General features: G+C 68.6%; 95 protein-coding genes, 2 tRNA genes and 3 pseudogenes (1 of these 100 cut by a window edge). 45 read left to right on the forward strand and 55 right to left on the reverse strand.

Annotation, left to right across the window (positions count from 1 at the left end; genetic code table 11):
• On the forward strand, positions 1-1666 hold a 1666-nt coding region (locus ACJQWM_RS08450), incomplete at its 5' end, for a tetratricopeptide repeat protein (RefSeq protein WP_332707186.1).
• A 57-nt stretch (positions 1667-1723) separates the two neighbouring features.
• Positions 1724-2179, forward strand: coding sequence for a hypothetical protein (locus ACJQWM_RS08455; RefSeq protein WP_332707189.1), 456 nt, complete (start codon positions 1724-1726; stop codon positions 2177-2179).
• Between the two features lie 200 nt (positions 2180-2379).
• On the opposite strand, the pseudogene rnhB reads toward ACJQWM_RS08455, so the two are convergent.
• The 12 genes and pseudogenes from rnhB to pyrH all read right to left on the reverse strand — a co-directional run bounded on the left by rnhB (position 2380) and on the right by pyrH (position 15236).
• Positions 2380-3058 (reverse strand): annotated as a pseudogene (rnhB, locus tag ACJQWM_RS08460) (ribonuclease HII).
• 66 nt (positions 3059-3124) lie between these two features.
• Positions 3125-4405, reverse strand: coding sequence for a lipid-A-disaccharide synthase (gene lpxB, locus ACJQWM_RS08465; protein ID WP_411306762.1), 1281 nt, complete (start codon positions 4403-4405; stop codon positions 3125-3127).
• Positions 4406-4461: 56 nt separating this feature from the next.
• Positions 4462-5244 carry an acyl-ACP--UDP-N-acetylglucosamine O-acyltransferase gene (gene lpxA / locus ACJQWM_RS08470; RefSeq protein WP_332707195.1) on the reverse strand — a complete coding sequence of 261 codons (783 nt, stop codon included), beginning with the start codon at positions 5242-5244 and terminating at the stop codon, positions 4462-4464.
• A gap of 2 nt (positions 5245-5246) precedes the next feature.
• Entirely contained in the window at positions 5247-5723 is a 477-nt protein-coding gene (fabZ, locus tag ACJQWM_RS08475) for a 3-hydroxyacyl-ACP dehydratase FabZ (protein WP_332707198.1), read from the reverse strand.
• A gap of 67 nt (positions 5724-5790) precedes the next feature.
• Positions 5791-6831 carry a UDP-3-O-(3-hydroxymyristoyl)glucosamine N-acyltransferase gene (gene lpxD, locus ACJQWM_RS08480; RefSeq protein WP_332707201.1) on the reverse strand — a complete coding sequence of 347 codons (1041 nt, stop codon included), beginning with the start codon at positions 6829-6831 and terminating at the stop codon, positions 5791-5793.
• Between the two features lie 18 nt (positions 6832-6849).
• Entirely contained in the window at positions 6850-9372 is a 2523-nt protein-coding gene (gene bamA, locus ACJQWM_RS08485) for an outer membrane protein assembly factor BamA (RefSeq protein ID WP_332707204.1), read from the reverse strand.
• Positions 9373-9434: 62 nt separating this feature from the next.
• Complete coding sequence (gene rseP, locus ACJQWM_RS08490; RefSeq protein ID WP_332707207.1) at positions 9435-10796, reverse strand: RIP metalloprotease RseP; 1362 nt, start codon at positions 10794-10796, stop codon at positions 9435-9437.
• 60 nt (positions 10797-10856) lie between these two features.
• Positions 10857-12104 (reverse strand): 1-deoxy-D-xylulose-5-phosphate reductoisomerase, encoded by a 1248-nt coding sequence (locus ACJQWM_RS08495; RefSeq protein WP_332707210.1) that lies wholly within the window; start codon positions 12102-12104, stop codon positions 10857-10859.
• Positions 12105-12106: 2 nt separating this feature from the next.
• Positions 12107-12958, reverse strand: a complete 852-nt coding sequence (locus ACJQWM_RS08500; RefSeq protein WP_332707213.1) for a phosphatidate cytidylyltransferase — start codon at positions 12956-12958, stop codon at positions 12107-12109.
• 83 nt (positions 12959-13041) lie between these two features.
• Positions 13042-13752, reverse strand: a pseudogene (gene uppS / locus ACJQWM_RS08505) (polyprenyl diphosphate synthase); the annotation flags it as partial.
• A gap of 154 nt (positions 13753-13906) precedes the next feature.
• The gene (frr, locus tag ACJQWM_RS08510) at positions 13907-14464 is read right to left on the reverse strand and encodes a ribosome recycling factor (RefSeq protein WP_332707216.1); all 558 of its coding nucleotides are present in this window, start codon (positions 14462-14464) and stop codon (positions 13907-13909) included.
• A gap of 49 nt (positions 14465-14513) precedes the next feature.
• Positions 14514-15236, reverse strand: a complete 723-nt coding sequence (gene pyrH / locus ACJQWM_RS08515) for a UMP kinase (protein WP_332707219.1) — start codon at positions 15234-15236, stop codon at positions 14514-14516.
• Positions 15237-15635: 399 nt separating this feature from the next.
• On the opposite strand from pyrH, the gene ACJQWM_RS08520 reads away from it, so the two are divergent.
• The 3 genes from ACJQWM_RS08520 to ACJQWM_RS08530 all read left to right on the forward strand — a co-directional run bounded on the left by ACJQWM_RS08520 (position 15636) and on the right by ACJQWM_RS08530 (position 20294).
• Complete coding sequence (locus ACJQWM_RS08520; RefSeq protein WP_332707222.1) at positions 15636-16172, forward strand: RNA polymerase sigma factor; 537 nt, start codon at positions 15636-15638, stop codon at positions 16170-16172.
• Positions 16169-17188, forward strand: coding sequence for a FecR family protein (locus ACJQWM_RS08525; protein ID WP_411306763.1), 1020 nt, complete (start codon positions 16169-16171; stop codon positions 17186-17188). Before ACJQWM_RS08520 ends, ACJQWM_RS08525 begins: the two co-directional genes overlap by 4 nt.
• A 253-nt stretch (positions 17189-17441) precedes the next feature.
• Entirely contained in the window at positions 17442-20294 is a 2853-nt protein-coding gene (locus tag ACJQWM_RS08530; protein ID WP_332705696.1) for a TonB-dependent receptor domain-containing protein, read from the forward strand.
• 424 nt (positions 20295-20718) lie between these two features.
• On the opposite strand, the gene tsf is transcribed toward ACJQWM_RS08530, so the two are convergent.
• Both tsf and rpsB read right to left on the reverse strand, forming a co-directional pair.
• Positions 20719-21588: a translation elongation factor Ts gene (tsf, locus tag ACJQWM_RS08535; protein ID WP_332705698.1), complete on the reverse strand. Its 870-nt coding sequence runs from the start codon at positions 21586-21588 to the stop codon at positions 20719-20721.
• 151 nt (positions 21589-21739) lie between these two features.
• A complete protein-coding gene (rpsB, locus tag ACJQWM_RS08540) occupies positions 21740-22675 on the reverse strand; it encodes a 30S ribosomal protein S2 (protein WP_332705765.1) in 936 nt (311 codons plus the stop codon).
• 521 nt (positions 22676-23196) lie between these two features.
• Here rpsB and map point away from each other — a divergent pair.
• From map to dapE, 5 genes are all read left to right on the forward strand, one after another.
• Entirely contained in the window at positions 23197-23973 is a 777-nt protein-coding gene (gene map, locus ACJQWM_RS08545; protein ID WP_332705701.1) for a type I methionyl aminopeptidase, read from the forward strand.
• 53 nt (positions 23974-24026) lie between these two features.
• Positions 24027-26693 (forward strand): [protein-PII] uridylyltransferase, encoded by a 2667-nt coding sequence (gene glnD / locus ACJQWM_RS08550; RefSeq protein WP_332705768.1) that lies wholly within the window; start codon positions 24027-24029, stop codon positions 26691-26693.
• Positions 26690-27745, forward strand: coding sequence for a 2,3,4,5-tetrahydropyridine-2,6-dicarboxylate N-succinyltransferase (gene dapD / locus ACJQWM_RS08555; protein WP_332705704.1), 1056 nt, complete (start codon positions 26690-26692; stop codon positions 27743-27745). Before glnD ends, dapD begins: the two co-directional genes overlap by 4 nt.
• A 187-nt stretch (positions 27746-27932) precedes the next feature.
• On the forward strand, positions 27933-28292 hold the full coding sequence (locus tag ACJQWM_RS08560) for a Spx/MgsR family RNA polymerase-binding regulatory protein (protein WP_332705771.1): 360 nt from the start codon (positions 27933-27935) through the stop codon (positions 28290-28292).
• Positions 28289-29449, forward strand: a complete 1161-nt coding sequence (gene dapE / locus ACJQWM_RS08565; RefSeq protein ID WP_332705706.1) for a succinyl-diaminopimelate desuccinylase — start codon at positions 28289-28291, stop codon at positions 29447-29449. The genes ACJQWM_RS08560 and dapE overlap by 4 nt, the downstream gene beginning before the upstream one ends.
• 90 nt (positions 29450-29539) lie before the next feature.
• Here the strand turns inward: dapE and ACJQWM_RS08570 are convergent, their stop codons facing one another.
• From ACJQWM_RS08570 to parC, 5 genes are all read right to left on the reverse strand, one after another.
• The gene (locus tag ACJQWM_RS08570) at positions 29540-31972 is read right to left on the reverse strand and encodes a penicillin acylase family protein (RefSeq protein WP_411306764.1); all 2433 of its coding nucleotides are present in this window, start codon (positions 31970-31972) and stop codon (positions 29540-29542) included.
• 374 nt (positions 31973-32346) lie between these two features.
• The gene (locus tag ACJQWM_RS08575) at positions 32347-33210 is read right to left on the reverse strand and encodes a tetratricopeptide repeat protein (protein ID WP_332705709.1); all 864 of its coding nucleotides are present in this window, start codon (positions 33208-33210) and stop codon (positions 32347-32349) included.
• Positions 33211-33457: 247 nt separating this feature from the next.
• Positions 33458-33886 (reverse strand): type II toxin-antitoxin system death-on-curing family toxin, encoded by a 429-nt coding sequence (locus tag ACJQWM_RS08580; protein WP_332705712.1) that lies wholly within the window; start codon positions 33884-33886, stop codon positions 33458-33460.
• Positions 33887-33897: 11 nt separating this feature from the next.
• Positions 33898-34119 (reverse strand): AbrB/MazE/SpoVT family DNA-binding domain-containing protein, encoded by a 222-nt coding sequence (locus ACJQWM_RS08585; RefSeq protein WP_332705714.1) that lies wholly within the window; start codon positions 34117-34119, stop codon positions 33898-33900.
• A gap of 236 nt (positions 34120-34355) precedes the next feature.
• Complete coding sequence (parC, locus tag ACJQWM_RS08590) at positions 34356-36599, reverse strand: DNA topoisomerase IV subunit A (protein ID WP_332705717.1); 2244 nt, start codon at positions 36597-36599, stop codon at positions 34356-34358.
• Between the two features lie 415 nt (positions 36600-37014).
• Here parC and ACJQWM_RS08595 point away from each other — a divergent pair, with 415 nt between their 5' ends.
• From ACJQWM_RS08595 to ACJQWM_RS08605, 3 genes are read left to right on the forward strand one after another with little or no spacing between them, the layout of a single operon-like run.
• A complete protein-coding gene (locus ACJQWM_RS08595) occupies positions 37015-37593 on the forward strand; it encodes a sigma-70 family RNA polymerase sigma factor (protein WP_332705720.1) in 579 nt (192 codons plus the stop codon).
• Positions 37594-37606: 13 nt separating this feature from the next.
• Entirely contained in the window at positions 37607-38392 is a 786-nt protein-coding gene (locus tag ACJQWM_RS08600; RefSeq protein ID WP_332705723.1) for an anti-sigma factor, read from the forward strand.
• Positions 38389-38556, forward strand: coding sequence for a hypothetical protein (locus tag ACJQWM_RS08605; protein WP_411306765.1), 168 nt, complete (start codon positions 38389-38391; stop codon positions 38554-38556). The genes ACJQWM_RS08600 and ACJQWM_RS08605 overlap by 4 nt, the downstream gene beginning before the upstream one ends.
• Positions 38557-38607: 51 nt before the next feature.
• Here ACJQWM_RS08605 and ACJQWM_RS08610 read toward each other — a convergent pair whose 3' ends face one another.
• Positions 38608-39420: a DUF4198 domain-containing protein gene (locus ACJQWM_RS08610; RefSeq protein ID WP_411306766.1), complete on the reverse strand. Its 813-nt coding sequence runs from the start codon at positions 39418-39420 to the stop codon at positions 38608-38610.
• Positions 39421-39677: 257 nt separating this feature from the next.
• Here ACJQWM_RS08610 and ACJQWM_RS08615 point away from each other — a divergent pair.
• The 4 genes from ACJQWM_RS08615 to sugE all read left to right on the forward strand — a co-directional run bounded on the left by ACJQWM_RS08615 (position 39678) and on the right by sugE (position 43916).
• Positions 39678-39764: transfer RNA gene (locus ACJQWM_RS08615), tRNA-Leu, on the forward strand.
• A gap of 292 nt (positions 39765-40056) precedes the next feature.
• Positions 40057-42477 (forward strand): ribonuclease R, encoded by a 2421-nt coding sequence (rnr, locus tag ACJQWM_RS08620; protein WP_332705729.1) that lies wholly within the window; start codon positions 40057-40059, stop codon positions 42475-42477.
• Positions 42478-42692: 215 nt separating this feature from the next.
• The gene (gene rlmB, locus ACJQWM_RS08625; protein ID WP_332705732.1) at positions 42693-43445 is read left to right on the forward strand and encodes a 23S rRNA (guanosine(2251)-2'-O)-methyltransferase RlmB; all 753 of its coding nucleotides are present in this window, start codon (positions 42693-42695) and stop codon (positions 43443-43445) included.
• 153 nt (positions 43446-43598) lie between these two features.
• The gene (gene sugE, locus ACJQWM_RS08630; RefSeq protein WP_332705735.1) at positions 43599-43916 is read left to right on the forward strand and encodes a quaternary ammonium compound efflux SMR transporter SugE; all 318 of its coding nucleotides are present in this window, start codon (positions 43599-43601) and stop codon (positions 43914-43916) included.
• Positions 43917-44037: 121 nt separating this feature from the next.
• Here sugE and rnt read toward each other — a convergent pair whose 3' ends face one another.
• From rnt to pstS (ACJQWM_RS08680), 10 genes are all read right to left on the reverse strand, one after another.
• A complete protein-coding gene (gene rnt / locus ACJQWM_RS08635) occupies positions 44038-44688 on the reverse strand; it encodes a ribonuclease T (protein WP_332705738.1) in 651 nt (216 codons plus the stop codon).
• A gap of 137 nt (positions 44689-44825) precedes the next feature.
• Complete coding sequence (locus ACJQWM_RS08640; protein ID WP_332705741.1) at positions 44826-45596, reverse strand: HvfC family RiPP maturation protein; 771 nt, start codon at positions 45594-45596, stop codon at positions 44826-44828.
• Positions 45583-46458, reverse strand: a complete 876-nt coding sequence (locus ACJQWM_RS08645; RefSeq protein ID WP_332705744.1) for an HvfB family MNIO-type RiPP peptide maturase — start codon at positions 46456-46458, stop codon at positions 45583-45585. Before ACJQWM_RS08645 ends, ACJQWM_RS08640 begins: the two co-directional genes overlap by 14 nt.
• Positions 46459-46509: 51 nt before the next feature.
• A complete protein-coding gene (locus ACJQWM_RS08650) occupies positions 46510-46959 on the reverse strand; it encodes an HvfA family oxazolone/thioamide-modified RiPP metallophore (protein ID WP_332705747.1) in 450 nt (149 codons plus the stop codon).
• Between the two features lie 265 nt (positions 46960-47224).
• Complete coding sequence (phoU, locus tag ACJQWM_RS08655) at positions 47225-47920, reverse strand: phosphate signaling complex protein PhoU (protein WP_332705750.1); 696 nt, start codon at positions 47918-47920, stop codon at positions 47225-47227.
• A 76-nt stretch (positions 47921-47996) separates the two neighbouring features.
• Entirely contained in the window at positions 47997-48818 is an 822-nt protein-coding gene (gene pstB / locus ACJQWM_RS08660; RefSeq protein WP_411306777.1) for a phosphate ABC transporter ATP-binding protein PstB, read from the reverse strand.
• 34 nt (positions 48819-48852) lie between these two features.
• Complete coding sequence (gene pstA, locus ACJQWM_RS08665; RefSeq protein WP_332705780.1) at positions 48853-49713, reverse strand: phosphate ABC transporter permease PstA; 861 nt, start codon at positions 49711-49713, stop codon at positions 48853-48855.
• Positions 49714-49733: 20 nt separating this feature from the next.
• On the reverse strand, positions 49734-50705 hold the full coding sequence (pstC, locus tag ACJQWM_RS08670) for a phosphate ABC transporter permease subunit PstC (protein ID WP_332705753.1): 972 nt from the start codon (positions 50703-50705) through the stop codon (positions 49734-49736).
• A 262-nt stretch (positions 50706-50967) separates the two neighbouring features.
• A complete protein-coding gene (gene pstS, locus ACJQWM_RS08675; RefSeq protein ID WP_332705756.1) occupies positions 50968-52059 on the reverse strand; it encodes a phosphate ABC transporter substrate-binding protein PstS in 1092 nt (363 codons plus the stop codon).
• A 272-nt stretch (positions 52060-52331) separates the two neighbouring features.
• Entirely contained in the window at positions 52332-53351 is a 1020-nt protein-coding gene (pstS, locus tag ACJQWM_RS08680; RefSeq protein WP_332705759.1) for a phosphate ABC transporter substrate-binding protein PstS, read from the reverse strand.
• Positions 53352-53862: 511 nt separating this feature from the next.
• Here pstS (ACJQWM_RS08680) and ACJQWM_RS08685 point away from each other — a divergent pair.
• On the forward strand, positions 53863-55158 hold the full coding sequence (locus ACJQWM_RS08685) for a porin (RefSeq protein ID WP_332705762.1): 1296 nt from the start codon (positions 53863-53865) through the stop codon (positions 55156-55158).
• Between the two features lie 188 nt (positions 55159-55346).
• Here ACJQWM_RS08685 and nth read toward each other — a convergent pair whose 3' ends face one another.
• The 3 genes from nth to ACJQWM_RS08700 form a co-directional block, all read right to left on the reverse strand.
• A complete protein-coding gene (gene nth, locus ACJQWM_RS08690) occupies positions 55347-56060 on the reverse strand; it encodes an endonuclease III (protein WP_332705784.1) in 714 nt (237 codons plus the stop codon).
• Complete coding sequence (locus tag ACJQWM_RS08695; RefSeq protein WP_411306767.1) at positions 56057-56446, reverse strand: hypothetical protein; 390 nt, start codon at positions 56444-56446, stop codon at positions 56057-56059. Before ACJQWM_RS08695 ends, nth begins: the two co-directional genes overlap by 4 nt.
• Before the next feature lie 103 nt (positions 56447-56549).
• Positions 56550-57347: an enoyl-CoA hydratase/isomerase family protein gene (locus ACJQWM_RS08700; protein ID WP_411306768.1), complete on the reverse strand. Its 798-nt coding sequence runs from the start codon at positions 57345-57347 to the stop codon at positions 56550-56552.
• A 271-nt stretch (positions 57348-57618) separates the two neighbouring features.
• Here ACJQWM_RS08700 and ACJQWM_RS08705 point away from each other — a divergent pair, with 271 nt between their 5' ends.
• From ACJQWM_RS08705 to ACJQWM_RS08715, 3 genes and pseudogenes are all read left to right on the forward strand, one after another.
• Positions 57619-58302, forward strand: a complete 684-nt coding sequence (locus ACJQWM_RS08705) for an FKBP-type peptidyl-prolyl cis-trans isomerase (RefSeq protein ID WP_332705854.1) — start codon at positions 57619-57621, stop codon at positions 58300-58302.
• 264 nt (positions 58303-58566) lie between these two features.
• Positions 58567-59431: pseudogene (locus ACJQWM_RS08710) on the forward strand (NUDIX hydrolase).
• Positions 59428-60315, forward strand: coding sequence for a sulfurtransferase (locus tag ACJQWM_RS08715; protein WP_332705851.1), 888 nt, complete (start codon positions 59428-59430; stop codon positions 60313-60315). Before ACJQWM_RS08710 ends, ACJQWM_RS08715 begins: the two are co-directional and overlap by 4 nt.
• Before the next feature lie 287 nt (positions 60316-60602).
• On the opposite strand, the gene ACJQWM_RS08720 is transcribed toward ACJQWM_RS08715, so the two are convergent.
• Both ACJQWM_RS08720 and ACJQWM_RS08725 read right to left on the reverse strand, forming a co-directional pair.
• A complete protein-coding gene (locus tag ACJQWM_RS08720; protein ID WP_332705848.1) occupies positions 60603-61379 on the reverse strand; it encodes an enoyl-CoA hydratase/isomerase family protein in 777 nt (258 codons plus the stop codon).
• Positions 61376-62857 (reverse strand): DUF4139 domain-containing protein, encoded by a 1482-nt coding sequence (locus ACJQWM_RS08725; protein ID WP_332705845.1) that lies wholly within the window; start codon positions 62855-62857, stop codon positions 61376-61378. Before ACJQWM_RS08725 ends, ACJQWM_RS08720 begins: the two co-directional genes overlap by 4 nt.
• A gap of 122 nt (positions 62858-62979) precedes the next feature.
• Between ACJQWM_RS08725 and ACJQWM_RS08730 the strand changes: the two genes are divergently transcribed.
• Complete coding sequence (locus tag ACJQWM_RS08730) at positions 62980-63429, forward strand: copper chaperone PCu(A)C (protein WP_332705842.1); 450 nt, start codon at positions 62980-62982, stop codon at positions 63427-63429.
• Positions 63430-63850: 421 nt separating this feature from the next.
• Here the strand turns inward: ACJQWM_RS08730 and ACJQWM_RS08735 are convergent, their stop codons facing one another.
• Complete coding sequence (locus ACJQWM_RS08735) at positions 63851-64246, reverse strand: acyl-CoA thioesterase (RefSeq protein ID WP_332705866.1); 396 nt, start codon at positions 64244-64246, stop codon at positions 63851-63853.
• Between the two features lie 254 nt (positions 64247-64500).
• Positions 64501-67491 (reverse strand): excinuclease ABC subunit UvrA, encoded by a 2991-nt coding sequence (uvrA, locus tag ACJQWM_RS08740; RefSeq protein WP_332705840.1) that lies wholly within the window; start codon positions 67489-67491, stop codon positions 64501-64503.
• Positions 67492-67816: 325 nt separating this feature from the next.
• Between uvrA and rplU the strand changes: the two genes are divergently transcribed.
• From rplU to obgE, 3 genes are all read left to right on the forward strand, one after another.
• Positions 67817-68137 (forward strand): 50S ribosomal protein L21, encoded by a 321-nt coding sequence (gene rplU, locus ACJQWM_RS08745; RefSeq protein WP_332705837.1) that lies wholly within the window; start codon positions 67817-67819, stop codon positions 68135-68137.
• A 12-nt stretch (positions 68138-68149) separates the two neighbouring features.
• Entirely contained in the window at positions 68150-68410 is a 261-nt protein-coding gene (rpmA, locus tag ACJQWM_RS08750) for a 50S ribosomal protein L27 (protein WP_332705833.1), read from the forward strand.
• A 248-nt stretch (positions 68411-68658) separates the two neighbouring features.
• Positions 68659-69732 carry a GTPase ObgE gene (obgE, locus tag ACJQWM_RS08755; RefSeq protein ID WP_332705830.1) on the forward strand — a complete coding sequence of 358 codons (1074 nt, stop codon included), beginning with the start codon at positions 68659-68661 and terminating at the stop codon, positions 69730-69732.
• 280 nt (positions 69733-70012) lie between these two features.
• On the opposite strand, the gene rpsT is transcribed toward obgE, so the two are convergent.
• Positions 70013-70282, reverse strand: a complete 270-nt coding sequence (gene rpsT, locus ACJQWM_RS08760; RefSeq protein ID WP_332705828.1) for a 30S ribosomal protein S20 — start codon at positions 70280-70282, stop codon at positions 70013-70015.
• Positions 70283-70419: 137 nt separating this feature from the next.
• Between rpsT and murJ the strand changes: the two genes are divergently transcribed.
• From murJ to ACJQWM_RS08795, 7 genes are all read left to right on the forward strand, one after another.
• On the forward strand, positions 70420-72036 hold the full coding sequence (gene murJ / locus ACJQWM_RS08765; protein ID WP_332705824.1) for a murein biosynthesis integral membrane protein MurJ: 1617 nt from the start codon (positions 70420-70422) through the stop codon (positions 72034-72036).
• A 291-nt stretch (positions 72037-72327) separates the two neighbouring features.
• A complete protein-coding gene (locus ACJQWM_RS08770) occupies positions 72328-73296 on the forward strand; it encodes a bifunctional riboflavin kinase/FAD synthetase (RefSeq protein WP_332705821.1) in 969 nt (322 codons plus the stop codon).
• Between the two features lie 62 nt (positions 73297-73358).
• Entirely contained in the window at positions 73359-76202 is a 2844-nt protein-coding gene (gene ileS, locus ACJQWM_RS08775; protein ID WP_332705863.1) for an isoleucine--tRNA ligase, read from the forward strand.
• A 259-nt stretch (positions 76203-76461) separates the two neighbouring features.
• On the forward strand, positions 76462-76968 hold the full coding sequence (gene lspA / locus ACJQWM_RS08780) for a signal peptidase II (RefSeq protein ID WP_332705818.1): 507 nt from the start codon (positions 76462-76464) through the stop codon (positions 76966-76968).
• Between the two features lie 10 nt (positions 76969-76978).
• A complete protein-coding gene (gene ispH, locus ACJQWM_RS08785; RefSeq protein ID WP_332705815.1) occupies positions 76979-77929 on the forward strand; it encodes a 4-hydroxy-3-methylbut-2-enyl diphosphate reductase in 951 nt (316 codons plus the stop codon).
• 502 nt (positions 77930-78431) lie between these two features.
• Positions 78432-79856 carry a DUF4331 domain-containing protein gene (locus ACJQWM_RS08790; protein WP_332705812.1) on the forward strand — a complete coding sequence of 475 codons (1425 nt, stop codon included), beginning with the start codon at positions 78432-78434 and terminating at the stop codon, positions 79854-79856.
• Between the two features lie 169 nt (positions 79857-80025).
• Positions 80026-80101 (forward strand) — tRNA-Thr (locus ACJQWM_RS08795).
• A gap of 89 nt (positions 80102-80190) precedes the next feature.
• Here the strand turns inward: ACJQWM_RS08795 and ACJQWM_RS08800 are convergent.
• Positions 80191-80502, reverse strand: coding sequence for an HPF/RaiA family ribosome-associated protein (locus ACJQWM_RS08800; protein ID WP_332705809.1), 312 nt, complete (start codon positions 80500-80502; stop codon positions 80191-80193).
• Between the two features lie 303 nt (positions 80503-80805).
• On the opposite strand from ACJQWM_RS08800, the gene ACJQWM_RS08805 reads away from it, so the two are divergent.
• The gene (locus tag ACJQWM_RS08805) at positions 80806-82353 is read left to right on the forward strand and encodes a leucyl aminopeptidase (protein ID WP_332705806.1); all 1548 of its coding nucleotides are present in this window, start codon (positions 80806-80808) and stop codon (positions 82351-82353) included.
• Between the two features lie 181 nt (positions 82354-82534).
• Positions 82535-83353, forward strand: a complete 819-nt coding sequence (locus ACJQWM_RS08810; RefSeq protein WP_332705860.1) for an alpha/beta fold hydrolase — start codon at positions 82535-82537, stop codon at positions 83351-83353.
• A gap of 147 nt (positions 83354-83500) precedes the next feature.
• Here the strand turns inward: ACJQWM_RS08810 and ACJQWM_RS08815 are convergent, their stop codons facing one another.
• From ACJQWM_RS08815 to ACJQWM_RS08825, 3 genes are all read right to left on the reverse strand, one after another.
• A complete protein-coding gene (locus tag ACJQWM_RS08815) occupies positions 83501-84316 on the reverse strand; it encodes an SDR family oxidoreductase (RefSeq protein ID WP_332705803.1) in 816 nt (271 codons plus the stop codon).
• A gap of 78 nt (positions 84317-84394) precedes the next feature.
• Positions 84395-84577 (reverse strand): hypothetical protein, encoded by a 183-nt coding sequence (locus ACJQWM_RS08820; protein ID WP_411306769.1) that lies wholly within the window; start codon positions 84575-84577, stop codon positions 84395-84397.
• A gap of 90 nt (positions 84578-84667) precedes the next feature.
• Positions 84668-85954, reverse strand: a complete 1287-nt coding sequence (locus ACJQWM_RS08825; RefSeq protein WP_332705800.1) for a TIGR03862 family flavoprotein — start codon at positions 85952-85954, stop codon at positions 84668-84670.
• Positions 85955-86269: 315 nt separating this feature from the next.
• Between ACJQWM_RS08825 and ACJQWM_RS08830 the strand changes: the two genes are divergently transcribed.
• The 3 genes from ACJQWM_RS08830 (at position 86270) to ACJQWM_RS08840 (ending at position 90626) form a co-directional block, all read left to right on the forward strand.
• The gene (locus tag ACJQWM_RS08830; RefSeq protein ID WP_332705797.1) at positions 86270-87346 is read left to right on the forward strand and encodes a GGDEF domain-containing protein; all 1077 of its coding nucleotides are present in this window, start codon (positions 86270-86272) and stop codon (positions 87344-87346) included.
• Positions 87347-87604: 258 nt separating this feature from the next.
• On the forward strand, positions 87605-89236 hold the full coding sequence (locus tag ACJQWM_RS08835; protein WP_332705794.1) for a serine hydrolase: 1632 nt from the start codon (positions 87605-87607) through the stop codon (positions 89234-89236).
• Positions 89237-89375: 139 nt separating this feature from the next.
• The gene (locus tag ACJQWM_RS08840; RefSeq protein ID WP_332705791.1) at positions 89376-90626 is read left to right on the forward strand and encodes a threonine synthase; all 1251 of its coding nucleotides are present in this window, start codon (positions 89376-89378) and stop codon (positions 90624-90626) included.
• Positions 90627-90645: 19 nt separating this feature from the next.
• On the opposite strand, the gene ACJQWM_RS08845 is transcribed toward ACJQWM_RS08840, so the two are convergent.
• From ACJQWM_RS08845 to ACJQWM_RS08865, 5 genes are all read right to left on the reverse strand, one after another.
• Positions 90646-93675, reverse strand: a complete 3030-nt coding sequence (locus ACJQWM_RS08845) for a diguanylate cyclase domain-containing protein (RefSeq protein WP_411306770.1) — start codon at positions 93673-93675, stop codon at positions 90646-90648.
• A gap of 164 nt (positions 93676-93839) precedes the next feature.
• Positions 93840-94907 carry an ABC transporter ATP-binding protein gene (locus ACJQWM_RS08850; protein WP_332704004.1) on the reverse strand — a complete coding sequence of 356 codons (1068 nt, stop codon included), beginning with the start codon at positions 94905-94907 and terminating at the stop codon, positions 93840-93842.
• On the reverse strand, positions 94897-96552 hold the full coding sequence (locus ACJQWM_RS08855; RefSeq protein ID WP_411306771.1) for an ABC transporter permease: 1656 nt from the start codon (positions 96550-96552) through the stop codon (positions 94897-94899). The genes ACJQWM_RS08850 and ACJQWM_RS08855 overlap by 11 nt, the downstream gene beginning before the upstream one ends.
• Positions 96536-97600, reverse strand: a complete 1065-nt coding sequence (locus ACJQWM_RS08860) for an extracellular solute-binding protein (protein ID WP_332704000.1) — start codon at positions 97598-97600, stop codon at positions 96536-96538. The genes ACJQWM_RS08855 and ACJQWM_RS08860 overlap by 17 nt, the downstream gene beginning before the upstream one ends.
• 159 nt (positions 97601-97759) lie before the next feature.
• On the reverse strand, positions 97760-98200 hold the full coding sequence (locus ACJQWM_RS08865; RefSeq protein WP_332703998.1) for an FKBP-type peptidyl-prolyl cis-trans isomerase: 441 nt from the start codon (positions 98198-98200) through the stop codon (positions 97760-97762).
• Between the two features lie 162 nt (positions 98201-98362).
• Here ACJQWM_RS08865 and ACJQWM_RS08870 point away from each other — a divergent pair, with 162 nt between their 5' ends.
• Together ACJQWM_RS08870 and ACJQWM_RS08875 are read left to right on the forward strand one after the other, a co-directional pair.
• On the forward strand, positions 98363-98515 hold the full coding sequence (locus tag ACJQWM_RS08870; protein WP_332703996.1) for a hypothetical protein: 153 nt from the start codon (positions 98363-98365) through the stop codon (positions 98513-98515).
• Between the two features lie 131 nt (positions 98516-98646).
• The gene (locus ACJQWM_RS08875; protein ID WP_332703994.1) at positions 98647-99144 is read left to right on the forward strand and encodes a pyridoxamine 5'-phosphate oxidase family protein; all 498 of its coding nucleotides are present in this window, start codon (positions 98647-98649) and stop codon (positions 99142-99144) included.
• A gap of 107 nt (positions 99145-99251) precedes the next feature.
• Here ACJQWM_RS08875 and ACJQWM_RS08880 read toward each other — a convergent pair whose 3' ends face one another.
• Together ACJQWM_RS08880 and ACJQWM_RS08885 are read right to left on the reverse strand one after the other, a co-directional pair.
• Entirely contained in the window at positions 99252-100451 is a 1200-nt protein-coding gene (locus tag ACJQWM_RS08880) for a BaiN/RdsA family NAD(P)/FAD-dependent oxidoreductase (protein ID WP_332704012.1), read from the reverse strand.
• Between the two features lie 46 nt (positions 100452-100497).
• The gene (locus tag ACJQWM_RS08885; protein WP_332703992.1) at positions 100498-101049 is read right to left on the reverse strand and encodes a YaeQ family protein; all 552 of its coding nucleotides are present in this window, start codon (positions 101047-101049) and stop codon (positions 100498-100500) included.
• A gap of 285 nt (positions 101050-101334) precedes the next feature.
• Here ACJQWM_RS08885 and ACJQWM_RS08890 point away from each other — a divergent pair, with 285 nt between their 5' ends.
• The gene (locus tag ACJQWM_RS08890; protein ID WP_332703991.1) at positions 101335-101778 is read left to right on the forward strand and encodes a hypothetical protein; all 444 of its coding nucleotides are present in this window, start codon (positions 101335-101337) and stop codon (positions 101776-101778) included.
• 59 nt (positions 101779-101837) lie between these two features.
• On the opposite strand, the gene ACJQWM_RS08895 is transcribed toward ACJQWM_RS08890, so the two are convergent.
• Positions 101838-102509 carry a response regulator transcription factor gene (locus ACJQWM_RS08895; protein WP_332703989.1) on the reverse strand — a complete coding sequence of 224 codons (672 nt, stop codon included), beginning with the start codon at positions 102507-102509 and terminating at the stop codon, positions 101838-101840.
• Positions 102510-102927: 418 nt separating this feature from the next.
• On the opposite strand from ACJQWM_RS08895, the gene ACJQWM_RS08900 reads away from it, so the two are divergent.
• Positions 102928-103812, forward strand: coding sequence for a pseudouridine synthase (locus ACJQWM_RS08900; protein ID WP_332703987.1), 885 nt, complete (start codon positions 102928-102930; stop codon positions 103810-103812).
• A gap of 142 nt (positions 103813-103954) precedes the next feature.
• Complete coding sequence (locus tag ACJQWM_RS08905) at positions 103955-104425, forward strand: DUF421 domain-containing protein (RefSeq protein ID WP_332703986.1); 471 nt, start codon at positions 103955-103957, stop codon at positions 104423-104425.
• Between the two features lie 19 nt (positions 104426-104444).
• Here ACJQWM_RS08905 and ACJQWM_RS08910 read toward each other — a convergent pair whose 3' ends face one another.
• The 3 genes from ACJQWM_RS08910 to ACJQWM_RS08920 form a co-directional block, all read right to left on the reverse strand.
• Positions 104445-104888 (reverse strand): MgtC/SapB family protein, encoded by a 444-nt coding sequence (locus ACJQWM_RS08910; RefSeq protein ID WP_332703984.1) that lies wholly within the window; start codon positions 104886-104888, stop codon positions 104445-104447.
• A gap of 21 nt (positions 104889-104909) precedes the next feature.
• Positions 104910-106883: a DEAD/DEAH box helicase gene (locus tag ACJQWM_RS08915; protein ID WP_332703982.1), complete on the reverse strand. Its 1974-nt coding sequence runs from the start codon at positions 106881-106883 to the stop codon at positions 104910-104912.
• Positions 106884-107120: 237 nt separating this feature from the next.
• Positions 107121-107279: a hypothetical protein gene (locus ACJQWM_RS08920; protein ID WP_332703979.1), complete on the reverse strand. Its 159-nt coding sequence runs from the start codon at positions 107277-107279 to the stop codon at positions 107121-107123.
• Positions 107280-107469: 190 nt separating this feature from the next.
• Between ACJQWM_RS08920 and ACJQWM_RS08925 the strand changes: the two genes are divergently transcribed.
• Positions 107470-109050: a protein adenylyltransferase SelO gene (locus ACJQWM_RS08925; RefSeq protein ID WP_332703977.1), complete on the forward strand. Its 1581-nt coding sequence runs from the start codon at positions 107470-107472 to the stop codon at positions 109048-109050.
• A gap of 232 nt (positions 109051-109282) precedes the next feature.
• A complete protein-coding gene (locus tag ACJQWM_RS08930) occupies positions 109283-110062 on the forward strand; it encodes a hypothetical protein (RefSeq protein WP_332703976.1) in 780 nt (259 codons plus the stop codon).
• Between the two features lie 241 nt (positions 110063-110303).
• Here ACJQWM_RS08930 and ACJQWM_RS08935 read toward each other — a convergent pair whose 3' ends face one another.
• Both ACJQWM_RS08935 and ACJQWM_RS08940 read right to left on the reverse strand, forming a co-directional pair.
• Positions 110304-110567 carry a hypothetical protein gene (locus tag ACJQWM_RS08935; protein ID WP_411306772.1) on the reverse strand — a complete coding sequence of 88 codons (264 nt, stop codon included), beginning with the start codon at positions 110565-110567 and terminating at the stop codon, positions 110304-110306.
• 15 nt (positions 110568-110582) lie between these two features.
• The gene (locus tag ACJQWM_RS08940) at positions 110583-112679 is read right to left on the reverse strand and encodes a S8 family serine peptidase (RefSeq protein ID WP_332703975.1); all 2097 of its coding nucleotides are present in this window, start codon (positions 112677-112679) and stop codon (positions 110583-110585) included.
• A 284-nt stretch (positions 112680-112963) separates the two neighbouring features.
• Between ACJQWM_RS08940 and ACJQWM_RS08945 the strand changes: the two genes are divergently transcribed.
• Positions 112964-113758, forward strand: the 5' portion of a protein-coding gene (locus ACJQWM_RS08945) for an ATP-binding cassette domain-containing protein (protein WP_332703973.1). The gene runs 1113 nt beyond the window's last position; the window shows 795 of its 1908 coding nt (coding positions 1-795); it begins with the start codon at positions 112964-112966; its stop codon lies off the right edge, out of view.

The raw sequence follows: 113758 nt of genomic DNA on the forward strand, positions 1-113758 counted from the left end.
GCGGTGGCGGCTAGCGGCGGCCGCCGGCCTGCTGGTGCTGATCGCCGTGGTGGGGCTCGCCTCGTGGCTGGCGCGCGGGCCGGCGCGTTCGCCGCCGGCGGAGGCCTCCATCGCGGTGCTGCCATTCACCAGCCTCAGCAGCGAGCGCGACGACCGCTACTTCGCCGAAGGCCTGGCGGTGGAGATGCACGATGCGTTGGCGGGTGTGCCCGGGCTGAAGGTGGCTGCGCGCACGGTCGGCGCCGCGCTCGAGGACGAGGCCGATGTCCGCGCGCTCGGGCGGCGGCTGGGCGTGGCGACGGTGCTCGACGCCAGCGTGCGGCGCGAGGGCCCGCGGGTCCGCATCAATGCACGCCTGTCCGACACCGCCTCCGGCTTCACCCTGTGGACCGACAGCTACGACCGCGAGGTCGCCGATGTGTTCGGCCTGCAGAGCGAGATCGCCAACGAGGTCGTGCACGCGTTGCTGGGCGTACTTCCCGACGCGCACCCCGGGCTCGCCCAACGGCTGAGCCCGACCAGCAACATCGCCGCCTACGATGTCTACCTCAAGGGGCTGCAGCAGTTGCAGGCGGCCGGCGACGATGAATTGGCCCAGGCCGTCGTCCTGTTCCGCGAGGCGCTGGCCGCCGATCCGGCGTTCGCGCGCGCCCAGGCCGGCATCTGCCGGGCCGAGATCCGCCGCTTCGAGACGGCCCGCGACGCCACCGTGTTCAATCGCGCGCAGGCGGCCTGCGGCCGGGCCGCGCAGATGGACCCGGGCCTGCGCGAGGTCAGCCTGGCGCTGGGCGAGATGCACCGCGTGCGCGGCGAGTTCGCCCAGGCCACGGAGCAGTACACGCGCGCGCTCGACGACTTGGCCCTGCGGCCGGCGGCGTATATCGGGCTGGCGCGCACACAGGGGGCGCAGGGGCGCGATGCGCTGGCGCTGGATTACTTCCGGCGTGCGATGGAGCAGCGGCCCGGCGACCCGACCGCGCATCGCGAGCTCGGCTACCACCACTACCTCAACGGCGACCTGCCGCGGGCGATTGCCGCCTTCCGCACCGCCACCACCCTGCAGCCCGACGATGAGCAGTTGTGGAACAGCCTGGGTGGATTGAGCCTCACCAGCGGGGATTCGGCGCGCGCGGCGGAGGCGTTCGAGCGTTCGCTTGCGATCCGGCCCAACTACGGTGCGCTCAGCAATTTCGGCACGCTGCGCTACCAGCAGGGCCGTTACGCCGAGGCCGGCGCGCTCTACCGGCATGCGGCCGAGCTCGATCCGGACGACTACCGCATCTGGGGCAATCTCGGCGACGCGCTGGTGGCCGACGCGGCCACCGCCGGGCAGGCGCGCGAGCCGTATAGCCGTGCGGCGCGGCTGGCACAGAACTATCTCCGCATCAGAAGCGACGATGCGCAGGCGGTGGCGCTGCTCGCCTGGTATCGGGCCAACCTCGGCCAACGCGATGCCGCCGTCGCGTTGGTCGCGCATGCCGAGGCGATCGGCACCGAGCCGGGCGAGGTGGCGCTGGCGAATGCACAGACGCTGGCGCTGCTGGGCGATGAGGCCGCCGCGCGCACGCGGGTGGCACGGGCGCTCGGCGCCGATATTCCGCTCAGCCGCATCCGCGCCTCGCCGCAACTACGACGCTGGGCCGCCCAGGGCGCCAAGTTGCGTTGACCACGAAAACACGGGGGTCACGCCGGCTGTCGCCGGACCAAGCTCAAGGAGAACACCATGCGCATGCCGACCATCGCGGTGACCGCCGCAATGCTGCTGGCCCTGACCGGTTGCCCCGGACCCGACACGCTCAGGCCCGACGTGGCCGAGGCGACCGAGCATCCCGACGACCCGGCCGACGGCGTCTGGTGCGGGCAGTCGGAGTCGAGCGAACGAGTCTACGTCGACATCGGCTACGCCAGCGACGGCATGCCATCGGCGCAGCCCGACCGGTGCACCGTGCGGCCCGAGACCCACATCACCTGGCGCGCGCCGGTCGGCGGGGGGCCGTTCGAGATCCGCTTCTCCGGCGAGACGCCCAGTGCCGATCTGCGCACCCGGAACCTGTCCTCGGCCCCCATCGACAGCCGCGAAAAGGCCGAGATGACAGCCAGCGAGCGCGCCGGCGAGTACAAATACCTGATCGAGGCCAATGGCAAGGTGCTCGATCCGGCGATCATCATCCGCAATTGAGACGCGCGCGGACTGGTAGAGCCGAGCTTGCTCGTCTGCTCCGTCTCCGCCCGCCGGCAACACCATAGGCTGGGCTGAAAAGCCCCGCACCCACCGCGGTGCAATCGAAATGCTGGCGAGGCGCTGGGCTTGGCAGCCCCGCCTATCGTTCAGCCGCGCCGGGCAGCGGAGCGAGCTCCGCTCTACACACGTGCCGGCATTCAGGCCGGGACAAGCGCCTGTTCCCGCGGCCCGCGGATGCAGGCCCGCACCGGCGCGAAGCTGCGCCGGTGCTGCGGGCATGGCCCATACTCGGCCAGCGCAGCCAGATGCGCCGGGGTCGAATAGCCCTTGTGCCCGGCGAACCCGTACTGCGGCCACAGCGCATGCAACGTATGCATGTGGCGGTCGCGGGCGACCTTGGCCAGGATCGAGGCGGCCATGATCGAGCGGCACCGGGCATCGCCACCGATCCAGGCCTCGGCCGGGCAGGGCAGCTCGCGCGGCAGGCAGTTGCCGTCGATGCGCGCGACGCAGGCGCTCGCGCCGCCGGTCGCCTGCAGCACGCCCTCGAGCGCACGCCGCATGCCCAGCAGCGTCGCCTGCAGGATGTTGATCCGGTCTATCTCGTCGGACTCGATGAACACGATGCGCCACGCCAGCGCGCGCTCAATGATGCGTTCGTACAACTGCTCGCGCCGCGCCGCGCACAGCTGCTTGGAATCGGCCAGCCCGTTGATGCGCGGGCGCTGCGGGTCGAACACCACCGCGGCCACTGCCACCGGGCCAGCAAGCGGGCCGCGTCCGGCTTCGTCGATGCCTGCGATGTAGCCGGGACTCGGGACTCGGGACTCGGGACTCGGGGTGGAGCGGGGCGGTGGCTGGAAGGTCACGAGCGATCCGGACAAGGCAATTGGAGGCGACTGGCTCGACACGATAGCCGAACCAACGCCCGGTTCGAACCGATCACTGCTTTTCCCGGGTCCCGGGTCCCGGGTCCCGAGTCCCGGCTTGCCCGAGTCCCGGGTCCCGAGTCCCGGCCTTCGCGCCGAGCAACTCAACCACCGCATCGGCCGCCTGCGCCGAAGCATCGCGCCGCAAATGCAGGTGCAGCTCCTCGAAGCGCGGCTGCAGCGCGGCCACCGTGGCCGGCTCGCGCAGCCACCTGAGCGTCGCGCCCGCCAGCGTCTCCGGGGTGCAGTCGTGCTGCATCAGTTCCGGCACCAGGCGCTCGCCGGCAAGCACGTTGGGCAAGGCGTAGCGGTCGACCTTGAGCATGCCCAGCCCCTTGACCAGCCGGTAGGTCAAGGCCGCGACCCTGTAGGCGACCACCATCGGGCGCTTGGCCAGCATCGCCTCCAGCGTGGCGGTACCGGAGGCCAGCAGGACCACGTCGCTGGCGACCATCGCGGTACGGGCGTTGCCGTCGATGAGCCGGCAACGGGGAATCGGGAACGGGCAATCGGACAGCAGGCGTTCCAGCGCGGCGCAGCAGGCGTGGTTTGCGGCGGGAATGACGACGTGCAGATCCGGCCAGGCCGCAGCAACGCGTGACGCCGCCTCCAGCAAAGTCGGGCCGAGGCGGTCGATCTCGCCCAGGCGCGAGCCCGGCAACAGCGCCAGTACCGTTACCTCGTGCGGCAGGTCGAGCGCCTCGCGGGCCGGGGCGCGATCGGGCTGCAACGGCATCTCGTCGGCCAGTGGATGGCCGACGAAACGCGCATCCACGCCATGGCGCGCGTAGATCGCCGGCTCCATCGGGAACAGGCACAGCACCCGGTCGGCGGATTGCCCGATCTTCGCCGCGCGCTGCTCGCGCCAGGCCCAGACCGACGGACTGACGTAGTGAACGGTGCGCACACCGCGCTGCTTGAGCGAGCGCTCCAGGCCCAGGTTGAAGTCCGGCGCGTCGATGCCGATGAACACGTCCGGGCGCCACTCGAGCAGGCGTCGACGCAGCGCGCGGCGCAGCCGCAACAGGCGCGGCAGATGCCGCAGCACTTCGGCCAGCCCCATCACCGCAAGCTCGGAGGCGTCGTGCCATGCATCGAAGCCGGCCGTGCGCATCCGATCGCCGCCGACGCCGGCGAACTCGGCGTCGGGATAACGCTTGCGCAGCTCCGCAATCAGACCGGCGCCGAGCAGGTCGCCGGAGGCCTCACCGGCGACCAGTGCGATGCGTGTGAAACCGGGACCGGGGACCGGGGACCCGGGACCCGGTCCCGCAGCCACAGGCGTCTGGGACACCACGCGCCGAGCGATGCTTTTCCGGGTCCCCGGTCCCCGGTCCCCGGTCCCCGTACTCACCGCAGCAACGGCCGCTCGCCGCTGTCGATGAACGCCAGCAGCGCACGCACGTCGTCGCTGTCGGTCGCCAGTGCCGCGAGCTTGCCGCGGGCTTCCTCCAGCGATGCGCCCGACACGTACAGCGCCCGATACGCGCGCTTGATCGCAGTGATGCGCGAAGCGTCGAAGCCGCGGCGTTTCAGCCCTTCGCTGTTGATGCCGCGCGGGCGGCCGTAGCCTTCCTGGGCGACCATCACGAATGGCGGCACGTCGCCGTTGACGAACGCGCCCATGCCGATGAACGCGTGCGCGCCGATCCGGCAGAACTGGTGGATGCCGACAAAGCCGCTGAGGATCACGTGGTCGCCGACGCTGACGTGCCCGGCCAGGGTCGCATTGTTGGAGAACACGCAGTGATCGCCGACGCTGCAGTCGTGCGCGACATGGGTGTAGGCCAGCAGCCAGTTGTCGTCGCCGATGCGGGTGATGCCACCGCCGCCGCCGGTGCCGCGGTTGATCGTGACGAACTCACGCACCGTGTTGCGGTCGCCGATGCTCAGCTCCACCCGCTCGCCGGCGTATTTCTTGTCCTGCGGTTCACCGCCGATCGCGCAGTGGCCGTGGAAATGGTTGTCGCGGCCGATACGGGCAGGACCCTGCACACTGCAATGCGGGCCGAACCGGGTGCCGTCGCCGACCACGACCTCCGCGCCGACATGGCAGAACGCGCCCACCTGCACGCCGGCACCGAGCGTGGCGCCGGGCTCGACCACCGCACTGGGATGGATCGCCGCGGCCATGCTCAGGCCTTGACCCCGGCGCAGACGATGTCGGCGCAGGCGGCCTGTTCGCCGTCGACTCGGGCGACGCCGCAGTACATCGCCATGTTGCGGATGGTGCGCTTGAGGGTGACCTCCAGTTCGAGCCGGTCGCCGGGGACGACCATCCGGGAGAATTTCGCGCCGTCGACCTTGACCAGGTAATACAGCATCCCGCTCGCCGATTCCCCGTCCTTCCCGCCGCCGAGGGCACCCGACAACTGGGTCAGCAGCCCGCCGGCCTGGGCCAGCGCCTCGATCACCAGCACGCCCGGCATCACCGGGTGGCCGGGGAAATGGCCGTTGAAGAACGGCTCGTTGCAGCTCACGTTCTTGTACGCGAGCACGCGCTTGTTCGGGTCGAGTTCGATGACGCGGTCGACCAGCAGGAACGGATAGCGGTGCGGCAGCAGCGTCTGTATGGCGGACACGTCAACCGGGAGTTGCAAGCTTTGGGTCATCGGTAAGTCTCTTGAGTGCGCATCCTGCGCAGAAAACCGCACATCCCTCTGCGGGTCGCTCGGTGCTCTATGCGTCTTTGCGGCCGACGCGTCGCGCCAGCGTATCGAGCTGCTTGAAGCGGGCGGCGTTCTTGCGCCAGCTGCGATTGTCCATCAATGGCGTGCCCGAGGAGTATTCGCCCGGCTCGCGGATCGAATGGGTCACCAGGCTCATGGCGGTGACCACCACCCGGTCGCAGATTTCCAGATGACCCAGCACTCCGGCGCCGCCGCCAACCAGGCAGTACCGCCCGATCCTGGCACTGCCGGCCACCGCCGAGCAGCCCGCCATCGCGGTGTGCGCGCCGATGTATGCGTTGTGGCCGATCTGGATCTGGTTGTCGAGGCGGACGTCCTCCTCCAGCACAGTGTCCTCGATCGCGCCGCGGTCGATCGTGGTGTTGGCGCCGATCTCGCAGTCATCGCCGATGACCACTCCGCCGAGCTGCGGCACCTTGAGCCAGCACTGATCGCCGCCGTCGGCCCGGTCCATCGCCAGGCCGAAGCCGTCGGCGCCGAGCACCGCGCCGGGATGGATGCGCACGCGCTGGCCCAGGCGCACGCGGGTGACCAGGGTGACGCGTGCGATCAACTCGCTGTCGGCACCGACCACGCAGTCCTCGCCGATCACGCAGCCCGGCCCGATGACCGCGCCGGCCTCGATGCGGCTGCGTGCGCCGACGCTGACGAATGCCCCGACGTGCGCCCCGCTGTCGACCCGAGCATCGGGATGAATGTCCGCGGAGGCATGCACGCCCGGCGCACGCTGCAGGTGGGGTTCGAACAACGCGGCGATCCGGGCGAAGGCGGCGTAGGGATCCGCCGCCACCAGGGCCGTGCCGGCGTACGCGGCGGCGGCGTCCTCGCGCATCACCACCACGCTGGCGCGCGTATCGGCGAGCTGGCCGCGATAGCGCGGATTGGCCAGGAAGGCGACCTGGCCCTGCTGCGCGGCGGCGAGGGTGCCGACGCCGTGCACCCTTGCGGCGGCGTCACCGCGCAGGCCGAGGCCGAAGCGCTCGGCCAGCTCGCCTGCCTGAAAGGAGCCCGCCTGTGAGGAAGCGTCCACGGGTGCGCCGGCTCGCGGTCAGAACGAGCCGCCGAAGGAGAACTGCAGGCGCTCGACCTCGTCCTCGTTGCCCTTGCGCAGTGGGTGCGCATAGCTGATCGTGATCGGGCCCATCGGCGAGCGCCACATCAGCGCGATGCCGGTGGAGGCGCGCAGTTCGCCGGCGTCGAAATTGTCGACCCCGTCGTACACGTTGCCGAAGTCCAAGAATGCCGACACGCGCGCAGCCGGCGTGTCGAGCAGGGTCGGGAAGATCATCTCGAACGAGCCGACCGTCTTGAGCGAACCGCCGACGGGCTGGCTGAAGGTGCTTTCGGCGAACGGCGCCTGGCGGGGACCCAGGGTGTTGTCCTGGAAGCCACGGACCGAGCGGGTGCCGCCGGCGTAGAAGTTCTCGAAGAACGGCAGGCCGTCCGCGGTGACGGTCTTGTTGTAGTCGGGCGAGTCGGGCAGGCACGGATCGGACGGCTCCGGTGACTGCGGGTTGGGATTGTCCTCGGTCCGCGGCGGTGGCGGGGTGTGGCAGATGTTGCGGGTGAATGTGTCGCCGTAGCTGTCGCCGTAGCCGAGCTCGGCGCGCGTATTGAGCACGAAGTGGCGCGACAGCGGCCAGAACTTGGAGAAGTTGTAGTTGAGCTTGAAGTACTCGACCGTAGAGCCCGGCAGGGTCGCTTCGAGCCAGATGCGCTGGAAGGTGCCGCGGGTCGGGGTCAGGGCATTGTTGAGGGTGTTGCGACCCCAGCCGATCTCGCCACGCCAGGCGTGGAAGGTGCGCTGCCCGACCGCATCAATGTAGTCGACGATCGGCTGCGGCGTCGCGCCCGGGAATGCAAAGATCTGGTTGCTGTCGATGCCGATCAGGCCCTGCACCGTGTCGGTCTCGGTGATCGGCACGCCAAACACCATCTGGCCTGCACCGCTGGTGCTGGAGTATTGGGCGGCATTGAAGTCGGAGTTGTCGAACTCGCGCCACCACAGGTTGTAGCCCAGCGACACGCCGCTGTCGGTGAAGTACGGGTTGACGTACGAGAAGTCGTAACGCTGCAGGAAGTCATTGCGCTGCGCCTGCACCGAGACGCGGTTGCCGCTGCCGAGGAAGTTGTCCTGCGACAGCTGGATCTGCGTGCTCAGGCCGCTCAGCTGCGAGAAACCAAGACCGAACACGAAGCTGCCCGACGTGGTCTCCTTGACGCTGAACACCACGTCGACCTCGTCATTGCTGCCTGGCACCGGCTGTGTCTCGACGTCGACCGCCTCGAAAAAGCCCAGCCCCTGCAGGCGGATCTTGGAACGGTCGATCGCCGCCTGCGAGTACCAGGCGCCTTCGAACTGGCGCATCTCGCGGCGCAGCACCTCGTCGGTGCTGCGGGTATTGCCCTTGAACACGACGCGGCGCACGTTGACCCGCGGGCCGGGCACCACCTGCATGTTGATGCCGACGGTCTTGTTCTCGCGGTCGATGTCGGGGATCGGGTTGACCTGGGCGAAGGCGTGGCCGATGTTGCCCAACCGCGCGGTGATCGCATCGGCGCTGATCTCCAGCAGGCGGCGCGAGAAGATCTGCTCGGGCTGGACCAGCACCAGCTCCTCGATGCTCTGCTTGTCCAGCACGGTGTCGCCGCTGACCTGCACATCGGAGACCGTGTACTGGTCGCCTTCGCTCAGCCCGGCGGTGATGAACATGTCCTGGCGGTCGGGACTGATGGAGACTTGGGTGTTGTCGATGCTGAAGTCGACGTAGCCGCGATCGAGGTAGTAGTTGTTGAGCTTCTCCAGGTCGCCGGAGAGCTTCTCGCGCGAGTACTGGTCGTCGCTCCGGTACCAGCTCAGCCAGTTGCTTTCGCGCGATTCCCAGGTGTCCAGGATCGCTTCCTGCTCGTAGATTTCGTTGCCGATCAGGTTGATGTGGCGGATCTTGGCCGCCTTGCCCTCGTCGATCGCGATGGTGATGTCGACGCGGTTGCGGTCCAGTTGCCTGACGGTCGGTGCGATCTCGACGTTGTACTTGCCGCGGTTGTTGTACTGGCGCGTGAGTTCCTGGGTGACGCGGTCCAGCGCGAGGCGGTCGAAGGTGTTGCCTTCGGTCAAGCCAATCTCGTTGAGCCCGACCTGCAGGTCCTCGGTCTTGATGTCCTTGTTGCCGGTGAGGGTCAGCCGGTTGATCGCGGGGCGCTCGGTCACCGTGACCACGACGATGTCGCCCTGGCGGCCAATCTGCACGTCCTCGAAGAAGCCGGTGCCGTACAGCGCGCGGATCGCATCGCCTGCGCGTGCCAGGTCCATCGTGTCGCCACGCTGGATCGGCAGGTAGGTGAACACGGTGCCGGCGGCGATGCGCTGCAGGCCGTCGACTCGGATCTCCGACACGGTGAACGCATCCGGCGAGGTCGCCGCGGGCGCCGCGGGCGCAGGTGGGCTCAGCGAGAACGGATCGGCCGACTGTGCCATCGCGGGCAGCGCCGTGGCGGGTGCCAGTGCCGATGCGAGGGCGAGGACAAGCAGGCGGCGGGCCAGCAGGCGGCGAGGTGGGATTCGCGTCATCATCACTTCCGATTGGGGAATGTCGGCGCCGGAAACGGCGCCGGGTGTTGCGGCGGCCGGCATCAGCCGACCAGGTTGTTCACGATATCGTTGTAGAACGCCAGACCCATCAGGCCGGCGATCAGCGCCAGGCCCACGTATTGCCCCGCCGCCATGACGCGCTCGCTGACCGGGCTGCCCTTGACCAACTCGATAAGGTAATACAGCAGGTGTCCGCCGTCCAAGATCGGGATCGGCAGCAGGTTCAGGATGCCCAGGCTCAGTGACAGCAGGGCCAGCAGCGACAGGTACCACGCCGGCCCCTGGTCGGCATAGGCATTGGCGGCGCGCGCGATGGTGATCGGGCCGGCGACGGTGTTGCGCACCTCGACTCGGCCGGTGAAGGCACGGCCGACCATCGCGAACAGCTCGCCGGCCTGGTGAGTGGCCTCGCGCAGCGCCGCCGGCAACGCCTCGACCGGTCCGTAGCGCAGCAGCGCATCCATTCGCGGTGCCTCGATGCGCGCCGACACGATCCCGAGCGCCCAGTAGGCCTCGCCGTCCGCGCCCTGCGCGCGACGCGGCGTGGCCTGCAGCGCCAGCCGGGCGTCGCCGCGTTCGACCTCGATCATCGCGGGCTCGCCGCTGTCGCCCAGCGCCTGCACCAGCGGCCCGATCTGGTTCCAGGTGGCAACCGGCACGCCATCGATTGCGGTGATGCGGTCACCTTCGGCCAATACACCCCAGGCCGCGGTGTCCGGGGCGACGCGGCCGATCACCGGCGGTGCTTCCAGGTGCCGCGGTGCCAGGCCGATTGCCTGGATCGCGCGGCGCTCGTCGAAGTTAGCTGCCAGTCGGCTCAGTTCGAGGCGGCGGGTCCGGTGCTGGCCGCTGGCGTCGCGGACCTGCACCTGGACGTCGGCGTGGTCCAGCGCCGCCGGCAGCAGCGCCAGCTGCACCTCGCTCCAGGTCGGGGTGGCGCGCTCGCCTACCGCGAGGACGGTGTCGCCGCGCTGCAGGCCCGATTGCGCGGCGATGCCCTGAACGTCGCCCACGATCGGCGCGAAATCCGGCCGGCCGATCACGAACATGCCCCACAGCAGCGCCACGCACAGCAGCAGGTTCGCGGCCGGGCCGGCGCTGACGATCGCGATGCGCTGCCAAACCGATTTGCGGTTGAACGCCTGCGCGACCTCGGCCGGGGCGACGTTGCCCTCGCGCTCGTCGAGCATCTTGACGTAGCCGCCGAGCGGGATTGCGGCGATCACGTACTCGGTGCCGTCGCGCCCGCGCCGCAGCCACAGCGGCCGCCCGAACCCGACCGAGAACCGCAGCACCTTGACCCCGCAACGCCGCGCGACCCAGAAGTGGCCGTATTCGTGGAACGTGACCAGCACGCCGAGGCTGACGATGAGCCACCAGATCGAGCCGAGAAGCTCACCCATGAGTTTTGTCCGCTGCAGGTCTGTTCAATGGAAGGGTCATCATATCGGCCAAGGGGTGCCTCATCCGGGCGCGCCGGCGGACCGGCTCGTGGACTGGACTGCGCGCGCCACCAGCTGTTCAGCGTGGCGGCGCGCGCGCGCATCGGCCTCCTGCAACACGGCCAGTGAATCGGCCGGAGCGGCGGTCAGCGCGCTCAGGGTGGCTTCGAGCAGGTCCGGGATGGCCAGAAAGCCTATGCGCCGCTGAAGAAACGCTGAAACCACCACTTCATTGGCCGCATTGAGCATGGCTGGCACGGTGCCGCCGGCGGCCAGCGCCTCGAATGCCAGCCGCAGGCACGGGAAGGCCTCCAGATCGGGCGCCTCGAACTCCAGGCGGCCGCCCTCGGCGAGCAGGTCGAGCCCGCCCACGCCAGACGCAAGCCGCTCGGGCCAGCCGAAGCCGACCGCCAGCGCGGTGCGCATGTCGGGCAGGCCGAGTTGGGCGAGGGTGGAGCCGTCGACGAACTCGACCAGCGAGTGCACCAGGCTCTGCGGATGCACCAGCACGCCGATGCGGCCGCGCTCCAGTCCGAACAGGTGATGGGCCTCGATCACCTCCAGGCCCTTGTTCATCAGCGTGGCCGAATCGACCGAGATCTTCGGCCCCATTGACCACTTCGGATGGGCGATGGCCTGCTCGGGGGTTACATCGGCCAGCTCGGCGCGGCGGCGGCCGCGGAACGGGCCGCCCGAGGCGGTCAGGGTGATGCGCGCCAGGCCGCGGTGCGCCGGCGCCGCCATTCCTCCCGCAGCCTGCGCTTGCGCAGCCGGCAGACACTGGAAGATTGCGTTGTGCTCGCTGTCGATCGGCACGATGGTCGCGCCGCCTTCGCGCGCGGCGGCCATCAGCAGTTCGCCGGCCAGCACCAGCGACTCCTTGTTGGCCAGCAGCAGGCGCTTGCCGGCGCGCGCGGCGGCCAAGGTCGAGCTCAGCCCGGCGGCGCCGACGATCGCGGCGACCACGGTGTCACAGGCATCACCGGCGACCAGTGCCTCCAGTGCGTCGCCGCCGGCGTGCGGCTGGGTGTCCAAGCCGGCGGCATGCAGGCCATCGCGCAGCGCGGTGAAAGCCGACGCATCGGCGATCACCGCATGACGCGGCCGGTGCCGGCGGCACAGCTCGACCAGCGCGCCTACGTTGCGCCCGGCCGCGAGCACGCTCGCGCGCAGCCGCGCCGGGTGGCGCGCGATCACGTCCAGCGCCGAAGTGCCGATCGATCCGGTGGCGCCCAGTACCGCAACCTGGCGCAGATTGCCCGTGGACATGTTCAGAAGCCCAGCACGGCCTTGCCGAGTGCGAATGCCGGCAGTGCGGCGAGCAGGCCATCGATGCGGTCGAGGATGCCGCCGTGGCCAGGAATCAGGTGCCCGGAGTCCTTCACCCCGGCGTGCCGCTTGAGCAGGCTCTCCAGCAGGTCACCGACCACCGAGAACAACCCGGCCACCAGCGCGACCACGGCCACCGCCGCCAACTGTGCAAGCTCCGCGCCGGCCACCAGGCCGAGCAGGACGCCGGCCACGACGGCCGCCGCCAGGCCACCGAGCAGGCCTTCGACTGTCTTGTTCGGGCTGATCGCCGGCGCCAGCTTGCGCTTGCCGAACCTGCGGCCGGCGAAGTAGGCCCCGGTGTCGGCCGCCCAGACCACCACCAGCGCGGCCAGCAGCCAATAGTGGCCGTTGGCCAGCTCGGCATGCGGTACCTCGGCGTGCAGCCAGGCCAGCGCACACCAGGCCGGGATCACGCTGAGCGTGCCGGCGGCGAGCTTGAATGCGCGCGCATGGGTCGCATGGTCGCGCGCGAAGCGCGGGAAGCGCAGCCACAGCAGCGCCAGTAGCCACCAGATCACGCCGATCATGCTGGCCAGTTGCAGCAGCACCAGGGTGAAGCCGGTGCTGGAGCGTGAACCCCAGACGATTGCCACCATCAGCGCCAGGTTGGCCACCAGCAGCACCATGCGGGCCAGTGCGTCGTCGATCTCGGCCAGCGCGAACCATTCCCACAGGCCGGCCAGGAACAGCAGCGCGGCCAGCGCGACCACCCATTGGGTCGGCAGGAACAGGATACCGGCGATGGCCAGCGGGGCCATCACCAGGGCGGCCAGTGTGCGGGTTCGGGTCATTCGTTGTTCTCGTCGGGGTTCTTCCGGGGGCGGCGGTCCGACGGGTCCGTCGTGCTGCTGGGGCGGGTGTCCGGCCCCGGGGCGGCGACCTGCGCGGCAGTCAGGCCAAACCGGCGCTGGCGACTGCCGAAATCGTCCAGGGCGCGCTGCAGTGTCGCCGCATCGAGTTCCGGCCACAACGTTTCGGTGAACCACAGCTCGGTGTAGGCCAGCTGCCACAGCAGGAAGTTGCTGATGCGGGTATCGCCGCCGGTGCGGATGAACAGGTCCGGCGGCGGCAGTTCGGCCAGCGCCATGCGCGCGGCCAGCGCGGCCTCGTCGATGTCATCGGGAGCGAGCGTGCCGGCGGCGACCTCGCGCGCCAGCGACTTGGCCGCCTCGGCGATGTCCCAGCGTCCGCCGTAGCTCGCCGCGATGGTCAGGTGCAGACCGGTGTTGGCCATGGTCTGCGCCTCGGCCGCGGCCATGCGCCGGGCGATCGCCTCGCCGAAGCGCCCGCGCTCGCCGATGAAGCGGATGCGCACGCCGCGACGGTGCAACTCCTCGACCTCGCGCTCGAGCGCGTTGAGGAACAGCTTCATCAGCGCGCCGACCTCGTCCTGGGGCCGGCCCCAGTTCTCGCTGGAGAAGGCGAACAGGGTCAGCGCCTCGATGCCGCGCTCCAGGCAGAAGTCGATGCAGACGTTGACCGCACGCGCGCCGGCGCGATGGCCGATAACCCGCGGTCGGCGGCGGCGTTCGGCCCAGCGGCCGTTGCCGTCCATGATGACGGCGAGGTGGCGCGGGACCGTCATGACAACCGGGACTGGGGACCGGGGACCGGGGACCCGGAAAGGCAAATGCGGACAAACCTCGGGCACGGGGCTTCGATAAACGGCAACCGATGTATTCCGCTAGTTGCGTCACCGCTTGCCCGGGACCCGGGTCCCGGGTCCCGGGTCCCGGCCCTCATACCGCCATCAACTCCTGCTCCTTGGCCTTGACCACGTCGTCGACGTCCTTGATCGCGGCGTCGGTGAGCTTCTGGATCTCGTCCTCGCTGCGGCGCACGTCGTCCTCGGTGACCTGCTTTTCCTTCAGCAGTTCCTTGACCTGGTGGTTGGCGTCGCGGCGGATGTTGCGGATCGCGATCTTGGCGTCCTCGCCGCCGGCATGCACGTGCTTGGACAGCTCGCGGCGGCGCTCCTCGGTCAGCGCCGGCAGGTTAATGCGGATCACGGTGCCGGCGGTGTTGGGGGTCAGGCCGAGGTCGGAGTTGATGATGGCCTTCTCCACCGCCGAGACCATCTGCTTTTCCCACGGCGTGATCGTCAGCGAGCGTGCGTCCGACACCGCAACGCTGGCGACCTGGGTCAGCGGCATCTCGGAACCGTAGTAGTTGACCTTGAGGTGGTCGACCAGTGCGGTGGTGGCGCGACCGGTGCGCACCTTGGTGAGGTCTTGCCGAAAGGTCTCGACGCTTTTGGCCATGCGGGTCTGGGCGTCTTGCTTGATCTCGTTGAGCATCGCCGGCTCCGGTCCTGTGACGGTAATCGCGGGATTATAGCGGGCGCGACTAGCGCCGACCCTGCACCAGCGTGCCGATCTGTTCGCCGCGCAGGATCCTGAGCAGCTCGCCGGGCTGGCTCATGTCGAAGATGCGCAGCGGCAGGTCGCTGTCGCGCGCCAGTGCGAACGCGGCGGTGTCCATCACCTGCAGGTCGCGCGCGAGCACCTCGTCGTAGCTCAGCTTGTCGAAACGCACCGCGTCGGCATGCTTCTTGGGGTCCTTGTCGTAGACGCCGTCGACCTTGGTGGCCTTGAGCAGCAGGTCGGCGCCGATCTCGATCGCCCGCAGCGCCGCGCCCGAGTCGGTGGTGAAGAACGGGCTGCCGACGCCGGCGGCGAAGATCACCAGCCGGCCCTTCTCCAGATGACGGATCGCGCGCCGGCGGATGTAGTCCTCGCAGACGTCGTTGATCTTGATCGCGCTCATCACCCGGGCCTTGGCACCGAGCTTTTCCAGCGCGTCCTGCATCGCCAGCGCGTTGATGACCGTGGCGAGCATGCCCATCTGGTCGCCGGTGACCCGGTCCATGCCGCCGGCGGCCAGGCCGGCGCCGCGGAAGATGTTGCCGCCGCCGATCACCAGTGCGACCTCGGCCCCGGCCTGCTGCGCCTCGATCACCTCGCGCGCCAGGCGCCCGCTCACCTTGGGATCGATTCCGTAGTCCTCATCGCCCATCAACGCCTCGCCGGACAGCTTCAACAGGACACGGCGATAGGCGAGCTGGGTCATGGCGGATCTCCGGTTGGGCAAACCGGGTGATTCTAGCCGAGGTAGGGTGCGGGCCACGAATTGCGTTATGGCGGCATGGGACGCAACACCGCATCGACACCTGCGATCACCGCCGCATCGGCGCCGATGCGTGCCTCGGCGATGCGGGCGCCGCTCACCGCCGCGCCACCTGCGTGTTACAACGTCGGGCGCCGCTCGCCGCGACCGGAAGACCGGCACCGCCCCCGGGATCCTGCCCATCACGCCGCGGCCCAACCGACCGCAGCCGGCAGCGATGCACCCGGCGAGCGCCATTCCCGTGCTGAAGTGACCCCCGCAAGCCGTGCAATCGCCACCCCGCATCTCGCCAGACACGCAGCGCCACGGCCGCGGTGGCTACCGCCGGTCGAGGGCCGGGGCGTGAGCGGCGGCGCGCCCACCGACGGCTTCGAGGACTTCCTGCGCGAGCACCGCGAGGCGCTGCTGGGTTTCCTGCGCAGTCGGACCCATGACGAGGACGCCAAGGACGTGGTCCAGGAAGCCATGGTGCGGCTGATGCGCTACCGCGGCCGGCCGCCCGAACAGCTCCGCGCGCTGATGTACCGCATCGCGCTCAACGTGCTGGCCGATCGCGGCCGTCGGCAGCAGAGCCGGCAGGCCGACGCGCACGTCAGCCTGGACCAGACGTTCGAGGGGCTGCCTTCCTCGGAACCCAGCCACGAGCAGCGCCTGGCCACCGAGCAGGAACTGGTGCAGGTGCGCGCGGCAATCCTGCAATTGCCGACGCGCTGCCGCCAGGTGTATCTGCTGAACCGCATCGAGGGCATGAGCTACAGCCAGATCGCGCGGCATTGCGACATTTCGGTCAAGGCGGTCGAGAAGCACGTGGGCAGGGCGTTGCGACTGCTGCGCCTGCACCTGCACGACAACGCCTCCAATCCACTGGACGATCCATGAGCACGGCACCTCCGAACGCCCCCACCGGCACCACGTCCACCGGCGATGACGGCCAGGCCGAGGCCTGGCTGGCCCGGCTGCATGCGCCCGATTGCAGCGCGCACGAACGCGCTGCCTTCGAGGGCTGGCTGGCGCAATCGCCGGCGCACATCGAAGCCTGGCTCGAAACCGAAAGGATCGACGCGATGGCCGGTGCGCTGGGCTCCGACGATCTGCTGCGCGCAGCGGCGCGGCAGGCGCGGCGCAAAACCGCCGGTGGCGGGCCGCTGCGCCGCTGGCGGCCGGCCGCCGCCGCGCTCGCCGCAACGCTGGTGGTTTCGCTCGGTGTAGCGTTCTGGTTGTTGCGCCCGGCGGCGGTGACGACGGTGGCGCAATACGCCACAGCGGTCGGCGAGCAGCGCGGTGTGACGCTCGCCGATGGCACCGAGGTCCTGCTCGATACCGACTCGCGCTTGACCGCGCGCTTCAGCGACGGGGCACGCCGCATCGAGCTGCAGCATGGGCGCGCGCAGTTCGTGGTTGCCTCGGACCCGCAACGGCCGTTCACGGTCGAGGCCGGCGCGGCCACGATCCGCGACATCGGCACCACCTTCCAGGTCGGCCGTCGCGGCGACGCGGTTGAGGTGGGGCTGCTCGAGGGGGCGGTGATCGTGACCGCGGCCGGCCGCTCCGGCGCGAGCCAACGCAGCACGCTCGCGCCGGGCCAGCAGGTCACGGTCGACGCCGCCGGCAACGTGCAGGCCAGGCGTGCGCTCGACCTTGCGGTCGCCGAAGCCTGGCCGCGCGGTGACCTGGTGTTCAAGAACCGCCGGCTGGATATGCTGCTGGCGGAGATGAACCGCTACACGGAGGCCCAGTTGCGGCTTGCCGACCCGCGTCTGGGCGACACCACCGTCAGCGGCGTATTCCACATCCACGACCAGCCGGCGCTGATCGCGGCGCTGGAGCAGGGCTGGTCGTTGCGTGCCGAGCGCATCGACGAGCACCAGATCGTGCTGCACGGCCCGGCGCGGTAGCGCGCCGATCTACCGGATTTCCCGCTGGGGATGTAGGAGCGGCTTCAGCCGCGAGCTCTTCATGTGGTGGCTCCCTCCCTTCTTCATTTTTGGCGGCAAGCGGGCTTTCGCGGCTGAAGCCGCTCCTACATGAAACTGCATCAGGCAGGAGAGCGGGGCGGAGTGATCGAGCCTCCGCAGTACCAGCCCCGGCATTGCGCGGCCTGCGGGCGTTCCGTAAGGTGGCCGCTCCCGTAATGCCTGTCGCGGTTGAATGGCCCCATCCAGGTTCACGCTCGCCCTGCTGGGCGCGCTGTCGTGGGCCTGTCTGGACGGGCCTGCGCGCGGCGCCGAGGCATCGAGCTCCGCTGCCACCGCTTTCAGCATCCGCGCCGGCTCGCTCGACAGCGCGCTGGAGACCCTGGCGAGGCAGAGCCGCACCCAGATCATTTACGATCCCGCGCTGGTTGCGCAGCTGCGCAGCGGTGGCTTGCAGGGCGAACTTCCCGCGGCCCGCGCGTTGGCCCGGCTGCTGCGGGGCAGCGGCCTGCGCGCGGAGGCGGTCAACGCCAACACCTTCCTGTTGCGTCGCTATCCTCGCACCGCGCCGGTCAGACGCGCGGCTGCACCCGAGCGCCGCCCCGCCCCGACCGATCTCGCTGCGGTCCACGTCACCGGCACTCACATCCCACGCAGTGATCTCGATGTTGTCACTCCGTCGCCGGTGACCCTGATCGGCCGCGAGCAGATCGAGACCAGCGGCCACCAGACCCTGTTCGAGTTGCTGCGCTTGCAGCCCGGCATGATCGGCCACCACCCGGTCGACGTCGCCGCCGACGGCGGGCAGGGTGTGCAGCAACCGTTTGCCACGGCGGCCACCACCAGCCTGAACGCTCTCGGGCCGCGCGCGACGCTGTTCCTGATCGACGGCCGCCGCGTCGCCAACTACGGGTTGATCTCGGCCGACCTGGGCGGCTTGCTCGACCTGGACGGCATTCCGCTGAGCATCGTCGACCGGGTCGAGATCATGCGCGGCGGCGCGTCGGCGATCTACGGTGCCGATGCGATGGCCGGCGTGGTCAACATCATCCTGAAAAAGCACCAGGACGGCGGCGAGATCATCGGCCGACTGGGGCGGTCCTCGCGCGGCGATGCCGATGAGCAGCGGCTTTCGTTCAGTCATGGCATCGATACGCCACGCGGCGGCAGCGCGCTGGTCGCCGCCGACTATTTCCGGCGCGAGGCATTGTTCGGTGCGCAGCGCGCGTGGCGCACCATGGACCACCGCCGCCATAGCCTGGGCGACTGGCGCATTCCGCTGGGCTATCGCGGGGTGGACGGCCACCTGGCCCAGCCCGCCTGCGCACCCGGCGCGGGCGCGGGCGCGCTGGTCGAAGGCTGCCTTCTCGACATTCCGCGTTTTCTCACCCTACACCCGGCAAGCGAGCGCCTGTCGCTGTACGGGCACCTGCAGCAACCGGTCGGCGGCAGCATGAGCTGGTCGGCCGATGTGCGCGCCAGCGAAGCCAGCCAGCAACTGGGCGGCGCGCCGTTCCATGGCCGGGTGTCGGTGCCGGCGGGCCACCCCGACGCAGTGCCCGGCTCGCCCGTGCTCGACTATGCGTTCTTCGACGTCGGTCCGGTGCGCAACCGCAGCGACACCCGCACGCTGGATGCCTCCACCGGCCTCAATGGCCTGCTCGGCGGCTGGGAGTGGTCCGCGACCGCGTCGCACCATCGCAACAGCGTCGCCAGCCGCATCGACGGGCTGGTCCGCGATACCGCATTCACCGAGGCGGTGCACGCCCACGCGTACCGGTTCAACGCGGGCGACGGCGCGCAAGCCAACCCGGTCTCGGTGCTGGCGGCGATCTCGCCGCGGGTCACGGCGCGCGGGACCGCGGTGCTGAACCAACTCAGCTTCGCCATCAATGGCCGCGGCTTCTCGCTGCCGGCCGGCGCGACCCGGCTTGCCGCCGGTGCCGAGTTCGGCCGCGATTCACTGCGCCATCGCCCCGACCCGCTGATGCTCGAGCATGACCTCGCGCTGAGTCCGCAGAAGATCAGCATCGACACCCACCGCTACAGCTCCGCGCTGTATGCCGAGATCAACGTGCCGTTGCTGGCGCGGGTGCAGGCCGACGTGGCGCTGCGGCTGGACCGGCGCCAGGGCTACGGCAGCAAGCGCTCGCCCAAGCTCGGGGTGAAGTGGAACGTGATCGACTCGCTGACCTTCCGCGGCACCGCGGCCACCGGTTACCGCGCGCCTTCGCTGTTCGAGCTGCGCCGGCCGAACGTGTTCGAGAAGCTTGCGTTCGTGCTGGAGAACGAGGCCGTGGCGCCATGCGCGGTGTCGATCCCGATCGATGTCGGCATCAGCTATTGCCTGGTGACGCTGGGGGCGCACGAGAACCCCGACCTGCGGCCGGAGACGTCGCGCAGCCACACGCTCGGCATGGTGTGGGCGCCCTCGCGCGGGTTCAGCCTCAGCCTGGATCATTTCCGCATCCAGCGCCGCAACGAGATCCTGCCGGGCAGCGCGCTCGACGATCTCGCCGCATTTCCGCAATCACTGCAGCGCGATGAGGCTGGCCGGCTGATCGGGATCGACCAGTACTTCGAGAACGTCGGCCGCAGCGATGTGCGCGGCTGGGAATTGGACGCGCAGTACGCATTGGACACCGCGCGCTACGGCCGCTACTCGCTGCGGCTGTCGGGCCATTACCTGCAGCGCCTGGAGCGGCGTGCACGGCCGAATGCGCCGGTACTGGACCAGGCCGGCCATCGCGCCCCCGATCGCAGCGCGCTGGCGTCGCTGCAGTGGGACTACGCCGACTGGCGCACCACGCTGAACCTGCGCAGCCTGGGGCCTTCGCAGGTCGTGGCCGCGGGCCAGCCGTGCCCGGCGGCCAACCTCGCCGCGGGCAAGTGCCGCACGCCCGGTTCGACCACGTTCGATGTGGACCTGCAGTACGCCGGGTTCGCCGACTGGCGCTTCGGGCTCAACGTGCGGGACATCGGCGACCGCCGCCCGCTGAACTTCGACGTGGCCAAGGGCGGTTACGACATCGCCCACGACGACCCGCGTGGTCGTTATTACCTGCTCAGCGCCGCCTACCGCTTCTGACGCGCGACCCGATCGCAAATTTTTCTTTCCCACGGGGTAGGGGGGAAGGGCAGTGCGTGCGTTACCGATACCGGTGTCCTGGCAAGGGTGTCCCGATCCGCGACGAATATCGTCGGAACGGGGCGGTTCTGATCGGGGGCTAGCAGTGCAGGAGCCGGCCGCCATTGGCGATCCGGTGGACCACGGAAGGTGCCAAGGATGGCGAGCCAACGGACGGCGGCCAAGGATGGCAGCCAGGGATGGCCTCCACGGAAGGTCGCTCCCGGTACGCCGAGGCTTCGGGGCTCGGTGTGCCGGGAGTTTTTTTTCGAAGGGGGAGTAACCGCATCGCGCCAGCACTCCTCCTGCACCTGGGAAACAAAAAAGGCCGCGGAATCCGCGGCCTTTTTTGTACTTGCTGGGAAGCTGGAGGGGAACGGCGCGGCTACGCCAGGCCCGCCTGCTTCATCACTTCGGCGTGGAAATCGTCGCTCTGCTTCTCGATGCCCTCGCCGACGGCGAGGCGGACGAAACCCAGGACTTCGGCGCCGGCGGCCTTGAGCGCGGCTTCGACGGTCTGGTTGGTGTCCAGCACGTACGGCTGGCCGGTCAGGCACAGCTCGTTGACGGTCTTGGCGACCTTGCCGGAAATCATCTTCTCGAGGATCTCGGCGGGCTTGCCGGTGTCCTTGACCTGGGCCAGGGCGATTTCCTTTTCCTTGGCGACGAAGTCGGCCGGGACGTGGGCCGGCGAGATGTACGGCGGGTTCATCGCCGCGACGTGCATCGCCAGGCCGCGTGCCAGGTCGGCGTTGCCGCCCTTGAGCTCGATCAGCACGCCGATGCGGCCGCCATGCACGTAGGCGCCGAGCGTATTGGCGCTTTCCATGTGCGAGATGCGGCGGACCTGCACGTTCTCGCCGACCTTGGCGATCAGCTCGGCGCGGGTCTCCTCGACGGTCTGGCCGGAGCCCAGCTTTGCGGTCTTCAGTGCTTCGACATCGGGGGCCCCGAGCGCGGCTTCGCCGACGTTCTCGGTGAACGCAATGAAGTTGGCGTCCTTGGCGACGAAGTCGGTCTCGGAGTTGATCTCGATTAGCACGGCCTTGCCGTCGGTCTGGGCCGCGACGATGCGACCTTCGGCGGCGACGCGGCTGGCTTTCTTGTCGGCCTTGGCCAGACCCTGCTTGCGCAGCCATTCGGCGGAGACTTCGACGTCGCCGTTGTTCTCGACCAGCGCCTTCTTGCACTCCATCATGCCGGCGCCGGTGCGCTCGCGCAGTTCCTTGACCAGGGATGCGGTGATTTCTGCCATGGGGTTACCTCATATTTTTCGGAACTGTAGGAGCGGCTTCAGCCGCAATCCGCAATCGGTCACAAGGGGCCGAAACATTCGATCGCGGCTGAAGCCGCTCCTACAAAAGAAGTGCGGCCGCGCAGCATGGCGCGGCCGCATGACATCGGTCTTACTCGGCGGCCGGTGCTTCGGTGGCCGGCTTGGCGTCTTCAGTCTTCGCGGCAGCTTCAGCCTTGGGGGCGTCTTCACTCTTCGCGTCAGCGTCAGCCTTGGGAGCCTCTTCAGCCTTCGCGGCAGCTTCGGTCTTGGCGGCGTCGTCAGCTTTCGGGGCAGCCTTTTTGGCCGGGGCGCGGCCACGCGGCGCGGCCTTGCCACCGTCGGCATCGGCGAAGTCTTCCTCGCGCACGCTGGCGGCCTGCGGCGCGGCGGCCTTGCCTTCGAGCACGGCATCGGCGGCGGCGCGGGCGTACAGCTGCACCGCACGGATCGCGTCGTCGTTGCCCGGGATCGCGTAGTCCACCAGTTCCGGGTTGTAGTTGGTGTCGACCACGGCCACGACGGGGATGCCAAGCTTCTTGGCTTCCTTGACCGCGATGTCTTCGTGGCCGATATCGATCACGAACAGCGCGTCGGGCAGGCGGTTCATTTCCTTGATGCCGCCCAGCGAGGACAGCTTCTTCTCGCGCTCACGGCGCAGGCCGAGCACTTCGTGCTTGACGAGCTTTTCGAAGGTGCCGTCGGTTTCGGCCGCCTCGAGCTCTTTCAAGCGTTGAACCGACTTCTTGACCGTGGCGAAGTTGGTCAGCGTACCGCCGAGCCAACGCTGATTCATGTACGGCATGCCGCAACGCTCGGCCTCTTCCTTGATCGACTCGCGCGCGCTGCGCTTGGTGCCGAGGAACAGGATCATGCCGCGCTTCTGGGCGATGCCCGAGAGAAAGTTCATCGCGTCGTTGAACAGCGGAACGGTCTTCTCGAGGTTGATGATGTGGATCTTGCCGCGGGCGCCGAAGATGTACGGGCCCATCTTGGGATTCCAGTAGCGGGTCTGGTGGCCGAAATGGACGCCGGCCTCCAGCATCTGGCGCATGGTGATCTGGGGCATTGTTTGTAACTCCAGGCAGTGGAATCCGGCCGCCAAAAGGGTAGGGCGGCTGCCGCGGCGCGGGCCGTGGCGAGGATTCCGGGGTTGGGCCTCCCCGCTGCTTCCGTGACCGAACCACATACCCGTACTGGAGCCTTGGCTCCAGACCGTATGCAGCACCCCGGCACGGACTGTGGCAGCGGGTGTGTATTCGCCTGCGCTGGAGCTTCGGCCCCACTGCTGACGCCCGGCGTGGGCGGCGTGAAGGCACAGGGCCTGCACAGCCGGGCAATTGTAGGGGGGCAGGCCCGCGGGGGCAAGCAGGTGTATTTGACGCGGATCGACGCGGAGGGGCGCGGATAGGACAGAGGCAGTCAGGGGCGAGAAGTGAGTAAGTGACTGGTAAGTGGGATCGAACCCAGTCGGCATGGCGCCGCGCCGCGTACAGGGCCCAATTGGCCCTCTCCGCTCTTATTCGCGTGAATTCGCGTCAAAAAGCCCCGGATTTCCTGCCACCCGCCCGCATCGGCGATAATGTGCGAATGCCTGTAACCACCAAGACCCCCGAAGAGATCGAGCAGATGCGCATCGCCGGCCGCCTGGCCGCCGAGGTGCTGCAGATGATCGCCCCCCACGTGAAGCCCGGCGTCAGCACCGAGACGCTGGACAAGCTCTGTCACGACCACATCGTCAACGTGCAGCAGGCCGTTCCGGCCAACGTCGGCTACAAGGGCTTTCCCAAGACCGTCTGCACCTCGGTCAACAACGTGATCTGCCACGGCATCCCCAACGAAGCCAAGGTCCTCAAGGACGGCGACATCGTCAATATCGACGTCACCGTGATCAAGAACGGCTGGCACGGCGATACCAGCCGCATGTTCGTGGCCGGCACGCCGTCGGTCATGGCCAAGCGCCTGATCGAGGTGACCCGCGAGGCGATGTTCCGCGGCATCCGCTCGGTTCGGCCCGGTGCGACCCTGGGCGACATCGGTGCGGCGATCCAGCAGTACGCTGAATCCGAACGCTTCAGCGTGGTGCGCGAGTACTGCGGCCACGGCATCGGCCGGGTCTACCACGACGAGCCGCAGGTGCTGCATTACGGCCGCGCCGGCGAGGGCCTGGTGCTGCGGCCGGGCATGACCTTCACCATCGAGCCGATGATCAACGAAGGCGCCCGCCACACGCGCCTGCTGCCGGACGGTTGGACCGTGGTGACCAAGGACCGCAAGCTCTCTGCCCAGTGGGAGCACACCGTTGCGGTGACCGACGACGGCGTCGAGATACTGACCCGGTTGCCGGGCGACGACAACGACCTGTGAACGGGCGGCGCGCCGGCACCCAGGCAAGGTCTGGCGCGACCGGCCGGGACGAAGTGCAGGACCAGGTGTTGCAGGACGACGCCGAGTGGGCCGCGCAGGCGCGCGAGGCGATGGCCGCGGCCGATGCCGGCTTCGCCAGCCGGTTCGACGCCAGTGCCGACGACATCGACCGGCTGCTCGCCGAGCGCGCCGCCGCCGCCGACGTGCAGGTGCATGCCGCGTGGCAGCGCTGCATCCCGCCGGAGGCGCCGCTGGCGTTGTTCGCGGTTGGCGGTTACGGCCGCGGCGAACTGTTCCCACAGTCCGACCTCGACCTGCTGGTGATGGCCGAGCCGCAGGATTCGGCGGCGCATGCCGACGCGCTGGCGCGCCTGTTCGCGGTGTTGTGGGACGCCGGCCTGCCGGTCGGCCACGCGGTGCGGTCGCTGGCGCAGTGCACCGAGGCCGCGGCCGCCGACATCACCGTGCTGACGGCCCTGCTCGAAGCCCGGCCGCTGGCCGCCAACGAACACGAGCGGCGCGAGCTGCAGACCGCGGTGTCGCCGCGGGTCGCCTGGGCGCCGCAGGACTTCTTCGAGGCCAAGCGCGAGGAGCTGTACCTGCGCCATGCACGCTTCGACGACACCTCCGACAACCTCGAGCCGCACCTGAAGGAAGGCCCCGGCGGCCTGCGCGACGTGCAGACGCTGAACTGGATGGCGCTGCGGATCATCGGGACCGCCGACCTGGAATCGCTGATCGCGTTCGGCCAGCTCGGCGCCGATGAGGTCGCCACCCTGGAGCGCGAGCGCCGCGCACTGTCGCGGCTGCGCTTCGGGCTACACCTGGAGGCCGGCAAGCGCGAGGAGCGGCTGCGCTTCGACTACCAGAAGTCGCTGGCCGCGCGGCTGGGCTATGTCGATGCCGACGGCACCCTGGCGGTCGAGCACATGATGCAGGGCTTCTACCGCAGCGCCGCGATCGTGCTGCGCATCGGCGAGCGCCTGCTGCAGCGGTTCGAGGAGCAGATCGAGGGCGAGGCCCGGCCCGAGCCGCTGGGCGAGCGCTTCGAGCTGCGGCGCGGCTACCTGTCCGCGCGCGGCCTGTCGGCGGGAGGCGGCGAGTGGCCGCGTTCGCCGGAGGACATCTTCGCGCTGTTCGCGACCTGGGCCGCGCCGTACGGCATCGCCGCGCAGGCCCGCGATGGCAGCAGCGATGCCGGTGCGCCCGTGCGCGGGCTGCATTCGCACACCGCGCGCGCGCTGGCCGAGGCGCTGCCGCAACTGCCCTCGTATGCGGAGGCCGACCCGGCGCTGCGCGGGCAGTTCGTGCAGTTGCTGCGCGGCCCGCAGCCGGTGGAGACGCTGACCCGGATGGCGCGGCTGGGTGTGCTCGGGCGCTGGATTCCGGCGTTCCTGAAGGTTTCCGGGCGGATGCAGTTCGACCTGTTCCATGTCTATACGGTCGACCAGCACACTCTCGCGGTGTTGAAGAATCTCGCCGCCTTCGCCTCGGGCCGGCCCGACCCGCGCTTCGCACTCGCGCACCAGATCTGGCCGCGTCTGCGGAAACCGGAACTGCTTCTGCTGGCCGGTCTGTTCCACGACATCGCCAAGGGCTGCGGCGGCGACCATTCCGAACTCGGCGGCGACGACGCGCGCGCCTTCTGCAGCGCGCTCGAATTGCCCGAGGCCGACACCGCGCTGGTCGAGTGGCTGGTGCGCAAGCACCTGCTGATGTCGATGACCGCGCAGAAACAGGACATCGCCGATCCCGAGGTGATCCACCGCTTCGCCACCACCGTGGCCGACCGCGAGCGGCTCGAACACCTCTACCTGCTGACCTGCGCCGACATCGCCGGCACTTCGCCGAAACTGTGGAACGCCTGGAAAGACCGGTTGATGGCCGACCTCTACACCGCGACCCGGCTGGCGCTTCGGCGCGGGCTCGAGCACCCGCTCGCGGCCGAGGAGCGCAGTGCCGAAACCCGCGAGGCGGCGCACGCGATGCTGGTCGCATTCGGCTGCGGCGACGCCGAGATCGAACAGTTGTTCGCGCGCATGCCCGAGGCCGGTTTCCAGCAGGGCCGGGCGGATCAGCTCGCCTGGCAGGCGGCCTCGCTGCGCGGCATTGCCGAGGGCGCCACCTGCGTGCGCGCCCGGCCGGTGGCCGCGCACCCCGGCGCGCTGGAAGTATTCGTGCATTCGCCCGATTGCGACGGGCTGTTCGCCGCGATCGTCGCGATGCTCGACCGGCTTGGCCTGGCGGTCCAGCAGGCGCGTGTGCTCGACGGCCCGCACGGCACGATTTTCGATACCTTCGAGGTGATCCCGGCCGACCCGCGCCAGATCCCGCCGGCCGAAGATGTCGAACGCGCCCTGGCCAACGCGCTGGGCGAGCCGCTCGATCGGATCAAGCCGGCGCGTCGCACGCTGCCGCGGCACCTGCGGCACTTCCGTTTCGCACCGCAGATCGGCTTTGACGCCACCGCGACCGGCCGCACCCTGCTGAGCCTGGTCTGCACCGATCGGCCCGGCCTGCTGGCCGATGTCGCCCAGAGCCTTCGCAACCAGGCCATGCGCGTGCACGATGCGCGCATCGCGACCTTCGGCGAGCGGGCCGAGGACGTGTTCCAGATAACCACCGTCAGCGCGGAGGGGCGCGAGCAGCCGCTCGACGAACCGCAACAACAGGCATTGCGCGCGGTACTGCTCGCGCGCCTGGAAGGAGACGCACGATGAGTACCGGAAAGCCGGCCAAGAAGGCGGGCAGGAAGACCAGCAAGAGGGTCAGTGATAAGACTAGTAAGAAAGCCAGTAAGAAGGTCAGCAAGAAAGTCGGTAAGAAAGTAGGTGAGCCGGCTGGTAAGAAGGCCGGCAGGACGGCGGGCAAGACGGCTGCCGGTGCGACCAGGGCCGCCACCGGAGCGGTCAGGAAGAAGGCCGCGCCGGCCGGGCCGGGCCTGGACGATTTGCGGTTCATGATCGACAGCGCGTTCGAGCGCCGCACGATGCTCACCCTGGACGAGATCGAAGGCTCTACCCGGCCGGCGGTCGAGCGGGTGATCGCCGGGATCGAGAGCGGCGAGTTCCGCGTCGCCGAACCCGACGGCCAGGGCGGCTGGGCGGTCAACGAGTGGCTCAAGAAAGCGGTGCTGCTGTACTTCCGCACCCAGGACATGGAGCTGGTGGAGTCCTACCCGTCGCCGTTCTGGGACAAGGTGCCGGCGCGCTTCGCCGATTTCGACGAGGCTGCGTTCCGCCGGCTCGGCGCGCGCGTGGTGCCGGGCGCGATCGTCCGCCGCGGCGCGCACATCGGCCGCGACGTGGTGCTGATGCCGAGCTTCGTCAACATCGGCGCGCATGTCGGCGAGGGCACCATGGTCGATACCTGGGCCACGGTCGGGTCCTGCGCGCAGGTCGGCAGGCACTGCCACCTGTCCGGCGGCGCCGGTATCGGCGGCGTGCTCGAACCGCTGCAGGCCACCCCGACGATCATCGAGGACCACTGTTTCATCGGCGCGCGCTCGGAGGTGGTCGAGGGCTTCATCGTTGGCCACCACAGCGTGATCGGCATGGGCGTGTTCCTCGGCCAGAGCACCCGCGTCTACAACCGCATGACCGGCGAGATCAGCTACGGCAGCGTGCCGCCGGGCAGCGTGGTGGTGTCCGGGCAGTTGCCGGCCCCGGACGGTTCGCATTCGCTGTACTGCGCGGTGATCGTCAAACAGGTCGATGCCAAGACCCGCAGCAAGACCAGCATCAACGACCTGCTGCGCGGGTTGGCGGACTGATCCGGTCAGTTGTAGGAGCGGCTTCAGCCGCGATCCAGATCCTGGTCGCACGAGGTATTTCCAGATCGCGGCTGAAGCCGCTCCTACAGCTCCGAGGGATGCCGATCTGCATCGGGATCCGGCCTTCGCGGGGGTGACGGCAAAGGAGGCAGGAATGACAGCCATACAAGCAGGAACATCATCAATGATCACCACCCTCTACGGCCTCAGCAACTGCGACACCTGCCGCAAGGCGCGCAAGTGGCTGGACCGCTTCGGTATCGAGCACAGCTTCGTCGATTACCGCGACAACCGGCAGACGCCGGAGAGGCTGACCCAGTGGAAGGATGCGCTCGGCGGCTGGGACGCGATGGTCAATAAGTCCTCCACCACCTGGCGAAATCTCGCGCCCAACCGCAAGACGCCCGGCTCGGACGCGGAGTGGAAGCTGTTGCTCAAGGAATACCCGCAGTTGATCCGCCGCCCGGTGGTGGTGACTGATGAGGGCGAGGTGAGCCAAGACTTCAGCGACAACCGTTTCAAGCAGCGCTTCGGGGTCGATACGTGAGCGCCGTACTCGAACTGACCCGCGATCTCATCGCGCGCCCCTCGGTCACGCCCGACGACGCTGGTTGCCAGGCATTGATTGCCGGGCGACTGGAGGCAGCCGGTTTCCAGTGCGAGCACCTGTGCTTCGGCTCGGTCGACAATCTGTGGGCCGTGCACGGCGGACAGGCCGGAGAGGCCTCGGGCCCGACCCTGGTGCTGCTGGGCCACACCGACGTGGTACCGCCGGGTCCGCGCGAGGCCTGGGCCAGCGATCCCTTCGTGCCGGAGATCCGCGATGGCGTGCTGTACGGCCGCGGCGCGGCCGACATGAAAGGCAGCGTGGCGGCTTTCGTCATCGCGGCCGAGCGCTTTGCGGCCGCGCATCCGCAGCATGCGGGGAGGCTCGCGGTGCTGCTGACCTCAGACGAGGAGGGCAATGCGATCGACGGCGTGCGCCGGGTCGCCGGCCTGTTCCGCGAACGCGGCGAGCGCCTGGACTGGTGCATCACCGGCGAGCCTTCATCGACCCGGAAACTCGGCGACCTGCTGCGCGTGGGCCGCCGCGGCAGCCTGTCGGCGACGCTGACGGTACGTGGCGTGCAGGGCCATGTCGCCTATCCCGACAAGGCACGCAACCCGGTGCACCTGGCGATGCCGGCGCTGAGCGAACTGGCGGCGCGGCAATGGGACCAGGGCTTTGAAAGCTTCCCGCCGACGAGCCTGCAGATCAGCAACGTCCAGGGCGGTACCGGCGCGACCAACGTGATCCCCGGCGAGCTGCGCGTGCTGTTCAACCTGCGCTACAACCCGAACTGGCACGCCGAGCAACTGGAGCGCGAATGCGAGGCGTTGCTGAGCGCGCACGGCCTCGACTTCGAGCTGGTCTGGCATCGCAGCGGCGAGCCGTTCCATACCCCGGAAGGCCCGCTACGGCGGGCGGCGCGCGAGGTGCTGGCGCAGTTCGCCGGCGCCGCGCCGGAGGAAAGCACCGGCGGCGGCACCTCCGATGCGCGTTTCATCGCGCCGCTGGGCACCCAGTGCATCGAGATCGGCCCGGTCAACGCGAGCATCCACAAGGTCGACGAGAACGTGTCCGTCGCCGACCTGGAAGCGCTGCCGGATATGTATCTGGCCCTGATCGAGCGCATGCTGCTGAAGGCACCCGCCACGACCTAGCCTCCGCTTTTGTAGGAGCTGCGTGAGCTGCGACCGCGCAAGCGTCCGTCGGGACGAAATCGCGACTCACCTCGCACCTACAGATGCCTGTCACTTGGCGGGCGTCAACCGCAACTGGTGCCGCGGCTCACCCGGCAGGAACGGCGTTGCGCGCCCGTGCACCCAGTCCTCATGACCCGCGCCCCAGAACGGCGACAGCGGATGCCCGCTCTGGCCGCCGGGCATGTGCGCGATGCCGTCGTCCTCGTGGCCGGGTGCGACCACCATGCGTTGGGATGCGCCGAAGCCGGGCCCCTGCACGCGCGGCATGTGGGTGTCACCGGGTAGCGGGTCGTCCGGCATGCACAACGCCGACTTGGCGAACGCCGGCAGCGCGCCGGCCAGCGGATGGCAGATGTGCGCGGTGTTGCGCTCGCCCCAGGTGCGTTCGGCCAGCGGACCGCGGCCGCCGAGTTCATCATGCAACGCCTGGGCGGCGTCCTCGAACAATGCCTCCCAGGACGCGAACCGGCGTGGCAGCAGGTGCGCCGGCTGTTGAGTCACCAGCGGCCACGCCACGCCCTCCAGTTGCGCCAGCGCCGGCATTTCGAACCCGTCACCCAGCGCCACCTGGGCCGGCGCGGTCAGCCCGTCGGCAATGCGCTCGTGTACGTTCAGGCGCCAGGCCCGCACGAGCCGGTAGCTGGTCGCGTCGACCGCGGCGCGCCCCTGCCAGTCCTGCGCCGCGGCGGCGAGTGCGCGTAACGCCGGGGTCGGCGACGCCTCCGCCTGCGCGTGCAGCAGCATCCACCAGCGCTGCAGGAACAAGGCGCGATCGTCGAGCTGGATCGCCAGCAGGTCGCCCTCGTCGAACAGTCGCTCGGCGAACAATCCATTGCGGATCTGCGCTGCTCGTGCGCCGAGCGCATAGCCGCCATCGCCGATCCGTTCGAGCATCTCGCCGCCGACCACCCGGTTGTTGGCGGTCCACAGCCGGCCCGATGGCGGGTCGACCAGTGCCGGGCTGTCGCTCGTGGTCAGGGACCACGGCTCGCAGGGCGGGTCGACATCGGGCTGCAGCGACGCATGCGCGGGCGGCGCGCGCTCGGCCGGCGCGTGCTCGGGCGGAGTGCCGGCGACGAGCTGCCCCCTCGGGCAGCTTTCCGTGTGTTGCGGCAACGGGCCGAGCAGCCGCCACGCGATCCTGCCATTGCTGTCGCCGATCACCAGGTTCTGGGTCGGGATGCCCGCGCCATCGGCAGCCTGCAGCGCCTGGTCGAGCGAACCGGCGTGCATGAACTCGCTCAAGCCCAGCGTCAGCGAGCTTGGCAGATGGGCCGCCCAGCGCAACGCCAGCGTGCTGCCGTCAGGTTCGCGATGCAGGATCGGGCCCCAGCGTGTCTCCTGGACCGGCAACACGACGTCCTCCGCGCCTGCGACTTCGATGATCTCGCGCGTCGTGGTGATTGCTGGGCAAGCCCGGCCCTGTGCATCGCAAGCGGGCTGGAGCTGCCAATCGAGGAAATCGCCGTAGCTGTTGGTGAAGCCCCACGCCACGTGGCCATTGCTGCCGACCACCACCGCGGGCAGCCCCGGCAGGGTGAAGCCGCTCGCGTCGACGTGCCCGCCGGGCGCGCGCGGGTCGGGATAGCGCAGGCGCGCGCGAAACCAGATGTTCGGCGCACGCAGGCCCAGGTGCATGTCGTCGGCGACGATCGCGCGGCCGTCGCGGGTCAGTGCGCCGGCGACGGCGAAGTTGTTGCTGCCGGTGACCGGCGGGGGCGGCAGCGCGGGCAGATCGGCATCGCGCGGCGCCGGCAGCGTGCGCAGGTCGACCTGCCCGGCGTCCGGCAGCACCGCATCGCCGCGTGCGGCGCCGATCAGCGGCGCATCCCAGCGGCTGCCGTCATGGGTGAGCAGCGCGAACAGCGCCGGCGGCAGGTGCGGCCGCATCCGCCACAGCGCCAGTTCGCGCGCGTTGCGTGCATCCTGCAGGTCGAAGTACATCGCATAGCCGGTCAATGCCGAGTCCGCCAATTGCCACGGCTCCGGCTCGGCGCGCAGCAACAGGTACGGCCAGGGCCGGGTGTCCAGATCGGCCAGGCCGGCGTTGACGCCGTCGACGTACGCCTGCGCCATGGCCCGTTGCTCGCCGAGGATGGTGTCCAGGTGCTCGCTCACCCGCGCCCGCATGCGGTGCACCCGTCGTTTCCGATCGGTTTCCAGCGCGACGGCGCCAAACAGGGCAGCCAGTTCGCCCGCGGCGGTCCGGCGCATGAGGTCCATCTCGAAATAGCGCTCCTGCGCATGCACGTAGCCGAGAGAGCGCATCGCGTCGGCCTGGCTGGCCGCGTCGATGGTGACCACGCCCAGGGCGTCGCGCTCGATGCTCACCGGAGCGGCCAAGCCGCGCACGGCGAGCTCGCCATCCAGCGCCGGCAGGCTGCCGCGCAGCAGCCACCAGGCCGTCGCCGCCACCAGCACAGCACACAGCAGGAGCAGCGCCAGCACGAGCAGAGCGCCACGTTTGAATCGTCGGATCATGGATTCCTCCCCGCCGCGAGCTTAGCCGATGACCGGAGCTGCCCGGTCCGCCGCGAAAGGCCGCGTTCTACCCCGCGATGCTTGTAGGAGCGGCTTCAGCCGCGGCCGGCGCCCATCGAAGATGCCAACCCCCGCAGTGCTTTCGAAGTCGACCAAATATCCACATCCGCGGCAGCGAAAATCGAGCCGCTCAGACGGGCACTCCTTTGCCGAAGCGATCGTTGACCCTCGCGAGGCACTGTTGATGGTGACCGGCCCGGCCGAACGCCGGTCTTCAGCTCCGCGCCTAGCAGGCGGATCCGCGCCTCGGCGACGTACGGTGATCCCGTCACCCGGCCGCTCCAGGGCCGGTCCGAGCTGTGAGCGGCCCGGGTCTATTTGCCGCCGGCAGTCAGCCGCGCGATGTCCTTCCTGACCGCCTCCAGTCCCGGTTCGAGCGCGGCGCTGCGGCGGTAGTCGGCGAGCGCATCCTGGGACTGTCCGCGTTTTTCCAGCAACTGGCCGCGGCGCCAGTACGCGCCTCCAATGGATACGTCGTCGGGCAGTGACTCGTCCATCGCGATCACGCGCTCCAGGGCGGCAATGCCCGCGTCGATGGAATCGCCATTGATGGCTGCGCGGCGGCCGAGCGCGTACAGCAATCTTGCATCGTCGGGCGAGCGGGCCAGCCCGTCCTCGAGCACCGCCGATGCCGCGGTGGTCTGTTCTGTGCGATCGAGCAGCCCGATGAGTGCTCGGCGGTAGCGGGATTCTCCAGGCGCCAGCCGCACTGCGGCGCGCAGTTCGCGCTCCGCTGCAGCGCCTTCCAGCGTAAGGGCGCGAAGATAGTGGCCGCCGGCCGGGCTGCGCTCGGCAAAGCTTGCGATCTCGGCGGCGGCCTTGTCCTTGCCGCCTCCCATGAAGCCGGGCGCCAACGTGTAGAACTGCACGAGCCCCTCGCGGGCGCCCAGGTGGTCCGGGTCCAGCCTCGCCGCTGCCTGGAATGCGTCGCGCGTCTTGATCGCCCAGCCCGGTTTGCGCAGCAGGCTCGCCTCCATGGCCATGCGTCCGTAGGCCTGCCCCGCGTGGTACCAGGCTTCGGCGTCCTTCGGGCGCGCAGCGACGGCGTGCTCGCCTGCGGCGACCGCCGCGTCGACCGCCGGGTCGCGGGCCCATGCTGACGTGCTAAGGACGGCCAGCAGGGCGGCGGCCAGTGCCGCGCGACGGATGGTGTTGCGGGACGAACGCTTGCGGTGCATTTCAGTCTCCATTGAAGTTGCGCCTCCTAGGCCATTCCCGGCGGTCATCAGAGCCTGCCGAAAGTTCTGCGGTAACACAACGGCGCGCGCGGGGTGCCTCGATCCTTCCGGTAGAAGTGACGGCAAGGAGCGAGGGAATGTTGCTGTTGCCTCACTGGTGAGGCAGAAGCAAGTCTCCCCCGGCCCCTCTTTTCCAAAGAGGGGAGCAAAGCCAGAGAGTAGAGATCGCGGACATGGCGCTGCCGCGTCATCGGGGGTAGCGCGCGGGGTTCTCGTGTACTTGGTTGCCCGGATCCTGCCGGAGGTGCCGGCGCAGCCAGTCAGCGAAGTCGGGTTCGGACAGGGAGCCTTCGGCGAGGGCGAGATACTTTGGGTACAGGGCGAGATCGTCGGCCAACAGGATGGCGTGGTTGAGCATGATGAAGGTTTCGCACACCACGGCGGCGGTGCGTTTGTTGCCGTCACTGAAAGGGTGGTTGCGGGCCAACCCGAAGGCAAGGCTGGCCGCCAGGGCGGCAAGATCCGGCAGGGGATCGGCGTAGGCGTGCAGCTGTTGCGGCCGAGCAAGAGCTGAGTCGAGCAAGCCCTCATCGCGCACGCCCGGGATGCCGCCGTGTTCGGAGATCTGGCGGTCGTGAATGGCCAGGACGAGCGGCTTTCCGATCCAGACAATCATTGGCTACCCGCCTACTGCGCGAGCTTGTGCAGCAGGGCGCGTCGCTCGCGCATGACCCGCTCGGCCACCTCCATCTGCGCGGCGAGTTCGGGATCGAACACGGTGAGCTTGATGCCGTCGGGGGTTTCCAGGGCGAATAGTTCGTCGCCCTTTCCAAGGCGCAGACGGGCCAGCAGGTCCTTGGGCAGGATGACGCCGGCCGAGTTGCCGATGGTGGTGATCTTGAGTTTCATGAGCGCGGCTCGGACTTTGTTATAACGAGCGTTATACTTTTCGCCGGGGCCTTACGCAAGCGTGCAGGCGCGCTTGCGTGAATCTGGGTCCATATCTGCGGGGGGCAATGTCAGGACGGCGTAGTCGAGGCGGCGAGAACGGATGCGCGCGATCTGGTGCAAATCTCCCCCGGCCCCCTTTGTTCCAAGAGGGGAGCTCAAGCGAGGCGACCGTCGCGCGCGAGGGCACTCGCGTGTTACTCGATGCTGAGGTCGTCGACCTTTTGCCACCCCCGCGGCAACAACCCACCGCGCGTGGCGCGGCTGCCGACGTAGCCATCCAGGTCCTTCCAGCTCAACGTCATGGTCCTTGCGCCGGACTGCACGCTCAGGCTGCCGCCGGGGGAGACCACCGCCACCGCGATCACCCGCTCGGTGCCGAGCTTGGCCCTGGGGATGTCGATCAGCTTGTTGCCCTTGCCCTTGTCGAGCTCCGGCAGGTCGCTGACCGGGAACGCCAGCAGGTGGCCGGCGCTGGTGGCGACCACCACCCGGTCCTGGCCGACGTCGGTCACCGTTGCCGGCTGGATCACCTTCGCCCCGGCGCTCAGCGACAGCATCGCCTTGCCGGCTTTCTGGCGGCCGGTGAGGTTTTCGAAGCGGGTCACAAAGCCGTAGCCGTGGCTCGACATCAGCACCAGGCGGGTGTCGGACTCGCCGCTGGCGAGGGCCTGGAACGAGGCGCCCGGTGCCGGCGAGAAACGGCCGGTCAGCGGTTCGCCGTTGCCACGCGCCGACGGCAGGCCGTGCACGATGGTCGAATAGGCGCGCCCGGTCGAGTCCAGGAACGCAACCTGCTGGGTGCTGCGCGAACGTACCGCGGCGAGTACGCCGTCGCCTTCGCGGTAACTCAGTGACGCTGCGTCGACTTCATGGCCCTTGGCCGCGCGCACCCAGCCCTTCTGGCTGAGCACCACGGTCATCGGCTCGCTCGGCACGAGCTCGGTCTCCGACAGCGCCTGCGCCGCGCCGCGCGCGACCAGCGGCGAGCGCCGGGCATCGCCGAACTTTTTCGCGTCGGCCAGCAGTTCGTCCTTGACCAGCTTCTTGAGCTTGGCCTTGCTGCCGAGGGTGGCGATGAGCTTGTCGCGCTCGCTGGCGAGCTCGGTCTGCTCGGCGCGGATCTTCATTTCCTCCAGCCGCGCGAGCTGGCGCAGTCGGGTTTCCAGGATGTAGTCGGTCTGCTCCTCGCTGAGCTTGAAGCGCTGCATCAAGACGGGTTTCGGCTCGTCCTCGCTGCGGATGATGCGGATCACCTCATCGAGGTTGAGGAACGCGACCAGCAGGCCTTCCAGCAGGTGCAGCCGGCGCTCGACCTTGTCCAGTCGATGGGTCAGGCGGCGGGTCACGGTGTTGGTGCGGAACAGCAGCCACTCGGCCAGGAACGCCTTGAGCCCCTTGACCTGCGGGCGACCATCCACGCCGATCACGTTGATGTTGACCCGGTAGCTCTTTTCCAGGTCGGTCGTCGCGAACAGGTGGCCCATCAGCTGGTCGATGTCGACCCGGTTGCTGCGCGGGATCAGCACCAGGCGGGTCGGATTGGCGTGGTCGGACTCGTCACGCAGGTCCTCCAGCCACGGCAGCTTCTTGGCGCGCATCTGGCTGGCGATCTGCTCGATGATCTTGCCCGGCGAGGCCTGGTACGGCAGCGCGTGGATGACGATGTTGGTGCCGTCCTTCTCGTACAGGGCGCGCACGCGCACGCTGCCCAGGCCGGTCTCGTACATCTGGATCAGGTCGGCGCGCGGGGTGATGATCTCAGCAAAGGTCGGGTAGTCCGGACCGAGCACGTGCTCGCACAGGTCGCTCGTGGTGGCGTCGGGGTCCTCCAGCAGGCGGATGCAGGCGCTGACGATCTCGTTGAGGTTGTGCGGCGGCACGTCGGTGGCCATGCCGACCGCGATGCCGGTGGTGCCATTGAGCAGCAGGTGCGGCAGGCGCGCCGGCATCCACGAGGGCTCCTCCAGCGTGCCGTCGAAGTTGGGGTCCCAGTCGACCGTGCCGTGGGCAAGTTCGCCCAGCAGCACCTCGGCGATGGGTGTGAGCTTGGATTCGGTGTAGCGCATCGCCGCGAACGATTTGGGGTCGTCGCTGGAGCCGAAGTTGCCCTGGCCCTCGACCAGCGGATAGCGGTACGAGAACGGCTGCGCCATCAGCACCATCGCCTCGTAGCAGGCGCTGTCACCGTGCGGGTGGTACTTGCCGATCACGTCACCGATCGTGCGCGCGGATTTCTTCGGCTTGGCGCCGGCGTTGAGGCCGAGTTCGCTCATCGAGTAGATGATCCGGCGCTGCACCGGCTTCAGGCCGTCGCCGATGAAGGGAAGGGCGCGGTCGAGCACCACGTACATCGAGTAGTCGAGGTAGGCGCGCTCTGCGTACTCGCGCAGGGGGATGGTTTCGAAGCCGTGGAATGCCGGGCGTACGGGATCGGTCATGGGGCGCTGCGTACTCGTGTGAGGCGTGGCGGGATTCTACCGGGTGGCGGGCTTGGCGCTGTTCAGCGCTGCATCGGTTCGGGACGCTCGCGTAGCAGGCTGTTGTCCCTGCCGCCGCGGGGTTGGCGGCTAGGGCCGCGTTCGGTCGTTGCTCCTGCTTGCTGTTGGAGGCGGGCGAACGAGCCTTGCATCGACAACCAAGATGAATTGCAGCTTCGGCCCGATGCGCCTGCGCTGCCGCCAGGCGCATCCGCTGCCACGGGGGCGGCGTATATGGCCATGACAGAATCGTTGAGGGGGCGGCCGATGCGTGTTGCCGCGACAACACAATCCGGTGGGAAGTCAGTGCAACCGCCACACGCGGGGCGCGGTTTGGCTACACTCGGCGCCGACCAGAATTCAATGCGGGGATGGCATGAGCGACGTGGCGACGCAGGCCCTGAGTGCAAGTGGGGACGATGGCCTGGCTGGAGTGCTCGCCTCGGTGGCCAGTGGCGACGCCAAGGCCTTCGAGCAGTTGTACCGGGCGACCTCGGCCAAGCTGTTCGGCGTGTGCCTGCGGGTCATGTCCGACCGCGGGGAGGCCGAGGACGTACTCCAGGAGGTCTACACGACCGTCTGGCGCAAGGCCGACCAGTTCGACGCGACGCGTGCGAGCGCGGTCACGTGGCTGGCGATGATCGCCCGCAACAAGGCCATCGACCGGCTGCGCGCGACCCCCGCGGCGGCGCGCACCGCGCCGATCGAACTGGCCGAGACGGTGGTCGACCCCGGTGCATCGCCGGCCGGGAGCGCCGCGGCGGCGACCGATCGCGAGCGCCTGGGCGCCTGCATGGAGCAGCTCGATACGCGGCGGCGCACGCTGATCCGCACCGCTTTCTTCGATGGAGCGACCTACGAGGAGCTGGCCACGCGGATCGGTTCGCCGCTGGGATCGGTGAAGAGCTGGATCCGCCGCGGCCTGCAGCAACTGCGCGCCTGCCTCGAACAATGACCGGCCTTTGCCCATGAACATCCGCGGACACGATTCCGAACACGACTCCGAGCAGGAGCCACCGAGCGCTGACCTGCACGCCGCCGAGTACGTGCTCGGCGTGCTCGATGCCGACGCGCGCCGCCGCGCACAGGGGCGGATCGAGGCGGAGCCCGCCTTCGCCCGGCTGGTCCACGCCTGGGAGCAGCGCTTTGCGGCGTTGGTCGCCGAGATCGCGCCGGTCACCGCGCCCGCGCATGTCTGGCCGCGGATCCGCACCCGCCTGGGCTGGTCGCCGATCGACGGCGGTCGCGGCGGTTTGCTGCAGACGGTGGGCTTCTGGCGTGGCGCGACGGCCGCGGCGCTGGCGACCGCGGCGGTGCTTGCGATGGTCGCTGTCCTGCGCCCGGTCCCGCTACCGGAACCGCTGCCCCCGCCTACCCCGATCGTCACCGCGCTGGAGCCGGCGCCCCCGCTGGCCGCGGCCCCGGTCACCACGCTCACCGACGACGACGGCAACGCGGCGTACCTGGCCAGCATCGATGTGCGCAACCAACGCGTGCGGGTGATGCCGGTACCGGCTGCGCCCGACAGCGAGGGCCGCGTGCCGGAGCTTTGGCTGATTCCCGAAGGCGAGGCACCGCGTTCGCTTGGCGTGATCGACACCGCGACCGCGCGTGAGATCGAGATTCCGGACGACCTGCACCGTGCGCTTGCGGTCGGGTCGCTGCTGGCGATCACGCTGGAGCCGGCCGGCGGTGCGCCGCAGGGCGTACCGACCGGTCCGATCACGGCCAAGGGTGCGATCGAGCGGATTTGACTCGATCGGATCTGAGTCGAGCGGATCTGAGTCGAGCGGATGTGATCGGCCCCGGTCCCGGACCGGCGGCCGCACCCACCGGCCCTGCAGGTGCGCCCATGGGCGCACCGGTGCAGACCGACCGTAGCCTACGGTTGCCAACCGAACGCGGCGCGCGGCGGTGATCGTGCAGACGGCGCGCGCCCTTAGGCGACGCAGGCGTACCCGAGCGCTGGTCAGTTGGCGGCTGGCAGCCAGTCCTGCTGGATCGCATACGCGGCCCAGTAGCTGCGCCAGTCCGCGCCGCGGCAGCCGGTGCAGGGATGCATGTGCACCATCCGCAGCATCCAGAACCCGGGCTTGTCGTATTCGAACGTCGCGATGCCATCGGCGTCGGTCTGGACCGTGCGCGCGCTACCGTCCGAGGTGAAACTGCCGGTCGGGTGATGCAGCACGGTCAGGGTGGCGTCTGCCAGCGGCTCATCGTGGAAGAGCACCTGCGCGCGGAGCCGTTGGTCGGCCGCGGGCGCCTCGGGCGCATCCAGCAGCACGATCTCCAGCGGCAGGCCGATGACCTCCGAGTGCACCTCGTGCTCACCGGCGTCCGGGCCGGTGACCAGTACCTTGATGTGGCGCGTGTAGCGTTCGCGGTCCTCGCCGGACGCACCGGCGGCCTGCTGCTGTTGCAGGGCCAGCATGTCCTCGAGGTGTTCCTCGCGCAGGTAGTCGGCGAACTGCTCGTGCGGCAACGCAAGCGTCACCGGACGACGGTCGAGCACCACCATCGCCGGCGTCGGCGTATCGCGCGGCAGCGTGTGGAACGGCATCGCGCCTTGGCGGGTGTCCTGGATGATGCTGCGCGTGCCGTCGGGCGTGACCAGCTGCAACGAGGCCGTGCTGCCGGCATCGTAGGCGCGCACCTCTTCGGCGTGGAGGGTGTCGCCCAGCTGCATGCGAACCGCCGGCGGCGCGTTCTCGGCGGCGCGCTCGCCGGCCAGCCAGAAGTCGTGTGCGGCCGCCGGGGCGGCGAACAGGCCCGCCAGGACCACTGCGGAAAGGAGCTGAATGGAGCCGTTCGCGCTGCTCCGGTCACGTGAATTGGCCAATGATGCTCTCCTGTAACAAGGGTGGAATTTTGCCGTGGCGCAACCCCGGAGCTGCGGTCGACCCGGCTCGGCGGCTCGCACTGGGGCGTCGCGCTGATCGTGTTCATACGTATAACACCGGCTCTTTGGAGGCAGTGTTGACAATCCCATCACCGCACCGCAACATACGCGCCCCGCACCGCTGCATGCCGTGCGGGTTTGCCCGGGTGGCGGAATTGGTAGACGCACTAGCTTCAGGTGCTAGCGGGGGCAACTCCGTGGAGGTTCGAGTCCTCTCCCGGGCACCATATTCAACGGACGACCCCCGCGCTGCGGGGGTTTTTCGTTTGTGCCGGCGGTCCTGCATTCCACCTCGGCCGGGTCGATTTCGTGACCGTTGAAGTCGGCGTCGAACAGGATCGCCCTGAGCTGCACGGCGTGGTTTTCTTGCGGCGACTGGGACATGGCTGGTGGGAAGGGCGGGTGCGCCGCCGGTATCGCCGAGGCCGCGGCAGCACGCCGTGAAGGCGCCCCGGACGCCGCCTTTTTTTGCGCCACCACTCCGACGTCGCCTTCATCGTGATGTGCGACCATGACGTGATGACAAGAAAACCACCGAGCGGCGACAAGAATCCCGGCAAACCTGGTGCCGGCAAGCGCAACCAGGCGTCCACCGACCCGCGCAAGGGCGCAGGCAAAAGTGCCGGCAAAGCCGCCGGCAAGCGACCGGGCTGGATGCCGGAGCCGCCGCCGCGCGGGTTCAAACCGGCGTCGCCGGGCCGGGCGCCAGAGCATGATCCCTACGCCGAGCGCGAGGCCGCGCGTTACGAACAGCCGATCGCCAGCCGCGAAATGATCTCGCAGCTGCTGGCCGCGGCCGATGGCCCGATGCCGGCCGAGGCGCTGGCCGGGAAACTGGGGTTGACCGCGCCGGATCGCTTCGACGCACTCAGCGCGCGGCTGCGCGCGATGGTGCGCGATGGTCAGCTGCTGCAGAACCGCAAGGGCGAGTTCGCGCCCGCCGAGCGCATGGACCTGATCGCCGGCAGCGTCATCGCCAATCCGGACGGGTTCGGCTTCCTGCGACCGGAGGCCGGCGGCGATGACCTGTTCCTGCCGCCGTTCGAAATGCGCAAGGCGCTGCATGGCGACCGTGTGCTGGCCAGCGTCACCGGCATGGACCGGCGCGGCCGCCGTGAGGGCGCGATCGTGGAAGTGCTCGAGCGCCGGCTCAACCGCCTGATCGGGCGTTACACCATCGAGGCCGGCATCAGCTACGTGGTGCCCGACGACCGCCGCATCCAGCGCAACGTATTGATCCCGCCGGAGGCTCAGAAAGACGCGCAGCCGGGGCAACTGGTGGTGGTCGAACTGGTGCAGGCGCCGGATCCGCGCCGCCCGCCGATCGGCCGGGTCCTGACGGTGCTCGGCGACAAGCTGACCGCCTCGCTGGCGGTGCAGGCCGCGATCCACGGCCATGAGATCCCGCACGAGTTTTCCCAGGCGGTGCTGGACCAGGCCGCGGCGGTGCCGGTTGAGGTCGATGCAGGCGTTGCCGCGCAACGCGTCGATCTGCGCGCGCTGCCGCTGGTGACGATCGACGGTGAGGACGCCAAGGACTTCGACGACGCCGTGTACTGCGAGACCAACCGCGAAGGTTTCCGGCTGGTAGTCGCGATCGCCGATGTCTCGGCCTACGTCAAGCCCGGCACGCCGCTGGACGAGGAGGCGACCAGACGCGCGACCTCGGTCTACTTCCCCGGCTTCGTGGTGCCGATGCTGCCCGAGACGCTGTCCAACGGCATCTGTTCGCTCAAGCCCAAGGTCGATCGCCTGTGCTTCGTCTGCGACATGCAGATCGACCGCAAGGGCCAGGTCACCGGATCGAAATTCTACGAAGCGGTGATGAACTCGCACGCGCGCCTGACCTACACCCAGGTCTGGAACGCGGTTGGCGAGGGCATCCTGGACGAACTGCACCAGGATGCCGTGGCGCAGATCGGCTCGCTGCTGCCGCACGTGCAGCGGCTGCACCAGCTGTACGCGATCCTGTCGAAGGCGCGCGCCAAGCGTGGCGCGATCGAGTTCGAGACCAGCGAGGTGCGTTTCGTGCTCGGCACCCAGGGCGAGGTGGTGCAGGCCGGCATGCTGCAGCGCAACGACGCGCACAAGCTGATCGAGGAATGCATGATCGCGGCCAACGTCGAGGCGGCGAAGTACCTGATCGACGCCAACGTGCCGGCGCCGTACCGCAACCACGACCGCCCGCCTGAGCAGAAGTACGCTGACCTGCAGGAGTTCCTCAAGGAATTCAAGCTGAAGATGCCGAGCTGGGGCCAGGTGCACCCGCGCGACTTCACCGCGCTGCTCAAGAAGGTCCGTGAACGGCCCGATGCGGCACTGATTGAATCGGTGCTGCTGCGCAGCCAGAGCCTGGCGGTGTACGCGCCCGACAACATCGGCCACTTCGGCCTGGCGCTGGAGGCCTACGCGCACTTCACCTCGCCGATCCGGCGCTATCCCGATCTGCTGGTACACCGCGGGATCAAGCACGCCTTGAGCGGCGAGCGGCCGGAGAAGTTCAGGTATTCGCCGAGCGAGATGGCGGCCTTGTCGCTGCAGAGTTCCGAGCGCTCGCGCCGGGCCGACGAGGCCGCGCGCGAGGTCGACGACCGCTACCGCGCGGCGTGGATGGAGCAGCACGTCGGCGGCCAATTCGAGGGTACGATCAGTGGCGTGACCAGCTTCGGGTTGTTCATCGAGCTCGACGAGTCGAAGGTCAACGGACTGGTGCACGTCACCCAGTTGCCCAACGACTACTACCACTTCGACCCGATCCGCAAGACGCTCACCGGCGAGCGCGCCGGCCGCGAGTTCCGCCTCGGCGACCGCCTCGCCATCATCGTCATGAAGGCCAACGTCGAGGATCGCAAGATCGACTTCCGCCTGGTCGATGACGGCGGCAAGGACGGTGGCGGTGCCCAGCCGCAGCCGCCGCGGCGCAAGAAAACGAAGTACTGAGGACTCCGTAGAGCGGAGCTTGCTCCGCTGCCGCGCCACAGCCGACGATTTCAACGCAGCCGACCGAGGGCAGCCGAGCAAGCTCGGCTCTACGGCTCCGGAGCGGTCGTAGGCTGCTGCATATAAAATTTTGCGCTCTTGGCGCTCTTGGCGCTCTTTGCGCTCTTTGCGTCCTTTGCGGACCAGACAAGCGCTTCTACCCACGGACCCGCTACATGAGTCAGAAACAATGGATCGCCGGCATCAACGCGGTCACCGCAGCGCTCGAACACGACGCCGAGCATGTGCGCGAGGTGCTGATCGAGGCCGGCGCCAAGAACCCGCGCCTGATCGAGATCGAAAGCAGCGCCCGGCGCCGCGATATCGACGTGCGCCGGGTCAACCAGCAGGCGCTCGCCGGCGTGGTCGGCACGCTGCGGCACCAGGGAGTGGTCGCGCGCTACGCCGCGGCGAAGACTTGGGACGAGAACGAACTCGAAGGTCTGGTCGAAGCCGCCGAAGGCCGCGCGTTGATCGTGATCCTCGACGGCGTGCAGGACCCGCACAACCTCGGTGCCTGCCTGCGCAGCGCCGCGGCCGCCGCTGCGACCGCGGTGCTCATCCCCAAGGACAAGTCGGTGCAGGTCAACGCGACCGTGCGCAAGACCTCCGCCGGCGCGGCCGACAGCGTGCCGGTGATTCCGGTGACCAATCTGGCGCGCGCGATGCGCGACCTGCAGCAGCTCGGGGTCTGGCTGTACGGGCTGGCCGGCGACGCCGATACTTCGTTGTATGCGCTGGACCTGCGCGGCAACGTCGGCCTGGTGCTGGGCGGCGAGGGCGCCGGCCTGCGCCGGCTCACGCGCGAGAACTGCGACCAGCTGGTCAAAATCCCAATGCCCGGCAGCGAGAACGTCGAGAGCCTGAACGTCTCGGTCGCCACCGGCGTGACCTTGTTCGAGGCGGTGCGCCAGCGCGTCGCAAGCTGAGAGGTCCTGTTGTAGGAGCGGCTTCAGCCGCGATCCGCCGTCCAGCATTGCGGCGCCGGCGCAATCGGACGAAGCCAAAAAGCAGGAGCTCGCGGCTGAAGCCGCTCCTACAAGTGCAAAGAGAAACGTAGCCACCGGTTTGGAGACATTGCGATGCCCTGGATCATCCTCGTACTGGCCGGACTGTTTGAAATCGGCTGGGCGATCGGCCTCAAGTACACCGACGGTTTCACTCGGCTGTGGCCGACGGTCGGCACGGTTGCGGCGATGGCGGTCAGCCTGGGTCTGCTCGGCATCGCGATGAAATCGCTGCCGGTCGGGACCGCCTACGCGGTCTGGGTCGGGGTCGGTGCGGTCGGCACCGTGATCCTTGGAATCGTGCTGTTCGACGAGCCGATGAACGCGTTGCGCATCGGCAGCGTGGCGCTGATCGTGGCCGGCCTGATCGGCCTGAAACTCGCCACGCCGTAGCGGTTCTTGCTGTAGGAGCGCCCCATGGGCGCGATGGCAAACTGGACAAGCGTACCTGTCCGATTCCGGTTAGCGCCCATGGGGCGCTCCTACAAGGGCAGACGCGTAGGGGAGGGCCGTCCTACGGCCGCGTGGGCAGCGGCGTCGGCCAGGCGTTGACGATCTTGCAGAACAGTTCCGCGGTGCGCTCGGCGTCGTACACGGCCGAATGCGCCTCGTCGGCATTCCAGGCGAAGCCGGCAGCGGTGACTGCGCGCGCCAGCACGGTCTGGCCATAGGCGACGCCAGCCAAGGTCACCGTATCGAACACGCTGAAGGGGTGGAACGGATTGCGCTTGTGGCCGCAGCGCGCGACCGCGGCGTTGAGGAAGTTCAAATCGAAATGCGCGTTGTGGCCGACCAGGATCGCGCGCTGGCACCCGTGTTTCTTGCAGGCGGCGCGGACCGGGGCGAACACATGGTCGAGCGCGGGCCGTTCGGCCTTGGCCAGGCGGAAGGGGTGGTCGATGATGATGCCGGTGACTTCCAGCGATTTCGGGTCGATGTCGGTGCCGGGGGCCGGCGTGACATGTGCATGCGCGGTTTCGCCCGCGACCAGCAGCCCATTCTCGTCCAGATCCAGCGGAATGGCGGCGATCTCGAGCAGGGCGTGGCGGTTCCAGTCGAAGCCGCCGGTTTCGACATCGACCACGACCGGCAGGTAGCCACGAAAGCGCGTCGCCAGGGTCGGAGGCGCAACGCCGCTGGTGGATGTCGTGGAAGCGACAGCCACGGGTGGGGCATCGGTGCCCGTGGGATCGGTACTCTGCATCGCGAAAGCCTAGCAGAGACCGCACATTCGGCAGATCAGGAAGCCATTCGCAGGCTGGGCTGACAAGCCCAGCGCTTGGCCTCAGGTGTCAGCCCAGCTTACTTTCGCGCGGTGCCGAGGACGACGCCGCTGGCGCGCATCTGTCGCAGCAGCGCATGACCCTGCGCGATGAAATCCGCAACCTCCCCGGTGCCGGCCTCCTGCGCTAGTGCCTGCAGATGCTCCCGACCGCTGAGCTCGGGTACTTCGCCGAGCCGCTGCAGCAGCCGGTATGCGAGCGGACTAAGATCGGAGAAGCGGACGCTGCCATCGGATTCGCGGCGCAACAGCAACAGCGTCGGCGTGTCCGGTGGCGCGGCCGGCTGGTGGTCCGGACCGAGCCGGTGCACTGGCCAGCGGTAGGCCAGTGGCCAGGCCAGCGGCGAGACCAGCGGCGCGGCTTCCAGCAGATCACCGCTCGGGTCGAAAGCGGTGTCGGCAGCGGTCGCCTCGGATATCTGCAGCGCCAGCTCGACCCACTCGTAATGCGCCAACTCGTACAGGAAGGGCGGGTCGGTCGCATCCATGCGCGTTTCTAGGTAGCGCAGAAATTCGCGCGCGATTTCCGGGAACAACGGGGTCTGGCAGCGATGGTCGCGGTAGAAATCGCGCACCAGGATCCGCCACCGGGTATCACCGAGCAGTCTGCGGATCACCGGGAAATTGCCCGCGAGCAGGCTTTCGATGTTGTTGAACAGCAGCTCGCGGTAGACCGAAAGGCGCCGGTCCTCGATCCCGCCCGGCGCCGGGTGGTGGTCGGGGTCGCGCAGGTGGCGGGTCAATGCAAGCTGCTGTTGGCGCAGCGTGGCCGGAGGATCAGGCGCTGGCATGGCGTGGAACAGAACCGGTCGCGTTGTCGCGCAGCAGGCGGCGCACGGTGCCGAGTTCACCGAGCAACTCTGCGTACGGCGGGAAGTTGAAGTCGCGCTCGAGCACGGTCGGGCGCGGGCCGAAATGCCGGTACGCGGCGGCCAGCAGCGCCCACACCGCATCTTTCACCGGCGCACCGTGGGTATCGACCTTGAGATCGTCGGCTTCGTCGAAATGCCCGGCCACGTGGATGCAGGCAACGCGCTCGCCCGGTAGCGCGGCCAGGAATTCCTGCGCGTCATAACGATGATTCACCGCGTTGACGTAGATGTTGTTGACGTCCAGCAGCAGGTCGCAGTCGGCCTCGGCCAGTACCGCGTTGATGAAGTCGATCTCGCTCATCGCTTGCGCATCCGCTCCGAGCGGGTGCGCGGCGTAGTAGGAGACATTCTCGACCGCGATACGGCGACCGAGCAGGTCCTGTGTCTGGCCGATGCGGGCCGCCACATGGCGCACCGCCTCCTCGGTGAACGGGATCGGCAGCAGGTCGTAGAGCTGGCCGTCGTCGCTGCAGTAGCTCAGGTGCTCGCTGTACAGGGCCACGCGGTGCCGGTCGAGGAACCGGCGCACGCGCGCGAGGAAGGTTTGGTCCAGTGGGGCGAAGCCGCCGAGCGACAGCGACAGGCCGTGGCAGGTCAGCGGGTGGCGCGCGGACAGCGCTTCCAGCGCCTCTCCGTAGCGACCGCCGATGCCGATCCAGTTTTCCGGTGCGCATTCGAGGAAATCGAAATCCTCCGGTCCGGCCGCCTGCAGCGGGCCCAGCAGGGCCCGCCGCAAGCCGAGACCGGCCGCGCCATCTTGGATCCGACGCAGCTCGTTCATTGGTTCAACTCTGGGCGTGGCCCGAGGCCACCAGCTTCAGGCTGGACCAGCTCAGGCCGAACCGCCGCACTTGCCTTCACCGCACTTGCCTTCCATGTTGGCCTTGGCCGCGGCCGGTTCGGTCTTTGCATCGCCACACTTGCCTTCACCGCATTTGCCCTCGTGCGCGGCCTTGAGCTCGTCGGCGCTGATCATGCCGTCGCTGTTGGCGTCGTAGCGGGCGAAGTTGCTGGCGTCGCCGTCGTGGGCGGCCGCAAACTCGGCCTGGGAAATGCTGCCGTCATGATCGCTGTCCATGGAATCGGCGGAGTGGCTGGCGTCACCGCCGCACTTGCCTTCACCGCACTTCCCTTCGGCTGCCTTCTCGGCTGCCTCGGCGTGCTGGGCGCCGAGCATGTAGCCGCCGGTCAGGTCGCTCATCGCGAATGCGGACGACGACAACGCGAGACCACCGATCAGGGCGGCGGCGAGGGCAACGGGCTTGTTGTTGTGCTTTGACATGGTTGGAGTCCTTGGTGGTGGTCGAAAAAACGGCCTAGCGTAAAGCCGCTGTCGTTAGTAAATCGTTTTCCATCGTCGGTGGCGGGCGCAGCACCGCAAGCCGAGCCGCACACCCCCTCCACTACGGCCAAAACCCCGCCGCGGATGCGCCCGGGGTTCCAGAGTCGGGAGTATGCGGGCCACGGCGGTCCAACGGGATCCAAAACGAAAGCGGGCGGGCCGTCATCGGCCCGCCCGTCGTCGAGATCCGCTGGGCAGATGGCCGCTACGGTGCGACGGTATTGCTGTCGTCGCGCTTCTCGCGAGGCGGCAACTGCTCCTCGCCCTTGACCAGGAACCACACGTTCTCGGCGATGTTGGTGGCGTGGTCGCCGATGCGCTCGATGTTCTTGGCCATGAACAGCAGGTGCGTGCACGGGGTGATGCTGCGCGCGTCCTCCATCATGTAGGTCAACAGTTCGCGGAACAGCGCGGTGTAGGCGGTGTCGATCTCGGCATCACGGGCGCGGATGCGCTGCGCGGCTTCCACGTCACTGTCGCGGTAGGCGATCAGCACGTCACGCAATTGCTGCACCGCGAGCGTGCCGATCGCGTGCATGCCGTTGATCTGCGGCAGTGGCGGCGACAGGTTGAGCGCCTTGGAGCGCTTGGCGACGTTGGCGGCGTAATCGCCGATGCGCTCGATGTCGGAGGCGACCCGGATGGCGGCGAGTATCTCGCGCAGGTCGCGCGCCATTGGACCGCGCAGGGCCAGCTTCATGACGTCATGGCTGATCTCCTGCTCCAGCGCATCGATCGCCTCGTCATTGCCGATGATGCGCGCGGCGGCCTTGTCGTCGCGGCGCTGGACCACGTCGAGCGCGGCCTCCAGCTGGGCCGCGGCCATCTCGCCCATGCGCAGGGTTTCGTCGAGCAGGCGCCTGCGCTCGTCGTCGTAGCTTTTCACGATGTGGTCATGCATAGGAGTCAAATGAAAACAGTCATTGGTGAAGGGGGACGGCTTTTCCGGCTCGCCGTTTACGGCTGTTCACGACGCATCAGCCAAACCGACCGGTGATGTATTCCTCGGTCTGCTGCTTGCTCGGGTTGGAGAAGATCGTGCCGGTGTCGCCGTGCTCTATCAGGTCGCCCAGGTACATGAAGGCGGTGTAGTCCGAGACGCGGGCGGCCTGCTGCATGTTGTGGGTCACGATCGCGATCGTGTAGTCGTTCTTCAGGTCGGCGATCAATTGTTCGATGCGGCTGGTGGAGATCGGGTCCAGCGCCGAGGTCGGCTCGTCGAGCAGCAGCACGTCGGGCCTCAGCGCCACCGCGCGGGCGATGCACAGGCGCTGCTGCTGGCCGCCCGACAGGCCCAGCGCGCTCTGCCCGAGCTTGTCCTTAACCTCGTCCCACAGCGCACCCTGGCGCAGCGCGTGCTCGACGCGGTCCTTCATGTCCGACTTGGACAGCTTCTCGTGGTGGCGGATGCCGTAGGCGACGTTCTCGAAGATGGTCATCGGGAACGGCACAGGCTTCTGGAACACCATGCCGACCTTGCTGCGCAGCCGGTTCATCGGGTACTTCGGATCGAGGATGTTGTCGCCGTCGAGCAGGACCTCGCCGCTGGCGGTCATCTTCGGGTAGAGCGCGTAGATGCGGTTGAACACGCGCAGCAGCGTCGACTTGCCGCAGCCGGACGGGCCGATCAGCGCGGTCACGCGCTTTTCCGGCACCTCCAGGTCGATGTTGTTGAGCGCCTTGAACTTGTCGTAGTGGAAATCCAGGCCACGCGCGGCCAGCTTCACCGCGGCGGCGCCCATCGTGGGGCGCTCGGGGGCGGCGAGATTGATGCGATTGCGAGTGGTGGCGTCATTCATGGCCGAGGTCCGGACGTCGGGTACATAGGAAAGGTCAGTCATGGGAGATCCTGTTGCGCAGCACGATCCAGCGCGCCAGCAGGCTGATGACCAATACGAACATGGTGAGGATGAACGCACCCGCCCACGCCAGGCTGTGCCAGTTCTCGTAGGGGCTCATCGCGTACTGGAAGATCACCACCGGCACATTGGCCATCGGCGCGGTGATGTCGGTGGTCCAGTACTGGTTGTTGAGCGCGGTGAACAGAAGCGGTGCGGTCTCGCCGGAGATGCGGGCCAGCGCGAGCAGGATGCCGGTGACGATACCCGGCAATGAGGAGCGGTACAGCACCTGCACGGTGACTTTCCATTGCGGCACACCGAGCGACAGCGCCGCCTCGCGCATCTGGCTGGGCACCAGCCGCAGCATTTCATCGGTGGTGCGCACCACCACCGGCAGCACGATGAACGCCAGCGCGATGCCGCCGGCCAAGGCCGAGAAATGCCCCATCTGCGCCACCACCAGCGTGTAGACGAACAGGCCCAGCACGATCGACGGCGCCGACAGCAGGATGTCGTTGACAAAGCGCACGGTCTCCCCCAGCCAGCTGCGCTGCGAATACTCGGCCAGGAACGTGCCGGCGAGCACGCCGACCGGCGCGCCGATGGCAATGCCGAGCAAGCTCATCACCGCGCTGCCGAAGAACGCATTGAGCAGGCCGCCCGAATCCCCCGGCGGCGGCGTCATCTGGGTGAACAGTTCCAGGTTGAGCGAGCCGATGCCCTTGCTCAGCGTGGTCCACATGATCCACACCAGCCAGAACAGCCCGAACACGGTCGCCAGCACGGCCAGGACCTGCGCGATCAGGTTCTTGGCGCGGCGCACGCCGTACAAGCCCATGTTGTTTGAAAGCATGTTGCCTGAGAGCAGGCTCATCAGTTGCCCTCTTTCTTGGCGAGTTGGCGCAGCATCAGGCGCGCGATGGTCAGCACCACGAAGGTCACCAGGAACAGCACGAAGCCCAGCGCGATCAGTGACGACAGGTACATCGGCGAGTCGGCTTCGGTGAACTCGTTGGCGATGGTCGCGGCGATCGAGTTGCCCGGTTCCAGCAGCGAGGCGGTCAGGCGGTGCGCGTTGCCGAGCACGAAGGTCACCGCCATGGTCTCGCCCAGCGCGCGGCCCAGCCCGAGGAAAATGCCGCCGATCACCGCCGAGCGGGTGTAGGGCAGCACCACGTCCCAGACCACCTCGGTGGTGGTCGAGCCCAGCGCGTACGCCGACTCCTTGAGCCGCGTCGGCACGGTCAGGAACACCTCGCGCATCACCGAGGAGATGAACGGAATCACCATGATCGCCAGCACAAGCCCGGCCGTGCCCATGCCCAGCCCAAGTGGCGGGCCGGAAAAGAACATCCCGATGAACGGAATCTCGCCGAGGTTCTCGTCGACCCACGGATAGACGTATTCGGCCAGGAACGGCACCAGCACGAACAGGCCCCACATGCCGTAGATGATCGAGGGAATGCCCGCCAGCAGCTCGATCGCGGCCCCCACCGGCCCGCGCAGCCACTTGGGCGCGATTTCAGTCAGGAACATGGCGATGCCGAAGCTGATCGGCACCGCGATCAGCATCGCGATCAGCGCGGTGACCAGCGTGCCGTAGATCGGCACCAGCGCACCGAATTCCTGCAGCACCGGGTTCCACTCATCGCGCCACAGGAAGGCGATGCCGAATTTCTCGAACGCCGCGCGCCCGCCCCACAACATCGACAACGCCGCGGCTGCCAGCGACACCAGCACCACCACGCCGGCGCCGGTGACCAGCCAGCGGAAGCCACGGTCGGCGCGTGCGTCGACGATGTCGCGCTTGCCGGCACCGGCGGAGGGGAGGGTCGTGGCGTTCATTGGCGGCATCGTGCTGTCTGTCTTCTCACCTCACCATTCTAGGACATGGGGAGAAGATGCCCGTCGGGCGGATGAGGGCGGGGCGGATGAGGATCAGGCGGATGAAGTCGGGTGGCGGGGCGCTGGACTCGAGCCCGGCAGCGGGCCTGCGAGCGTGGCACGCCGATGCGACGGATACCACGCGAGCGGCCGGAGCCGCGCCCGCACCCGGCCCCCCGGCACCCGGCCCCTCCCGCAGCAGGGGGCCATCGACGGGTGGTGCTTACTGGATCTCGGCCGCCCAGTACGCCTCGACCTGCTCGACCAGCGGCTCGGGCAGCGGCACGTAGTGCAGCTCGTTGGCCTGCTGCTGGCCGTTCTCCAGCGCCCAGGCGAAGAAGTCGAGCGCGTCCTGCGAACGCTCGGCATTGCGGGGCTGCTTGTACATCAGGATGAAGTTGGTCGCCGTCACCGGCCATGACCCGGCGCCTGGGGCGTTGGTGATCACCAGGCTGAAGTCCTCCGAATTCGCCCAGTCGGCGCTGGCCGCGGCGGCCTGGAAGGATTCGGCATTGGGCTGGACCCAGTTGCCGTCGGCGTTCTGCATCGAGGTGTAGGACATGCCGGTCTGGGTCGCGTAGGCGAGCTCGACGTAGCCGATCGCGCCGTTGATCTGCTTGACGTAGGCCGCGACGCCCTCGTTGCCCTTGCCGCCGACGCCGGTCGGCCAGCTCACCGAGGTGCCTTCACCGACCTGCTGGTCCCACTGCGGGCTGACCTTGGACAGGTAGTTGACCCAGTTGAAGGTGGTGCCCGAACCATCGGAGCGGTGGACCACATTGATCTCCGCGTCCGGCAGCTCCACGCCCGGATTCAGCGCGGTGATCGCCGGGTCGTCCCAGCGGGTGACCTTGCCCAGGTAGATGTCGGCGATCAGCGGGCCGGTGAGGCGCAGCTCGCCGGGCTCGATGCCTTCGACGTTGACCACCGGCACCACGCCGCCGATGGCGGACGGGAACTGCGCCAGACCGGCTTCGGCCAGTTCCTCCGGCGACAGCGGCTTGTCGGAGCTGCCGAAGTCGACGGTGCCGGCCTTGATCTGGGCGATGCCGCCACCGGACCCGATCGACTGGTAGTTGATGCGTGCGCCGGTGGCCTGGTTGTAATCGGCCGACCACTTCGACAGCAGCGGGTAGATGAAGGTCGCACCGGCGCCGGTGATCTGGGCGTTGACCTGGTCGTCGGCCGAGGCGGCGGCGCCGGGCAGCGGCGGCGTGCCTGCTGACGATGAGTTTGTGTCGTTGCCGGAGCATGCGGCAACGCCCAGGGCGACGGCAAAGGACAACAGGGCGAGTCGGACTGACGAGCTGTTCATGCAGGACTCCATCATGAAAGGTGCCGGCCGGCGGATCGGCAGGTGCGGCCATGGAATGATGTTTTTGTTACATGGTGATGACACCGACGCCATCACCGCCGGAGTGATGACAGCTGTGGTGATCGGCCGCTGTGATGAAACGAGGGCGGGCGAGGGCGGCAGGCCAAACCTGAACCGGCCTTTGCGTTGGCGAAGCGGGGTCGATCCCGCAAGCGTACGCGGGCCCGAAGGCCCGCGTACGCCAGCATCACGAGGGAGAGAGGACCCGTGATTCAGAACTGCAGGTTGGCCGCCCAGTACGTCTCGATCTGCTCGACCAGCTCCTTCGGCAACGGCACGTAGTGCAACGAGGCCGCCTGGGGCCCGCCGTTGGCGTAGGCCCAGCGGAAGAATTCGCGGGCCGCCGTGGAGCGCGCGGCATCGGCGGGCTGCTTGTACATCAGGATGAAGTTGGTCGCCGCGATCGGCCACGCATCCGGCCCTGGGGCATCGGTCATGACCAGGCTGAAGTCCTGCGCGCCGCGCCAGTCGGCACTGGCCGCGGCGGCGGCGAAGCTCTCGTCGCTCGGCACGATGTAGCGGCCGGCCGCGTTCTTCAGCCGCGAATACGACATCTGGTTCTGCAGCGCGTAGGAAAGCTCCACATAGCCGATGCCGCCCTTGATCTGCTTGACGTACGCGGCCACGCCCTCGTTGCCCTTGCCGCCGATGCCGGTCGGCCACTTGACCGAGGTGCCTTCGCCGACGCTGGCCTTCCATTGCGGACTGACCTTGGACAGGTAGTTGACGAAGTTGAAGGTGGTGCCGGAGCCATCGGAGCGATGCACCACGGTGATCTTCATGTCCGGCAGTTGCAGCCCGCCATTGAGTGCGACGATGCGCGGGTCGTCCCACCGGGTGACCTCGCCCAGGAAAATGTCGGCCAGCAACGGTCCGTCCAACTTCATCGCCCCGGCCGGGATGCCGCTCACGTTGAAGATCGGCACCACGCCGCCGATCGCCGAGGGAAACTGTGCAAGCCCGTGCTTGCTGAGCTCTTCGGGCCTAAGCGGCGCATCGGAGGAGCCGAAATCGACGGTGCGGGCCTTGATCTGGGCGATGCCGCCGCCGGAGCCGATCGACTGATAGTTGATCTTGTTGCCGGTGGCCTGGTGGTAGTCGGCCGACCATTTGGAAAGCAGCGGATAGATGAAAGTCGCGCCGGCGCCGGTGATATCGGCCGCGTGGACGTTGCTGACGAACGCCGCGGCCAGTGCGAGCGCGGCGAGACGGGACTTGCGAGCGGTGTGCATGGTGATCCCCTTGAAGTGAATGCGGGCGAGGCCTGCCCTGCGTGCATTCCACAACCGTTTGCTGACAGCGCGATGTAGCTGGCGTGTCACTGCGATGACAGCGGCGCACGTCCGCCCGGTCCTGCGAACTGGTCAGAGGAGGGGGAGTGATCTCCCGGACAAGCTCGCGCCCAGGGGGCGCTCCTACAAACGTCCCCCGTCGTGCGGTCACAGGCTGGGCTGCCAAGCCACCGTTCGTGTTTTCGATCGCCCGGCTGGCAGAAGCGCTGGGATTAGCAGCCCAGCCTACGGGTTCTGAGATCCTGTGGCGGGCGACGGCAGCGGGCGAGAGTGCTAACTCGCGCCGAGCGCATCGTTGCCCACCTCTTGTCATATTACCGTCATGAAAATCACATGCGGCTGTCAGATTGGCTGCGCACGCTATGAGTCGTCCTGGCGGGCTCCTGATGCCGCCCTGAAGCACACCTTGCGCCTCACGCACTTCATTGCCATCTACCGGGGAGTTTCGATCATGCGTTCTACCATCCTGACTGCCGCCATTGCGGTTGCCCTCAGCAGCATCACCTTCGGCGCCCAGGCGGCTCCCGGCGATACGGCCGATCTGGAAGCGCTGAAGGCGCAGCTCGCTGTCCTGCAGGCCAAGGTCGCGGAGCTGGAAAGCCGGACCGACGCGCAGTCCGACATCAACATCGCCACCCAGCAGAACGTCGAGAAGCTGGCCAGCCCGGCGACCAAGGTCGAGACCAAGGGCGGTATCAAGCTCACGTCGGCGGACGGCAACTTCGCCGCCTCGCTCGGCGGCCGCATCCACTTCGATGCGTATGCGTTCGACCGCGACCTGGCTGATACCACCGGCACCACCGACTTCCGTCGCGCGCGCCTGACCCTGGCGGGCAAGGTCTACGGCTGGGACTACAAGATGGAGCAGGACTTCTCGGCCGGCAGCACGACCGAAGGTTTCCGCGACGTGTTCATCGCGCGCAAGGCGCTCGGGGGCAAGTTCACCATCGGCCAGTTCAAGCCGTACCGCTCCATGGAGGAGCTCACCAGCTCCAATGAGATCACGATGATGGAGCGTCCCTTCGCCTCCGCCAGTGGGCTCTACAGTGGTCGCCAGTTCCGCCAGGGCGTGGGTTACCTGACTGCCGGTGGCAACTTCACCTTCGGCGCTGCCGCCTTCGCCTTGCGCGATGCCGCCGGCCCGCGCAACGAGGGCGTGGGCGCCGCCGCGCGCGCGACCTTCTCGCCGATCAACAACGACGACAGCACCTTGCACTTCGGCGTGTCGGGCAGCACCGAAAACGCCAACAAGAACTCCGCCAACATGCGCGCGTCGGTGGCCTACGCCGGCCGCCGTGGTCCATCGCAGACCATCGCCACCACCACCGGAGCCAGCGGCGACTCGGTCGATACCGTGGGCCTGGAGTTCGCCGGCGCTTTCGGCCCGGCCTATTTCCAGTCCGAATACGCCCGCGCGAGCTTCGGCGCCCCACTGGGTGGCGACCAGGACGTCGACACGTTCTACGTGATGGGCAGCTGGATGCTGACCGGCGAGCACAAGCCGTACAAGTCCGGCACAGGCGTGTTCGGTTCGCCCAAGGGCCAGGGCATGTGGGAGCTGACCGCTCGCTACGACAGCATTGAAAACAACGACATCGCCGATCTGGAAGTGCGCTCGACCACCGTCGGCATGAACTACTACTTCAATCCGAATGTCCGCCTGATGTTCAATTACACCCGCGGTGACAACGAGTTCACCGGCGACCAGACCGGGCAGTACGCGGTGCGCACTCAGTTGAGTTTCTGATTGAAGCGGCAAGTCGCTCGCTGCGCTCGCTGTAAAAGGTAAGCCGGCGGCGGCTGCGCCGCCTGTCAGTAGAAGCAGAGGCAAGGCAAAGGCAACGGCGGATGCTGTTGCCTTTGCTGTTACTGGCGCCTTGCAGCGAGCGTAGCGAGCGACTGCTCCGGCGGCACAGCCGACCGACTCACCCGCGGCTATCCCGGCTCACCGGGCGTCTTGTCCTTGTACCGGCAGATGTCGCGCACCAGGCAGTTCGGGCAGTCCGGCCGGCGCGCCTTGCAGACGTAGCGCCCATGCAGGATCAGCCAGTGGTGCGCATCGGGCAGGTACTCCGTTGGCACCGCCTTGAGCAGGCCGTCCTCGACTGCGCGCACGGTCTTGCCCGGGGCCAGGCCGGTGCGGTTGGCGACGCGGAAGATGTGGGTGTCCACGGCCATGGTCGGCTCGCCGAAGGCGGTGTTGAGCACCACGTTGGCGGTCTTGCGGCCGACCCCGGGCAGCGCCTCCAGTGCGGCGCGCTCACGCGGCACCTCGCCGTGGTGCAGGTCTATCAGCTGTCCGGCCATCGCCACCACGTTGGCAGCCTTGGTGTTGTACAGGCCGATGGTGGCGATGTAGGGCTTGAGCCCGTCGACGCCGAGCGCGGCGATCGCCTGCGGCGTATTGGCGACCGGAAACAGCCGGTGGGTGGCCTTGTTGACCCCGACGTCGGTCGCCTGCGCCGACAGCGTCACCGCGACCAGCAGTTCGTACGGCGTGGAGAACTCCAGTTCGGTGGTCGGATGCGGATTGAAGCTCCTGAAACGCGCAAACATCTCCGCTGCTTCGGCGCGGGTCACCCGCGGCCCGCGTCGCGGCGCACGCGTGGGTCGGGGCGAACCGGCGGTACCCGCAGGCCGCCCGCTCATGGCTTGCGCGGCGCGGCCGCGCGGGCCTTGGCGCGTGCCAGTGCGGCGGCTGCGGCGGGTGGCAGACCGGGGCGTATGCGCTCGGCCGGAGTGGTCGAGGCGACAGCCGTAGGCGCACGTCGCGTGGCGCGTTCGGCTGCGCGGCGCTCCAGCCGCGCATTGCGCGCGTTGTAGCGCTCACGCGCTGCCAGTGCGCGCCGGCGGTCGTCGCGCGCGGCCAGCAGCATCGTGGTGCAGGCCGCGCCGCATCGTGCGCAGCCTTGGGTTTCGAGCAGGCCTGCAACGAGGGCGCGGTCGATGTCGCCGTTGCTTACGGCGGCCACGATCGCATGCGCCGCCGCGCCTTCGGCGTCGTGGCAATCGCAGACGGGGCAGGGGATCGTCATGGCTATCGTGTCACCGGGAGCTGTCATTCCGAATGCAGCGTAGATCTGCTTGTCGGGCGGCATGCGGCGCAGCAGGTCCCACACTGCGCCCCGGGATCGGCGTTCAAGCGCCCTTGAACGTCGGCTTGCGGCGCTCCAGGAATGCGCCGGTGCCTTCGCGCATGTCTTCGGTCGCGAACATCAGGCCGAACTGCGCGGCCTCATACTCGAGCCCCTCCTCGATCCCGCACTCGCCGCCGACGTTGATGCAGTCCAGCGCGCCGCGCAGCGCCAGCGGCGCCGAGTCGGCCAATTGCGCGGCGAGCTTCAGGGTTTCGGCCTGCAGTTCGGCCGTCGCAACCACGCGGTTGACGATGCCGAGCTCGTGCGCCCGACGGGCGTCGATCGGCGCGCCGAGCAGGCACAGCTCGAGCGTCGCGGCGCGTCCGGCCAGGCGCAGCAGGCGCTGGGTGCCGCCGAAACCGGGAATCAGGCCGAGGTTGATCTCCGGCTGGCCGAGCTTGGCGGTATCGGCAGCGATCCGCAGATGGCAGCACATCGCCAGTTCCAGCCCACCGCCCAGTGCGAAGCCGTTCACCATTGCGATGACCGGCTTTGACAGCTTTTCCACGCGCCGCATCATGCGTTGCCCGCGCAGCGAGAAGTCGCGGCCCTGAACCGGGCTCAGCGTGTTCATCTCGGCGATGTCGGCGCCGGCGACGAAGGCCTTACTGCCGGCGCCCGTCAGCACCACGGCGCGCACGCCGGCATCGTCCGCGGCTGCGGCGAATGCCGCATCCAGGGCGTCCAGGGTGGCCGCATTGAGTGCGTTCAGCTTGTCGGGACGATTGACCGTAATCAGGCGGACCGCGCCGTGGTCGGCGATGTTCACGGGGGTGTCGGGCAGGGTGGCTTCGGACATGGGTGACCTTCGGTTCGAGGGGGCGGCGGTGACGGGCGCAGACAGCCGATGGGAACTACCCTGACCCCGCGCTGTCATAGCGGTAGGCGTCAGTGGCGGTTAAGCCGTGCCACCGTTATCCTACCGCGTCATTTCGGGGCGGCTCGACCGACTTGATTTCACTCTCGGGGCAGTGCACCGCCTCAACGCTCGGAAAATGGCACGTGTCCAACCGCGTCGAACTGACCGGACGGTCCGGCCGCTTCGAGTCCATCACCGGAGGTTCCACCGAATGAAGTTGCGTTTGATCTCGGCCGCAGTTGCCGCCCTGGTTCTGACCGCGGGCAGTGTCGCCGCCCAGGACACCACTTCTGAAGCAGGCAAGTTGAGTTATGCGCTCGGCTACGACCTCGGCCGCAACGTCAGCGGCAGCGGCGAACAGGTCGAGGTGGATTCCATCATCAAGGGCTTGCGCGACGGCATCGCCCAGCAGGAGCCGGCGGTGCCGGTGGAGGATCTGCGCGCGGCCGTGCAGGGCATGCAGCAGCGCCAGCAGGCCAAGGCCAAGGCCGAGTGGGAGCAGGCCGCGGCGACCAACAAGGCCCGCAGTGACACCTTCATCGCGCAGAACAAGGCCAAAGCCGGCGTGCAGTCGCTGCCCAGCGGCGTCCAGTACCGCGTGATCGAGACCGGCAACGGTGCCAAGCCGACCCTTGCCAGCACCGTCGAGCTGCAGGTCGCCGGTCCGTTCCCGTGGGGCGAGCGCCCGGCGGACGCCAAGGCCAACACGGTTCCGGGGGCCAAGATCAGCGAGATCGAGATGCCGGCCATGCGCGAGGTGCTGTTGCAGATGCCGGTCGGCTCGAAGTGGGAAGTGACATTGCCGCCGGAGCAGGCCTACGGCGCCGACCCGCGTACGCCATTCCCGCCGAACGTCGCCGTGCAATTCGACGTCAAACTGCTCAGCGCCGAGTGACCCTTTGGCCCGCTCGCGCATAGCGCGAGCGGCTTTGTCAAAGGGTCATCCCCGCAAAGGCGGGGATCCACCGATCCGGGCTACCGTTCGCGCATGGTGTGCGGGCGGCATCGCGGTTGTAGGGTGGGCACGCTCCTGGTGCCCACCGCCCCGGAAGCCGCGAAGGCCGTCACCCTGCGCTGGCGAAGCAACGATTGCTCCGTCGCGCCGGCTCCTGCCGGCGCAACTTTTTTCAGGCCGGTATCACCGGCCGTGGTCGAGCTCATGAATTCGTCGTCCTTCCGAGCCGTGCTCAGCCCCTGTACCGGCGTCTGCAGTCTCGACGAGGAGGGCCTCTGCGAGGGCTGCCACCGCACGTCTTCGGAAATCGCGCACTGGTCGCAGATGAACGACGACGAGCGCCTGCAGCTGATGGAGGCGGTGCTGCCGTTGCGCGAATCACGCCGCAGCTGAGTGCAGCCGTGCAGGGTGGCGGCGCTGACGCGAACGCGTCTTGTAGGCTTGCCAGGTGAACCTTGTCCTGCCCGAATGCCCTGACCTCGCCGCCGCGTTGCATCCGCTGGGGGCGCCGCCGACCGGGCCGGGCTGGAACCGCGCCGAGCTGCATGACCTGATCCCCGCGGCGGATACGCTGGTCGAGGCGGCGGTACTGGTCGGGCTTGTACCCCGTCCCGACGGCACCCGGGTGTTGCTGACGCGGCGCACCGATGCGCTGCGCCACCACGCCGGACAGGTGAGCTTTCCCGGCGGCCGGCTGGAGCCGTTCGACCACGATGCGGCCGCGGCCGCGATCCGCGAGACCGGCGAGGAGCTCGGCATCGCGCCACGGCAGATCCACGCGCTGGGTTATCTCGACCCGCTGGCGACCATCACCGGGTTCCGGGTATCGCCGCTGGTCGCGCTGATCGACGCCGGTTATGTCGCCTGTCCCGATCCGGACGAGGTCGCCGAAGTATTCGAAGTGCCGCTTGGCCTCCTGCTCGATCCGGCCTACCTGTCTTCGCACGTGCTGGACTATCGTGGCCGTCCGCGCGAGGTGTTCGAGTTCCGCTATCCCGCGCAGCGCATCTGGGGCGCCACCGCCTCCATGCTGCTGAACCTGCGGATGCGACTGGAGGCGATCCGATGATGCCTGCGACGAAGTCCTGGACCACGCTGGTCGATGCCGGATCGCTGGGCCGCGCGCTGGCGGAGACCCCGACCGAAGCGGGTGATGCCGATACGCCGATCGTGATCGACGCGCGCTTCTCGCTGGCCGACCCGGCCGCCGGCGAAGCGGCCTACGCGCAGGCGCATATCCCCGGTGCGCGCTACGCGCACCTGGACCGCGACCTGGCGGACCATTCCAAGCAGGGAGCCGGTCGTCACCCCTGGCCCGATGCCTGGGACTTTACCGCGGTGCTCGGCCGCTGGGGCATCACGCCGAAGCGTCAGGTGGTCGCCTACGACGCCGGCGATGGCGCGCTTGCCGCGGCGCGGGTGTGGTTCCTGCTGCGCGCGCTGGGCCATGAGCGGGTGGCGGTGCTCGATGGCGGCTGGACGGACTGGACCGCGAGAGCGCTGCCTGTCCAAAGCAGGGTCCCGGCGCCACCAGCGACCACTTATGGCGCCGGGTTCGACCAGCATCGCCTGCTCGACACCGCGCAGGTGCAGGCGCACCTCCAGCGCGGCGGCCTGCTGCTCGACGCGCGCGCAGCAGAGCGCTTTCGCGGCGAGGTCGAGCCGCTCGACCGTGTCGCGGGACACGTGCCGGGCGCGGTCAACCGCCCCTACGTCGACAACCTGGACGGCGGCCGGTTCAAGCCGGCCGAACGGCTTGCGGCGGAGTTCCTCGAATTGCTCGACGGCCACCCGTCGGGCGACGTGGTCGTGATGTGCGGCTCCGGCGTCACCGCCTGCCATCACCTGCTGGCGATGGCGCATGCGGGGCTGCACGACGCAAAGTTGTTCACCGGCTCGTGGAGCGGCTGGATCAGCGATCGGTCGCGGCCAGTGGCGGCCGGCGAAGATTGATTCCCCTCTGGAAAAGGGGGGCAAGGGATTTGCTCTTGTACTGCTGTCAGAGCAACAGCAACGGCAAATCCTCCCCAACCCTCCTTTTTCAAAGGAGGGAGTCAAACGCGAGGGAACCTCCGGAGGGAGGCCGTAGGCTGGGCTGACAAGCCCAGCGCTTTTCGGCCCGGTAACCGGCCGCCAATGTGTATCGCCGGGACCACCGCGACGCTGGGCTTGTCAGCCCAGCCTACGGTTCAATCGACCTTGCCGGCTGCTTTGCGGCGGGAACGAACTAATGGGAACGGCTACTTTCCCAGCTTGGCCACCAGCGCACGCAACGCGGCCTGGGTGCCGGGCGCGTACCAGGCGTCGATGAAGCGCTCCAGTTGGATGTGCTCCGGCTGCAGCGCCTGGATCAGGTCCGCCCGCGCGATCGCTCGGGTCTGCTGCATCGCGTCGCGTGGCAGGGCCAGCAATGGTTCCAGCCACCGGCATGCGTTCGCTACGACCTGGTCGGGTTCGGCCAGTTCATCCACCAGGCCCAGTTGCACGGCGCGTTCGGCGTCGACCAGCTCCCCTGCAATGAGCATGCGTTCCGCGCGATAGGGACCCACCAGACGGCGCAACAGCCGCTGGATGCCTTCGGGCGCGACCAGGCCGACCTGGGTCTCGTTGAGGCCGATCCGTAGCGGCCTGGCCAAATCGGAACCCGACGCCATCACCCGGTAGTCGCAACACAGGGCGAGCACGCAGCCACCGGCGGGCGCGTGCCCCGCCATCGCCGCGACCACCGGCACCGGGCTGGCGGCCAGTGCGCGCGCGGCGTCGAAGAACGCCCGCCAGGCCGCCATCAGCGCCTCGCGGTCATCGCCGAGAGAAAGCAGGTGCGGCACGTCCAGCCCAGCCGAAAACACCTTGGCCCCGCCGGACAGCACGATGCCGCGGGCCTCGCCGGCGAGCGCGGCGGCAAGCGAGTGGCGCAGGTCGGTGCACAGGCCGGGATCGAGCGCGTTGACCGGCGCGCGCGCCATTTTCAGTTCGACGATGTCGCCGTCGTGGGCGATGGTCTGCACGGAAGTCATGGGGTCACGTCCTGCGCCCAGCGATAGCGCACGGTGTAGGTCAGTCGGGTCTCGCCACCGGCGGGCACCGGAACCCGGAATTCGGCATGATGCGCGTCGGTCTTCTCGGCCGGCACGTTGCTGTCGGTGATCTCCCAATCGCTCCAGCGCGGCAGCGGCTCGACCACGCGGATGGTCGTGGGGGTCGGCTTGGCATTGCGCAGCGTGATCGCGAACGATTCGGTGATCGTGCGGCCGGTGCGGTCGACACGGAATGCGGTGTTCTCGCGTTCGGCGGACAGGTCGAACGCGGCGCCGACCTCGAGCCGGATTTCCGCGCCTGCGGCGCTGTGGCCCAGTTCTGATTCACCGAGGAACTCGCTGCCGTCGAACACGCGGACCCGGCCGGCCGGCAGGGGCTGCCCGAGGCCGGCGGCTTCGCTGTTGTGCAACGACACCGCGGCAGTCACCGGGATCTGTCCGGTGGCGCCGCGGAAACCCGGTCCCAGCATTGGCTGCGGCGGCTGCCACTCGGGCGCGCTGGCGTCGACCACGTAGGCACGTTCGCAGGCGATCGCGGGGCGGCGCGGGAACAGCGGCACGCGTTCGATGGCGCCATTGGCGATGCGGCTGGTCGTGGGCAGGTCGTAGGCGTGGTACTCGCCGGAGGTGCGCCGGGTCGGCATCGGTGCCGATGCGGCGTCGGCCGCGAGGTACGCGCTTTCAGCGCGGCCGCGCAAGCCCGGCGCCTGTTTCTGCACGCGCTCGGGTTCGCCCGCCACCAGCGAGAGCCGGGCATCGGCGAAGGTCACGCCCGAGCGGTTGGCGACCAGCGCGGCGCCGTCGAGCGCAAGCGTGCAGTCGTCCCCATCGGCCAGCGTCGCCAGGTACTCGGCACGCCAGGCCATGCCACCCATCGGGTAGTTCAACAGAAAGCGCGCCTCGCCGGCCTGCTCCGCACGGACTGTCCACTGCAGCGCCGCCTGCTGCGGCAGCAGGTTGGTGTTGTCGATGATGCTGAAGTTGTCGTAGTCGCCGATCACCTTGATCCGCCCGTCGGTGAGCGCGAGGGTGAGGCCGTCGCTGGCCGAGAGCAGCGTGCCGCTGTCGGTCTGCTTGGCGCCGCCGGAAGTATGTTCGACCGACACCCGGTGTCCGATTGCCTTGCCCAGCACGTCCTGGGTGCCGGTGAGTGGCGCGATGAAACGCTGCCCCTCGATCGTCACGTTGGACGCCAGCGGGCGCAGGGTCGCCGCTTCGACGTCCATCGCCGGCGGCACGCTAGTGGCCGATATCGCGTTGCTGCCTGCCGTGAGGTTGTAGAGCAGCGGGCGCTCGACCAACGCGTAGCCCGGCATGCCCGGGGCGGCGCGTTCGACCCCGGCCAAGGCGTCGTAGTCTCCGCTGTAGATCGTGAGCCGGGTGTCCGCCGGTGCACCGGCCGGCGCGGTGCGCGCATCGGCGGGACGGGCGTCGCCGGTGGGGATCGGCGGTTGCACGGGAAGGGCATTGTCTGGCGCGCCTTGCGGCGAACATGCGGCGAGCACGCACGCCGTGGCGAGCAGGGACAAGGAACGGTGCATCGCGAACTCCGGTCGTGGCCTGTCGGTATCATAGGCCGATGATCCGTATCCGTCGCTCGATGGCGCTGTTGCTGGTGTGGATCGCGTTCAGCGCGCTGCCCGCCTGCGGGCGCGGCTGCGATCCGGCGGTGATCGACGGCTGGGTGCGACTGCCGCCGGTGGCGATGCCGATGCTGGCCGGCTTCGGCCGCATCGAGAACGAGTGCAGCGCGCAACCGCTGATCATCGTCGGTGCCAGCAGCCCGGCTTTTGCGGAGGTTTCGCTGCACGAGACCCGCGTCGCCGACGGCATCAGCCGCATGCGGGCGGTCGACGAGTTGCCGGTCGCTGCGGGCCAGCCGGCGATGCTCCAGCCCGGTGGCCTGCACCTGATGTTGATGCAGCCGCATGTGCCGCTGCGGGCCGGTGAGCGCGTAGCCATCGAGTTCCAGTTGAAGGACGGTGGCACCTTGCGCGGCGAGTTCGAGGTGCGCGGGCCGGGCGGGTGAGGCGGGTTGCGGTCGGAGTATCGGGGCAGAGCCTTTTTTGACGCGGATCAACGCGGATGGAAGCCGCGGATAGGCAGAAGCGGTGATGTGGTCGGGGTGCGGCGCGGCTTCGGCTGTGACCTGGCAAGGTCTTGCTCGAATCGGCGTTCGCTCGCGGCTGACGCCGCTCCTACAAAAAGACGAAGCCTTATCCGTGTTTATCCGCGTTGATCCGCGTTGATCCGCGTCAAGGCTCCTCCGACTCGCGCGCCGACGACCCCTCACCCTCTCTCGAGGGGGCGCGAGTGGACGCTGCGCGCCCTTGTAGGAGCGGCTTCAGCCGCGATCTGGAACACCTCGGTCGGACGAGGATGCGATCGCGGCTGAAGCCGCTCCTACAGATGCGAAACGGTGTATCCGCGTTGATCCGTGAGGATCCGCGTCAGGGCTTCTCCGATGTCGCATCCACCGAGCACACTTCCCGCACCGCGTGCGGCAACGGCGCGGCGCGGCCGCTCTGGCGGTCTATCCACACCATCACCACGTTGCCGTCGCAGAACAGCACGCCGGGGTTGTCGGCGGCGACGATGCGGTGGCCGACGCTCACGCTGGTGTTGCCCAGGCGCTCCACGAACAGCTCGATCACCACCTCGCTGGGCCACTGGATCGGGCGGCGGTAGTTGAGCGTCGCCGCGGCGACCACCGGGGCGACGTCGTCGTCCAGACCCTGGCCGGGCACGCTCAGCATCCAGCGTAGCCGCGCCTCTTCGAGATAGCTGAGGTACTTGGAATTGTTGACGTGGTTGAACGCGTCCAGGTCGCGCCAGCGCACCGGCATCGGCACGCGGATCAGTTCGATCGGCTCCGGCGTGCGGTCCGGCGGCTGCGCATCGGGACCGTCCTGCGCAGAGCGACCGGCCTGCCGGTCGCCGACGGTGCTGGCGGCAAGTTCCCTGGGCGACCTGCGCGCCGGCTTCGCGGGCGCTTTCCCCGCGGGTACTTTCCTGGCCGACGGCTTGCGCGGCTTGCGCTTGGCGGCAGGCTTAGCGGCCGGCTTGTCGTCGGCCTTGGCGGGCGGCGTGGCGTCCTGGCTCATGCGGCTGACTTCTTCTTGACGGCCTTGCGGCCGGCCGGCGGCTTGGCGCGCGGGCTGGGCTTGTCGGGCGTTTCCCCGGCGCGGTCGGTCGCTCTGGCCAGCAATGGGGCCAGGAAGCGGCCGGTGTGCGAATCGACCAGCGAGGCGATGTGCTCCGGCGTGCCGGCGGCCAGGATGGTTCCGCCGCGGTGGCCGCCTTCGGGGCCGAGGTCGATCACCCAGTCCGCGGTCTTGATCACGTCCAGGTTGTGCTCGATCACGACCACGGTATTGCCGTCGTCGCGCAGGCGGTGCAGCACTGCGAGCAAATGTTCGATGTCGTGGAAGTGCAGGCCGGTGGTCGGCTCGTCGAGGATGTACAGGGTCTGTCCGGTGTCGCGGCGGGAAAGCTCCTTCGACAGCTTGACCCGTTGCGCCTCGCCACCGGACAACGTGGTCGCCGACTGGCCCAGCTTGATGTAGCTCAGGCCGACGTCGATCAGCGTTTCGAGCTTGCGCGAGATCGACGGGATGACCTCGAACAGGTCCAGCGCGTCCTCGACGGTCATGTGCAGCACGTCGGAGATGTTGTAGCCCTTGTAGAGGATCTCCAGTGTCTCGCGGTTGTAGCGCTTGCCGGCGCAGACATCGCACGGCACGTAGACGTCGGGCAGGAAGTGCATCTCGACCTTGATCAGGCCGTCGCCCTGGCACGCTTCGCAGCGTCCGCCGCGCACGTTGAAGCTGAAGCGGCCGGCCGCATAGCCACGCGCCCGCGCTTCGGGTACCTGCGCAAACAGCTCGCGCAACGGGGTGAACAAACCGGTGTAGGTCGCCGGATTGGAGCGCGGTGTACGTCCGATCGGCGACTGGTCGATATCGACGACCTTGTCGAACAGCTCGATGTTCTCGTGCGTCCGGTAGGGCGCGATCGTCTGCGAGGCGCCGTTGAGTTCGTTGGCGGCGATCGGATACAGGGTGTCGTTGATCAGGGTCGACTTGCCGGAACCCGACACCCCGGTGACGCAGGTGAACAGCCCTGCTGGAATGTCCAGGTCCACGGTCTTGAGATTGTTGCCGCTGGCCCCGCGCAGGTGGAACATCGCTTTCGGGCTGGCCTTGTGCCGTTTGGTCGGGATCTCGATGCGGCGCTTGCCGCTGAGGTACTGGCCGGTCAACGAGCGCGGCGCCTCCAGCACGTCGGCATATTGCCCCTGCGCGACGATCTCGCCGCCGTGAGCGCCGGCGCCCGGACCGATGTCGACGATGTAGTCGGCCAGCCGGATCGCTTCCTCGTCGTGTTCGACCACGATCACGGTGTTGCCGATGTCACGCAGCCGGGTGAGGGTGCCGAGCAGGCGCTCGTTGTCGCGCTGGTGCAGGCCGATGGAAGGCTCGTCGAGCACGTACATCACCCCGACCAGGCCCGCGCCGATCTGGCTGGCGAGCCGGATGCGCTGCGCCTCGCCGCCCGACAGCGAGTCGGCCTTGCGCTCCAGGGTCAGATAGTCCAGGCCGACATCGACCAGGAAGCGCAAGCGATCGCCGATCTCCTTGACGATCTTGAGCGCGATCTCGCCGCGCCAGCCCGGCAGGTCAAGCCCCTTGAAGAAATTCAGTGCCTCATCGACCGGCAGCACCACGATGTCCGGCAGCGGCTTGTCGGCCACGAACACGTTGCGTGCGGCGCGGTTGAGCCGCGCGCCGCCGCACTCGGTGCAGGCGCGTTCGCTGATGTACTTGGACAGCTCCTCGCGCACCGCGGACGACTCGGTCTCGCGATAGCGGCGCTCCAGGTTGGGCACGATGCCCTCGAACCGGTGCTTGCGTTGCTGGCGGCTGCCGCCTTCGGTGATGTAGGTGAACGAAAGCAACTCGTCCCCGCTGCCAAACAGCACCGCGTTACGCACGTCCTCACCGAGCGATTGCCAGGGCGCATCGACGTCAAACTGGTAGTGCCTGGCCAGCGACTGGATCAGCTGGAAATAGTAGGCGTTGCGCCGGTCCCAACCGCGCACCGCGCCCGTGGACAGGCCCAGCTCGGGATGCACGACCACGCGCGCGGGATCGAAGAACTGCGCGATGCCGAGGCCGTCGCAGGTCGGGCAGGCGCCGACCGGCGAGTTGAAGGAGAACAAGCGCGGTTCCAGCTCCGGCAGCGAGTAATCGCATACCGGGCAGCTGTATTTCGACGAGAACAGCATGGGGGCGGCGCTGGCGTCGGCCGCTTCCGGCGTCCTGCCTCCCGCGGCACTTGCGCTGTCCTGCGCGGCGTCCAGCGACTGCACCTGGGCCATGCCGTCGCCGAGCTTTAGCGCGGTTTCGAACGACTCGGCCAGGCGCTGCTGCAGGTCCTCGCGCGGACGGAAGCGGTCGATCACCGCCTCGATGGTGTGCTTGACCCGCAGCGCCAGCGGCGGCACGGCATCGATCTCGTAGAGCTCCCCGTCCACGCGCACGCGCACGAAGCCCTGCGCGCGCAGCTGCTCGAATACCTGCGCATGCTCGCCCTTGCGCTCGCGTACCACCGGCGCAAGCAGCATGTAGCGCTGCTCAGCGGTTGCTGAGTCCTTGCCCAGCGCGATGACCTGGTCGACCATCTGGCTGACCGTCTGCGCTTCCAGCGGGTAATGGTGCTCGGGGCAGCGCGGGCTGCCGACCCGCGCGTACAGCAGGCGCAGGTAGTCGTAGATCTCGGTGATTGTGCCGACGGTCGAGCGGGGATTGTGCGAGGTCGACTTCTGCTCGATCGAGATCGCCGGCGACAGCCCCTCGATGTGGTCGACATCGGGCTTTTCCATCACCGACAGGAACTGCCGCGCGTAGGCCGACAGCGACTCGACATAGCGGCGCTGGCCTTCGGCGTAGATCGTGTCGAAGGCCAGCGACGATTTGCCCGAGCCCGACAGCCCGGTGATCACGATCAGCTTCTCGCGCGGCAGATCGAGATCGATGTTCTTGAGGTTGTGCGTCCGCGCACCGCGGATGCGGATGAAATCCATCGCCATCTGGAGCCTGCAGGGGTAGGGCAGCCGCGTGTGCGCAACGGCGAACCGATGAGCCTATCGAGTGCACGAAGTGGGGGCAAATCGCGGGAATGGAAGGTCGATGAGGGCGGAAGTGCGACCTGTCGTAGGAGCGGCTTCAGCCGCGATGCGGAAACCGTCCGCGCTTGCGCCGACTCCACAATCGCGGCTGAAGCCGCTCCTACTGGGGCTGCCGGTCCGCGGGTCCCGATGGTTGCCGTAACCCGGTGAACCTCCTACAATTCCGCTTCTGTCCGCCCGAGATGGGGCGCGGCAGCGACCAAAATAACTACAGAGGAATCCGGTCATGTACGCAGTACTGGTCACCGGCGGTAAGCAATACCGCGTGATGCAAGGCGAGACGCTCCGCGTCGAGAAGCTCGAAGCCGAGGAAGGCAACGAAATCAAGTTCGACAACGTGCTGATGCTGGGCGATGGCGAAGGCGTGACGCTCGGTGATGCGCTCAAGGGCGCTACCGTCACCGCCAAGGTGGTCGGCCACGGCCGCGCCGACAAGATCCGCATCGTCAAGTTCCGCCGCCGCAAGCACCATCGCAAGCAGATGGGCCATCGGCAGCACTACACCGAAATCGAGATCACCGGCATTGCCGGTGGCAACAACAAGTAAGGAGAAGCCGCCATGGCACAGAAAAAGGGCGTAGGTTCCACCCGCAACGGCCGCGACTCCAACCCGAAATACCTCGGCGTGAAGATGTACGGCGGCCAGGCCATCGAGGCCGGCAACATCATCGTGCGCCAGCGCGGCACCCAGTTCCATCCGGGCAGCGGCGTCGGCCTCGGCCGCGACCACACCCTGTTCGCACTGGTCGACGGCAAGGTCGAGTTCTCGACCAAGGGACTCAAGCGCCGCCGCACCGTAAGCATCGTCGCGGCAGGGTAAGCGCGATACGCAGTTGTATCAGGAGCCCCGCTTCGGCGGGGTTTTCTTTTGGGAGCAGGGAAAAGCGCTCCCGTTCGCGCCGTCGTGCATCCTCGCTGTGCGTCAGCCGTCGGTAGATGGTCGCGAGGCGTGGCCGAGCGGCCGGCGCCCCTTTTCGACGTTTTTTCCTGTCCCGTCCGCAGCCGGCTAAACTTCCGTCGTTGCGTCTCCCTCCGTTCCCTGTTCCCCATTCCCTGTTCCCCGCCTCTATGAAACTGGTCGACGAAGCCGAAATCACTGTCAGCGCCGGCAACGGCGGCAACGGCTGCGTCGGGTTCCGGCGTGAGAAGTTCATTCCATTGGGTGGGCCCGATGGCGGCGACGGTGGTGATGGCGGCAATGTCTGGCTGGTCGCCGACGAGAACCTCAACACGCTGGTCGACTTCCGCCACCAGAGGCAGTTTCGCGCCAGGCGCGGCGAGAACGGCATGGGCCGGCAGATGTACGGCAAGGCTGGCGAGGATATGGTCATCACCGTGCCGGTCGGCACCGTCATCACCAACGTCGAGACCGACGAGGTGATCGGCGACCTGACCCGCAGCGGTGAACGGTTGCTGGTCGCCAAGGGTGGCAAGGGCGGGCTCGGCAACATGCACTTCAAGAGCTCGACCAACCGCACGCCGCGCCGGGCGCTGCCCGGGCTGCCGGGCGAGGAGCGCGGGCTCCGCCTCGAACTCAAACTGCTGGCCGACGTCGGCTTGCTGGGCTTCCCGAATGCCGGCAAGAGCACCCTGATCCGCGCGGTGTCCGCGGCGACGCCGAAAGTCGCCGACTACCCGTTCACCACCTTGTACCCGAACCTTGGCGTGGTCAGCGTCGAGCAGTACCGCAGCTTTGTCATTGCCGATATCCCGGGCCTGATCGAAGGCGCGGCCGATGGCGCCGGGCTGGGTGCGCAGTTCCTGCGCCATCTGCAGCGCACCCGGCTGCTGCTGCACCTGGTCGACATCGCCCCGGCGCTCGGGCTCGAAGACCAGGGCGGGGCGGGCATCACCCCAGCCGAGCAGGTGCGTGCGATCGAGCGCGAGCTGGCGAAACACGACCCCGAGCTGCTGGACAAGCCGCGCTGGCTGGTGCTCAACAAGATGGATCTGCTGCTGGAGGAAGAACAGCAGGACGCCGCTCGGGCGGTGATCGAGGAACTGGGCTGGAGCGACCGGTGGTTCATGGTCTCCGCGCTGGGTCGCGAAGGGACCCGGCCGATCATGCTGGAGGTGATGGCGTTCTTCGACCGCCAGCGCGCAGAGGCCGCCGAAGCCGAAGTCGGCGGCAATGCCCCCTGAGCGTGCGCGTCGCTGGGCTCCCTCCTTTGGAAAAGGAGGGTTGGCGAGGATGTGTTCTGGTCTGGAGGCGCAGCGCCGGGGCGGCGCAAATCCCCCTTGGCCGCCTTTTTCCAGAGGGGGGGAGACGTGCCCGGCGGCGACCGCGCCGACCGCCGACGGTGGGCACAAAAGGCGTGCCCACCCTATGCAGCCGCGCGGGCTCGGCTCTACTCGGAGCCAACGCGCAGGCGTAAAAAAACCCGGCCGAAGCCGGGTTTTTTCGGGCGTCGCCAGCGGACGATCAGGCAGCCTTGAGCGCGTTGATGCGGGCGCTCAGGCGGCTCTTGTGGCGGGCGGCCTTGTTCTTGTGGATCAGGCCACGCGCGCTGAAGCGATCGAGGATCGGCTGAGCGGTCGCGAAGGCGGTCTCGGCGCCGGCGGCGTCGTTCTCGCCCAGGGCCTTGAGCACCTTCTTGACGGCGGTGCGCAGCATCGAACGCTGGCTGGCGTTACGGGCATTGCGCACGACAGTCTGCTTGGCGCGCTTCTTGGCGGACTTGATGTTGGCCACGGCGTATTCCTGGAAACAAATAAGAGAGAGAAAAAGAGGGAATCGGGCTTGCGGAAGACAAAGCTGCGCAACACCAGACCGAAAAGTATGGGCGACTCAAAGGGCCGGGTCAAGTATCGGCCCGCCGGAGGCCCGGCATGAGTGCGCTGGGCGTCCCCGGTACCCCGGGCGCGCCGCCGCCGACTGGTCCCGAGCCGTCGGGCCCGCCGGGGATGCTGCGCTCCACCGCGGTGTTCAGTGCGATGACGTTCCTGTCGCGGATCGCCGGCGCCGCCCGCGATGCGATACAGGCGGCGCTGTTCGGCGCCGGACCGGCGGTCAGCGCGTTCGTGGTCGCATACCGCATCCCCAATTATCTGCGGCGGATCTTCGCCGAGGGCTCGTTCTCGTCGGCGTTCGTGCCGGTGCTCACCGAACTCAAGCAGAAGGGCGATCAGGAGGCGCTGCAGGACTTCCTCGACCACGTGGCCGGTGCGCTGCTGGCGGTGGTGGTGCTGGTCAGCGGCATCGGCATGCTGCTGGCGCCGTGGATCTCGCGGGCGTTCCTGATGTTCGCCGATGCCGATGCCGCCACCGTGCCGCTGGCCGCGGACATGTTGCGGATCACTTTCCCGTACCTGACCTTCATCTCGATGACGGCGCTGGCCGGTGCGGTGCTCAACAGCTTCCGGCAGTTCGGGCTGCCGGCGCTGACGCCGGTGCTGCACAACCTGGCGGTGATCGGCGCGATGCTGCTGCTGGCCGGGTACCTGGACGTCCCGGAAAAGGCGCTGGCCTGGGGCGTGCTGGCGGCGGGCGTGCTGCAGTTGCTGCTGCTGTGGCCGGCGATGGGGCGGCTGGGCATACGCCCGCGCTTCAGGTTCAACCTGCGCCACGCGGGCGTGCGCCGGGTCATGAAGCTGATGCTGCCGACGATCTTCTCGTCCTCGGTGGCGCAGGTGAACCTGCTGGTCGGCACCGCGTTCGCCTCGCTGCTGGTGGTGGAGGCGCAATCGTGGCTGTACTACTCCGACCGCCTGACCGAGCTGCCGCTGGGGCTGTTCGGCGTGGCGATCGGCACCGTGATCCTGCCGCAGCTTTCGCGCAACCATGCTGATGCGGACGCCGAGGGCTATTCCAAGTCGCTGGACTGGGGGCTGCGCACGGTGCTGCTGCTCGGCATGCCGGCCGCGCTCGGGCTGGCACTGCTGGCCGAGCCGCTGACCGCGGCGCTGTTCAACTATGGCGAGTTCACCGAGCTCGACACGCGCATGGTCGGCTACAGCCTGGTCGCGATGAGCGTCGGCATCCCGACCTTCATGCTCAGCAAGGTGCTGCTGCCGGCGTTCTTCGCGCGGCAGGACACCCGCACGCCGATGCGCGCGGCGGTCATCACCGTGGTCGCGAACGTGCTGCTGACCGTCGCGCTGGTGACCCCGCTGTGGATGGCGGGCTATCTGGGCGCGCACGTCGGGATTGCGGCGGCGACCGCCCTGGCCGGCGTGCTGAACGCCGCGCTGCTGTGGCGCTACCTGCGCCGGCAAGGCGTCTACCGGCCGGAGCCTGGATGGGGCCGCTGGGTGCTGCGCATTGGTGCGGGGCTGGTCGCGATGGCGATCGCAGTGCTCGTGGTGCGGCAATGGGTCGGCGACTGGACTGCGCTGTCGCTGTGGTGGCGCTGGCTGTGGTTGCTGGCGGCAGTGGCCGCGGGTGCGGCCGCGTACGGCGGGACGATGGTGCTGCTGGGGCTGCGGCCGCGGCATCTACGGCATTAGGATGCACGTGGTTGCGTCACTCCACATCGCGGGCATGGCCCGCTCCTACAAAAGCGCGGCCCTTTGTAGGAGCGCCCCATGGGCGCGATGCACGCGATCGCGTCACTTCACATCGCGGGCATGGCCCGCTCCTACAGCAGCGCGGTGCCTTTGTAGGAGCGCCCCAAGGCGCGATCGCTTCTCGCGCGGTCTTGCTCGAAGCGCATCGCGCCCGTGGGCGCCCCTACAGATGTCATCACGCGTGCCTGGACATGCCCGGCTGCCGGCCGCGCGCCGGTATACTCCGGCGCGATGAGCAGGCTGTTTCGTGACGTCGGGGGCGGGCCGCGGTGCCCGCACGGCAGTGTGGTCTGCATCGGCGCATTCGACGGCCTGCACCTTGGGCATCAGGCGCTGGTGCGCCACGCCGTGGCCCGCGCGCGCGCGATGGACCTGCCGGCGGTGGGGCTGACGTTCGAGCCGCTGCCACGCGAGTTCTTCGCCGCCGACGCGCGACCGCCGCGGCTGCTCTCGACCAGGGCCAGGATTGAGCGGCTGCTGGTGCTGGGTTTGGACCAGATCGGGCTGCTGCGTTTCAACCGCGCGCTGACTTGCCTGGACGCCGAGGCATTCGTCAGGCGTGTTCTGGTGCAGCGGCTGTCGGCGCGCGAGGTCTGGGTCGGGCCGGGGTTCCGCTTCGGCAAGGCACGCGGCGGCGACATCGAGGTGCTGCGGCGGATGGGCGCGGAGCTCGGATTCGCCGCACACGAGATCGCGCCGGTGGCGGTCGATGGCGAGCGCGTGTCGAGCACGCGCATCCGCGAGGCGCTGCAGGCGGGCGACTTCGCCACCGCCGCCCGGCTGCTCGGCCGGCCGTATGCGATCAGCGGCCGGGTGGCGCGCGGCCGGCAACTGGGCCGCACGCTCGGCTACCCGACCGCCAACCTGCGCTTTGCCGCCGGCATGGTGCCGGCGCTGTCGGGCATCTACGCGACCTGGGTGCATGGCGTCGCCGGCCCGGGCGACGAGCGCCGGGCGTGGCCGTCGGTGTCGAGCCTGGGCACGCGGCCGACCGTGGACGGCACCGAGCCGCTGCTCGAGGCACACCTGTTCGACTTCGATGGCGACCTGTACGGCCACCGCATCGAGGTCGAATTCGTCGCCAGGCTGCGCGATGAGTTGAAGTTCTCCGACCTGCCGGCGCTGACCGAGCAGATGCACCGCGACGCCGCGCAGGCGCGCGACCTTCTTTCGCACGACCAACGACGAGCTTTCGCGTGACTTCCGACGCCCCCGCAAATCCCTACAAATCCACCCTGCACCTGCCAGCCACCGAGTTCCCGATGCGCGGCGACCTGCCCAGGCGCGAGCCGGAGACCCTGGCGCGCTGGGAGACCGACGGCCTGTATGCGCAGATCCGCGAAAAGGTGCGCGGCCGCGAACGCAGCTTCGTGCTGCATGACGGCCCGCCCTACGCCAACGGCCCGATCCACATCGGCCACGCGGTCAACAAGGTGCTCAAGGACATCGTGGTCAAGTCGAAGCTGGTGTCGGGCTTCGATGCGCCGTATGTGCCGGGCTGGGACTGCCACGGCCTGCCGATTGAGCTGGCGGTCGAGAAGAAGTACGGCAAGGTCGGCGACAAGATCGACGCGGCGACGTTCCGCGCAAGGTGCCGCGAATACGCCGCCGAGCAGATCGACCAGCAACGCCGCGACTTCAAGCGCCTGGGCGTGCTCGGCGACTGGGAAAACCCCTATCGCACGATGGACTTCCGCTATGAGGCCGACATGCTGCGCGCGCTGGCGAAGATCGTCGAGCGCGGCCATCTGGTCCGCGGCGCCAAGCCGGTGCACTGGTGTTTCGACTGCACCTCGGCGCTGGCCGAGGCCGAGATCGAATACGCCGACAAGCAGTCGCCGGCGGTCGATGTCGCCTACCACGCAAAGCACCCGAAGGCACTCGCGGCGCTGTTCGAGGTTGCCGTCACCGATGGACATCTCGAGCAGGGCACCGAAGTCGCGATGCCGATCTGGACCACCACGCCGTGGACGCTGCCGGCGAGCCTGGCGGTGGCGGTCGGCCCAAAGCTCGATTACGTGCTGGTCGAAGGCCCGCACAACGCCGCCGGTGGCCGCCGCTTGCTGGTGCTGGCCGAAGCGCTGGCTGCCACCGCGCTGGCGCGTTTCGGGGTCGATGAGGTGGTCGTGCATGGCCGCGCCACCGGCGCCGAACTCGACGGGCAGGTGTTGCATCATCCCTTCTATGCCGAGCGCGACATTCCGGTGCTGGTCGGCGACCACGTCTCGGCCGAGGACGGCACCGGCGTGGTCCACACCGCGCCCGGCCACGGCCAGGAGGATTTCGCAATCGGCCAGCAGTACGGCCTGATCGAGAAGTACAGCGCGGCGCAGCTCAACCCGGTCGATGCGCGCGGCGTTTACCTGCCGAGCACCCCGCCAATGGCCGATGTCGACTTGGCCGGCACGCATATCTGGAAGGCCAACGAGGCGATCGTCGAGGCGCTGCGCAGCAGCGGCCGGCTGCTCGCGTTCGCCCGCATCGACCACAGCTACCCGCACTGCTGGCGGCACAAGACGCCGGTTGCGTTCCGGGCCACGCCGCAGTGGTTTATCTCGATGGAGCGCGCCAACCTGCGGCGCGACGCGCTCGCGGAGATCGGCAAGGTCGCCTGGGTGCCCGAGTGGGGCGAGGCGCGCATCTACGGGATGATCGAGGGACGCCCGGACTGGACGATCTCGCGCCAGCGTTACTGGGGCGTGCCGATCGCCCTGTTCGTGCACCGCGAGACCCGCGAGCCGCATCCACGTGCCGCCGAGCTGATGCGCGAGGTCGCCGAACGGGTCGAGCGCGAGGGCGCCGATGCCTGGTACGCGCTGGATCCCGCCACGCTGCTGGGCGCGGAGGCGGCGCAGTACGAAAAGATCACCGACATCCTCGATGTCTGGTTCGATTCCGGCGTCACCCACGAATGCGTGCTCGCGCAGCGCCCGCAGGACGGGCTGCGCAAGCCGGCCGACCTCTACCTGGAAGGCTCCGACCAGCACCGCGGCTGGTTCCACAGCTCGCTGCTGACCGGCGTGGCGATTGACGGCGTTGCGCCATACCGGCAGGTGCTCACGCATGGCTTCACCGTCGATGCGCAGGGCAAGAAAATGTCCAAGTCGCTCGGCAACGTGGTCGAGCCGCAGAAGGTCATCAACGCGATGGGCGCCGACGTGCTGCGGCTATGGGTCGCCTCGGCCGACTACCGCAACGAGATGTCGGTGTCCGACGACATCCTCAAGCGCAGCGCCGATGCCTACCGCCGCATCCGCAACACCGCGCGGTTCCTGCTCGGCAACCTGCACGGGTTCGAGCCGGCTGCGCACCTGCGTCCGCTGGACAGCGCGTCTGGTGACGGCATGGTCGCGCTGGACCGCTGGATCGTGCATCGCGCCGACGAGCTGCAGGGCCGCATCCAGGCCGCGTACGAGCGATACGACTTTGCCGAGGTGGTGCAGATACTGTCGAATTTCTGCAGCGTCGACCTGGGCTCGCTGTACCTGGACGTGACCAAGGACCGCCTGTACACGATGCAGCAGGACTCGCGCGGCAGGCGCTCCGCGCAGAGCGCGATGTACCGCATCGCCGAGGCGTTCGTGCGCTGGATCGCGCCGATCCTGAGTTTCACCGCCGACGAGATGTGGCGCTACCTGCCGGCCGTCACCGAGTACGGGCAGCGCGAGGACAACGTGCTGTTCGCCACCTGGTACCAGGGGCTGGCGCCGCTGCCGGCCGATGCGCCGCTGTCGGCGGAGGATTTCAAGCGCCTGCTCGGCCTGCGCGAGGACATCAGCCGGACCCTGGAGCCGATGCGTGCGGCCGGCGGGATCGGCGCGGCACTGGAGGCGGAGATCGCGCTCAAGTGCGGCGTGTCCGACCAGAACTGGCTGGCGCCGTTCGTCGACGAGCTGCGGTTTTTGTTCATCAGCGGTGACGTGACGGTGATCGCCGACGACAGCGCCAAGGAGATCGCGGTCGGCGCCGCGGCGACCGACAAGGCCAAGTGCGCGCGGTGCTGGCACTACCAGGCCGATGTTGGCACTCATCAGGCCCATCCGGCCTTGTGCGGGCGATGCGTGGACAACATCGACGGCGAAGGCGAGCACCGCCGCTGGTTCTGATCGTAGGGTGGGCACGTTCTTTGTGCCCACCCATCGCGCCGAGGACCGATGGTGGGCACAGACAGCGTGCCCACCCTACGATTAGGATTTCGTGTCGCGATCTTCCAGTGGCACCGGCCGCACTTTTCGGCGACGAATCATTCCAGCGCCGAAGCCCCGGACCCCCACTTTCGCGGGAATGACGACGCAAGAGCAACACCACGAGCAGACATCACGACCACAGTGAACCCGGCCGCGCCGGGGACGAGCAAAAAAGCACATGCAGAACCCCAAACCCAATGCCCTGTCCTGGCTCGCCGTATCCGCCCTGGTCCTGCTGCTCGACCAGCTCAGCAAGCTGTGGGTGTTGACCTCGTTGCCCGAATACACCGCCATCCCGGTGATCGAGGGCGTCTGGAACTGGTATCGCACCTACAACACCGGCGCGGCCTTCAGCTTCCTGGCCGATGCCGGTGGCTGGCAGAAGTATTTCTTCGTGGTGCTGGCGGCGGCCATCACCGGCCTGCTTGGCTGGTGGCTGGCGCGCACGCCACGCAGCGACTGGAAAACCGCCCTGCCATATGCGCTGGTGATCGGCGGCGCAATCGGCAACGTCATCGACCGCCTGATCCATGGCCACGTGGTCGACTTCATCCAGTGGCACTGGCGCGACCATTACTGGCCGGCGTTCAACATCGCCGATTCGGCCATCGTGGTCGGCGCGATCGGGATCGCGCTGTACGGGCTGTTCAGCGGCAGCAAAACCAGCGCCCGCGGGCAGGGGTAAAATCAACGCCATGGATGTCCTGCTCGCCAATCCCCGCGGCTTCTGCGCCGGCGTCGATCGCGCCATCGAGATCGTCAACCGCGCGCTCGAGACGCTGGGTGCGCCGATCTACGTGCGCCACGAAGTCGTGCACAACAAGTTCGTGGTCGACGACCTCAAGCAGCGCGGCGCGGTGTTCGTGGAGGAGCTCGACGAGGTGCCCGACGGTGCCACCGTCATCTTCAGCGCGCACGGCGTGTCCAAGGCGGTGCGCGAGGAGGCCGAGCGGCGCGGGCTGAAGGTGTTCGACGCGACCTGTCCGCTGGTGACCAAGGTCCACCTGGAAGTCTCGCGCCACTGCCGCGCCGGGCGCGACGTGGTGCTGATCGGCCACGCCGGCCATCCCGAGGTCGAGGGCACGATGGGCCAGTGGCGGCGCGAGGCCGGCGCAGGCCGGATCCACCTGGTCGAGGACATCGACGATGTCGCCACGCTGGTGGTCGATCAGCCGGAGAACTTCGCCTATACCACCCAGACCACGCTGTCGGTCGATGACACCCGCGTAGTGATCGACGCGCTACGTGTCCGCTTCCCGGCGATCCAGGGCCCGCGTCACGACGACATCTGCTACGCCACCCAGAACCGCCAGGACGCGGTGCGCGAGCTGGCCGTCCGCTGCGACCTGGTGCTGGTGGTGGGTTCGGTCAACAGCTCCAACTCCAACCGGCTGCGCGAACTGGCCGAACGCGAAGGCGTGCAGGCCTACCTGGTCGACGGCGCGGACGAGATCGACCCGTGCTGGATCGAAGGCCGCACCCGCATTGGCGTGACCGCCGGTGCCTCGGCCCCGGAAGTACTGGTCCGCGGGGTGATCGATCGCCTGCATGCGCTAGGTGCTGCCAAGGTCACCGAGCTGACAGGCAAGCCGGAGAACATGGTGTTCGCGCTGCCCAAGGAACTTCGGCTGCAACTGGTCGGCTGAGCGTCCCGCGTCCGACGCGGCCGAGCAGGGCACGCGGCTGTGGCATAGCGCTCGGTACACGCCAGCCGGATGCACCGACTGACGTTTCGCACGACGGCACTCGTCTGTCCCCGAATATCCCATCGGCGCATTGTTTCGGGCGATCTCCGCTGCACCTGAAAAGCCGGCACGATTTGCCGCTGGCCCCCTAGCCCCTAGCCCCTAGCCCCCTGGCCCCCTGGCCCCGGCCGGCACGTCCATGCGCCTCCTCGATGATCCGTTGGCGCGTTGCAAGCGCTCGCATCACCTTCACTGCGCGGCCGTCCTGGCACTTGCCACCGCCGACGAACGGCGCATCCGACTGCGACAGGCACGCGTAACCCCAAAACTTCACGGTGCAGGCATCGGACCGCCGGCAGAGTGCCGCGAGGGGTAGGACGCGGCCGGCATTCTCATGATGCGGACCGCCAGCAGCAGACGAGGGATGCCCCCGCATCCCCATCCATCATCGAGGAGTGCTCCCATGAAACGTACATGCATCGCCATCGCAGCCGCCAGCCTGGTGCTGGCAGCAGGCGCGGCAACCGGATCCAGCCACCGCGAAGCACCAGAAATCACCGAGATGCCGAAGGTCGATAACACGGACGTTTACATGTTTCGCAGCTATGAAGCGGGCCGCGAAGGCTACGTGACCCTGCTCGCGAACTTCCAGCCGTTCCAGGACCCCTTCGGCGGCCCGAACTATTTCACGATGGACGACGATGCGATCTATGCCATCCACATCGACAACGACGGCGACGCGCGCGAGGACATCTCGTATTTCTTCCGCTTCCACAAGAGGTTCCGCAACCTCACCGTGCCCGTCAACGGCAAGAACATTCCGATACCGCTGGTCAACATCGGGCCGTTCGGCTCGACCGACGAACAAAAGACCAACCGCAACGTCATCGAGACCTACACCCTGGTCACTGCCCATGAACGGCAGAACGCCAACGCCAACGCCCAGCCCGAGATCAGCGTTGCCAAAAACCTCAGCGGTGGCGAGGACTTCTTTCCCAAGCCCTACGACAACATCGGCACCAAGTCGATTCCCGAGTACGAGGCGTACGCCGACAGCCACATCCAGCGCGCGGCGCTGAATAACTGCGCCGGCGAGGCGCGGGTGTTCGCCGGGCAGCGCAAGGAAGGCTTCTCCATTGCGGTCGGCGAGGTTTTCGACCTGTTCCACCTCAATCCGCTGGGTCCCATCGATGCCGAGGGCAACGACCTGGACGACAAGAACGTGACCACCCTTGCGCTGGAGGTGCCGATCGCCTGCCTGACCGACGGCAGCCCCATCATCGGCGCATGGTCCACCGCGAGCCTGCCGACCCGCGGCTCCGGTCAAGGGGAGGGGCGCGGCCGTTTTGAACAGGTGTCCCGGTTGTCCGCGCCGCTGGTCAACGAAGTCGTGATCGGCCTGCCGGACAAGGACAAGTTCAACCGCTCGCATCCGCGCAATGACAGCCAGTTCGCCAAGTACGTGACCTATCCGACCCTGCCCGAACTGCTGCAGATCCTGTTCCCCAGCGTGGAGGCGCCGAACGTGTTCCCGCGCACGGATCTGGTCGCGGCATTCCTGACCGGCATCGAGGGCCTCAACATGCCGGAGAACGTCAGGCCGGCGGAGATTATGCGGCTCAACACGTCGATCGAGCCGACGCCGGTGGAGGCGCAGAGCAATCTCGGCGTGCTCGGCGGCGACCTGGCCGGGTTCCCGAATGGTCGCCGGCCCGGCGATGACGTGGTCGACATCGAGCTGCGCGTGGCGATGGGCGTGCTGTTGCCGGAGGCGGATGCGCCGTCCGGGCAGTTGCCGTTCACCGATGGTGCGACGTTGAGTGCGACCGAGTTCCGCGACACCTTCCCGTACCTCAACACGCCGCTTCCGGGCGCGACCGACGACTGAGGGTGCCACGACCCGGCAGCGGATGCTGCCGGGTCGTTCAACGCGTTGGCGGTGCATCGAGCGCCGCCAACAGCACCCGGTCTGGAAGGAGCGGTCGCTGCCGCGACCCTGGGCGCCGGCTTCGCAATTGACCCTCCGGAGCGCAGGCCACTACAATCCCGCTCCTTACGCCGGAATAGCTCAGTTGGTAGAGCGGCGCATTCGTAATGCGTAGGTCGTAGGTTCGATTCCTATTTCCGGCACCAGAACGACCCGTACGACCCTCTTCGGGCGCACGAACAAAAAAATGGGGCCGCGAGTGCACTCGCGGCCCCATTTTTTTCCGTGTGCCCGGCTACTTGCCGAGTTTGCCCAGCGAACTGTCCAGCGCCCGCTTGAGCTTGTGCGCTGCGCCGTTGATCGCGTCGCGCACGGTTTCGGCGTCCTCGGTGGCGGCCACCGGCGGGCGGCCGTCGACCCGGGCCTCCATCGTGCAGTGCTTGTCATTGCTGCCGGCCTTGCCGGCGTTGACGTCGCTCAGATGCACCTCCACCCGCGTGATCTGGCCGCTGAAGCGGCCCAGTACGCTCTCGACCACGGTTTCGACGTGGCTGGCGAGCGACTCGTCGCCCTTGATGTGGCTGTCGGTATTGAGCTGGATGATCATCTGGACGGGACTCCTGGTGGACGCGTCGGGGGAGCTCGCCGGCCTGCGGCGACGAGCGGCTCCAAGGTAGCGCAGCGGGGATGGACTCGATGAGAAGAAAAGGTGGGGCATCGCTGCGCGGCTGCGGCCAGGGTTGAAACGTGCGCCATGCCCGCGTGTCCATGACCTTCGACAGGGCGGCACCGGGAGGGCCGCGGCTATAGTCGGGAGTCATGGTGGTGAAGCCGCCGTGGATTCCCTCTTTGCTTCGCGGGCCGCCGCCGGGTTGCGCGGTGTCGTCGCGCACCTTCGGAGTACCTCTGCATGTCGCGTTTCCTGAGTGTTGTTGCCGCCCTGGCCCTGCCCCTGGCGGCCGCCGATGCCGCCGCCGAACGCCGTATCTCGTTCGCACCCTATGCGCTGCCCGGCTCGGGCACCGTCGCTCTGGCGGTGCGCGAGGGCGTGCCGGGCGAGGGCGCGTTTGCGCAACTCAATGCGGCCAGCAACGGCGCGCTGCGGCGTGCGGTCGATGCAATGCAATTCGAGGGCAAGCGCGGATCCAAGCTGGACCTGCCGGGCCTGGCGGGCTACGACCGCGTCATCCTGCTCGGCATCGGCGAAGAGCCGGTGACCCCGCGGGTGCTGGAGGATCTGGGCGGACGCGTCGGGCAGGAAGGCGCCGCCAGCGCCAGCCCGCGCATCGAGCTGTTGTGGGTGGGGGAGGAGGCCGACGCCGCCGCGCACCTGGCGTTCGGGGCGGCGCTGGGTCAATACCGGTTCGACAAGTACAAAAGCCGGGACGCGGAGGACGACACCGCCGCCAGGGGCGAAGGTGAACTGGTGGTGCGCACGCCCGCCGGCGTGGCCGCCGGCGAGGTCTACCGGGCGCAGTGGCAACCGGTCGCGACGGCGGTCAAGACCGCGCGCGACCTGGTGACCGAGCCGGCCAACGTGCTGTATCCGGAGGTGTTCGTCGAGCGGGCGCGCGAGGCTTTCGACGGCATGCCGAACGTGCGCATCGAAGTCCTCGACGTGCCGGCGATGGAGAAGCTCGGCATGGGCGGGATGCTGGCGGTCGGCAAGGGCAGTGCCCGGCCGCCCCGCCTGCTGGTGGTGCACTACACCGGCGGGGCGCGTGACCAGGCGCCGCTGGCGTTCGTCGGCAAGGGCATCACCTTTGATACCGGTGGCATCTCGATCAAGGGCAGCAGCGGGCTGTGGCGGATGAAGTACGACATGGCCGGCGCGGCATCGGTGACCTCGGCGGTGCTGGCGCTGGCCGGGCGCCGGGCGCCGGTGAATGCCGTGGCGGTGGCGGCGCTGGCCGAGAACATGCCCTCGGGCACCGCTGCGCATCCGGGCGATGTGGTGACCACGATGTCGGGCAAGACCTTCGAGATCATGAGCACCGACGCCGAGGGCCGGATGGTGCTGTCGGACGCGGTGTACTACGCGCAGCAGGAATTCGAGCCCAAGCTGCTGGTCGACGTGGCGACGCTGACGGGTTCGATCGTGACCGCACTGGGTGACGAATATGCCGGGCTGTTCTCGCGCGACGATACCCTCGCCGCGCAGCTGACCGCCGCCGGTGAGCTGGCGGGCGAGGACCTGTGGCGGATGCCATTGCACGAGTCCTACGGCGAGGGTCTGAAGTCGCCGGTCGCCGACCTGCGCAACGGCGGTGGTGGCCCCGGTGCCGGGGTCGGCGCGCATTTCATCGGCAACTGGATTGCGGACGATCTGCCCTGGGCGCACCTGGATATCGCCGGCATGGCCTGGCGCGAAAGTGAAGGTACGCCCACGTCGCCGACCGGGGCGACCGCCTTCGGGGTGCGGTTGCTGGACCGGTTCGTGCGCGAATATCACCAGTGATGGCCAGGGCGCGATCTCTCCGTTGAACCGCAGTGCGGGGAGCACTGGAGCAGATCCTCCCAACCCTTCTTTTTCAAGGGAGAGAGTCGAGCCTCGTCGGAACGAGCCGCTTCACGCCCCACTGCTGCGCGCGGACGCAACATGTTGGTGACTTGCGATCGGGAGTGCACCGTTGGCCGGGATGCATCACATCCGCCGCGGCAGCGGCAGACCGTTGCTGCTGGTCCATGGGCTGGGCGGCAATACCCACTCGTTCGACACCATCCTCAACATGCTGGCCGCCGACCGCGAGGTCATCGTGGTCGACCTGCCGGGATTCGGGCAGACCCCGCCGCTCGACGGCGAGGTCTCGATCGGCACGTTGTGCGATGCGCTCACCGGATTTCTCACCGAGCAGGACCTGATCGGCATCGATGCGGTCGGCAGTTCGATGGGCGCGCGGCTGGTGCTGGAACTGGCGCGGCGCGGTGGCGTGCTCGGCGCTGTGGTGTCGCTGGACCCTGGCGGGTTCTGGCGCGGCTGGGAGCGGCACGCGTTCAACGCCTCGATCTGGCTGTCGATCCGGCTGATTCGCGCGCTGCAACCGGTGCTGCCGCGGCTGACCAGCCATCCGCTCAGCCGCTCGCTGTTGCTGCTGCAGTTCTCGGCGCGGCCACGGACACTGCCGCCGCGGATCGTGCTCACCGAGCTGTGCAGCTACGCGGCCTCGCCATCGTTCGACGAGCTGCTGCACAACCTGTCCTACGGCGAGGAGCAACAGGGCGCGCCTCGCGGCTCGATTGCCCATCCGCTGGTGATCGGCTGGGGCCGGCGCGACCGGGTGTGTTATCCGAACCAGGCAGCGCGCGCGCAGGAGCTGTTTCCCGACGCGCGGCTGCACTGGTTCGAGCACTGCGGCCATTTCCCGCACTGGGACGCGCCGGAGGAAACGGTGCGGCTGATCCTGGCGACGACGGGGGACCACGGCGGGTCCGGGGCTGATGGATCGCTGTCCCGCTAGCGGGCAGAAGCAAACCTCCCCCAGCCCGTCTTTTCCAAGAGGGGAGCAGATCGACCCGGCTCGCAAAAACGCTAGAGCCGAGCTTGCTCGGCTGCACGAGCGCCCGGAGAAAAGCAGCGGAGCAAGCTCCGCTCTACGCTTCGGGTATCAGGCGTACTGCATCTTGCGCGCCATGCCGCCGTCGGCGATGAAATCCTGCCCGGTGACGAAGCCCGACCCGGGCGATAGCAGGTAGAGCGCCAGCGCGCCGATGTCGCCGGGCGTGCCGACGCGTCCGACCGGGTGCTGCGCATGATCGACCTTGCGCAATTTCGGCCGCTTTCGCTCCCCGGGCTTGCCCCAGGCGTCGGTGGGGACCCAGCCGGGACTGATGCAGTTCACCCGCACCGCCGGCCCGGCGCTGATCGCCAGTGCATGGGTGAACGCGACCAGCCCGCCCTTGGCGGCGGCATAGGCCTCGGTGTCGGGTTCGGACTGGCGCGCGCGGGTCGAGGCGATATTGACGATCGCGCTGGCGGTCTCGCTGGTCGCTGCCTCGTGCAGGGCTGCGAGTGCATGCTTGCTGCACAGGAAGGCGCCGCCGAGGCTGGTCGCCAGCCAGCGGTTCCAGTCGACCAGCGCGAGCTCCTGCAAGGGTCCGCTGTGCGGGTCGGGGATGCCTGCGTTGTTGACCAGTCCGTCGATGCGGCCGAAATGCTTCAGCGCGGCCTGGGTGAAGCGGCGCACGTCGGGTTCGCGGGTGACGTCGAGCTTGTGGAAACGCGCGCGCTCGCCGACCTGCCACTCCTCCAGGCAGGCCTGGCCGGCGTCGACATCGAGATCGCCGATCAGCACCCGTCCGCCGGCACCGAGCACCGCCTGCGCGATACCGCGGCCGATGCCCTGGGCGCTGCCGGTGACGAGCACGACCCGGTCCTGCATGGGCGTGGCGGGGTGGGGCGTGATGGGCGGGGGCAGTCGCATGGGGTCTCCGTGGTGGCCGAACATTCCGCGCGAGCATGCCGATGCGTGCGTCAAGGCGCGGCGAGTAGCGCGGTCACGTCACGGCGGCGCCGTGTCATTTCCGCCTTCGCCGGCAAAGACAAGCGACACACCCCACTCTGTAGGAGCGGCCCATGGCGCGAGCTCTTCGCTCAGGTCGCGGAACAGCCTGGCCCGATGCAGCAGGACCCCAGCGGCACGATTGCGGTTCGCTGGCCTCGGGTCGAAAGGCATCGCGGCCATGGGCCGCTCCTACAGGGGTGACGTGGTCCCGAGGAGCGGAGCAAGCTCCGCTCTACGCCGGCGCGGCTGGAGCTGGAAGGAAACGGGCGTTCACCCGAAAGCCGCGTACGGCTCCCCGGCGCGGCGTCGCAGCCACGCCACCGCCCCAAGTCCCGCACGGCGGCCACTGGCGAAGCACGCGGTCAGCAGATAGCCGCCGGTCGGCGCCTCCCAGTCCAGCATCTCGCCGGCGCAGAACACGCCAGGCGGCAGGCCGGTCGCGGCGGCATCGAGCATCAAGGCCTCATCCAGCGCCTCCAGCCGGACACCGCCGGCACTGCTGATCGCCTCGGCCAGCGGGCGCGCGCGCTGCAATACCAGCGGCAGCCGTTTGATGGTGCTTGCGAGTTGCTCGGTGTCCTCGCGCTGTGGGCTGGCCAGCACCTCGTACAGCAGCGCGGCCTTGGCCCCGGTGAGGCCGGCGTGGCGGCGCAGGTGCTCGCTGAGGCTGCGGCCGGCGCGGGGCCGGCCAAGGTCCCGCCGCAGCCGGGCCAGGTCCCGGCCCGGTGTCAGGTCGAGCTGCAGCGTCGCGTGGCCGTCGCGGTCGATCCTGTCGCGCAGGGCCGCGGACAGCGCGTAGACCAGGCTGCCCTCGATGCCGGTGGCGGTGACCACGCATTCGCCCTGCAGCGACTGCTCGTCCCCGGCGGCATCGTGCCAGTGCGCGATGACCGGCTTGAGCGGCGCGCCGGCATGACGGCTGGCGAAGTGCGTGCTCCAGTCGATGTCGAAGCCGCAGTTGGACGGCCGCAGCGGCGCCACATCGACGCCGTGTCGGGCCAGCCAGTGTTGCCAGGCGCCGTCGGACCCCAGCTCCGGCCAGCTGCCGCCGCCGAGCGCGAGCACCACCGCGTCGCCGCGCACCTGCAGCTCGCCGCCGGGCGTGTCGAAGCGCAGCCCGTCAGCCTCGTTCCAGCCGATGCAGCGGTGCTGTACGTGGAAGCGGACGCCGGACTCGCGCAGCCGCCGCACCCAGCCGCGCAGCAGCGGCGCGGCCTTGCGGTCCAGCGGAAACACCCTGCCGGAGCTGCCGACGTAGCTGTCCACGCCCAGCCCGCGCGCCCACTCGCGCAATGCGGCCGCGTGAAAGTCGTCCAGCCAGCGGCCCACCGCTTCTTGCCGCTCGAAATAGCGCGCGTCGAAGCCGGGGCGCGGTTCGCCGTGGGTCAGGTTGAGCCCGCCCTTGCCGGCGATCAGGAACTTGCGCCCGACCGAGCCCTTGGCCTCGTACAGGTCGACCTCGACCCCGGCTGCGCGGGCGACCTCGGCGGCCATCAGCCCGGCCGGGCCGCCGCCGACCACGACCAGGCGCGGAGCAGATGTGGGTTCAGCGGGCATGTCGGGGGAGGGGCTGCGGCGTGGCCGCCATTATGCCGGCGGCCGTGCCGCGTGACCGGGCGCACGTTCTGCCGGACCAGTGGCGCCCGCGCGGCCGATGCTCGATTCGGATCGCGATTGTGTCTCAAGTTCACGCCGCGAAGGCCGCTATCCTGTCGGAGCGGGAACTCGCGTGGGCGGGCCCGATTTTTCCGGCGCGGCGCACGCGCGCCGGCTCCTCCAGTCCGGCTCGTGGCCGCACGGTGACCGATGTCTGCTTCAGGAATTCGACGACGCTCGTCGGAGCGCGCTTGGCTGCAACGGCTCGAAAGCCGTTTGCGCCGACTGACGCGCAGCCCTCTGGCGGCCCTGAGTCCCGAGCAGCGCGCCCAGCTGATCGCGGTCCAGGTCGATGCCTCGCGCCCGGCCTATTCGGGCGTGCTGCTGGGCGGCGCCTGCCTGGTGCTGATCCTGGCCTTGTGCGAGGGCTTGGGTTGGGTCCCGCGGATCGGTTATCCGCTGCCGGTGATGGCCGGCGGCGGCGTGCTGATGGTGGCCCTGGCGGTGGCGGCGCTGCGGGTGGAACAACTGGGGCCGCGCTGGCTGATGGTATCCATCTACGGGCTGGGCCTGGCAGCGCTGATATCGATGCCGATCGATGGCGAGACCAACCAGTTGCTGCTGCGCACCGGACTGTTCAACCTGGTGCCGATCGCGGCGCTGGCGCTGACGGTGCGCAGTTCCTCGGCCATCGGGCTGGTGTCGGTCTTTATCCTGGTCGGCGCGGCGCGGATCTGGATCTACGGTGTTCCGGTGACCGGCGGCGCCATGTACTGGCTGTTCACCTGCACCTCGGTCGCGTTCGGCTTGATGCTGCGCAGCTACCGGATGTCGTTTGCGGTGCATGCGTTCACCGCCAGCCATGCGCTGTGGCGGCAGGCCAGCACCGACGAACTGACCGGGCTGCTCAACCGGACCGGCTGGAACGCCGCGGCGATCGAACTGGTCGCCCGCGCCGGTGAGCGCGGCCAGCAGCTGAGTGCGGTGTTCTTCGACATCGACCGCTTCAAGCGCGTCAACGACACCCACGGTCACGCGATCGGCGACGAGATACTCCGGCACCTGGGCGGGGTCATCACCCACCAACTGCCGCGTGACAGCGTGGCGGCCCGGTTCGGCGGCGAGGAGTTCGTGGCGCTGCTGGCCACCGGCGACAGCGATGATGCCGTCGAGTACGCGCACGACGTGCGCCGGGCGTTTGCCGCGGCGGTGGCGACCTACCGCTGCGGCGTCAGCGCCGGCATCGCACACCAGCATCCGGGAGAAACCCTGAGCGAGTTGCTGAAACGCGCCGATCGCGGCTTGTACGCCGCCAAGGCCGAGGGGCGCGACCGGGTATCGGTGACCGCGTGACAGTCGCGGCGGGTGTTCACTCGGCCGGCTCGAAACGCGATGCGTCGCTGAGCAGCCAGGCAAGCGCCGATTCACGGTCATGAAGCGCTTGAAGGGATAGCGCCGCGCATGTGCGGTGGGCCGCGCCCCCTTGCGCGGTGTTTCGCTCGCCGATGCGTGGGCCTCTTGAGCGGTGGCCGCACGCAAGCGTGCGGATCGCGCCGGTGCGCGACCGTGCTCGGGTATCGTCGGCAGCTTCGATCCTGTGGAGACTGCTGCATGCGCATCCGTACGCTCGCCGCCTCGGCGATCCTGGTCCTCGGCGCCGGCCTGTGCGGCGCCGGCGTGGCGGCGCCGGCGGCGCCGACGCCCGGTGCCGTGGCATTGCCGGCGCCGCTGCGGGACTTCGATGCGTATGTCGATGGCGTGCGCGAGCAGTTCCAGGTGCCCGGCATCGCGGTGGCGATCGTCAAGGACGGCGAGGTGGTACTGCAGCGCGGCTTCGGCGTGCGCGAGATCGGCGGCGATGCGCCGGTCGATCAGCACACGCTGTTTGCGATCGCGTCGCTGACCAAGGCGTTCACCAGCGCCTCGCTGTCGATGCTGGCCGACGACGGCAAGCTCGAGCTCGACGACCGCGTGATCGACCACCTGCCGTGGTTCCGCATGGCCGATGCGTATGTCACCGGCGAGATGCGCATCCGCGATTTGCTGGTGCACCGCAGCGGCCTGGCGCTCGGCGCCGGCGACCTGCTGTACTGGCCAGGCACCGACTACAGCACCGAGGAGGTCGCGCGCCGGCTCAAGCACGTGCCGCTGAGCGGGCAATTCCGCGGCCAGTACGCCTACGACAACATCCTCTACGGCGTCGCCCAATTGGTGATCGAGGCGGCCAGCGGGATGCCGTATGAGGCTTTCCTGCGCAGGCGGATATTCCAGCCGCTCGGCATGCAGGACACCCGCTTCAACAGCGATGCGCTGTTGCCGGGCGACAATGTCGCCAGTGGTCATTCACGCGCCGACTTCACCGAGCTGCAGCCGGCGCCGCGCATGAGCTGGGCCAATGTCTCCGGCGCCGGCGGGCTGTATTCGAGCGTGCACGACATGAGCCGCTGGATGCGCGTGCAGCTCGGCGAGGGCGTCATCGCGCCCGCCCAGGGTGGTGCGGAGGCGCAGCGCTTGTTCAGCGAAAATCGGCACAAGGCGATGTGGTCGATGGTCACGCCGATCCCGATCCGCGAGCCGTCGGTGCCGGAACTGGCGCCGGTGCAGCCGGATTTCCTCGGCTACGCCGAAGGCTGGCAGGTGTCGGACTACCGCGGCGAGAAACTGGTATGGCATACCGGCGGCTGGCCCGGGATGGTGTCGCGGCTGACCCTGGTGCCGGAGCACGAGCTCGGCGTGATCGTGCTGACCAGCGCCGAGCTCGGCGGCGCATTCAATGCGGTGACCATGCGTGTGCTCGATGCCTACCTGGGTGCGCCGAAAACCGACTGGACCGCCGCGTATGCCGCGGCGTTGGCCAAGGCGCAGGACAAGGCCGCCGCGGATTGGGCCGAGCACCAGGCGGCCCGCGACAGACGCTCGCGGCCGTCGCTGCCACTCGCCGAATACGCAGGCACCTATCGCGATCCGTGGTACGGCGACGTGCTGATCAGCCACGACGATGCCGGGCTCGCGGTCAGTTTCGCGCGCACGCCGCAGCTGGCCGGCACCCTGTCGCACTGGCAGCACAATACCTTCGTGGTGCGCTGGAACGAGCGTTGGCTCAATGCCGATGCGTTCCTGAGCTTCTCGCTCACGCCCGATGGCGAGATCCGCGAGGCGCGGATGGAGGCGATCTCGCCACTGACCGATTTCAGCTTCGACTTCCATCACCTGCGGCTGGCGCCGCTTGGCGAGGACGAATAACTAGCCGCATGTGACACGAAAACCTGCCCTGTAGGAGCGGCTTCAGCCGCGATTGGCAACCGGCGTGCACGTCCGGACCGCGATCGCGGCTGAAGCCGCTCCTACGGCAAACCGTTTACGCACTGAAAGGAGTACCCCGATGTCCTACGTCCGCTGCCTACGCGGCCTTGCCTCCGGTGTCGAATACGACGCCGACGTCCCGATGAACCTCGATCCGGTCGACGGTCGCCCGGTCGAGATGGTGCTCGATCTGGAGCGCCTCGCCGCCGAGCAGCCCGACGCGGCCTGGTATGACCCCACTCGCCGCGACATGTGGCGCTTCGGCGGACTGATGGCGCTGGACGTCCGGCAGCCCGACGACGCCCGCCACATCGTCGCGCTCGGCGAGGGCGCCACGCCGCTGCTGGACTACGCGCACCATCGCGTCGCCCACGCCGCCGGCATCGCGCTGCAGGTCAAGGAGGAGGGCAAGGCCCACCCCGGTTTCGGCGCCAACCCGACCCAGAGCTTCAAGGACCGCGGCATGGCGATGGTGGTCGCGCAGGCGCGGCGGCTCGGCCTGGGCAAGCTCGCGGTGCCGACCCAGGGCAATGCCGGCGACTCGCTGACCCGCTATGCGCTGGCCGGCGGGCTGTCGGTGGTGGTGGCGATGCCGGACGACACCCCAATGCCGATCCAGGGCAACGTCGCCGCCGCGGCGCACCGCCATCCCGGGCGCGTGCAACTGGAGCTGGCCGGGCCGACCATCCGCGAATCGGGCGCGCTGCTGAAGGAGCGCTACATCCCGCAGGGGTACTTTTCGGTTGCGACGTTCCAGGAGCCGGGCTGGCGGATCGACGGCAAGAAGTCGCTCGGCCTGGAACTAGCCGAACCCTCCCCCGGCAACACGCGCTGGTCGCTGCCCGATGCGGTGATCTATCCCACCGGCGGCGGCACCGGCGTGCTGGGCATGTGGAAGGCCTGGGACGAGCTGGAAGCGCTGGGCCTGATCGGGTCGCAACGGCCGCGGATGCTGTGCGTACAGAGCGAGGCCACCGCGCCGCTGGTGCGTGCCTTCGACGGTGGCGCGGCCGACACCACCGCGGTGGATGCCGGGCAGACGCTGGCGACCGGCCTCAACGTGCCGGGCGGGGTCGGGCATTTCCGCGTGCTGGAGATCATCCGCGCCAGCGGCGGCGCGGCGGTGGCGGTGAGCGAGGCGGACATCGCGGCCGAACTTTCACGCGTCTGGCGCGACACACGCTGGTGGATCAGTCCTGAAGGCGCGGCCTGCCTGGCCGCGCTGCCGCAGTTGCTCGACCGCGGGCTGGTCAAGCGCGGCCAGCGGGTGGTGGCGGTCAACACCGGCTCGGCGGAGAAGTACCTGCCGGCGCTGCGTCACCTGTTGTAGGCGGCACAGCACCAGCGCCCTAGCTGCACGACCCGGTTTGCTCAAGGTCCGCCGGATCGTCGCTCTTGGCCCCACCTTGCACCTGCGCGTCGCCGACCACGCGATTGCGGCCGGTGCGCTTGGCCTGGTACAGGTGGCGGTCGGCGCGGTTGATGATCTCGTCGTGCGACAGGTCGACCCGCGGGAACAACGTGCACACCCCGGCGCTGATGGTGACCTGCTTCATCGTGCTTGCGAACGCGTGCGGGATCGCCAGCGCCTCGATGTCGCCGCGCAACCGCTCGGCCACGCCCGCCGCGCCGGCCGCATCGGTGTCGGGCAGCAGGATCACGAACTCCTCGCCGCCGTAACGCGCGGCCAGGTCGCCAGTGCGGGCCGCGCCCTGCTGCAGGGCATCGGCAACCTGGCGCAGGCATTCGTCGCCCTTCTGGTGCCCGTAGTTGTCGTTGAAGCGCTTGAAGTCGTCGATGTCGATCATCACCACCGACAACGGCCGGTCCTGCCGCGCCGCGCGGTTCCACTCCTCTGCGAGCTTGTCGTCGAAGGTGCGCCGGTTGGCGATGCCGGTCACCGAGTCCAGTGACGAGATCCGCTGCAGCAGCGCGTTGGCCGCGGCCAACTCGCGGGTGCGCTCCTCCACGGTCGCCGACAGCAGGCGCTCACGGGCACGCAGGCTTCGCATGCGCAGGCGGTACAGCGCCACCACCAGCAGCGACAACGCGCCCAGGCACAGCGCGTAGAACCACGCGGTGCGGTAGAACACCGGCGCCAGTCTGAAGCCCACCGCAGCGCCTTGTTCGTTCCAGACCCCATCGTTGTTGCTGGCGATCACCTCGAACCGGTAGCTGCCGGGCGGCACATTGGTGTAATAGGCGCTGCGGCGGGGTCCGGCATCCACCCAGCCGTTGTCGAAACCTTCGAGCCGATACCTGAAGCGCACCTGGTCCTGCGCCACCAGGCTTAGTGCGGTGTAGTGGAATTCGAAATTGCCGTCGCCGGGCGGCAGCTCGATCTCCACCGCAGGGTGCGCAGCCGGGCCTTGCCCGGACGCAAATTTGATCTGCCGGCCGTCGGCCAACACCTGTTCGATGTGGACCGGCGGGGCCAACGGGTTGGTTGGAATCGACGCGGGATCGACCGCCACCACTCCGGCGTCACTGGCGAACCACAGTCGCCCGTCGGTGGCCCGCCACCCGGCCGGTTGCGAGCCGCCGTTGAATCCGCCGCGCAGCCCGTCGGCCTCGTCGTAGGCAGTGCTCGCGATGCGGTCGATGCGGCCGCCGGCGAACGCATCCAGCTGCGCCTTCGCCACGCGCAGCAATTGGCTCGGATGGCTCAGCCACAGGTCGCGGCCGTCATCGAGGATCTGGTACACGGCCGCCTTGTCCAGCCCGCCTGGGCGGGCGAACGAAAACAACCGCCCGTCGCGGTAGCGGCTCAGCCCGCCATCCTTGCTGCCGATCCAGACCGTGCCCTGCGCATCCTCGTGCAGCGCATAGACGAAGTCGCCGGCCAGGCCGTCCGCGACCGTCCAGGTGGTGAGCTCGCCGTCGGCGATGCGCACCAGTCCGGCGCCGTTGGTACCGACCCACAGGGCGCCATCGCGGCCCGGCAGCAGGCTGCGTACGCCGTGGCCGATTGCCTCGTGGTCGGCTGCGACCGGGCTGAAGCGGCCGTCCGTCAGCCGTCTCAGGCCTTCGGAGCTGCCGACCCAGGCGCCGCCCTCGCGGTCCTCGGCAATGGCATATACCAGCCCGCGGATGCCCTGCTCCGGGCCGAAGGTCTCGAACACACCGTCGCGCCAGAGGCTCACGCCGGCGCCGATCGTGCCGACCCACAGGCCGTCATCGTGGCCACCCACGCCACGGCCGGCCAGCGACACGGCGTTGTCGCTGGCCAGTCCGTCGTCGGCCCGCAACGCGCTGAAGCGGCCGTCGCGAAACCGGTTCAGGCCGCCGCCTTCGGTGGCGATCCACAGGTCCTGGTCGGCATCCTCGTACACCCCGTAGACTCGATCGTGCGACAGGCCCTCGGCGGTGGAGTAGTGGGTCAGCTTTCCGTTGTGGAACCGCTCCAGGCCGCCGGCGGTGCCGACCCAGAGGTTGCCTTCGCGGTCCTGCAACAGCGCCAGCACCAGGTCGTCGGTGAGCCCCTGCGGCCGGGCGAAGGTGCTGAAGTGCCGGTCGTGCAGGCGCATCAGTCCACCGTCGTAAGTCGCGATCCAAAGGCTGCCACTGCTGTCCCTCAGCAGGCTCACAAGCCGGTCGTGGCCGCTGCCGTTGCCGGCGAGGTACCGCGAGAAACGCCCCTCGCTCAGACGCGCCAGGCCGCCGCCGTAGGTCGCGGCCCAGATCGTGCCGTCGTCGTCCTGATGCAAATCGAGGACCAGGTCGCTGCCGAGCCCGTCCTCGGCGCGGTAGGTGGTGAATTCGCCGTCGCGCAGGCGGCTCAGTCCGCCGCCGTAGGTGCCGATCCAGACCGTGCCGTCGCGGTCCTCGATCACCGGGAATACCCGGTCCCCGGCCAGGCCGTCCTCGGTGGTGTAGCTGGTGAAGGTCCCGTCCTGGAGCCGCGACACCCCGCCGCCGGTACCGATCCACAACGCGCCGTCTCGCACCTCCGAGATCGCGTAGACGATGTCGTGGACCAGCCCGTCAGCGGTGGTGTAGCGCGTGAACTGCCCGTCGCGCAGTCGGGTCAGGCCGCCGCCGTAGGTGCCGATCCACAGGCTTCCCTCGCGATCCACGTGCAGCGCGCGGATGTCGTCGTTGCCGATCTGCGGATGGTCGCTGGACTGGAATCGGGTGAACCGGACCCCGTCGAAGCGGGCCAGCCCCGCACCGGTTCCGAGCCACAGATAGCCGTCCGGGGTCTGAGCGATCGCGGCGACGCGGCGGTCGGGCAGGCCTTGCTTGGTGTCCCAGACGTCGTGGACCAGCTGGGTGATCGCCTTGTCCGGATCCAGCGTCACCGCGGGCACGGTGGGGCGGGCGGCGGCGGGTGCGGCGCTTACCAGCAGGCCGGCGGCCAGCAGCAAGCCGGCCGCCACGCGCGCCCAGCCTGCGCCCGCTGGCCGCGCCCGGATGCCGCGCGGCGAGCCAGCACCTCGTGCTGCACGAGCGGCGTTGATGGAATCTGGTGGCTGCAAATCGGTTCCCCCGGGGCATATTACGGCGTCCGGCAGGAATCCTTGAGCGTGGTCGCGCCAGCCGGTCAGCTGCCGCGGGTCGCTCCGGCGTCGCCGTCGGCACGTGCGAATACGATTACGTGTTCCAGGTCCAGCCGGATGCCGATGCGCTGGCCGATAGCGTGGTCGTGGTGCGAGGGCACCAGCGACTGCACCAGGTGGCCGCTGTCGAGGCGCAGCGTGTACAGGAACTGGGCGCCGCGGAAATGGCGGTGCACGATCTGCGCCTGCACCGGCGCATCGTCGTCGTGGATCACGTCGTCGGGGCGCAGCAACACTTCAACCTGCGAACCCAGCGCCTCCGCCAGGTTGCGTGCGGTGGCCTCGCCGAACGCGGTGGCGATGCGGCCCTCGCCGAGGATGTTGGCCGGCAGGAACGCGCCCTCGCCGACGAAATCGGCGACGAAGCGGCTCGCCGGGCGGTGGTAGAGGTCATAGGCGCGGGCCCATTGCTGCAGCCGGCCGTCGCCGATCACGCCGATGCGGTCGGCCATCGCGAACGCTTCGATCTGCGAGTGGGTGACCAGCAGAGCGCCGACGCCGGCGTGCTTGAGCGCGGCCCGCACGTCGAGCGCCAGGCGCTCGCGCAGGTCCGGGTCGAGGCTGGAGAACGGCTCGTCGAGCAGCACCAGTCGCGGCTGCGGCGCCAGCGCGCGGGCCAGGGCGACGCGCTGCTGCTGACCGCCGGACAGCTCGTGTGGATGTCGTTGCGCGGTATCGGCCAGCCCGACCAGTTCCAGCATCTCGCGGGCGCGTGCATCGGCCTGCCTGCGCGGCTGGCGGAACAGGCCGAAGCGCACGTTGTCCAGAACGCTCAGGTGCGGCAACAACGCGTGGTCCTGGAACACCATGCCGATCTGGCGCCGCTCTGGTGACACCTGCACGCCGTCGCCGGTGAGCACCTGGCCGTCGGCACGGATGCTGCCGCGCTGCAGCGGCTCGAAGCCGGCGATTGCGCGCAGCAGGGTGGTCTTGCCGGCGGCCGAGGGGCCCAGCAGGCAGCCGATGTCGCCGCCCTCCAGGGTGAAGGACACGCCCTCGAGCACCGTGCGCGGGCCGTAGCCGACCGCCGCGTTGTCCACCTCAAGCCGCATTGCGCCCCCGCTTTTCAACAGACGTGTGTCGGGTCAACAGGATCACCGGCACCACCCCGGCCAGCACGATCGCCAGCGCCGGCAACGCCGCGCGCGCGTACTCGCCCTCGTTGGTCAATTCGAACACGCGCGTGGCCAGTGTGTCCCAGCCGAACGGGCGCATCATCAGGGTGATCGGCATCTCCTTCATCACATCGACGAACACCAGCAGCGCGGCGGTGGCGAAACTGCCGCGCAGCAGCGGCCAGTGCACCAGCCGTAATTGCCGGGTGCCGGTCACGCCGAGGCCGCGCGTGGCCTCGAGCAGGCTCGGCTTGATCCGCAACAATCCTCCAGAAACCGGCGCGTGCGCCACCGCCATGAAGCGGATGCCGTAGGCGACCAGCAACAGCAGCAGCCCGCCTTCGAGCACCAGGTCCCAGCCATGCGTGTCCGCCAGCCAGGTGGAGAACTGGGCGACCGGCACGTACAGGCCGATCGCCAGCAGCGCGCCCGGCAGGCCGTAGCCGAACGTCGCCAGCCGCGCGGTCGCAGTGGTCGCCAGGCCGGGGCGCTCGCGTGCGGCCATCGCGATCACGAACGCCGCCGCCGTCACCAGCAACGCCGCAATCGACGCGAGGGTCAGCGCGTTGGTCACGGTCTGGAGATAACGCGCATCCAGGTCGGCCAGGTGCGCGAGCGCATTCCACAGCAGGCGCGACAGCGGCAGCAACAGCGCCAGTGCCAGCACCAGCGTGCAGAAGCCGGTCGCCAGCCAGGCGCGCCGGCCCAGCGGCATGCGCAGCGGATTGCGGTGGCCGAGCGCGGCGAAGGATCGACGCTTGCGCGTGGTCGCCTCGATCGCGACCAGCGCCATCACCACCAGCAGCATCACCGCGGCTATCTGCAGTGCGGTATCGGTCGAGAACAGCGCGAACCACGCCTTGTAGATCGCGGTGGTGAAGGTGTCGTAGTTGAACGCCGCCACGGTGCCGAAGTCGGCCATCGTCTCCATCAGCACCAGCAGCGTGCCGCCGGCGATCCACGGCCGGGCCATCGGCAGGCTGGCGCGGGCGAATGCGCGCCACGGGCCCATGCCGAGCGCACGTGCAGCCTCCAGCGCACGGGCGCCCTGGCTGGCGAACGCCTCGCGCGCGACCAGGTACACGTACGGGTACAGCGCCAGCGTCATCACCGCGATCAGCCCGCCGCGCGAGCGGATTTCCGGCAGCGCCGGCGCACCGACATCGCGCAGCCAGCTGGCGACGGGTCCGGCGTAGTCGAGCAGGTCGATGAAGACCACCGCCAGCACGTAACCCGGCAGGGCCAGCGGCAGCACCAGCAGCCATGCGAATGCTCGCCGGCCCGGGAACTCGCACAGTGCGATCAACGCCGCCAGCGCGGTGCCGAGCACCGAGGTGCCGATGCCGACGCCGAGCAGCAGCCACAGCGTATTGCCGCCGACGTGCGGCAATACGTAATCGGTGAGGTGGGCGAGGGTGGCGGCGTCCGGCCGGGTCAGCGACCCGAGCGTCGCCAGCAGCGGCACCAGGCTGGGCAGCGACAACGCGACCGCGAGCCATACCCACGGCGAGGCCGAAGCGCGCCGTGGGCGGGCGGGCAGCACCCGCAATACCGCGGGAGCGGGCTCAGCGGTAGCCGGCACGGTCCATCAGCTTGACCGCCTCGGCCTGCAGGCGGCCGGCTTCGGACACGTTGATCAGGTCCTGGCGATACTCGCCCCAGCCTTCGACCAGCGGCGCCGCGTCGATCCGCGGGTTGGCCGGGAACTCCATGTTCTCGTTGGCGTACAGGCCCTGGGCCTCGCCGGAGGACAGCCACTCGATGAACGCTTGCGCGCCTTGTGCATTGTCGGCATGCGCGGTCACGCCGGCGCCGGACACGTTGACGTGCGCGCCGCGCCCGCCATCGCCCTGGTTGGGCCAGAACGGCGCCACCGACAGCTCCGGGTTGTCGCGCAGCGCACGGCCGAGGTAATAGCTGTTGACGATGCCGACCGCGCAGCGCCCGGCGTCGATCGCCTCGATCACCGCGGTGTCGTTGGCGAACGGCGGCGCGGCGAGGTTGGCGACCCAGCCCTGGACCACTTCCTCGGTGCGCTCGGCACCGAGCGTGGAGATCATGGTCGCGACCAGGCTCTGGTTGTAGACCGAGTTGCTGGTGCGCAGGCACAGCTTGCCGTTCCACTTCGGATCGGCCAGGTCCTCGTAGGTCGACAGCTCCGAGGCCGGGGTCGCCTCCGGATCGTGGACCAGCGTGCGCGAGCGGACCGACAGGCCGAACCAGCGGTTCTCCGGGTCGCGCAGGTTCTGCGGGATGTTGGTCTGCAGCGCCGCCGAATCGATCGGCTGCAGCAGGCCCAGATTGGCCGCCTGCCACAGGTTGCCGGCATCGACGGTGATGAGCACGTCGGCCGGGGTGCGGCTGCCTTCGGCCTGCAGCCGCTCCATCAGCGGCGGCGCCTTGTCGGTCAGGTACTCGATCTGGACCCCGGTCTTCTCGGTGTAGCGATCGAACAGCGGCTTGACCAGTTGCTCGTTGCGCGAGGTGTAGACGACCAGCTCCTGCGGCGCGGCGCCATCGGACGCTGGGGCGGCGCCCTGCGCCTGCTGGCTGGAGTCCTGGCTGGAGTTCTGGCTAGAACAGGCGGCGAGGCCGATCAGCACAGCGCTGGACAGCAGTAGGGTTCGCACGGGAAACACCTCGGGCAAGTGGCAAATGAGAATCACTATTATCCACGACTGGGCTAGGTAGCGGTAGCCGGGGGCCATGCCTGTCTACAAGTTACCGCCGAGCAGAAGCAAATCCCCTGTGTCCCCGTTTTTTCAAAGGGGGAGAAAGCTCGCTCGCCGTCAGCGCTCTGTGACCTCCAGCAACTCCACCTCGAACACCAGCGACCCGTTCGGCGGGATCACGCCGCCGGCGCCCTTGCGGCCGTAGCCGTACTCCGCCGGGATCATCAGCACTCGCTTGCCGCCCACGCGCATCCCGGCAACGCCCTCGTCCCAACCGCGGATCACGCGTCGGGCGCCGAGCAGGAAGGTGAAAGGCTCGTTGCGATCGACCGAACTGTCGAATTTTTCACCGCGCTGGTCGGCGGCGTTCTCGTCATAGTTCCAGCCGGTGTAGTGCACGGTCACGTCCTGGCCGGGCCTGGCGACGGCGCCGCTGCCGATGCGGGTGTCTATGTGGTGCAGCTCGGCGATGCGGCCGCCTGGTGGCGGGCCGGGGTCGGCGCAGGCGGTGAGCAGGCCCAACAGCCCGCAGAGGGCGAAAAGCGACAAACGCGACATGGCCGGCGCACTCTCGAGAAAGCGGGAGCGTCAGGTTAGCGCAGGCCCTGCGCAACCACCGGTGTTGGCCGCTCACCAGGGACGCAGCCGTGCGGCGGTTTTCGCGCACGTCAGGAGCCAGTGGCATAAGCTCGAGCGGTGGTGTTTCCGGAGAGGCGGCGCATGAGCTGGTTGGGCATCCTGATCGTGGTGGTGGTGGGATATCTCGCGCTGAAGGCCGCCGGCCTGGTGTTGAAGCTGGTGTTATGGGGCGTGGTGCTGCTGGGCTTGTATCTGGTGCTCGCGGCGCTGCTCGGGCTGCCGGCGCCGTTCTAACGCGGCGGCGAGCGGTGGCCACCGTGTCGTTCACCCGCTTTTGCCTGCCGGCGCGGTTAGATCGTGGGCCACCGGGCGCACGACCCAGCGCCTCGCCGACGCAGCTCTCGCAAAGAGAGACGGAGAACGCCATGAACGACCGCGCCGCCAACATCAGGCATCTGGCCGAACTGATCCGCGATGTCGATATCGCGATGCTGACCACCGTCGCGCCCGATGGCCGGCTGGTCAGCCGCCCGCTGGGCACACAGGACGTCGAGTTCGACGGCGACCTGTGGTTTGCCAGCGAGTACGACAGCGGCAAGGCCGCCGAGATCGAGGCCAATCCCCACGTCAATGTCGCCTACGCCTCCAAGGGCAAGAACAGCTACGTCTCCGTCGCCGGTCGCGCCTCGCTGGTGCGCGACCGCGACAGGATCGAGCAGCTGTGGTCGCCGGCGATGAAGCTGTTCTTTCCCAACGGCAAGGACGACCCGAACCTGTGCCTGATCCGGGTCGAGGCCGAGAGCGCCGAGTACTGGGACGGGCCCGGCACGGCCATGGGCAAGGCCCTGTACTTCGCGCTGACCGCGGTGACCAACAACCCGGGCAGCCTGTCGGAGAACGAGCGCATGGACCTGCGGCACTGAGGCCGCGGAGGCCCTGTCGGAGCGGCTTCAGCCGCGATCGAATGCATGGCCGATGTCCGGCTCCGGATCGCGGCTGAAGCCGCTCCTACGAACGTGGGGCTACCGCGTCACACCGCGCCGCCGGCCGCATGCCCCGACGCCCAGGCCCACTGGAAGTTGTAGCCGCCGAGCCAGCCGGTCACATCGACCACCTCGCCGATGAAATACAGCCCCGGCACGCGCCGCGACTGCATGGTGCTCGATGACAGTTCAGCGGTGTCGACCCCGCCCAGGGTGACCTCGGCGGTGCGGTAGCCCTCGGTGCCGCTGGCGACCAGTGGCCAGCGCTGCAGGATCGCGGCGACCTCGCGCAACTGCGGTGCGGTGAACTGCTTCATCGGCCGCGCCGGCTCGACGTGCGGCAGCCACACCTCACACAGGCGCTGCGCGAAGCGCTTGGGCAACAGGTCGCCAAGCACGGTCTTGAGCTCGGCGGCGGGGCGCTCGATGCGCAGCAACTGCAGGGTCTCGAGCGCGTCGCGACCGGGCAGCAGGTCGAGCTGCAGGTCGTCGCCGGGCTGCCAGTACGAGGACACCTGCAGGATCGAAGGCCCGCTGAGGCCGCGATGGGTGACCAGCATCGAATTGCTGAAGCTCTGCCCATTGCATTGCGCGGTGACCGGCAGCGCGATGCCGCTGAGTTCGGCCAGACGCGTCTGGTGCTTGCCGCTGAGAGTCAGCGGCACCAGCCCGGCGCGGGTGGGCAGGACAGCGTGGCCGAACTGCCGGGCGAGCTCGTAGCCGAAGCCGCTGGCGCCCATGCTCGGGATCGACAGCCCGCCGCTGGCGACCACCAGCGCCGGTGCGGAAAACGCGCCGAGCGTGGTGTGCACTGCGAACCCGCCCGCGGGCGCGGCGTCTCCGGCGTCGTGCAGCACCCGCTGGACGCTGCAACTGGTCTCCACCCGCACCCCGGCGGCGGCGCATTCGTCCAGCAGCATCTTCACGATCAACTTGGACGACTCGTCGCAGAACAGTTGCCCGAGCTCCTTCTCGTGGTACGCGATGCGGTGGTGCTCGACCATCTCGATGAAGTGCGTTGGGGTGTAGCGCGCCAGCGCTGACTTGCAGAAGTGCGGGTTGGCCGAGAGGTAGTTGTCCGGTGTGGTGCCGGTGTTGGTGAAATTGCAGCGGCCGCCGCCCGACATCAGGATCTTCTTGCCGATCCGGTTGGCGTGCTCGATCACCAGCACGCGCTTGCCGCGCTGCCCGGCGGTGATCGCGCACATCAGTCCGGCGGCGCCGCCACCGACGACCACCACGTCCATTGCTTGCCTGTCCGCCGGCGGCATGGGCAGCGGTGCGGTCACGCGCTCATGCGTCGGCGGCGGCCATGCGCACGCCCGGCCGCAGCACCACGTTGATGGTGTCGCTCATCAGTTGCGTCTCGCCGTCCTGGATCAGGCAGTTCAGCCGCATGCCGCGCTGGATCAGGGTGACCAGCGCATCGACCACGTCGGTAGGGATGTCGATCACGGTGAGGTTCTTCAGCCGCGACAGCGACGGGGCGATCTTGTCCCACCAGATGTCCGAGCCGCGACCGCCGTAGTTCACCACCACCACCTGCTGGGCGCGGCCGCAGGCCTTCTTGATGCGCGACTCGTCGGGCTGGCCGAGGTCGATCCATTGCTCGACGTCGCCGATGTAGTCGCGGCGCCACAGGTCCGGCTCGTCCTCGCTGCTGAGGCCGCGGCCGAACTCCAGGCGCTCGTCGGCATGCAGCGCGAACGCGATCAGCCGCACCATCAGCCGCTCGTCGGTCTCCGAGGGATGCTGGGCGAGAGTGAGGTTGTGGGTGGCGTAGTAGTGCCGATCCATGTCGCTGATCTGCAGTTCCGCCTTGACCACGGTGGATTTGAGCGCCATGAGGGTGAGGGCCGGCCGGAAAAGGGCCGTTATTCTAACTTCCGCGCAGCCGACGCTCCGGTCAGCGCTCCCGCGGCGTGCGATCGCGGCTGAAGCCGCTCCTACAAGAGCGCCGCGTTTTCCGCGCGTCGCGCAAGCCTCTGAATACCCCTTCCGTGGAATGGTCCCGTGATTTCACCTCTGGCACGGTGCGGGAGGGACAAAAGGAACGCGCGGGCACCGCGTCATGACCAGTGAGTCCCACGCGCACGACATACGTGCATCCCCCTGGACAAGGAGACTGAAATGATCGGGACGAAGAAGTCACTGATGACGGCTGCGCTGGCTATCGGCGCGGCCTTGATTGCCGGCTCTGCCCTCGCGGGCGAGGGTGAACATGATCCGCCGCCGCCTCCGCCGCCGCCTCCGCCCGAGGAACTGCTGTTGTGTCACAACATCGGCGGGCCACGAGACCTGGGCGCCAACTGCGAAGCCACCGGCAACTGCACTTTCATCCTGCAGGACGGGTCAAGAATCATCCTTACCGGCAATCAATTCCTCGGGATCGTGATCGGGGCCAAGAGCGAAAAAGCCATCGCGGCCCACCTGGCCCATGGCGATGGTTGGGCCATCGGTCCGATCTATGATCCACCGCTGCACCTGGCGTCGGTGGTGGGGCCGCATCAGGCATCCAATGTGGAGTGCTTTGCAGAGCGGGAATTCCCGCAGCCGCCGGAGCCGGGCAACTGACCCGCGCAGCGGTGCAGGGAACGCAACAGGGTCTGCCGCTTCATGAGGGGGCAGGCCCTTTACCAGCGCAACCTGGATAGAGAATCACTGGCGCCCGCCGCCTGCAGGATCACCAGCGCGCGGCGGTGCACGCCGAGTTTGGCGAAGACGCTCTTGAGGTGCTTCTTGACGGTGTCTTCCATGATCCCGAGTTCGCGCGCGATTTCCTTGTTGCTGCAGCCCCGTCGCAGCCGCGCAACGACCTGAAACTCCCTTCGCGTGAGCGTGTCCATGGCGTGGGGGCGGTCCGGATCGGATGCCGCGGCTTCCGCAGGAGGCAGTGGCCACGTCGGGTCGGTGACGACATGGGCCAGCAAGCGGCGCGATAGCCACAGCTCGCCCTTGCTGACGGCGCGGATAGCCTTGAGGCAGAGATCGGGCGGGCTGGTGGTCAGCAGCAATCCGTGAAACCGGTTGCGCAACACGTCGGCGACCGCGCTGCGGCAAATCTCTTCCGACACGAGGAGCACGCGCACACGGGGGCAGCGCTGGCGGATCCATTGCAGCGACATCGGATCCAGGCGGTCCAGCAACGCCTTGTCGAGCAGCAGCACCCTGGGTTGGTGGCGCTCCAGGCAGGTCGTCAGGCGGGTCGGGTCCACGACCGGCTCGCCCTGGATCTCGATGCCGGGCCTGGATGCCAGCATGGACCGCCAGGCCGCTTGCAGGGGCTGGCGGTCCAAAGCGGTCATGACCGTTATCGCTGCCGCCGAGACCCCCAACTCCCCGAGCACAAGCGGTGCCGGGTAAGGGGCTGCGTCTGAACGCACAGCGCGGTCTTGTCCTGCGTGTATCGTCATCAACCTGTTCCAGTGAACAGCAACCGGGCTTGTCCTGGTGTCGCACCTCCTGGCGGCGCATGGCGAGCCAGGCGCGCTGACCAGACAGGAACCCCAGGCGCCCCCGAAGGTGCCGTTCCCTGCCCACCACCACTTCCGTACCTCGGGGGAACGCGGGTGCGATCGTCGAGCGGACAAGCCGGTGCTTGATTTCTGCAGTAGCGCAAGCGGGGCGGCCGCTTGGTGCCGGTGCCGCAGCACTTGAATGGCTGCCCGGCACAATCCGGACACCCCAACGGACGCCGCAGGGCAGGACAATTACCCTGTCCGCATGAAACCACCGCCTCCGAACGCCGATGGCATCGCCGCGAGCCGTCTGCAGTTGCCGCCGGGGCCGTGGGCGACGGTGCTGGACGGGCTGTGTGCGCGCTTTCCGGCAATCACGCGGGCGGCGTGGCTGGAGCGGTTTGCGCGCGGGCGAGTGCTCGATGAGGCGGGGCGGCCGATCGAGGCGGATGCGCGTTATCGGGTCGGGGCGGAGGTCTACTACTTCCGCGAGGTCGTGGACGAGCCGCGGATTCCGTTCGCCGAGCGCATCGTCCATGCCGACGCGCACCTCATCGTCGCCGACAAGCCGCACTTCCTGCCGGTAACGCCGGCGGGCGGCTTCGTCGCGGAGACGCTATTGGCACGGCTGGTGCGGCGGCTCGGCAATCCCGATCTGGTGCCGCTGCACCGCATCGATCGCGATACCGCCGGGCTCGTGATGTTTGCCACCGATCCGCGCACGCGCGACCGCTACCAGGCGCTGTTCCGCGAGCGCCGCATCGGCAAGCGCTACGAGGCCATCGCGCCGGCGCTGCCGTTGCTGAGGTTCCCGCTGGTGCGGTGCAGCCGCCTGGTCGCGGGCGAGCCGTTCTTCCGCATGCGTGAGGTCGACGGCGACGCCAACAGCGAGACGCGCGTCGACGTGCTGCAGCGTGGCGGCGCGCTGTGGCGTTATGCGCTGGAGCCGGTGAGTGGGCGCAAGCATCAGTTGCGAGTGCACATGGCCGGGCTGGGGGCACCGATCGCGAACGACGCGTTCTATCCGGAGCTGCGCGAGCGGCAGGCCGATGATTTCGAACGGCCACTGCAGTTGCTGGCGCAGTCGTTGAGGTTCGTCGATCCGCTGAGCGGCCATGAGCGCATGTTCGAGAGTCGGATGGCGCTGTAGGAGCGGCTTCAGCCGCGATCGGATGCATGGCGGCTCGTCCGGTCCCGGATCGCGGCTGAAGCCGCTCCTACAGGTTACGAGCCTTCACGCGTCCGACGCGCCGAACGCGGTGTCATGGCCTACACCGCTTGGGCTGCGATCCATGTTCTTCGACTCCTGGAACGACCTGCTGCGCGTACTGCTGGTCGGCATCTGCGCCTACGTCGCGCTGGTCGTGCTGCTGCGCGTGTCGGGCAAGCGCACGCTGACCAAGATGAACGCCTTCGACTTGGTGGTGACGATCGCGCTGGGCTCGACCCTCGCCACGATCCTGCTGAGCCGCGAGGTGTCGCTGGCCGAGGGCGTGCTGGCGCTCGCGCTGCTGATATTCCTGCAGTTCCTCATCACCTGGCTGTCCTCGCGCTGGCGCGCGGTGCACGATCTGGTGGCCAGCGAAGCGACCCTGCTGTTGCACGAGGGCGAGTTCCTGCACCAGACGATGCGCAGGGAACGGGTCAACGAGCAGGAGGTGCGCCAGGCGCTGCGCAACCACGGGATCGATGATCCCGCCGATGCCCGCGCGGTGGTGATGGAGACCGACGGCAGCTTCAGCATCATCAAGAAGCGCAGCTAAAGGTCGTGGCGCGACGACGTCAGTCTTCCGGCCGCTGCTTCTTCAGACGGCCGAACCAGGTGAACACCGCAAAGTTGAGGATCGCCAGTACGATGGCGTGACCCCAGTAGCCGAAGCCGGCCGCGGCCCCGATCGCCCCGACCACCCAGATGCTCGCGGCCGACGCGGTGCCGGAGACATAGTCGTCGTGCTTGAGGATCGCGCCGCCGCCGACAAAACCAATCCCCGTCATCAGGCCCTGCATGATGCGGGCGGTGGCATCGGGGGCGTCGTCGCCGATGAACTCGCGCGCGATCAGCACGTATGCGCATGCGCCCACTGACACCAGCGGAAACGTGCGCACGCCCATGATGTTGCCGTGCCGCTCGCGGTTCCAGCCGATTGGAAACGCCAGAGCGAGCGCGCCGAGCAACGCGAGGTAGTCACTGAGGTGTTCCAGCAGGCCGCCGGTCGATATCGTCATTGCGCCTCCACTCCGGTGGGCTCAACGCGGCGCGCGCGGTTTGAAGGGCTTACGCGCACCGTCACCGTGCGGTTTACCGCCGTGCGGCTTGCCCCCGCGTGGCGCATGGCCCGGCTGCGGCCCGCGGCTTCGGCCACCGCTGGCGTCTGCGGCCTCGGCGTGGCGGATGCGCAGCGGCTGGCCGGCGACATAGACGCGCTTGAGGTGTTCCATCAACTCGCGCGGCATGCCTTCGGGCAGGTCGACCAGACTGTAGTCGTCGCGGATGTCGATGCGGCCGATGTAGCGGCTTTCCAGGTCGGCCTCGTTGGCGATCGCCCCGACGATGTTGCCCGGCTGCACGCCGTGGGCGTGGCCGACCTCGATCCGGAAGGTCTCCATGCCTATGTCACCGACGCGCGGCGCGGCACGCTCGGGCGCGCGCGATGGCGCCGAAGCGTCGTCCTCGAACAGGGCCTCGCCCGCGTTCTGCTGCGCCCTGGGCGGGGTGAACTGCCGTTCGGCATGGCGCGGCGGCGGCGCATTGCGTTCGTCGAAGCTGCGTGGGCTTGAATCCCGGGGCGGGCGTGGAGCACGGGCCGCAGGTTCGCGGCCCTCGCGCGGGGCGGCGTCGCGCGTGCGGCTGTCCGGGAACGCGCGTCCTTCGCTGCGCTGCGGCCGCTCGGGCGGGGCGTCGATCAGCAGCGGCGTGTCCCCCTGCACCAGCTTGGCCAGCGCTGCGGCGATCTCGACCATCGGCACGTTGTGCTCGGTCTCGTAGCGCTCCACCAGCTCACGGAACGCGCCGAGGTCTTCGCCACGGGTCTCGGTGATCCGGCCCAGGAAGCGCGCCACGCGCTGGTCGTTGACCGCCTCGACGCTGGGCAGCGACATCTGCTCGATCGGCTGCCGGGTGGCGCGTTCGATGGCGCGCAGCATGCCGCGCTCGCGCGGAGCGACGAACAGGATCGCCTCGCCCTTGCGGCCGGCACGGCCGGTGCGGCCAATGCGGTGCACGTAGCTTTCGGTGTCGTAGGGGATGTCGTAGTTGAGCACGTGGCTGATGCGGTCCACGTCCAGCCCGCGCGCAGCGACGTCGGTCGCCACCAGCACGTCGATCTTGCCGTCCTTGAGGTTCTGGATGGTCTTCTCGCGCTGCGCCTGCTGCACGTCGCCGTTGATCGCCGCGGCCGAGATGCCGCGCGCGGCCAGCTTGCCGGCCAGCTCGTCGGTGCCCAGCTTGGTCCGGGCGAACACGATCATCGCGTCGAACGGTTCGGCTTCCAGGATCCGGGTCAGTGCATCGAGCTTGTGCACGCCGCTGACCGCCCAGTAGCGCTGGCGGATGTTGGCCGCGGTGGTGGTGGTCGACTTGATCGCGATCTCGACCGGATTCTTGAGGTATGTCTGGGCGATGCGCCGGATCTGCTGCGGCATCGTCGCCGAGAACAGCGCGACCTGGCGCTCGGCCGGGGTCTTTTTGAGCACGGTTTCGACATCGTCGATGAAACCCATGCGCAGCATCTCGTCGGCTTCGTCCAGCACCAGGCAGCGCAATTCCGACAGGTCCAGCGAACCGCGCGTAAGGTGGTCGATCACCCGGCCGGGCGTACCGACGATGACCTGCACGCCGCGCTTGAGCGCATTAAGCTGCGGCGCATACCCCTGGCCGCCGTAGATCGGCAGCACGTGGAAGCCGGGCAGGTGCACCGCGTATTTCTGGAACGCCTCGGCTACCTGGATCGCCAGCTCGCGGGTCGGCGCCAGCACCAGCGCCTGCGGCTTGCGCCGCGTCGAATCGAGCTGGGCCAGGATCGGCAGCGCGAACGCGGCGGTCTTGCCGGTGCCGGTCTGGGCCTGGCCGAGCAGGTCGCGGCCTTCCAGCAGCGGTGGGATGGTGGCGGCCTGGATCGGCGAGGGCGACTCGTAGCCGACATCGGTCAGGGCGCGCAGCAGTGGTTCCGACAGCGCAAGATCGGTGAACTTGAAGGGGGGGGCGGGCGTCTCGGCGCTCATCGCAGGTCTCGTTGACGCCGGCGTGGGGCCGGTCGGGAAGACCGCATAGTCTAGCCGCCGGACCGGGTGCCGGCGTGATCGGAAGTGGCTTCAGCCGCCCGCGTGGAAAGACGCGCGGTGTTTCGCGACCGGTACAGCGCGCCCGGCTGCGCAAGGTCGCGGCTTGCGCCACTCCGGTATCGGGCTCGCTTCCATTGCGGTCGCCGGAGCGCGCTCGCGCCCGGCGATCCGGACCGACTAGCCGCTGCCGACGGAGCTGCCCGGGGGTGCCGCGGGTTCCGGCCCAGTGGCCGTGTCCGCCTTGGCTGACTGTTTCTTCGCGAGCTTTTCTTCTTTCTTCTTCTTCTTGGCGATTTCGCGCTGTCGCTTCTCGAAATTGTAGTTCGGCTTCGCCATTGGGCACTTTCTCCTACGGGGGATGGCGCCCAGTCTAGGGCATGCGCCGCGACGGCGCCGCCGCATCACCCCGCGTGCAGGTCGCAGTCACTAGGCTGTGCAGCCCGATCGGCCCGGCTTTGCCCGTCTGCGCAAGGCGCGTCCCGGCTGAGTCTGCGCTTCAGTCCGATGGCATCTACAGGGAGCCGCCATGCTGGAATTCGAGTTCGACAACCGTTTCATCCGCGAATTGCCAGGCGACCCCGATGCCGGCCCCGGCATCAGACAGGTGCACGGCGCCGCGTGGTCGTCGGTGCAGCCGACGCCGGTCGAGGCGCCGCTGTTGTTTGCGCATTCGGCCGAGATGGCGGCGCGGCTCGGCATCGATGAAGCCGACGTGGCCACGCCCGAGTTCGCGCAGGTGTTCGGCGGCAATCGGCTGCTCGATGGGATGCAGCCGTACGCGGCGAACTACGGCGGCCACCAGTTCGGTCACTGGGCGGGGCAACTCGGCGACGGCCGCGCGATCACCCTGGGCGAGACGATTGCACGCCCGAAAGGCGCTCCCGAAGGCGAGCGCTGGGAGCTGCAACTGAAGGGGGCGGGGCCGACACCGTACTCGCGCAGCGCCGATGGTCGCGCGGTGATGCGCTCCTCGATCCGCGAGTTCCTGTGCAGTGAGGCGATGCACCACCTCGGGGTGCCGACCACGCGTGCGCTGAGCCTGGTGGCGACCGGCGAGGCAGTGGTGCGCGACATGTTCTACGACGGCAACGCCAGGCCCGAACCCGGCGCGGTCGTGTGCCGGGTGGCGCCGTCGTTCATCCGCTTCGGCAACTTCGAGCTGCCGGCTTCCCGCGGGGAAGCCGCGCTGCTGCGGCAGCTGGTCGAGTTCACCATCGATCGGGACTTCCCGCACCTAGCAGGCGAGGGCGATGGCGAGGCGCTCTATGCCGCCTGGTTCGGCGAGGTCTGCGAGCGCACGGCGGTGCTGATGGGGCACTGGATGCGGGTGGGTTTCGTGCACGGGGTGATGAACACCGACAACCTGTCGATACTCGGCCTGACCATCGACTACGGCCCCTACGGCTGGATCGACAACTACGACCCGGACTGGACTCCCAACACCACCGACGCGCAGAACCGGCGTTATCGATTTGCCCAACAGCCGGCGGTGGCGTACTGGAACCTGGGCCGCCTGGCCGGCGCGCTGTCGCCGCTGTTCGACGGAGTCGAGCGGTTGCAGGACGGGCTGAAGCGTTATGTCGATGCGTACACCGCGGCCGATCGCAGCAACACCGCGGGCAAGCTGGGGCTGGTCGAATGCACCGAGGGCGACCTGGCGCTGATGCAGGCCCTGCAGGACCTGCTGGTCGCAGCCGAGGCCGACATGACGATCTTCTTCCGCGCGCTGGCTGACGTGGACCTGTCGGCGCCGTCGCCCGCGCCCCTGCAGGAGGCGTTCTACGATGACGGCAAGCGGCGTGCGGCCGGGCCGCAGTTGCGCGAGTGGCTCGACCGCTACGCCGCCCGTGTCGCGCAGGACGCCTGGACGGCGCAACAGCGACGCCAGCGCATGCAGGCCAGCAACCCGCGTTACGTGTTGCGCAACTACCTGGCCCAGCAGGCGATCGACCGCGCCGAGCGCGGCGACCCCGGCGGGGTGGTCGAGCTGCTGGAGGTCATGCGCCGGCCCTACGAGGACCAACCGGGCCGCGAGGCCTATGCGCAGCGACGGCCCGATTGGGCGCGGTCGCGGGCGGGGTGCTCGATGCTGTCGTGCAGTTCCTAGCTATGGCACCGGCTGTGGCGTGGAGCCGAGTTCGCTCGGTTGCCTCGTTCCCTGGTAGAGCCGAGCTTGCTCGGCTGCTGTTCTCGGCATTCCGGTGAAAGGCAAGCGGAGCAAGCTCCGTTCTACGGCAGGCGCGGTCCTTCCTTCGTATGTCGTGTAGAGGCTCGAAATGCCGGATTACCCCGCGTTCACCCTCGGCGCGGAATGCTGTCGGTATCCGAGGAGCATGAGCATGCACATGACCATCATCCGCGCTGCCCGAATCCTGCACCACGTGATCCCCACCCGTTCCGCCGCAGCACGTCCGCGCCTGTGGCTTGCGGCCGCCGCGCTGGCGTTGCTCGCTGGTTGCGCCACCGGCATCGGCGGCTTTCCCGGTGGGCAGCAGTACCCCGGTGCGTCCGGCCCCGGCTACGGCGCCAACGCGCTGGTCGGCACCGTGGAGCGCGTCGATGCCAGCTACGACCGGATCCTGCTGACTGCGCAGCCGTCGCAATACCAGCGTGGCTCGCGGGTGGAGGTGTACTTCGACCAGCGCACCTCGCTGTACTACCAGGGCCGCCAGCACCCGGTCGCGGGACTGGAACGCGGCGATGTGATCCGCGTCGATGCCACGCAATCGCGCGGACGCCTGTGGGCGCGCAGCATCGAGGTCGTGCACAACGTCCGCGACGGCTATCGCGGTGGCTCCGGCCGTGGCGACCACTATGGCCCCGGCCACGGCGGGCAGTACGGTAACCAGTTGCAGGGCACCGTCGGCTACGTCGACCCGCGCGCACGCGTGATCGAACTCGAGGCGGGTGGCGGTTACGGTCGTGACTATTCCGGCCGTCATGGAGATCGCGCGCGGGTGCGTTACGACCGCAACACCACGGTCGAGTACCGCGGCCGCCGCTACCGGCCGGAGAACCTCGAACGCGGCGATCTCATCCGCATCCAGGTGCGGCGCTGGGGCAACGACTGGCTGGCGGAGCACATCCGGGTCGAACGCAGCGTGCGGGAGCGTTGGTAGACGCTGAGGGCGGGCTTCATTCGGTCGTGGGAGCGGCTTCAGACGCGACCGGTACGCCGGGTTCGCGTGGAACATGGACGGTGCTGTTGCCGGGAGAAGCGGTGGTCGGCTACCGCTTCTTTTCGAGAAACCGATTCTGGTTCGCGGCTGAAGCCGCTCCTACACACCTGCACAAAGGGCAGCCCACCGGCCGAGGCGGCCGGTGGCGCTGGACGAGGCGCCGGCGGCGCGGCGGCGGCGGTCAGATCGGTGCGAACGGCTTGGCGGCCTTCTTCTCGCTCTTATCGGCGCGCTTTTCCTTCATGGTCTTGGCCGGCTTCTTTTTCTGTTCCTTCTTGCGGTCCATCCCCTTGCTCATGATCGTGTCCTCGCGGTGCGATGGAGGCCGTGGGCGGAATGCCACGGCAGGTGACCAGTATGCGCCTGCAAACGCGGGTTGAAGCGCCGGCGGCGAGACGCCGGATACGCAAACGGCCGGAGCCTGGGCCCCGGCCGTCTGCGACATGCGCCTTGGTTCAGGTCAGTCCGCGGTCACCACCGCGCGGGTCTGGGTGCTGACCAGGGTGTAGTTGGCAACCACGGTGGCGAAGCCGGTGACCTGGTAGGTGTAGGTGCCCGGCTCGCTCACCGCGAACTCGAGCAGCTCCGGGTTGTCCAGGGTGGCCGCCGAGGCGACCTGCTGGCCCTGCGGATCGAGCAGGTACAGGTCGATGTCCACGCCACCGTCCCAGCTCAGGTGCGCCTTGATCGTGGTGACGTCCTGACCAACCTCGAACGGGATTTCCTGGATCTCCAGGTTCTCGACCGACGGCCCTATGGTGCCGGTGAAGGTTTCGGACTCCTCCACCAGTTCGACGTTGCTCGCGAACAGTTGCCCGTCGACCAGCGCGCCGTCGAAGTAGGTCGATCCCTCCACGCCGCGCAGCTCGACCTGGTGCAGCCCGGCGGACAGGCCGTTCAGAGCGAAGCTGCCGTTGAAATCGCTGGTCGCGCTGTAGAAGCTGATCCGGCCACGCGCGATGCCATCGACGTAGACATCGGCCACGCCGCCCTTGCTGTCGCGCGGGTACTGAAGCTGGAACGCCTTGCCCTGGAACGACAGGTTCAGGCGGGGCACCGACTTCTTGCTGACGCTGGCCCTCATGTAGCTGCCGTCGCTGGCGCCATCGGCGTTCACTGCCTGCCAACGGCCGCTGTAGGCCAGCTTGCCGTCGCTGTCGCTGATCGTGTTCCACTCGCCCTGGCTCGACCACGCGGTGTCGCCGTCGAGGAAGCGCTGGCGCTCGCCTTCGGTGCGCGAAGCCAGGTCCACCGCGGCCAGCACGTCGACATAGCCGCCGCCGACCACGTGGTAGGGGTGCTCCGGCATCGGGGTGGCGGTCTCCATCAGGATCTGCTCGATCTGGTCCGGGGACAGGTCGGGGTTGGCCTCCAGCAGCAGCGCGGCGGTGCCGGCGATGAACGGCGTGGCCATGCTGGTGCCGCTGATGCAGTGGTAGTACGTGGTGTAGCTGGGGTAGTCGGCATTCACCACCGGGCCGAGGGCGCCGATCACGGTCCCCGGCGCGCGGGTCGAGCAGATGCTCGAGCCTGGGGCGACCACGTCGATGTGCTTGTAAGTGTCGCCCTCAAGACCGCGGCTGGAGAAACCCGACAGCTCGCCGGCCTTGGTGCCGGAGCCGACGTTGATCACCCAGGGCACGATCGCATAGGGGTTGAGCGTGTCCTCGTCGGGGCCGTCGTTGCCGGCTGCGAACGACACCACCATGCCGCGCCGATAGGCTTCGTAGCTGGCCTTGTTGATGGGGTTGTTGGGGTCGTAGACGCTGTTGGAGCTGCCCCAGGAGTTGGTGATGATGTCGATCCCGTAGCGCTCCTGGTTGTTGAGCGCGTAGTCGAAGCCCATCAGCGCGTACAGGATGCTCAAGCCCTCGCCGGCACCGATGCCGACCAGGTCCGCGCCCGGCGCGATGCCGTCGTAATAGCGTGCGCGGCGGGTGTCGTTCAGCGACGCCTCGCCGGTGCCGCCGACGGTGCCGGCGACGTGGGTGCCGTGGCCGCTGCTGGTGTCGGTGTTGGATTGGTTTTCCACCACGGCCGAGGCGCCGACCAGGTCCAGGTCGCCGATCAGCTTGACGTTCTGCACGGTCTTGCTGCCGAACTGCAGGTCGGGGTGATTGGCGTCCACGCCCGAATCGAGCACCGCCACGGTGACGCCCTTACCGGTCAGGCCGATGTTGTCCTGGACCTTGTGGCCGTTGGTGATCTCGCCGGCCTCGTAGTTGAAGTAATCCAGCGGGGCATCGAAATAGATGCTCTCCACTCCGTCCCAGGTCGCGACCTCGCGCACCTGCGCGCTGGTCAGCAGCGCGCCGGCCATCGGCAGCTGCTGCATCGGGTGCACGCTGGCGGTCAGCTCGAGCAGGCGGTCGGCCTGGCCCATGTCGCTGAAGGTGACGACCACGCGGTGGGTCGGTTCGCTGTCGAGCCGTTGTTGCAGATCGCCGGAGATCAGCGCATCGGCGCTGGCGCCGAAAGACAACAGCAGGCCGGTGGCGACAGCCAGGCCGAGCACGGTGCGGTTACGTGACGCGCGGGTGCGTGGGAAGGTGTTCATGGCAGCCCTTCGAGGGTGGAGGTCCGATCACTATGGGAACCCGCGAGCTGCCGCACCATCCGGGTTTACCCCCGCGTCGCGTGGGGGAAAACCCCCGTGCGCCGCGGTACGGGGCAATGAGCGGGGGCGCCGGGTTCAAACGGTCACGTGGCGTGACGACGGCGTGTCGAAACACGCAGCGATCGGGGCTCCTGGGAGCTGCCGATCCCAGGGGGCGTGGCGGAACTGCACGCGGAGTGAGCCGGACTCGCGGGCTGAACCTCGCTGCCCCGTAGAATGGGCGGATGCCCCTGATCACCTTGAACAACCTCGACTACAGCGTCGGCGGTCCCCTGCTGCTCGAAGATGTCGAGCTGTCGATCGAGCCCGGCGAGCGCATCGCCCTGATCGGGCGCAACGGCGCGGGCAAATCCACCCTGATGAAGCTGCTCGCCGGGGAGTTGCAGGCCGACGACGGCGAGGTCCGGCGCGAGGGCGGGGCGCGGATTTCGCGGCTCGAACAGGAAGTCCCCGCCGGCGCCCACGGCGATGTGTTCGACGTGGTCGCCGCCGGGATGGGCGAACTCGGCGCGTGGCTGGCGCAGTACCACCACCTCAGCCACGCCGAGGAGTTCGACGCCGAGGCCATGGGCGAGGTACAGGCCAAGATCGAGGCCGCCGACGGCTGGAGCGCCGACCAGCGTGTGGTCGAGACGCTGGAGCGGCTCAGCCTCGACGGTGATGCCGCGTTCTCCGGCCTGTCCGGCGGCATGAAGCGCCGCGTGCTGCTGGCGCGTGCGCTGGTCTCTTCGCCCGACCTGCTGCTGCTGGACGAACCGACCAACCACCTCGACATCGCCGCGATCGACTGGCTGGAGACCTTCCTCAAGGGCTGGGCCGGTGCGCTGGTGTTCGTCACCCATGACCGGCGGTTCCTGCGTGCGCTGGCCACGCGCATCGTCGAGATCGACCGCGGCCAGGTCACCAGCTGGCCCGGCGACTGGGCCAACTACGAGCGCCGCCGCGAGGAACGCCTCAATGCCGAGGCGCAGGAGAACACGCGCTTCGACAAGCTGCTGGCGCAGGAGGAAGTCTGGATC

It is taken from the genome of Novilysobacter longmucuonensis (assembly GCF_046600735.1).
Classification (GTDB): domain Bacteria; phylum Pseudomonadota; class Gammaproteobacteria; order Xanthomonadales; family Xanthomonadaceae; genus Novilysobacter_A; species Novilysobacter_A longmucuonensis.

Coding starts and splice junctions, on each gene's coding strand:
- ACJQWM_RS08805 (WP_332705806.1), top strand. CDS start 80,806: ATGTCGCGTTTCCTGAGTGTTGTTGCCGCCCTGGCCCTGCCCCTGGCG.
- phoU (WP_332705750.1), bottom strand. CDS start 47,920: ATGCATGACCACATCGTGAAAAGCTACGACGACGAGCGCAGGCGCCTG.
- rpsB (WP_332705765.1), bottom strand. CDS start 22,675: ATGCCCCAGATCACCATGCGCCAGATGCTGGAGGCCGGCGTCCATTTC.
- bamA (WP_332707204.1), bottom strand. CDS start 9,372: ATGACGCGAATCCCACCTCGCCGCCTGCTGGCCCGCCGCCTGCTTGTC.
- ACJQWM_RS08920 (WP_332703979.1), bottom strand. CDS start 107,279: ATGGCGAAGCCGAACTACAATTTCGAGAAGCGACAGCGCGAAATCGCC.
- ACJQWM_RS08705 (WP_332705854.1), top strand. CDS start 57,619: ATGAAGTTGCGTTTGATCTCGGCCGCAGTTGCCGCCCTGGTTCTGACC.
- ACJQWM_RS08500 (WP_332707213.1), bottom strand. CDS start 12,958: ATGACCCGAACCCGCACACTGGCCGCCCTGGTGATGGCCCCGCTGGCC.
- ACJQWM_RS08915 (WP_332703982.1), bottom strand. CDS start 106,883: ATGAGCGCCGAGACGCCCGCCCCCCCCTTCAAGTTCACCGATCTTGCG.
- ACJQWM_RS08815 (WP_332705803.1), bottom strand. CDS start 84,316: ATGCGACTGCCCCCGCCCATCACGCCCCACCCCGCCACGCCCATGCAG.
- ACJQWM_RS08900 (WP_332703987.1), top strand. CDS start 102,928: ATGAAACCACCGCCTCCGAACGCCGATGGCATCGCCGCGAGCCGTCTG.
- ACJQWM_RS08530 (WP_332705696.1), top strand. CDS start 17,442: ATGGCCCCATCCAGGTTCACGCTCGCCCTGCTGGGCGCGCTGTCGTGG.
- rplU (WP_332705837.1), top strand. CDS start 67,817: ATGTACGCAGTACTGGTCACCGGCGGTAAGCAATACCGCGTGATGCAA.
- ACJQWM_RS08870 (WP_332703996.1), top strand. CDS start 98,363: ATGAGCTGGTTGGGCATCCTGATCGTGGTGGTGGTGGGATATCTCGCG.
- ACJQWM_RS08825 (WP_332705800.1), bottom strand. CDS start 85,954: ATGCCCGCTGAACCCACATCTGCTCCGCGCCTGGTCGTGGTCGGCGGC.
- ACJQWM_RS08455 (WP_332707189.1), top strand. CDS start 1,724: ATGCGCATGCCGACCATCGCGGTGACCGCCGCAATGCTGCTGGCCCTG.
- ACJQWM_RS08720 (WP_332705848.1), bottom strand. CDS start 61,379: ATGACTTCCGTGCAGACCATCGCCCACGACGGCGACATCGTCGAACTG.
- parC (WP_332705717.1), bottom strand. CDS start 36,599: ATGACCGATCCCGTACGCCCGGCATTCCACGGCTTCGAAACCATCCCC.
- ACJQWM_RS08840 (WP_332705791.1), top strand. CDS start 89,376: ATGTCCTACGTCCGCTGCCTACGCGGCCTTGCCTCCGGTGTCGAATAC.
- obgE (WP_332705830.1), top strand. CDS start 68,659: ATGAAACTGGTCGACGAAGCCGAAATCACTGTCAGCGCCGGCAACGGC.
- ACJQWM_RS08695 (WP_411306767.1), bottom strand. CDS start 56,446: ATGACGATCCCCTGCCCCGTCTGCGATTGCCACGACGCCGAAGGCGCG.
- pstS (WP_332705759.1), bottom strand. CDS start 53,351: ATGCACACCGCTCGCAAGTCCCGTCTCGCCGCGCTCGCACTGGCCGCG.
- ispH (WP_332705815.1), top strand. CDS start 76,979: ATGGATGTCCTGCTCGCCAATCCCCGCGGCTTCTGCGCCGGCGTCGAT.
- ACJQWM_RS08585 (WP_332705714.1), bottom strand. CDS start 34,119: ATGAAACTCAAGATCACCACCATCGGCAACTCGGCCGGCGTCATCCTG.
- ACJQWM_RS08715 (WP_332705851.1), top strand. CDS start 59,428: ATGATGCCTGCGACGAAGTCCTGGACCACGCTGGTCGATGCCGGATCG.
- ACJQWM_RS08925 (WP_332703977.1), top strand. CDS start 107,470: ATGCTGGAATTCGAGTTCGACAACCGTTTCATCCGCGAATTGCCAGGC.
- ACJQWM_RS08800 (WP_332705809.1), bottom strand. CDS start 80,502: ATGATCATCCAGCTCAATACCGACAGCCACATCAAGGGCGACGAGTCG.
- rpmA (WP_332705833.1), top strand. CDS start 68,150: ATGGCACAGAAAAAGGGCGTAGGTTCCACCCGCAACGGCCGCGACTCC.
- ACJQWM_RS08820 (WP_411306769.1), bottom strand. CDS start 84,577: ATGGCCGCGATGCCTTTCGACCCGAGGCCAGCGAACCGCAATCGTGCC.
- ACJQWM_RS08905 (WP_332703986.1), top strand. CDS start 103,955: ATGTTCTTCGACTCCTGGAACGACCTGCTGCGCGTACTGCTGGTCGGC.
- ACJQWM_RS08835 (WP_332705794.1), top strand. CDS start 87,605: ATGCGCATCCGTACGCTCGCCGCCTCGGCGATCCTGGTCCTCGGCGCC.
- tsf (WP_332705698.1), bottom strand. CDS start 21,588: ATGGCAGAAATCACCGCATCCCTGGTCAAGGAACTGCGCGAGCGCACC.
- ACJQWM_RS08865 (WP_332703998.1), bottom strand. CDS start 98,200: ATGTCGCGTTTGTCGCTTTTCGCCCTCTGCGGGCTGTTGGGCCTGCTC.
- ACJQWM_RS08930 (WP_332703976.1), top strand. CDS start 109,283: ATGCACATGACCATCATCCGCGCTGCCCGAATCCTGCACCACGTGATC.
- ACJQWM_RS08525 (WP_411306763.1), top strand. CDS start 16,169: ATGAGCACGGCACCTCCGAACGCCCCCACCGGCACCACGTCCACCGGC.
- ACJQWM_RS08810 (WP_332705860.1), top strand. CDS start 82,535: ATGCATCACATCCGCCGCGGCAGCGGCAGACCGTTGCTGCTGGTCCAT.
- uvrA (WP_332705840.1), bottom strand. CDS start 67,491: ATGGCGATGGATTTCATCCGCATCCGCGGTGCGCGGACGCACAACCTC.
- dapD (WP_332705704.1), top strand. CDS start 26,690: ATGAGTACCGGAAAGCCGGCCAAGAAGGCGGGCAGGAAGACCAGCAAG.
- ileS (WP_332705863.1), top strand. CDS start 73,359: ATGCGCGGCGACCTGCCCAGGCGCGAGCCGGAGACCCTGGCGCGCTGG.
- ACJQWM_RS08790 (WP_332705812.1), top strand. CDS start 78,432: ATGAAACGTACATGCATCGCCATCGCAGCCGCCAGCCTGGTGCTGGCA.
- ACJQWM_RS08730 (WP_332705842.1), top strand. CDS start 62,980: ATGATCCGTATCCGTCGCTCGATGGCGCTGTTGCTGGTGTGGATCGCG.
- ACJQWM_RS08735 (WP_332705866.1), bottom strand. CDS start 64,246: ATGCCGGTGCGCTGGCGCGACCTGGACGCGTTCAACCACGTCAACAAT.
- ACJQWM_RS08890 (WP_332703991.1), top strand. CDS start 101,335: ATGATCGGGACGAAGAAGTCACTGATGACGGCTGCGCTGGCTATCGGC.
- fabZ (WP_332707198.1), bottom strand. CDS start 5,723: ATGACCCAAAGCTTGCAACTCCCGGTTGACGTGTCCGCCATACAGACG.
- ACJQWM_RS08685 (WP_332705762.1), top strand. CDS start 53,863: ATGCGTTCTACCATCCTGACTGCCGCCATTGCGGTTGCCCTCAGCAGC.
- ACJQWM_RS08645 (WP_332705744.1), bottom strand. CDS start 46,458: ATGAACGAGCTGCGTCGGATCCAAGATGGCGCGGCCGGTCTCGGCTTG.
- ACJQWM_RS08935 (WP_411306772.1), bottom strand. CDS start 110,567: ATGTCGCAGACGGCCGGGGCCCAGGCTCCGGCCGTTTGCGTATCCGGC.
- pyrH (WP_332707219.1), bottom strand. CDS start 15,236: ATGACCCAGCTCGCCTATCGCCGTGTCCTGTTGAAGCTGTCCGGCGAG.
- pstA (WP_332705780.1), bottom strand. CDS start 49,713: ATGCTTTCAAACAACATGGGCTTGTACGGCGTGCGCCGCGCCAAGAAC.
- pstC (WP_332705753.1), bottom strand. CDS start 50,705: ATGAACGCCACGACCCTCCCCTCCGCCGGTGCCGGCAAGCGCGACATC.
- ACJQWM_RS08895 (WP_332703989.1), bottom strand. CDS start 102,509: ATGACCGCTTTGGACCGCCAGCCCCTGCAAGCGGCCTGGCGGTCCATG.
- ACJQWM_RS08910 (WP_332703984.1), bottom strand. CDS start 104,888: ATGACGATATCGACCGGCGGCCTGCTGGAACACCTCAGTGACTACCTC.
- ACJQWM_RS08850 (WP_332704004.1), bottom strand. CDS start 94,907: ATGCGGCTTGAGGTGGACAACGCGGCGGTCGGCTACGGCCCGCGCACG.
- frr (WP_332707216.1), bottom strand. CDS start 14,464: ATGCTCAACGAGATCAAGCAAGACGCCCAGACCCGCATGGCCAAAAGC.
- lpxA (WP_332707195.1), bottom strand. CDS start 5,244: ATGGCCGCGGCGATCCATCCCAGTGCGGTGGTCGAGCCCGGCGCCACG.
- rseP (WP_332707207.1), bottom strand. CDS start 10,796: ATGGGTGAGCTTCTCGGCTCGATCTGGTGGCTCATCGTCAGCCTCGGC.
- ACJQWM_RS08880 (WP_332704012.1), bottom strand. CDS start 100,451: ATGGACGTGGTGGTCGTCGGTGGCGGCGCCGCCGGACTGATGTGCGCG.
- ACJQWM_RS08770 (WP_332705821.1), top strand. CDS start 72,328: ATGAGCAGGCTGTTTCGTGACGTCGGGGGCGGGCCGCGGTGCCCGCAC.
- ACJQWM_RS08640 (WP_332705741.1), bottom strand. CDS start 45,596: ATGCCAGCGCCTGATCCTCCGGCCACGCTGCGCCAACAGCAGCTTGCA.
- ACJQWM_RS08940 (WP_332703975.1), bottom strand. CDS start 112,679: ATGAACACCTTCCCACGCACCCGCGCGTCACGTAACCGCACCGTGCTC.
- ACJQWM_RS08875 (WP_332703994.1), top strand. CDS start 98,647: ATGAACGACCGCGCCGCCAACATCAGGCATCTGGCCGAACTGATCCGC.
- pstB (WP_411306777.1), bottom strand. CDS start 48,818: ATGAATGACGCCACCACTCGCAATCGCATCAATCTCGCCGCCCCCGAG.
- ACJQWM_RS08650 (WP_332705747.1), bottom strand. CDS start 46,959: ATGTCAAAGCACAACAACAAGCCCGTTGCCCTCGCCGCCGCCCTGATC.
- ACJQWM_RS08495 (WP_332707210.1), bottom strand. CDS start 12,104: ATGTCCACGGGCAATCTGCGCCAGGTTGCGGTACTGGGCGCCACCGGA.
- ACJQWM_RS08570 (WP_411306764.1), bottom strand. CDS start 31,972: ATGATCCGACGATTCAAACGTGGCGCTCTGCTCGTGCTGGCGCTGCTC.
- lspA (WP_332705818.1), top strand. CDS start 76,462: ATGCAGAACCCCAAACCCAATGCCCTGTCCTGGCTCGCCGTATCCGCC.
- ACJQWM_RS08595 (WP_332705720.1), top strand. CDS start 37,015: ATGAGCGACGTGGCGACGCAGGCCCTGAGTGCAAGTGGGGACGATGGC.
- ACJQWM_RS08600 (WP_332705723.1), top strand. CDS start 37,607: ATGAACATCCGCGGACACGATTCCGAACACGACTCCGAGCAGGAGCCA.
- rlmB (WP_332705732.1), top strand. CDS start 42,693: ATGAGTCAGAAACAATGGATCGCCGGCATCAACGCGGTCACCGCAGCG.
- ACJQWM_RS08580 (WP_332705712.1), bottom strand. CDS start 33,886: ATGATTGTCTGGATCGGAAAGCCGCTCGTCCTGGCCATTCACGACCGC.
- nth (WP_332705784.1), bottom strand. CDS start 56,060: ATGAGCGGGCGGCCTGCGGGTACCGCCGGTTCGCCCCGACCCACGCGT.
- ACJQWM_RS08575 (WP_332705709.1), bottom strand. CDS start 33,210: ATGCACCGCAAGCGTTCGTCCCGCAACACCATCCGTCGCGCGGCACTG.
- map (WP_332705701.1), top strand. CDS start 23,197: ATGCCTGTAACCACCAAGACCCCCGAAGAGATCGAGCAGATGCGCATC.
- rnr (WP_332705729.1), top strand. CDS start 40,057: ATGACAAGAAAACCACCGAGCGGCGACAAGAATCCCGGCAAACCTGGT.
- pstS (WP_332705756.1), bottom strand. CDS start 52,059: ATGAACAGCTCGTCAGTCCGACTCGCCCTGTTGTCCTTTGCCGTCGCC.
- ACJQWM_RS08885 (WP_332703992.1), bottom strand. CDS start 101,049: ATGGCGCTCAAATCCACCGTGGTCAAGGCGGAACTGCAGATCAGCGAC.
- murJ (WP_332705824.1), top strand. CDS start 70,420: ATGAGTGCGCTGGGCGTCCCCGGTACCCCGGGCGCGCCGCCGCCGACT.
- ACJQWM_RS08700 (WP_411306768.1), bottom strand. CDS start 57,347: ATGTCCGAAGCCACCCTGCCCGACACCCCCGTGAACATCGCCGACCAC.
- sugE (WP_332705735.1), top strand. CDS start 43,599: ATGCCCTGGATCATCCTCGTACTGGCCGGACTGTTTGAAATCGGCTGG.